The organism is Streptomyces sp. XY431 (assembly GCF_001279805.1).
GTDB classification, from domain to species: Bacteria; Actinomycetota; Actinomycetes; order Streptomycetales; family Streptomycetaceae; genus Kitasatospora; species Kitasatospora purpeofusca.
Window position 1 is genome coordinate 1 of record NZ_LGDO01000001.1, and the last position, 115,343, is coordinate 115,343.

At 72.8% G+C, this 115,343-nt stretch carries 93 protein-coding genes, 3 tRNA genes and 3 pseudogenes (1 of these 99 running past the window's edge); 49 read left to right on the top strand and 50 right to left on the bottom strand.

From position 1 onward, the window contains the following. Nucleotides 1–312: peptidoglycan-binding protein (locus ADK60_RS45540; protein WP_199839556.1), on the top strand; the 312-nt coding region annotated here is incomplete at its 5' end. 34 nt (nt 313–346) lie between these two features. Here the strand turns inward: ADK60_RS45540 and ADK60_RS00010 are convergent. The 7 genes from ADK60_RS00010 to ADK60_RS00040 form a co-directional block, all read right to left on the bottom strand. Further along, a complete protein-coding gene (locus ADK60_RS00010; RefSeq protein WP_045938646.1) occupies nt 347–1,111 on the bottom strand; it encodes a TrmH family RNA methyltransferase in 765 nt (254 codons plus the stop codon). Next, a complete protein-coding gene (locus ADK60_RS00015) occupies nt 1,108–1,398 on the bottom strand; it encodes an SbtR family transcriptional regulator (RefSeq protein ID WP_159400241.1) in 291 nt (96 codons plus the stop codon). Before ADK60_RS00015 ends, ADK60_RS00010 begins: the two co-directional genes overlap by 4 nt. Nucleotides 1,399–1,463: 65 nt before the next feature. Further along, nucleotides 1,464–3,611 (bottom strand): FUSC family protein, encoded by a 2,148-nt coding sequence (locus ADK60_RS00020; protein WP_053642181.1) that lies wholly within the window; start codon nt 3,609–3,611, stop codon nt 1,464–1,466. Between the two features lie 5 nt (nt 3,612–3,616). Next, entirely contained in the window at nt 3,617–4,957 is a 1,341-nt protein-coding gene (locus ADK60_RS00025) for an HTTM domain-containing protein (RefSeq protein WP_053642183.1), read from the bottom strand. A 29-nt stretch (nt 4,958–4,986) separates the two neighbouring features. Continuing rightward, a complete protein-coding gene (locus ADK60_RS00030; protein WP_053642186.1) occupies nt 4,987–5,646 on the bottom strand; it encodes a DUF5819 family protein in 660 nt (219 codons plus the stop codon). A 94-nt stretch (nt 5,647–5,740) separates the two neighbouring features. Next, entirely contained in the window at nt 5,741–6,040 is a 300-nt protein-coding gene (locus ADK60_RS00035) for a hypothetical protein (RefSeq protein ID WP_053642188.1), read from the bottom strand. A gap of 36 nt (nt 6,041–6,076) precedes the next feature. After that, nucleotides 6,077–7,237 carry a rhodanese-like domain-containing protein gene (locus ADK60_RS00040; protein WP_063772416.1) on the bottom strand — a complete coding sequence of 387 codons (1,161 nt, stop codon included), beginning with the start codon at nt 7,235–7,237 and terminating at the stop codon, nt 6,077–6,079. A 266-nt stretch (nt 7,238–7,503) separates the two neighbouring features. Between ADK60_RS00040 and ADK60_RS00045 the strand changes: the two genes are divergently transcribed. After that, nucleotides 7,504–10,302 carry an ATP-binding SpoIIE family protein phosphatase gene (locus tag ADK60_RS00045; RefSeq protein WP_079007924.1) on the top strand — a complete coding sequence of 933 codons (2,799 nt, stop codon included), beginning with the start codon at nt 7,504–7,506 and terminating at the stop codon, nt 10,300–10,302. Nucleotides 10,303–10,387: 85 nt separating this feature from the next. Here ADK60_RS00045 and ADK60_RS44340 read toward each other — a convergent pair whose 3' ends face one another. After that, nucleotides 10,388–11,155 (bottom strand): hypothetical protein, encoded by a 768-nt coding sequence (locus ADK60_RS44340; RefSeq protein WP_159400242.1) that lies wholly within the window; start codon nt 11,153–11,155, stop codon nt 10,388–10,390. A 218-nt stretch (nt 11,156–11,373) separates the two neighbouring features. Next, the gene (locus ADK60_RS00055) at nt 11,374–13,143 is read right to left on the bottom strand and encodes a phosphatidylglycerol lysyltransferase domain-containing protein (protein WP_045938935.1); all 1,770 of its coding nucleotides are present in this window, start codon (nt 13,141–13,143) and stop codon (nt 11,374–11,376) included. Nucleotides 13,144–13,435: 292 nt separating this feature from the next. On the opposite strand from ADK60_RS00055, the gene ADK60_RS00060 reads away from it, so the two are divergent. After that, a complete protein-coding gene (locus ADK60_RS00060; RefSeq protein ID WP_053642192.1) occupies nt 13,436–14,149 on the top strand; it encodes a response regulator in 714 nt (237 codons plus the stop codon). Continuing rightward, nucleotides 14,146–15,285: a sensor histidine kinase gene (locus ADK60_RS00065; protein WP_053642194.1), complete on the top strand. Its 1,140-nt coding sequence runs from the start codon at nt 14,146–14,148 to the stop codon at nt 15,283–15,285. The genes ADK60_RS00060 and ADK60_RS00065 overlap by 4 nt, the downstream gene beginning before the upstream one ends. Before the next feature lie 125 nt (nt 15,286–15,410). Here the strand turns inward: ADK60_RS00065 and ADK60_RS00070 are convergent. Beyond that, nucleotides 15,411–15,494, bottom strand: a tRNA-Leu gene (locus tag ADK60_RS00070). A 418-nt stretch (nt 15,495–15,912) separates the two neighbouring features. Between ADK60_RS00070 and ADK60_RS00075 the strand changes: the two genes are divergently transcribed. The 6 genes from ADK60_RS00075 to pknB all read left to right on the top strand — a co-directional run bounded on the left by ADK60_RS00075 (nt 15,913) and on the right by pknB (nt 24,554). Beyond that, the gene (locus tag ADK60_RS00075; RefSeq protein ID WP_053642196.1) at nt 15,913–16,785 is read left to right on the top strand and encodes an FHA domain-containing protein; all 873 of its coding nucleotides are present in this window, start codon (nt 15,913–15,915) and stop codon (nt 16,783–16,785) included. A 13-nt stretch (nt 16,786–16,798) separates the two neighbouring features. Beyond that, nucleotides 16,799–17,335 carry an FHA domain-containing protein FhaB/FipA gene (locus ADK60_RS00080; protein WP_030392397.1) on the top strand — a complete coding sequence of 179 codons (537 nt, stop codon included), beginning with the start codon at nt 16,799–16,801 and terminating at the stop codon, nt 17,333–17,335. Between the two features lie 53 nt (nt 17,336–17,388). Then, nucleotides 17,389–19,059, top strand: a complete 1,671-nt coding sequence (locus ADK60_RS00085) for a PP2C family protein-serine/threonine phosphatase (protein WP_063782986.1) — start codon at nt 17,389–17,391, stop codon at nt 19,057–19,059. Between the two features lie 142 nt (nt 19,060–19,201). After that, a complete protein-coding gene (locus ADK60_RS00090; protein WP_078896310.1) occupies nt 19,202–20,671 on the top strand; it encodes an FtsW/RodA/SpoVE family cell cycle protein in 1,470 nt (489 codons plus the stop codon). Beyond that, nucleotides 20,668–22,125, top strand: a complete 1,458-nt coding sequence (locus tag ADK60_RS00095) for a peptidoglycan D,D-transpeptidase FtsI family protein (protein WP_045938929.1) — start codon at nt 20,668–20,670, stop codon at nt 22,123–22,125. The genes ADK60_RS00090 and ADK60_RS00095 overlap by 4 nt, the downstream gene beginning before the upstream one ends. Before the next feature lie 263 nt (nt 22,126–22,388). Next, nucleotides 22,389–24,554 carry a Stk1 family PASTA domain-containing Ser/Thr kinase gene (pknB, locus tag ADK60_RS00100; RefSeq protein ID WP_063772431.1) on the top strand — a complete coding sequence of 722 codons (2,166 nt, stop codon included), beginning with the start codon at nt 22,389–22,391 and terminating at the stop codon, nt 24,552–24,554. Between the two features lie 269 nt (nt 24,555–24,823). Here the strand turns inward: pknB and ADK60_RS00105 are convergent, their stop codons facing one another. From ADK60_RS00105 to ADK60_RS00125, 5 genes are all read right to left on the bottom strand, one after another. Continuing rightward, nucleotides 24,824–25,666 (bottom strand): class E sortase, encoded by an 843-nt coding sequence (locus ADK60_RS00105; protein ID WP_502687387.1) that lies wholly within the window; start codon nt 25,664–25,666, stop codon nt 24,824–24,826. A gap of 30 nt (nt 25,667–25,696) precedes the next feature. Next, nucleotides 25,697–27,067, bottom strand: coding sequence for a class E sortase (locus tag ADK60_RS46025; protein WP_053642198.1), 1,371 nt, complete (start codon nt 27,065–27,067; stop codon nt 25,697–25,699). Nucleotides 27,068–27,072: 5 nt separating this feature from the next. Then, nucleotides 27,073–27,735: an aminodeoxychorismate/anthranilate synthase component II gene (locus ADK60_RS00115; protein ID WP_053642200.1), complete on the bottom strand. Its 663-nt coding sequence runs from the start codon at nt 27,733–27,735 to the stop codon at nt 27,073–27,075. Nucleotides 27,736–27,792: 57 nt separating this feature from the next. Next, nucleotides 27,793–27,972 (bottom strand): hypothetical protein, encoded by a 180-nt coding sequence (locus tag ADK60_RS00120; RefSeq protein ID WP_030392405.1) that lies wholly within the window; start codon nt 27,970–27,972, stop codon nt 27,793–27,795. Nucleotides 27,973–28,045: 73 nt separating this feature from the next. Next, nucleotides 28,046–28,801, bottom strand: coding sequence for a DUF881 domain-containing protein (locus ADK60_RS00125; RefSeq protein WP_053642315.1), 756 nt, complete (start codon nt 28,799–28,801; stop codon nt 28,046–28,048). A gap of 120 nt (nt 28,802–28,921) precedes the next feature. Between ADK60_RS00125 and crgA the strand changes: the two genes are divergently transcribed. Next, entirely contained in the window at nt 28,922–29,170 is a 249-nt protein-coding gene (gene crgA / locus ADK60_RS00130; RefSeq protein ID WP_030305412.1) for a cell division protein CrgA, read from the top strand. Between the two features lie 362 nt (nt 29,171–29,532). Here crgA and ADK60_RS00135 read toward each other — a convergent pair whose 3' ends face one another. Then, entirely contained in the window at nt 29,533–30,441 is a 909-nt protein-coding gene (locus ADK60_RS00135) for a rhomboid family intramembrane serine protease (RefSeq protein WP_079007925.1), read from the bottom strand. Nucleotides 30,442–30,725: 284 nt separating this feature from the next. Here ADK60_RS00135 and ADK60_RS00140 point away from each other — a divergent pair, with 284 nt between their 5' ends. Beyond that, complete coding sequence (locus ADK60_RS00140; RefSeq protein ID WP_159400243.1) at nt 30,726–31,463, top strand: DUF5324 family protein; 738 nt, start codon at nt 30,726–30,728, stop codon at nt 31,461–31,463. Nucleotides 31,464–31,537: 74 nt separating this feature from the next. Here ADK60_RS00140 and ADK60_RS00145 read toward each other — a convergent pair. The 13 genes and pseudogenes from ADK60_RS00145 to dnaA all read right to left on the bottom strand — a co-directional run bounded on the left by ADK60_RS00145 (nt 31,538) and on the right by dnaA (nt 47,312). After that, nucleotides 31,538–31,610 (bottom strand) — tRNA-Ala (locus tag ADK60_RS00145). A gap of 191 nt (nt 31,611–31,801) precedes the next feature. Further along, nucleotides 31,802–31,930, bottom strand: coding sequence for a DLW-39 family protein (locus tag ADK60_RS41330; RefSeq protein WP_014137031.1), 129 nt, complete (start codon nt 31,928–31,930; stop codon nt 31,802–31,804). Between the two features lie 256 nt (nt 31,931–32,186). Continuing rightward, the gene (locus ADK60_RS00150; protein ID WP_353651713.1) at nt 32,187–32,564 is read right to left on the bottom strand and encodes a DUF6191 domain-containing protein; all 378 of its coding nucleotides are present in this window, start codon (nt 32,562–32,564) and stop codon (nt 32,187–32,189) included. Nucleotides 32,565–32,722: 158 nt separating this feature from the next. Continuing rightward, nucleotides 32,723–32,799 (bottom strand) — tRNA-Ile (locus ADK60_RS00155). A 16-nt stretch (nt 32,800–32,815) separates the two neighbouring features. After that, nucleotides 32,816–34,210: an SAM-dependent methyltransferase gene (locus ADK60_RS00160; RefSeq protein ID WP_053642206.1), complete on the bottom strand. Its 1,395-nt coding sequence runs from the start codon at nt 34,208–34,210 to the stop codon at nt 32,816–32,818. A 283-nt stretch (nt 34,211–34,493) separates the two neighbouring features. Then, nucleotides 34,494–35,231, bottom strand: coding sequence for a DUF3566 domain-containing protein (locus tag ADK60_RS00165; RefSeq protein ID WP_045938908.1), 738 nt, complete (start codon nt 35,229–35,231; stop codon nt 34,494–34,496). Nucleotides 35,232–35,389: 158 nt separating this feature from the next. Further along, complete coding sequence (gene gyrA / locus ADK60_RS00170) at nt 35,390–37,936, bottom strand: DNA gyrase subunit A (protein ID WP_053642318.1); 2,547 nt, start codon at nt 37,934–37,936, stop codon at nt 35,390–35,392. Between the two features lie 124 nt (nt 37,937–38,060). Next, nucleotides 38,061–40,082: a DNA topoisomerase (ATP-hydrolyzing) subunit B gene (gene gyrB, locus ADK60_RS00175; RefSeq protein WP_045938922.1), complete on the bottom strand. Its 2,022-nt coding sequence runs from the start codon at nt 40,080–40,082 to the stop codon at nt 38,061–38,063. 259 nt (nt 40,083–40,341) lie between these two features. Then, nucleotides 40,342–40,863: a DciA family protein gene (locus ADK60_RS00180; RefSeq protein ID WP_234325874.1), complete on the bottom strand. Its 522-nt coding sequence runs from the start codon at nt 40,861–40,863 to the stop codon at nt 40,342–40,344. Between the two features lie 172 nt (nt 40,864–41,035). Further along, on the bottom strand, nt 41,036–42,169 hold the full coding sequence (recF, locus tag ADK60_RS00185) for a DNA replication/repair protein RecF (protein ID WP_030392416.1): 1,134 nt from the start codon (nt 42,167–42,169) through the stop codon (nt 41,036–41,038). Between the two features lie 41 nt (nt 42,170–42,210). Continuing rightward, nucleotides 42,211–43,107: pseudogene (gnd, locus tag ADK60_RS00190) on the bottom strand (phosphogluconate dehydrogenase (NAD(+)-dependent, decarboxylating)); the annotation flags it as partial. Between the two features lie 195 nt (nt 43,108–43,302). Then, on the bottom strand, nt 43,303–44,433 hold the full coding sequence (dnaN, locus tag ADK60_RS00195; protein WP_045938905.1) for a DNA polymerase III subunit beta: 1,131 nt from the start codon (nt 44,431–44,433) through the stop codon (nt 43,303–43,305). A 953-nt stretch (nt 44,434–45,386) separates the two neighbouring features. Further along, the gene (dnaA, locus tag ADK60_RS00200) at nt 45,387–47,312 is read right to left on the bottom strand and encodes a chromosomal replication initiator protein DnaA (RefSeq protein ID WP_053642208.1); all 1,926 of its coding nucleotides are present in this window, start codon (nt 47,310–47,312) and stop codon (nt 45,387–45,389) included. 353 nt (nt 47,313–47,665) lie between these two features. Here dnaA and rpmH point away from each other — a divergent pair, with 353 nt between their 5' ends. The 9 genes from rpmH to ADK60_RS00245 all read left to right on the top strand — a co-directional run bounded on the left by rpmH (nt 47,666) and on the right by ADK60_RS00245 (nt 54,470). Beyond that, on the top strand, nt 47,666–47,803 hold the full coding sequence (gene rpmH, locus ADK60_RS00205) for a 50S ribosomal protein L34 (protein ID WP_030392420.1): 138 nt from the start codon (nt 47,666–47,668) through the stop codon (nt 47,801–47,803). A gap of 18 nt (nt 47,804–47,821) precedes the next feature. Then, the gene (rnpA, locus tag ADK60_RS41335; RefSeq protein WP_078896308.1) at nt 47,822–48,250 is read left to right on the top strand and encodes a ribonuclease P protein component; all 429 of its coding nucleotides are present in this window, start codon (nt 47,822–47,824) and stop codon (nt 48,248–48,250) included. Continuing rightward, complete coding sequence (gene yidD, locus ADK60_RS00215) at nt 48,247–48,618, top strand: membrane protein insertion efficiency factor YidD (RefSeq protein ID WP_045938903.1); 372 nt, start codon at nt 48,247–48,249, stop codon at nt 48,616–48,618. Before rnpA ends, yidD begins: the two co-directional genes overlap by 4 nt. Further along, entirely contained in the window at nt 48,615–49,784 is a 1,170-nt protein-coding gene (gene yidC, locus ADK60_RS00220) for a membrane protein insertase YidC (protein ID WP_053642210.1), read from the top strand. The genes yidD and yidC overlap by 4 nt, the downstream gene beginning before the upstream one ends. Nucleotides 49,785–49,868: 84 nt before the next feature. Next, on the top strand, nt 49,869–50,399 hold the full coding sequence (locus ADK60_RS00225; protein WP_030392424.1) for a Jag family protein: 531 nt from the start codon (nt 49,869–49,871) through the stop codon (nt 50,397–50,399). A 175-nt stretch (nt 50,400–50,574) separates the two neighbouring features. Continuing rightward, a complete protein-coding gene (gene rsmG, locus ADK60_RS00230) occupies nt 50,575–51,420 on the top strand; it encodes a 16S rRNA (guanine(527)-N(7))-methyltransferase RsmG (RefSeq protein WP_053642212.1) in 846 nt (281 codons plus the stop codon). Nucleotides 51,421–51,687: 267 nt separating this feature from the next. Then, complete coding sequence (locus ADK60_RS00235) at nt 51,688–52,665, top strand: ParA family protein (protein WP_107094445.1); 978 nt, start codon at nt 51,688–51,690, stop codon at nt 52,663–52,665. Continuing rightward, complete coding sequence (locus ADK60_RS00240; RefSeq protein ID WP_053642215.1) at nt 52,662–53,729, top strand: ParB/RepB/Spo0J family partition protein; 1,068 nt, start codon at nt 52,662–52,664, stop codon at nt 53,727–53,729. The genes ADK60_RS00235 and ADK60_RS00240 overlap by 4 nt, the downstream gene beginning before the upstream one ends. A 123-nt stretch (nt 53,730–53,852) precedes the next feature. Continuing rightward, nucleotides 53,853–54,470, top strand: a complete 618-nt coding sequence (locus ADK60_RS00245; RefSeq protein ID WP_053642217.1) for a GNAT family N-acetyltransferase — start codon at nt 53,853–53,855, stop codon at nt 54,468–54,470. 103 nt (nt 54,471–54,573) lie between these two features. Here the strand turns inward: ADK60_RS00245 and trxA are convergent, their stop codons facing one another. From trxA to ADK60_RS00280, 7 genes are all read right to left on the bottom strand, one after another. After that, nucleotides 54,574–54,900 (bottom strand): thioredoxin, encoded by a 327-nt coding sequence (trxA, locus tag ADK60_RS00250; RefSeq protein ID WP_045938899.1) that lies wholly within the window; start codon nt 54,898–54,900, stop codon nt 54,574–54,576. A gap of 133 nt (nt 54,901–55,033) precedes the next feature. Next, the gene (trxB, locus tag ADK60_RS00255) at nt 55,034–55,999 is read right to left on the bottom strand and encodes a thioredoxin-disulfide reductase (protein WP_045938898.1); all 966 of its coding nucleotides are present in this window, start codon (nt 55,997–55,999) and stop codon (nt 55,034–55,036) included. Nucleotides 56,000–56,172: 173 nt separating this feature from the next. Then, the gene (locus ADK60_RS44345; RefSeq protein WP_053642219.1) at nt 56,173–57,141 is read right to left on the bottom strand and encodes an anti-sigma factor family protein; all 969 of its coding nucleotides are present in this window, start codon (nt 57,139–57,141) and stop codon (nt 56,173–56,175) included. Then, entirely contained in the window at nt 57,138–57,875 is a 738-nt protein-coding gene (sigM, locus tag ADK60_RS00265; RefSeq protein WP_107084126.1) for an RNA polymerase sigma factor SigM, read from the bottom strand. The genes ADK60_RS44345 and sigM overlap by 4 nt, the downstream gene beginning before the upstream one ends. A 43-nt stretch (nt 57,876–57,918) precedes the next feature. Continuing rightward, nucleotides 57,919–59,991: a protein kinase family protein gene (locus ADK60_RS00270; RefSeq protein ID WP_053642221.1), complete on the bottom strand. Its 2,073-nt coding sequence runs from the start codon at nt 59,989–59,991 to the stop codon at nt 57,919–57,921. Between the two features lie 231 nt (nt 59,992–60,222). Then, entirely contained in the window at nt 60,223–62,751 is a 2,529-nt protein-coding gene (murJ, locus tag ADK60_RS00275) for a murein biosynthesis integral membrane protein MurJ (protein ID WP_053642223.1), read from the bottom strand. Between the two features lie 56 nt (nt 62,752–62,807). Further along, the gene (locus tag ADK60_RS00280) at nt 62,808–65,297 is read right to left on the bottom strand and encodes a DUF6049 family protein (RefSeq protein ID WP_053642226.1); all 2,490 of its coding nucleotides are present in this window, start codon (nt 65,295–65,297) and stop codon (nt 62,808–62,810) included. A gap of 380 nt (nt 65,298–65,677) precedes the next feature. Between ADK60_RS00280 and ADK60_RS00285 the strand changes: the two genes are divergently transcribed. After that, nucleotides 65,678–67,099 carry a CCA tRNA nucleotidyltransferase gene (locus tag ADK60_RS00285; protein ID WP_045938915.1) on the top strand — a complete coding sequence of 474 codons (1,422 nt, stop codon included), beginning with the start codon at nt 65,678–65,680 and terminating at the stop codon, nt 67,097–67,099. 103 nt (nt 67,100–67,202) lie between these two features. Here ADK60_RS00285 and ADK60_RS00290 read toward each other — a convergent pair whose 3' ends face one another. The 5 genes from ADK60_RS00290 to ADK60_RS00310 form a co-directional block, all read right to left on the bottom strand. Continuing rightward, complete coding sequence (locus ADK60_RS00290) at nt 67,203–68,288, bottom strand: LppU/SCO3897 family protein (protein WP_159400244.1); 1,086 nt, start codon at nt 68,286–68,288, stop codon at nt 67,203–67,205. 33 nt (nt 68,289–68,321) lie between these two features. After that, nucleotides 68,322–68,906, bottom strand: a complete 585-nt coding sequence (locus tag ADK60_RS00295; protein WP_053642230.1) for an LppU/SCO3897 family protein — start codon at nt 68,904–68,906, stop codon at nt 68,322–68,324. Nucleotides 68,907–69,087: 181 nt separating this feature from the next. Further along, the gene (locus ADK60_RS00300) at nt 69,088–70,425 is read right to left on the bottom strand and encodes an MFS transporter (protein WP_234370873.1); all 1,338 of its coding nucleotides are present in this window, start codon (nt 70,423–70,425) and stop codon (nt 69,088–69,090) included. A gap of 129 nt (nt 70,426–70,554) precedes the next feature. Next, on the bottom strand, nt 70,555–71,637 hold the full coding sequence (locus ADK60_RS00305) for an inositol-3-phosphate synthase (RefSeq protein ID WP_045938887.1): 1,083 nt from the start codon (nt 71,635–71,637) through the stop codon (nt 70,555–70,557). Between the two features lie 128 nt (nt 71,638–71,765). Then, nucleotides 71,766–72,464, bottom strand: coding sequence for a PadR family transcriptional regulator (locus ADK60_RS00310; RefSeq protein WP_045938886.1), 699 nt, complete (start codon nt 72,462–72,464; stop codon nt 71,766–71,768). A gap of 352 nt (nt 72,465–72,816) precedes the next feature. On the opposite strand from ADK60_RS00310, the gene ADK60_RS47370 reads away from it, so the two are divergent. Beyond that, a complete protein-coding gene (locus ADK60_RS47370; RefSeq protein ID WP_063782988.1) occupies nt 72,817–75,597 on the top strand; it encodes a transglycosylase domain-containing protein in 2,781 nt (926 codons plus the stop codon). 190 nt (nt 75,598–75,787) lie between these two features. After that, nucleotides 75,788–77,326: a glycosyltransferase family 87 protein gene (locus ADK60_RS00320; protein ID WP_053642232.1), complete on the top strand. Its 1,539-nt coding sequence runs from the start codon at nt 75,788–75,790 to the stop codon at nt 77,324–77,326. A gap of 28 nt (nt 77,327–77,354) precedes the next feature. On the opposite strand, the gene ADK60_RS00325 is transcribed toward ADK60_RS00320, so the two are convergent. From ADK60_RS00325 to ADK60_RS00335, 3 genes are all read right to left on the bottom strand, one after another. Continuing rightward, the gene (locus ADK60_RS00325) at nt 77,355–78,389 is read right to left on the bottom strand and encodes an alanine racemase (protein ID WP_045938885.1); all 1,035 of its coding nucleotides are present in this window, start codon (nt 78,387–78,389) and stop codon (nt 77,355–77,357) included. 58 nt (nt 78,390–78,447) lie between these two features. After that, nucleotides 78,448–79,566, bottom strand: a complete 1,119-nt coding sequence (locus tag ADK60_RS00330) for a lipid II:glycine glycyltransferase FemX (protein WP_053642235.1) — start codon at nt 79,564–79,566, stop codon at nt 78,448–78,450. A 241-nt stretch (nt 79,567–79,807) separates the two neighbouring features. Then, nucleotides 79,808–80,107, bottom strand: coding sequence for a hypothetical protein (locus ADK60_RS00335; RefSeq protein WP_045938883.1), 300 nt, complete (start codon nt 80,105–80,107; stop codon nt 79,808–79,810). Between the two features lie 299 nt (nt 80,108–80,406). On the opposite strand from ADK60_RS00335, the gene rpsF reads away from it, so the two are divergent. From rpsF to rplI, 4 genes are all read left to right on the top strand, one after another. Beyond that, a complete protein-coding gene (rpsF, locus tag ADK60_RS00340) occupies nt 80,407–80,697 on the top strand; it encodes a 30S ribosomal protein S6 (protein WP_030304539.1) in 291 nt (96 codons plus the stop codon). A gap of 95 nt (nt 80,698–80,792) precedes the next feature. Beyond that, nucleotides 80,793–81,407: a single-stranded DNA-binding protein gene (locus ADK60_RS00345; protein ID WP_045938882.1), complete on the top strand. Its 615-nt coding sequence runs from the start codon at nt 80,793–80,795 to the stop codon at nt 81,405–81,407. Between the two features lie 77 nt (nt 81,408–81,484). Beyond that, nucleotides 81,485–81,721 carry a 30S ribosomal protein S18 gene (gene rpsR, locus ADK60_RS00350; protein ID WP_030304537.1) on the top strand — a complete coding sequence of 79 codons (237 nt, stop codon included), beginning with the start codon at nt 81,485–81,487 and terminating at the stop codon, nt 81,719–81,721. A gap of 17 nt (nt 81,722–81,738) precedes the next feature. After that, entirely contained in the window at nt 81,739–82,185 is a 447-nt protein-coding gene (rplI, locus tag ADK60_RS00355) for a 50S ribosomal protein L9 (protein WP_030392448.1), read from the top strand. Nucleotides 82,186–82,312: 127 nt separating this feature from the next. Here the strand turns inward: rplI and ADK60_RS00360 are convergent, their stop codons facing one another. Further along, a complete protein-coding gene (locus ADK60_RS00360) occupies nt 82,313–83,638 on the bottom strand; it encodes an MATE family efflux transporter (protein ID WP_107094447.1) in 1,326 nt (441 codons plus the stop codon). 596 nt (nt 83,639–84,234) lie between these two features. Here ADK60_RS00360 and dnaB point away from each other — a divergent pair. The 4 genes from dnaB (at nt 84,235) to ADK60_RS00380 (ending at nt 90,513) form a co-directional block, all read left to right on the top strand. Further along, nucleotides 84,235–85,722 carry a replicative DNA helicase gene (dnaB, locus tag ADK60_RS00365; protein ID WP_045938893.1) on the top strand — a complete coding sequence of 496 codons (1,488 nt, stop codon included), beginning with the start codon at nt 84,235–84,237 and terminating at the stop codon, nt 85,720–85,722. Nucleotides 85,723–85,928: 206 nt separating this feature from the next. Further along, nucleotides 85,929–87,602: a hypothetical protein gene (locus ADK60_RS00370; protein ID WP_159400245.1), complete on the top strand. Its 1,674-nt coding sequence runs from the start codon at nt 85,929–85,931 to the stop codon at nt 87,600–87,602. A gap of 180 nt (nt 87,603–87,782) precedes the next feature. After that, nucleotides 87,783–88,994 (top strand): acyltransferase family protein, encoded by a 1,212-nt coding sequence (locus ADK60_RS00375; protein WP_063782989.1) that lies wholly within the window; start codon nt 87,783–87,785, stop codon nt 88,992–88,994. Nucleotides 88,995–89,091: 97 nt separating this feature from the next. Further along, nucleotides 89,092–90,513, top strand: a complete 1,422-nt coding sequence (locus ADK60_RS00380) for an acyltransferase family protein (RefSeq protein WP_053642242.1) — start codon at nt 89,092–89,094, stop codon at nt 90,511–90,513. Here ADK60_RS00380 and manA read toward each other — a convergent pair. Next, nucleotides 90,503–91,702 (bottom strand): mannose-6-phosphate isomerase, class I, encoded by a 1,200-nt coding sequence (manA, locus tag ADK60_RS00385; RefSeq protein WP_053642244.1) that lies wholly within the window; start codon nt 91,700–91,702, stop codon nt 90,503–90,505. The two genes, ADK60_RS00380 and manA, sit on opposite strands and share 11 nt — an antisense overlap. A gap of 321 nt (nt 91,703–92,023) precedes the next feature. Here manA and ADK60_RS00390 point away from each other — a divergent pair, with 321 nt between their 5' ends. The 12 genes and pseudogenes from ADK60_RS00390 to ADK60_RS00440 all read left to right on the top strand — a co-directional run bounded on the left by ADK60_RS00390 (nt 92,024) and on the right by ADK60_RS00440 (nt 104,477). Beyond that, nucleotides 92,024–92,785, top strand: a complete 762-nt coding sequence (locus tag ADK60_RS00390; RefSeq protein WP_030392455.1) for a polyprenol monophosphomannose synthase — start codon at nt 92,024–92,026, stop codon at nt 92,783–92,785. Nucleotides 92,786–92,987: 202 nt separating this feature from the next. Then, the gene (locus ADK60_RS00395) at nt 92,988–93,974 is read left to right on the top strand and encodes an MBL fold metallo-hydrolase (protein WP_053642246.1); all 987 of its coding nucleotides are present in this window, start codon (nt 92,988–92,990) and stop codon (nt 93,972–93,974) included. Between the two features lie 22 nt (nt 93,975–93,996). Next, nucleotides 93,997–94,566: pseudogene (gene mobA / locus ADK60_RS41080) on the top strand (molybdenum cofactor guanylyltransferase); the annotation flags it as partial. A 159-nt stretch (nt 94,567–94,725) separates the two neighbouring features. Next, nucleotides 94,726–94,980, top strand: a pseudogene (locus ADK60_RS46040) (DUF6457 domain-containing protein); the annotation flags it as partial. Between the two features lie 5 nt (nt 94,981–94,985). After that, entirely contained in the window at nt 94,986–96,188 is a 1,203-nt protein-coding gene (locus tag ADK60_RS00405) for a molybdopterin molybdotransferase MoeA (RefSeq protein WP_502687388.1), read from the top strand. 77 nt (nt 96,189–96,265) lie between these two features. Further along, complete coding sequence (locus ADK60_RS00410; protein WP_079007938.1) at nt 96,266–97,261, top strand: potassium channel family protein; 996 nt, start codon at nt 96,266–96,268, stop codon at nt 97,259–97,261. Nucleotides 97,262–97,272: 11 nt separating this feature from the next. Next, on the top strand, nt 97,273–97,836 hold the full coding sequence (locus tag ADK60_RS00415) for a YbaK/EbsC family protein (protein WP_053642248.1): 564 nt from the start codon (nt 97,273–97,275) through the stop codon (nt 97,834–97,836). Between the two features lie 50 nt (nt 97,837–97,886). Next, on the top strand, nt 97,887–98,864 hold the full coding sequence (locus ADK60_RS00420; protein ID WP_045938878.1) for an NAD(P)H-quinone oxidoreductase: 978 nt from the start codon (nt 97,887–97,889) through the stop codon (nt 98,862–98,864). 164 nt (nt 98,865–99,028) lie between these two features. After that, nucleotides 99,029–99,928, top strand: a complete 900-nt coding sequence (locus tag ADK60_RS00425) for a hypothetical protein (protein ID WP_053642250.1) — start codon at nt 99,029–99,031, stop codon at nt 99,926–99,928. A 310-nt stretch (nt 99,929–100,238) separates the two neighbouring features. Further along, entirely contained in the window at nt 100,239–100,796 is a 558-nt protein-coding gene (locus tag ADK60_RS00430; RefSeq protein ID WP_045938875.1) for a bacterial proteasome activator family protein, read from the top strand. 331 nt (nt 100,797–101,127) lie between these two features. After that, nucleotides 101,128–102,546: a protein kinase domain-containing protein gene (locus ADK60_RS00435; protein ID WP_063782991.1), complete on the top strand. Its 1,419-nt coding sequence runs from the start codon at nt 101,128–101,130 to the stop codon at nt 102,544–102,546. 110 nt (nt 102,547–102,656) lie between these two features. Beyond that, nucleotides 102,657–104,477, top strand: coding sequence for a protein kinase domain-containing protein (locus ADK60_RS00440; RefSeq protein ID WP_079007930.1), 1,821 nt, complete (start codon nt 102,657–102,659; stop codon nt 104,475–104,477). Nucleotides 104,478–104,558: 81 nt separating this feature from the next. Here the strand turns inward: ADK60_RS00440 and ADK60_RS00445 are convergent, their stop codons facing one another. Together ADK60_RS00445 and ADK60_RS00450 are read right to left on the bottom strand one after the other, a co-directional pair. Then, entirely contained in the window at nt 104,559–105,647 is a 1,089-nt protein-coding gene (locus ADK60_RS00445) for a phosphotransferase enzyme family protein (protein ID WP_079007931.1), read from the bottom strand. A gap of 65 nt (nt 105,648–105,712) precedes the next feature. After that, entirely contained in the window at nt 105,713–106,372 is a 660-nt protein-coding gene (locus tag ADK60_RS00450) for a response regulator (RefSeq protein ID WP_045938868.1), read from the bottom strand. A 380-nt stretch (nt 106,373–106,752) separates the two neighbouring features. Here ADK60_RS00450 and pdhA point away from each other — a divergent pair, with 380 nt between their 5' ends. The 3 genes from pdhA to ADK60_RS00465 are packed head-to-tail and all read left to right on the top strand — an operon-like array spanning nt 106,753 to nt 110,342. Further along, entirely contained in the window at nt 106,753–107,895 is a 1,143-nt protein-coding gene (pdhA, locus tag ADK60_RS00455) for a pyruvate dehydrogenase (acetyl-transferring) E1 component subunit alpha (RefSeq protein ID WP_030392469.1), read from the top strand. Beyond that, nucleotides 107,895–108,869, top strand: a complete 975-nt coding sequence (locus tag ADK60_RS00460; protein WP_053642252.1) for an alpha-ketoacid dehydrogenase subunit beta — start codon at nt 107,895–107,897, stop codon at nt 108,867–108,869. Before pdhA ends, ADK60_RS00460 begins: the two co-directional genes overlap by 1 nt. Nucleotides 108,870–108,884: 15 nt before the next feature. Further along, nucleotides 108,885–110,342 carry a dihydrolipoamide acetyltransferase family protein gene (locus tag ADK60_RS00465; RefSeq protein WP_053642254.1) on the top strand — a complete coding sequence of 486 codons (1,458 nt, stop codon included), beginning with the start codon at nt 108,885–108,887 and terminating at the stop codon, nt 110,340–110,342. Between the two features lie 341 nt (nt 110,343–110,683). Here the strand turns inward: ADK60_RS00465 and ADK60_RS00470 are convergent, their stop codons facing one another. Then, a complete protein-coding gene (locus ADK60_RS00470; RefSeq protein ID WP_053642256.1) occupies nt 110,684–111,751 on the bottom strand; it encodes a hypothetical protein in 1,068 nt (355 codons plus the stop codon). A 383-nt stretch (nt 111,752–112,134) separates the two neighbouring features. Here ADK60_RS00470 and ADK60_RS00475 point away from each other — a divergent pair, with 383 nt between their 5' ends. Both ADK60_RS00475 and ADK60_RS00480 read left to right on the top strand, forming a co-directional pair. After that, on the top strand, nt 112,135–113,370 hold the full coding sequence (locus ADK60_RS00475; RefSeq protein ID WP_053642258.1) for a M64 family metallopeptidase: 1,236 nt from the start codon (nt 112,135–112,137) through the stop codon (nt 113,368–113,370). A 75-nt stretch (nt 113,371–113,445) separates the two neighbouring features. Further along, nucleotides 113,446–114,819 (top strand): MFS transporter, encoded by a 1,374-nt coding sequence (locus tag ADK60_RS00480; RefSeq protein WP_053642260.1) that lies wholly within the window; start codon nt 113,446–113,448, stop codon nt 114,817–114,819. A gap of 54 nt (nt 114,820–114,873) precedes the next feature. On the opposite strand, the gene ADK60_RS00485 is transcribed toward ADK60_RS00480, so the two are convergent. Continuing rightward, nucleotides 114,874–115,343, bottom strand: the 3' portion of a protein-coding gene (locus tag ADK60_RS00485; RefSeq protein WP_053642262.1) for a BRO-N domain-containing protein. The gene runs 367 nt beyond the window's last position; 470 of the gene's 837 nt are visible here — the last part of the coding sequence; its start codon lies off the right edge, out of view; it ends in the stop codon at nt 114,874–114,876.

Genomic DNA, 115,343 nt, shown 5'->3' on the forward strand with positions numbered 1-115,343 from the left:
CCCCCGCCCTCCTCACCACCGCCCCCGTCGCCGTCACCGTCCCCGTCCCCGTCCTCACCGCCCGGCAGTAGCTCGCCGGCCTTCCCCGGCCCCGGTGCCTTCGGCCCCGGCGTGGTGGGCGACCAGGTCGAGCGGCTCGGCGGTCAGCTGGTCCGCAAGGGCTTCGGCGCCGCCTACACCGAGGGCCCGGGCCCGCGCTGGACGGATGCCGACCGGAGCAATGTGCGGGCGTTCCAGGAGGCGATGGGCTGGAGCGGCGCCGAGGCCGACGGCTACCCCGGGCCGGACACCTGGCGGGCGCTGTTCTCCTGACCCGCCCGGCCCGGCCTCCTGACCCGAGACCGGGTCAGACCGCGCCGCCGGGCGGGCGCCCCGACATCCAGTGGAACAGCCCCATCGCCACGCTGGTCGCCAGGTTGAAGCTGGAGACCCCGGGCCGCATCGGCACCGCGACCAGCCGGTCGGCCCGCGCCCGCAACTCCGCCGAGACGCCGTGCCGCTCGGTGCCGAAGGCGAGCACCGCGTCGTCCGGGAAGGCCGTCTCCCGGATGTCGGTGCCCTCGGGGTCGAGCACATGGAGCGGACCGGCCGGCAGCTCCGGCAGGGTCAGCCGCTCGACGGCGGTGGCGAAGTGCAGGCCCGCGCTGCCGCGCAGCACGGCGGGGTGCCAGGGGTCCAGTTCGCCGGTGGTGACCACGCCGGCCGCACCGAAGCCGGCCGCCAGCCGGATCACGGCGCCCACGTTGCCCAGGTTGCGCGGGTTCTCCAGCAGGACGACGGGCGCCGACCGGGGCCGGACGGCCAGCGCGGCGCGGTTGGCCTCGGCGGTGGGGCGCATTGCCAGGGCGACCACGCCGGTCGGGCTCAACCGGGGTGCGAGCGTGCGCAGCGCGGCCTCCGGCAGCTCGACGGCCAGGGCGTCCAGCGCCGGGGCGACGTCCGGGGCCAGTTCGGCGGCCAGTGCCAGCAGCGCGGCCCGGTCGGCGGTCAGCACCTGCCGGACGGCGCCGCCGAACCGCAGCGCGTGCTTCAGCGGGTGGAAGCCGTCCAGCAGGACGGCACCGGGCTCCTCGGCGCCGGTCCGCCAGGCGCGCAGCAGTTCCTCGTTCATCCCGCCCACTCTGCCACCACGGGCTCGCCCGGCCGACCGGCGGCGGCGATCACCTGGTCGAAGGTGAGCGGTTCGCCGGGCTCCCCGTCGGACGCTCCGGGCCGCAGCCCGGCCAGTGCGAGGTCCAGGTGCCGGTGGACGAGCGCGCCGCCGGCGTCCAGGGCGGCCAGACCGCCCGGGAGCGGGCGGGAGACCCGGACGCAGAGCAGCACCAGGTCGCCCATTCCGACGTCCGTGCGCAACTGCCCGGCGTCCTGGGCGGCTCGCAGCAGCCTCCTGACCGCCACGCGGCGCGAACCGGACCCCACCGCGGCCCGCCGAGCCGGACCCCACCGACCCGCCGAACCGGGCCCTAACGCCCGGTCGGCTCCGGCTCGCGCCGCTCGGCGGAGCCGACCGTGCCGCCGCCCCGCAGCGCCCGCTCCAGGTCCTTCAACGCCTGCAGCAGCAGCCTGGTCCCGGCCCGCACCACGTCCCGCTGCACCCCGGGCGGCGCGTCGGAGAGCCGCCGCTCCAGCCGCTCCTGGGCCTCCCGGACGGCGCCGAAGTCCACCGGCTGCCCGGTCAGCAGCGCGCCCGCCGCCAGCGCGGTGGCCAGCCGCAGTTCCTCGGCGAACTCGGCCGCCCCCGGCACCGGCTCGGCGTCGGGGGCGGGCAGATGGGCCTCCAGCAGGACGGCGACCCGCCCGAGGTGGCCGACCGCCGCCCGGGCCCGGTCCAGCTGGCGGCGGCTGACCCCGGGCAGGCCGGAGGCGTGCCGGCCGGGTTCGGCGTCGGCCCGCTGCATCGCCTGGAGCAGTTCCGAGCGCGCCTCCCGGGAGTCCAGCAGTGCCCCGCGCACCTCCCGCCCGCGCGGGGCGGCCGGCCGCTCGTAGACGGCGAGCGCCTCGGCCGTGTACCGCCCGGCGGCGGCCAGCCACTCGGCCAGCCGCTCGCCGAGCCTGGCGGTCTGCCAGGTCGGGAAGAGCGCGTAGACGAGCAGGGCCAGCGAGCCGCCGAGCATGGTGAGGCCGACCCGTTCCACGGCGGTGACCAGCGGGTTCCCCTCCTGGAGCCCGAGCAGGAAGACCGCGTAGGAGGAGATGCAGGCGGTGATCACGGCGTAGCCGGTGCGGAAGGTCAGATAGGCGCCGCCGATCGAGAGCACGGCGAGTGCGGCCAGCACCCACTCCCCGGGCCGCGCCAGCTGCACCACCAGGGTGGAGACCGCCACCCCGGCCGACGTCCCGGCCAGCCGGGCCACGCCCCGGCTGTAGGTCTGGGCGAAGTCGGGGCGCATCACCATGGCGGCGGTCATCGGCGCCCAGTAGCCGTGCTCGAAGCCGGCCAGCCGGGCCAGCAGATAGGCGGCGGTGACCACTGCGGCCAGCCGGACGGCGTGCTGGAAGACCGCCGAGTGCGGCCGGAACTGCCGCCGCACCGCGCGCAGTGCCGTCGGCAGCATCTTGATCAGCGGCGGCTTGCGCAGCGTCCCGCCGGGCTGGACGACGGGGGTGTCGATGGTGTCCTCGGCGCCCCGGTCGAGCGCGTCGGCGGCGCCGCGGAGCAGCCCGGCCAGTCGGCGCGCGGCGCGGCGGGCGGCGCCGCGCAGTTCCGGGCCCTCGGTCCGGGCGACCAGGGTGAGGGCCGGGGCGGAGGACGGCAGCCGGAGCGGGTCGCCGGTGCGGATCGCCCGGGCCAGGGCGTCCATCGCCTCGGCGGCGGCCGCCAGTACCTCGCGGGCCCGGTCACGTTCGGGTCCCTCCTCGGGGGCGCCGACCTTGGGGTCGGCGATCGCCGCCAGGGTGGGCCTGATCCGTTCGGCGAGGCCGCGCAGGCCGCGCAGCTCGGGCGGGCGGTTGCGGTCCTGCCAGGGGGTGAGCGCGGCGGCGTGCCGGGCCGTCATGAACGGGGCCGGGTCGATGTGCGCGGTCGGGTCCTGGCGCAGCCGCCGGGCGTAGTCGGCGAGTTCGGCGTAGGTGTCGGCGAGCGCCTCGCGCTGGGCGGTCCAGCTGCCGATCGGCCAGACGGTGATGACCAGTGCCTGGACGACGCCGCCGAGCGCGCAGACCAGTCCGTGGCCGAGCGCGGTGAGCGGGCTGACGGGCAGCTGGACCACGATCAGCATCACCGAGAGGGTGTTGGCGGCGACGATTCCGGCGGTCGGCCCGATCGCCCAGGTGAGTCCGGCGCCGAAGGCCCAGACCGCGAGCAGCACCGGGAAGGCTCCGGGCACTCCGACCGCCAGGTAGCCGAGGAAGGTGCTGATGCCGAGTCCGGTCCCGGCGGCGACGGCGAGGGTGGCGCGGGGCCGGAAGCTGCGCTGGAAGGTCGCGGTGCCGGCGATGAACGCGCCCATCGCGGCGGAGGTGGCGAGCCGGGCGTCGCCGAGGGCCAGGGTCGGGAAGAGCACCAGGGCGACGGCGACCGCCCCGCGCACCGCCCGTTTGGGGTCGGTGAGCGCCCGGTCGACGGTCAGTCCGGTCCGCGCGGTGTCTCGAAGTGCGGCGAACCAGGACATAGCGGTCAGCTTAGTGGTGCCCTCCGCGGCCGGATCCGCGCGACCCGCGCCCCGACCCAGCACAGCGCCGCCGTCGGCAGGAAGACCGCGTCCGCCGCGATCATCGCCAGCGAGAACACCGGCAGCCCGAGCAGTACGGCGATCCCGATGTGCTCGGCCATCATCACCACCAGCAGCGCGTTCTTGACCCTCCGGTCGACCAGGGTGAACGGGAAGCCGACCTGGAGCAGCACCGTCCCGTAGGAGATCAGGAACACCGGCAGCAGCGCCCCGCCGACCAGCCCGGACAGCCCCGGCCAGGGCGTGAAGTAGTCCAGGTGCAGCGGGTAGTACAGCGCGGTGCCGTCCTGCCAGCGCGAGCCCTGCACCTTGTACCAGCCGGCCGTGGCGTAGATCAGCACCACCTCGACGGCGATCACCAGCATCGCGCAGTTGTGCACCATGGTCGCCAGCGCGTCCAGCACCGCCCGGGTCTCGCCCTCCGGCGCCAGCCGTTCGGCCAGCCACCACAGCCCGGCCACCGCCCACAGCCCCCAGAACAGCGGCGCCCAGCCGACGTACGGGAACCCCGGGGTGGTCCAGTCCAGGCTCGTCCCGGCGAAACCGCCCAGCTGACAGACCAGCAGCAGCGCTCCGAGCAGCGTCCAGAGCGGCACCCCGCTCCGCCCGGACTCCCCCCGGCGGGCGTCCAGCGACCACACCTCGGCGCACCGGGTGAAGACCAGGTAGATCGCCATCAGGTGGACGATGTTGTCGCCGCCGTCGCCGAGGAAGACGTTGCGGTTCTGCAGCGACAGCACGGTGACCAGGAACAGCACCGTGCTCGCCCTGGTCCGCCAGCCGAGCAGGACGGCGAGCGCGGCCAGCACCGCCAGGTGGTAGACCAGCTCGAACCAGGGCCGCCCGCCGAACCAGGGCAGCACGGTCAGCGCCCGGTTGTCGGCCAGCAGTTGCTGGGCCAGGTCGGTCGACCAGGGCGAGGTGTCGCCGTACAGCAGCCGCCGGTTGGGCCACTCCCGGAGCAGGTAGGCCAGCCAGACCAGCCCGAAGCCGATCCGCACCGTCGCCGCCTGGTACTGCCCGAGCACCCGCCCGGTGAACACCGCGACCGCCCGCCCGGCGAGCCCGGCCGGTCCGGTCCGCCGAGTACCGGCGGGTGCGGCGGCCGCCTCCGGGCCGGGCTGCCGGGGGATCCCAGCCACCACCGCGGCCGCGACCGCCGCCACAGCCGCGCCCCCGACCGTCTCCCCGGCCGGACCGGCAGGACCGGCCACATCGGCCGCGGCGGCCACATCGGCCACGGCGGCCGCGGCGGCCGTGCCGGTCAGGTCGGTCACGTCGGTCACCTCGCCCGCTCCGCCGGGCACCGCCCCGCTCACCGCAGCCCCCGCAGGTCCCCGGCCTTCACCGGCCACCAGGGCAGCTCCCGCACCTTCGGCGCGGCGGGCGCCGCCTCCTCGCTCCACTCCGGCGGCGCGACCGTCGTAGTGGTCACCCGCAGCTCGACCGCCACCACCGGCCGCCCCTCCACGCTCGGGCCGATCCGCTGCACCGCGATCCGCTTCAGGTACTCCTCGGCGAGCCGGCCGCGCGGATTGGTCGTCGACTCGTCCTGGGCGCTGTGCGAGCCGTCGTAGAAGTCCCACGCGCGCCGCAGCAGGTTCTGGTCCGCGTGGCTGGGCGCCGGATTGCCCCGGATCGCGGCGATGTCCTGCGCGGTCAGCCCGACCCACTCGTGGATCCGCGCCTCCCCGTCCGGCGACCCGGTGCGCACCCGGGCGTCCACGGCGATGTTCTGCTGCAGCGGATTGGGCGCGAACAGCTTCCAGTTCTGCTCGAACTCCGGATAGATCAGGCCGTCCACCTGCTCCCGGTACTCCCGGGACAGCGAATTGGCGGGCGCCACATGCAGGAAGACCGCGCCGAGGAAGAGCCCGGTGGTGCCGGTCAGCAGGGCTCCGGCCACGCCCAGGACGACCCGCGCGGGCGTCGACCAGGGCCGGCCGACGGGCGGCGGGTCCGTACTCTCGGCCATGAACTCCCCCGGGGACGGGTGGGGCCGGCACCGCGCCGGCCCGGTCGCGCGCCCATCCTGCCCTACTCCCCGGGCCGGACGGATCCCCCCGGCGTCAGCCGGTCCGCTCCGGCACCGCCGCCGGCTCCGGCACCGCCGCCCGGGCCGCGAGCACCGCCCGCCGCCGCCGGCGCAGCACCGGCACGGCGATCAGCAGCAGCAGCCCGCCGGCCGCGGCGGCCACGATGGCCGCCGTCGAGCGGCCCGCCGCCAGCAGCAGCTGGCCGACCAGCTCGACCACCAGCGTCGCCCCCGACAGCAGCAGCACCGAGCGCCGCAGCGCCGCGAGCGCGGCGGCGACCTCGGCCGGCACCTCCTCGGCCCCGGCCGGCCGCGTCCCGCTCCCCCCGCTCATGCTTCCCCCCGTCGTCCGTTCCCCCTCGGAGACGCCCTACAGGACGAAGGCGTCCTGCCCGCCGCTGCTCACCATCGGGCGGCCGGCGCCGTCCCAGGCGTACATCCCGCCGTCCACGTTGACCGCCTCCCGGCCGTTCTGCACCAGGTACTGGACGACCTGCGCGGAGCGCCCGCCGACCCGGCAGAGCACGTACAGCTTCTCGTCCGGCAGCTCGCCGAGCCGGGCGACGACCTCGCCGATCGGGATGTGCAGCGCGCCCGCCACGTGTCCGGCGTCCCATTCGTCCTGCTCCCGGACGTCCAGCAGGGCGGCGTCGGCGGGCACGGCGGCGGCGTCGATGGTGGGGATCTGCGCGAACATCGTCTGGTTCTCCTGGGCTTCGGGATCGGCGCCGTCATTGTCCCCCACCGGACGGCCGCCGAGCAGCCCTTCCAGCTCGGCCTGCTGGGCGGCGGCCCTGGCCAGCAGCTGCTCGGCCAGCTCGGCCAGCAGCCCGTCCGGGTCCTGCGGGGCCAGCGCGAGCAGTTCGCCCATCGCGCTGCGCTCCAGCCGGACCTGCTCGGCGGCCAGCTCGCCGATCCGCCCGGTCAGCCACTCCAGTCGGCGGCGCAGCCAGCCGAGCCGGTCGGGGGAGTCGGTCGCGGGCGCGGCCTCGGGCGCGGTGGACCACTCGGCGGACAGCGTCTCCAGGGCGCCGGTGTCGCCGTACGCGTAGGCCTCGTTGACCCGGGCCAGGAACGCCGCCCGGCGCTCCTGCTCGGCCGGGTCGGTGGACAGGTCGGGGTGGGCCCGGCGCACCAGCTCGCGGTAGATCCGCTGGGCGTCCCGGCCGGGACGCACCCGGACCGGCGCGGGCGGCGGCGGGGCGTCCTCCTGCGCCTGGACGCTGTCGAACAGCGCGTCCAGGTCCGGCATGTCCTCCACCCGCTGCCGCGCCTCGTGGGCCCGCCGGAGGTCCTCCGGGAGCCCGGTACGGGTGGCCACGGCCTCGGCCAGCAGCGCGTCCAGCTCGTCCAGCCGGGCGTAGAGCGGACCGAGCAGCTGGTGGTGGATCAGCGCGAAGTTGTCGATCTCGACGCGCAGCGTCCGCACGTCGACGTCCATGGTCAGCCAGGCGAGTTCGGCGGCCTCGACCCGCTCCTCCAGCTCCCCCTGCTGCGGATCCGTCCAGCGGACGGGGATCTGCGCGGTCACCTCTGGCCTCCGTCTCCTGCTGTCCGGTGCGGGGCCGGCCTGGCCCGTGCTGCGACCCTACCGCCCGTACCCGGCCCGGCCTGCGGGCCGGACGGGGAGTGCGGAGGGGCGCACGGCGTGTGACACGCAACTGATACCGAGGAATCTCCCCGTTTCGCTATCGAGTCCCGGCCGGTCCGTGCTTCGCTGGTATCCGCACAGCATGCCTTCCTCCGGAGAACCGGCCGTCTCCAGGCGTGGCGGCCAGGCGGGAGCAGACCGAATCCATGGTGGACGATCCAAACTCCACACCGCGTCCGACGGGCACCGCTCCGGAGCCCGGCACCGCACCGGGCGACCAGCCGTCGGGGGTGGTCGCCCTGGTCCGGCTCGCCGTCGTGCTGGTCGACCGCGAGGGGCGGATCGCCCAGTGGAGCCGGGCCGCCGAGGAGCTGTTCGGACACCGCGCCGAGGCCGTCCACGACCGGCCGGCCGCCGGCCTGCTGCCCGCCGCCGAGCCGCGCAGCGTGCCGGGCCAGGCCGGGCCGGGCGCCGTCGGCCGTCGCCGCCGCGACACCTTCACCACCCTCGCCGAACTGACCTCCGACGGCGCCGCCTGGGCGGGGCAGCTGCCCGTGGTCGACCGCGAGGAGCACCTGCGGGACGTGCTCTGGTGGGCCTACCCGCTGGACGGCCCGGCCGGCCGGCTGCTGGCCCTGGCCGCCGACGCCCGCCCGCTGCGCTCCGCCGGCCCCCGGCTGGCGCTCGGCGAGCGGCAGTTGCCGTTCGCCGCCGGCCCGGGCGCCCTGGGCGGCTTCCACCGGCTCTCCGCCGCGCTGGGCGCCGCCGGCCGGCCGGTCCCCGGACCGCTCGCCGCCGTGCTGCCCGGCGCCGCCGAGCGCCGCGGGCCGCTGCTCGCCGCACTCGGCCGGGCCGGACTGCCGGCCCTGCGGCTCGACCCGAGCACCGTGCTGCCGCTCCACCCGGCCGACCCGGCGGCCGGCGCCGCCCACGCGGCGGCCGGGATCGGCCGCCGCTACCCGACCGCGCAGCAGCGCACGGCCAGGCTCGGTCCGCCGACCCCGCCCGAGCAGTCCGCGCCCGGGCGCCGTCCCACCGCCCCGCCGCCCGCTCCGCTGCCCGCCCAGCGCGAGGCCGCGGCCGCCCCGGCCGCCGCGGACCGGGCCGCCCGCTCCGAACGCCCCGGGGGCGAGCTCACGGCCGGCGGCGTCCCGGCCCCGCCGAGAGGAGGCGTCACCATCGAGCAGACCACCGTCGGACCGTCCGCCAACGGACACCGGCTCCACCCGGGCGACCCGGCCCCGCCGACCGCACCGGCCGCACCGGCCGCAGCGATCACCGTCCCCGTCCCCGCCGCCGCGGTCCCGCCCGGACCGCAGACCGGCCGGTTCGGCCCGTTCCTGACCAACGGCCACGCCGGCGAGCAGCTGGCCCTGCTCAACGAGGTCGGTGGCAAGGTCGGCACCACCCTCGACCTCGGCTTCACCGCCCACGAGCTGTGCCGGGTGCTCGTCCCCCGGGTCGCCGACTTCGCCTGCGTCGACCTCGTGGACGGCCTGATCTCCGACTCCGAGCTGCCCGCGGCCCGCCCCGACGACGACACGATGCTCCGCCGGGTCGCCCTGGCCCGCAACGAGTCCGCCGGCCAGTGGGACCACGTGCTCGCCGAGGGCTCGCTGGTCGCCATGCCCCGCCGCACCCCGCCCGGCATGGCCCTCCAGCTGAACCAGCCGGTGCTGGTCCCGGTGGTCACCCGGGACGTCGCGGTCGACTACGCCGCCGCGCTCGGCGGCCCCGAGCTGGTCCCGGTGGTGTCCGGCCGCTCGATGCTGGTGGTGCCGCTCTCCGCCCGCGGCACCGTGCTCGGCATCCTCAAACTGCTCCGGCTCCCCGACCGGGACCCGTTCGACGAGAGCGACGCCGCCACCCTCAAGGAGCTGGCCGCCAGAGCCGCGCTCTCGCTCGACAACGCCCGGCTGCACCGGGCCGAGTCCCGGGTCGCCACCACCCTCCAGCGCTCGATGATCCCGACCCGCCCGCCGCAGATCCCCGGCGTCCAGATCGCCCACCGCTACCTGCCCGGCGACTCCCGGGCCGAGGTCGGCGGCGACTGGTTCGACGCGATCCAGCTGCCCGGCAGCCGGGTCGCACTGGTGGTCGGCGACGTCATGGGCCACGGCATCCACTCGGCCGCCGCGATGGGCCGCTTCCGCACCGCGATGCAGACCCTGGCCGCCCTCGACCTGCCGCCCGGCCAGCTGCTGCGCCATCTGGACAACCTGGCCCACAAGCTCGGCGACGACCATCTCGCCACCTGCCTGTACGCGGTCTACGACCCGATCAACCGGACCTGCGAGCTGGCCAGCGCCGGCCATGTGCCACCGGTCCTGGTCCACCCGGACGGCACCGGCGAGCTGCTGGAGATCCCGGCCGGCGCCCCGATCGGCGTCGGCGGGGTGCCGTTCGTCGCCAAGACCATCGACGTCGTGGACGGCTCGATGCTGGTGCTCTGCACCGACGGCCTGGTCGAGGTGCGGGGCGGTGACATAGGAGCAGGGCTGGCCGCGCTCTGCGGCAATCTGATCGACCCGCAGCAGAGCCCGGAGGAGGCCTGCGACGTGGTCCTGGACCGGCTGCACTCCGACGACCGCAAGGACGACGTCGCGCTGCTGGTGGCCCGCTTCGACGGGGTCGCGCCGAGCGAGGTCGCCACCTGGGACCTCACCGTCGACCACCGCGAGGTCGGCCGGGCCCGCGCCCTGGTCCGCGAGCAGCTGGCCGCCTGGCACCTGGAGTCGATCGGCGACACCGTCGTGCTGCTGGTCAGCGAGCTGGTCACGAACGCCGTCCGGGTGGCCCGGGACCGGGTCCAGCTCCAGCTGATCCGGGTGGACAAGCTGCTGGTCGAGGTCAGCGACGACAACCACAACCTGCCGTCGCTGGAGCCCGCCGAACAACTCGGCGAGACCGGCCGCGGCCTCACCCTGGTCACCAAGCTCGCCGAGCGCTGGGGCACCGCCCGCAAGGCGGTCGGCAAGGTCGTCTGGTTCGAACTGCCACTCTGACCGCGGTGAACACCGCGAAGCCGTGAACGACAGGAGCCCGCGGACCGGACGGTCCGCGGGCTCCTCGTACGTACTGTTCGGCCCGTTACGGCACGGCCGCGCCGGCCGGAGTGCGGCGGCGGACGTCCGCGGCCGCCGCCTCCAGCGAGGCGGTGGCCGTCGACACCACGGCCGCCGCGCCGACCCCGGCCAGCACCCGCGGCCAGAAGTCCCCGAACACCTCCACCGAGACCGCGATCAGCAGCGCCGCTATCACCGCGACCACATGCTCCATCCCGGCCAGGTTCGGCAGCACGACCGCCTCGCCGACCATCGTCGCCACGACCAGACCGGCCGTGAACCAGGCCCGGCAGCGGAACGCGATGCAGATCGCCAGCGCCACCACCGCGGCCGAGGGGCCGGTGTCCCGCACGTGCGCGACCCACTTCGGGAAGCCGAAGACGTGGTCCGGGCCGATCGCCACCCCGACCCGGGCGAACAGCGTCCCGGCGAGGGTGCAGGTGTAGGCGACCACCAGGGTCAGCCGCCGGCCGAGCACGATCTCGGCGATGCCGAAGACCACGAAGACCTGCGCCAGCGCCCCCCACACCGGCAGGTCCAGGGCCGGCACGTACAGCGACAGCGGCGTGCGCAGCAGCGAGACGTCCAGCGGCAGCGCCGCCTTGACCACGCCGATCCGGGTGACGAAGTGCTCGCCGCCCGGAAGGTGCTGGACGATGCTGAACAGCAGGATCAGACAGGTCGCCGCGGTGGCCAGTGGGACGGCCGCGAACTTCTTCCGCGCGACCTGCTCCCGGACCGTCCCGAACAGCGTTCCCCACTCGGCGACAGCGGCCTCTTTGGCAATAGCCACCGGCCCCTTTCGCACGCCCCCCGCGTGGGTCCTCCGCATCACAACCGGTTCTCCAAATCCCCGTTGGCGCAAGCGCCTTCTCGACTACCTCCACATTAGAAGCCGGTTAACGAATCCACATCGGCAATTGTGCGGATCCGAGTCATCCTCAAGGGGGAGAAACAACCATGAGATCCCCCCGGACGGCTGCCCGGCCCCCTCCGCCCCCCGGCGGAGGGCTACCCCTTCCCGTCCTGTGCCGCCACCGGCACCCGGGGCTCCGTGCCGGACGGTCCCTGGTGCCGGCGACGGAACAGCGCGGGCAGGCTCGGTGCGGTGATGAAGCCCTCGGCCCGGGCACTGGCGATGCCGATCCGCGGAATCTCGCTGCTCTTCTCGAACAGCAGATACCGCGGCTCCCAGATCGGCCGGTACTTGGCGTTGGCCCGGTAGAGCGATTCGATCTGCCACCAGCGCGAGAAGAAGCCGAGAACGGAACGCCAGAGCCGCAGCACCGGCCCCGCCCCGAGCTTCGAGCCCCGCTCGAAAACGGAACGGAACATGGCGAAGTTCAGCGAGACCCTGGCCAGATTCACCTCACCGGCGCGCTGCAGGAGTTCGATCACCATGAACTCCATCAGGCCGTTCTCGGTGTCCCTGGCCCGGCGCATGAGGTCCAGCGAGAGCCCGTCCGCACCCCACGGCACAAAGCTGAGCAGGGCCTTCAGCTCGCCCTCGCCGTCGTGGCACTCCAGCATCACGCAGCGCCCGTCGCCCGGGTCGCCGAGCCGGCCCAGCGCCATCGAGAAGCCGCGCTCGGTCGCGCCGTCGCGCCACTGGTCGGCCTTGGCCACCAGCTCGGCCATCTCGTACTCGGGGATCTCCTCGTGCCGGCGGATCCGCACCGTGTAGCCGGCCCGCTTGACCCGGTTGTAGGCCTGGCGCACCACCCGCATCGCCCGGCCGTCCAGCGAGAACTCGTCGAGTTCGACGATCGCCTCGTCACCCAGCTCCAGCGCGTCCAGCCCGTGCCGGGCGTAGATCACCCCGGCCTCCTCGGAGGCGCCCATCACGGCCGGCGCCCAGGCGTGCTCGCGGGCCTCGGTCAGCCAGGCGTCGATCGCGCCGGGCCAGGCCTCGGGGTCGCCGATCGGGTCGCCGGAGGCCAGTGAGACGCCGCCGACCACCCGGTAGGTGACCGCCGCCTTGCCGCTCGGCGAGAACATCACCGCCTTGTCCCGGCGCAGCGCGAAGTAGCCCAGCGAGTCCCGCTCGCCCTGCTTCTCCAGCAGCCCCCGGATCCGCTCCTCGTCCTCGGCGGTGAGCAGCTCCGTGTTCCGCGGGCTGCGGAACGCCACGTAGAGGACCAGCAGGAAGAGCACCGCGCCCATGGCGTTGATGACCGCGTTCACCCAGGTCGGCGCGTCGATGACGGAGCGCAGGTGCTCGGAGGGGGTGATGGTGATCATCCGGCCGACCGAGTAGCGGAACGTGTCCCAGAAGTCGGCGGCGCCGTGCAGGTTGTTGGTGAGGGCGACCAGGGCCGCGCCGACCACGCCGCCGAAGCCCAGGCCGGCCACGAAGGTGGCGGCGGCGGTCTTCGGGTTGGAGCTGTCGCCCTTGGAGGTGAACTCCTTCCGCCCGACCAGCAGCGCCAGGACGAACCCGCAGGTCAGCACGGTGGAAACATAGTTCAGCGGGTGCTTGGTGAAGCCCCCGCCGGGCAGCGTCATGGCGAGCAGGTAGAGCAGCGCGAACAGACCGGCCAGCGCCGTGTTGAAGATCCACGCGGCCCGCTTGCGGCGCCGCATCGCGATCGCCAGGAAGACCGAGAGCACCGCGCTGCTCAGCCCGGCGGTCATCAGGTAGGGGGTGAAGTACTCACCCTCGTTGTGCGTCTCGACCTGGTCCCGGAACGGCGCCAGGAGCACGGTGACGAGGTTCAGCAGGGCGATCAGCCGCAGGTACCAGACGGTCGCCGTCGCGGCCCGGGGGCGCCAGCGCGCCATGAGGGCGCCGGACCCGGATCCGGTGGGGGAGGTGGACGGCTCCGGCTTCACAGTGGACGACACAGCTCAATTCCAAACGATCAGATGGTGGGCCGCATCCGCACGCGACCCGGCCGGCCACCCACCCCCGGCCGCGGACCGACCGAACGGCAGCCGATTCCCATGGTTCCCCACCATCGGTGAGAATCGCGTGAACCAGGTAGCGGATTCACACCCCCGCCGTTCGGCGGGGTTGCTCCGGGAGGCCGGGCCCGGCGAAGCCGCCGGTCAGGCCCTACTCTCGGTTCCAGTCATGCGGACCGGCCCGACCCGTCCGCCGAACCGAGGAGGGACCATCACCACCACCCGCGTGCTGATCGTGGACGACGAGATCCTGGTCCGGTCCGGGCTGGGCCTCATCGTCGGCTCCGCTCCCGACCTGGAGGTGGTCGGCGACTGCTCGGGCGCGCAGACCGAGGAGTGCGTCCGGCGGCTGCGTCCGCACGTGGTGCTGCTCGACATCCGGATGCCCGACCTGGACGGCATCTCGGTGCTCCGCCGGCTGCGGGCCCTGCCCGACCCGCCGGCCGTGGCGATGCTGACCACCTTCGACACCGAGGAGCACATCGGTACCGCGCTGCGGGCCGGCGCCTCCGGCTTCCTCCTCAAGGACACCGCCCCGGACCAGCTGGTGCACGCCGTCCGGGTGCTCGCGGCCGGCGGCAACATCCTCTCCCCGACCGTGACCCGCACCGTGATCGGCGGCTATGTGGACGGCGGCGGCCCGGACGCCGAGGCCGCCACCCTGGCCCGCACCCTGACCGGCCGGGAGCTGGACGTGCTGGCGCTGCTGGGCGAGGGCCTGTCCAACGCCGAGATCGCCGACCGGCTGTTCCTCGGCACCGGCACGGTGAAGGACCACATCAGCGCGATCCTCGGCAAGCTCGGCGCCGCCAACCGGGTCCAGGCGGCCGTCGTCGCCCACCGGGCCGGGCTGGTCCGGCCGAAGCCGAGCGACGGGGCATGAGCGACCCCTCTCCCGCACGACGTCTTCCGGCCGGGTTCACCGCGCCCTGGCTGATGATCCTGCTGCCCGCGGTCTACTCCCTGGTGGACGCCGCCCTGGTGGCCCGCGGCGCCCCGCTCTGGCAGACCCTGCTGTCGGTCCTGGCCGCCGTGGCGCTGCTGTGGCGGCGCCGCTTCCCGGTCACCGTGCTGCTGCTGACGATGCCCGGCAGCTACCTCGACGACATCTGGCTCGCCCCGATAACCGCCGTCTACACGGTGGCGGCCGAACGCCCCCACTCCCGGGTGGTGATCCCCTGCGCCTCGCTCTTCGCGCTGGTGGAGTTCTTCCACTGGCCGCTGTCCGAGCAGTCCTTCGAGCCGACCCGGGACACCGCGCTGTACGCCATCCAGTCCGTGATGCTCGCGGCGGGCCCGGCCGCCACCGGTCTGCTGTCCCGGACCAGGCGCGAGCTGGCGGCCCGGCTGGACGAGCTCACCCGGGGCCAGGCCCGGGAGAGCCGGCTGCTGGCCGACCGGGTGCTCAGCGAGGAGCGCAGCCGGCTCGCCCGGGAGATGCACGACGTGGTCTCGCACCAGGTCAGTCTGATCAGCATCCAGGCGGGCGCGCTCCAGGTGTCCACCGCCGACCCGGCGGCCTCGGGTGCCGCGGCGACCATCCGCGAACTGTCCGTGCGCACCCTGGAGGAGCTGCGGCAGATGGTCGGCGTGCTGCGGGCCGGCGGTCCGAGGACCGGCGCCCCGCTGGCCCCGCAGCCCAGGCTGGCCGACCTGCCCCGGCTGATCGAGGAGAGCGGACTGACCGCCGACACCGAGCTCGCCCCGGGCGACCGCCCCTGGCCGGAGGCGGTCGAGCGGGCCGCCTACCGCACCGTCCAGGAGGCGCTCACCAACATCACCAAGTACGCGCCGCAGGCCGCGGTGCACGTCCGGATCCGGGCCCGGGGCCGACGGCTGCGGGTCGAGGTGCGCAACGACGCCCCGCCGGTCCGCCCCGACCGGATCCTGCCCGGCGGCGGCCACGGCCTGGTCGGCCTGCGCGAACGCGCCCAGCTGCTCGGCGGCTCGCTCGACGCCGACCCGACCCCGGACGGCGGCTTCGAGGTCCGCGCCGACCTCCCGGCGCCGTCCTCCTGAACCGGGGCCCCGGGCCGCCCCCGGACCGGCCCCGGAGTCCGGGACGCCGCCGCCGGTGCGGGACCGGGTCCGGCACCGGGGAACAAAAAAGCCCCGCAGATCCGAAGATCTGCGGGGCTTCGCTGTGCGCGAGGGGGGAGTTGAACCCCCACGCCCTTTCGGGCACTGGAACCTGAATCCAGCGCGTCTGCCTATTCCGCCACCCGCGCATGGGTGTTTTCACCGCTTGCCGGTCGATCAGCCGATCCGCTCGGTACCATGTGGCCTTCGCGTTTCTTCGATCGGGCCGCCCGGTGGGCGCCCCTTCCGACATGCAAAACAGTAGCACGACCTGCGGGTCACCTCCGAATCCGTTCCCGGGGGAGGCGGAGCGCATCCGAACGGATGCCCGGCGAACAGGCGAGCGAGGGATGGCGGGCCCGCCGGGCGGGTAGCCCTGGCATGCTGCCGCCCGCATGCGTCACCCTGTGTGTCCGAGCCCACCCCCGGGCACCACGTGGTCCGGGAACCGTACGGATGGCCCCGGCGTGGATACGATCAGTACGGAAGTACCGCAAGTAGGCGCGACCGGCTCCCCCCGGAAACCGGTCGGCAGGCAGGCGAACGAACCCTGGAAGGGGGTGCCCCATGGGAGTGCTGAAGAAGTTCGAGCAGCGACTTGAGGGTCTCGTCAACGGCACCTTCGCCAAGGTGTTCAAGTCCGAGGTCCAGCCCGTGGAGATCGCCGGAGCGCTGCAGCGCGAGTGCGACAACAACGCGAGCATCTGGAACCGCGAGCGGACCGTCGTGCCCAACGACTTCATCGTCGAACTCAGCCCGCACGACCACGAGCGGCTGAGCCCCTACTCCGGGCAGCTGGGCAACGAGCTCGCCGGCATGGTCCGCGAGTACGCGGAGGCCCAGCGCTACACCTTCATGGGCCCGCTGCAGGTGAACCTGGAGAAGGCCGACGACCTCGACACCGGCCTGTACCGGGTGCGCAGCCGCACCCTCGCCGCGGAGGAGCCGCAGCAGCAGGCCCCCGCGCAGCCGACCCAGCCCGGCTACGGCCGCCCGCCGGCCGCTCCGGCCCCCGGCGCGCCGTGGCAGCAGGGCGGCGGCGCCCAGTACGCCGCGCCCCCGCCGCCGCCGGCCGCGCCCCCCGCGACCCCGCCCGCCGCGCCGACCCCCCCCGCCGGCGGCACTGTGCGCCCCTTCCCGGGCGCCGGCCACGGCACCTCGGTGCGCCGCTGGATCGAGGTGAACGGCGCCCGCCACCAGATCTCCGGGAACGCCTGCGTGCTCGGCCGCTCCACCGAGGCGGACGTCCGCATCGACGACCCCGGAGTGTCCCGCAAGCACGCCGAGATCCGCCCCGGAACCCCCTCGATGGTGCTGGACCTGGGGTCGACGAACGGCATCGTGGTGGACGGACAGCACACCCAGCGCGCTACGCTCCGCGACGGCTCTCGAATCGTCGTGGGCTCCACCACCATCGTCTACCGACAGGTCGAAGGGTAGAGCGGGCGCGGTTATGTCAGAACTGACCCTCACGGTCATGCGGCTGGGCTTCCTGGCCGTGCTGTGGCTGTTCGTGATCGTCGCGGTCCAGGTGATCCGCAGCGACCTCTTCGGGACCAGGGTGAACCCCCGGTCCTCCCGCCGGGGCGGCGGCGCCACCGCGGCGGCGCCCGCGGCCGGTGCGGCCGGGCGGGCCCCGCAGGGCCAGCCCCCGGCCGGCGGTCCGCCGACCCAGGGCGGCGGGCGCCGTCGCGGCGCCCCGACCCAGCTGGTCGTGGTGCAGGGCTCCCTGGCCGGGACCACCGTCGCGCTGCAGGGCCAGACCATCACCCTGGGCCGGGCGCACGACTCCACCATCGTGCTGGACGACGACTACGCGTCCTCCCGGCATGCCAGGATCTATCCCGACCAGACTGGGCAGTGGACGGTGGAGGATCTAGGCTCCACCAACGGCACCTATCTGGACCGTCAGCGCCTGACCGCGCCGACCCCGCTCCAGCCGGGCATGCCGATCCGTATCGGCAGGACCGTCATCGAACTGCGGAAGTAGTAGCGCATGAGGGACAGCATCCCGTCCATGACCCAGAGGGGGGCACAGGTCGCATGACCCTGGTGCTGCGCTTCGCCGCCGGCTCCCACAAGGGACTGATCCGGGAGGGGAACGAGGACTCCGGCTATGCCGGCCCGCGGCTGCTGGCCGTGGCCGACGGCATGGGCGGGGCGGCGGCCGGTGAGGTCGCTTCCTCCGAGGTGCTCGGCTCGATCGTCCGCCTGGACGAGGACGTGCCGGGCGCCGACCTGCTGACCCTCCTCGGCGACGCGGTCCAGGGCGCCAACGACCGGCTCCGGCAGATGGTCGAGGAGGACCCGCAGCTCGAAGGCATGGGCTGCACCCTCACCGCGATGCTCTGGACCGGCCAGCGGATGGGCCTGGTCCACGTCGGGGACTCCCGCGCCTACCTGCTGCGGGACGGCTCGCTGGTGCAGATCACCCAGGACCACACCTGGGTGCAGCGGCTGGTCGACGAGGGCCGGATCACTCCGGAGGAGGCCGAGACCCACCCGCAGCGCTCGCTGCTGATGCGCGCGCTGGACGGCCGGGGCCAGGTCGAACCGGACCTCTCGATCCGCGAGGTCCGGGCCGGCGACCGCTATCTGATCTGCTCCGACGGCCTCTCCGGCCCGGTCAGCCACCAGACCCTCCAGGACACCCTGGGCAGCTACTACTCGCCCGAGCAGACCGTGCAGGAGCTGATCCAGCTCGCGCTGCGCGGCGGCGGCCCGGACAACATCACCTGCATCGTCGCGGACGTCCTCGACGTCGGCGCCACGGACACCCTCAGCGGCCGGTTCAACGACGTGCCGGTGGTGGTCGGCGCGGTCGCCGAGACCCCGCCGTCCTCGACCGCCGCGGACCAGTCGATCCGCGACACCCCGGCCGGCCGCGCCGCCGGGCTCGGCCGCGGCCCGCAGGGCGCCTTCGGCCCCGCCGAGGGCTACGGCGCCGGCCACCCCGACGCCGGGTTCGGCCCGGCCGGCGGCTACCCGGAGGGCGGCTCCGCCGAGCCCTCGGTCCACGGGACCGAGGACTACGACGACGCGCCCCGGCGGCCCAAGCGCAAGAACCGGGCGCTGGCGTTCTCGCTGGTCGGCCTGGTCACCGTGGGCCTGCTGGGCGCGGGCGGCTTCTTCGGCTACCAGTGGACCCAGAGCCAGTACTACGTCGGCGCCGAGGGCGACCACGTCGCGGTCTTCCAGGGCGTGAACCAGAGCCTGGCCGGACTGAGCCTGTCCTCGGTGCACACCCCGTACAAGGACATCGAGCTCAAGTACCTCCCGCAGGACCAGCGCACCCACGTCACCAACACCATCTCGGCGAGCAGCCTCGGCGACGCCGACGACAAGGTGAAGAAGCTGGGCGAACAGGCCGCGTTCTGCCGCAAGGTCTCCGACGTCCGGGCCACCGCCGGCAGCCTGTCCACCCCGGGCGGCACCCCGGCGACCGGTCAGCCGACCCAGCAGGCCGCCGCCGGAACCGTGGCGACGCACGCCGGGTTCGTAACGGCGACCACCGCGCCCAGCCCGTCCGCGTCCGGACGCGCCCCGGCGGCCGGCGTCCCCACGACCACCCCGAGTCCGAGCACGCCGAGCACCACCGCCCCGGCCCCCGTCGCACCCAGCCAGGGTGCCGCGGCCCCGGCGGCCCCGCAGAGCGACCTGCCCGGCCTGAGCGACGAGGAGCGGCAGCGCGCCGACTCCTGCCCGAAGTCGTGACGGAGGCGACCCGACACGGGCCCGCCCCGCGCGGGCCCGTCCGGCCGTCCCGGGGCGGCCGGCACCTGAGTGAGCGAAGCAGCAGAGCTATCGAGAAGCGCGTGTGGGCGGATGCCCCGGCCGAGCGGAGCGAGGCGGGAGCATGAGTACCTTCGATGTGAGCAGCGATCCGAACAGCCGGTCCGCCGGCGTGCCGGCCGACCGCGCGTCCTCGCGGCGCCGCCGCAACACCACCATCTCGCCGCAGGCGACGCCGAACCGGCGCAACACCGAGCTGGCGATGCTGGCGTTCGCGGTGCTGCTGCCGGTCCTGGCGTACGCCAACGTGGGCCTGGCGATGGACGACAAGCTGCCCGCCGGGATGCTCGGCTACGGCCTGGGCATGGGCGCGCTCGCCCTGATCGCGCACCTGCTGATGCGGAAGTTCGCGCCGTACGCGGACCCGCTGATGCTGCCGATCGCCACCCTGCTGAACGGGCTCGGCGTGGTGATGATCTGGCGGCTGGACAAGGCCGGGCCGCTGCTGCACAACAACTTCCCGGCCGCCTCCAACCAGCTGATGTGGTCGGGTCTGGGCATCGCGTTCTTCATCGTGGTGATGGTCTTCCTGAAGGACCACCGGGTCCTGCAGCGCTACACCTACATCTCGATGGCGGTGGCCCTGGTGCTGCTCGCCGCCCCGGCGTTCTTCCCGGAGCGCAAGGAGGACCTCGGCGCCAAGATCTGGATCCGGATGGGCGCCTTCTCGATCCAGCCCGGTGAGTTCGCCAAGATCATCCTGACGGTGTTCTTCGCCGGCTACCTGATGGTCAAGCGCGACGCCCTGGCGCTGGCCAGCCGCCGTTTCATGGGCCTGTACCTGCCGCGCGGCCGCGACCTCGGCCCGATCATCGTGATCTGGCTGCTCAGCCTGCTGATCCTGATCTTCGAGAACGACCTCGGCTCCTCCTTCCTGTACTTCGGCCTGTTCGTGGTGATGCTCTACGTCGCCACCGAGCGGACCAGCTGGATCGTCGTCGGCCTGCTGATGTCGGTCGGCGGCGCGGTCGCGGTGGCCTCCACCGCCAGCCACGTCAAGACCCGCATCGACGCCTGGCTCGACCCGATGGCCGCCTTCGCCCCGAAGCCGCCGCAGGGGGCCACCGAGCAGATCGGGCAGTCACTGATGGCGCTCGGCTCCGGCGGGGTGACCGGCTCCGGCCTCGGCCAGGGCCGCTCCTGGCTGATCGACTTCGCCGCCAAGAGCGACTTCATCCTCGGCTCCTTCGGCGAGGAGCTCGGGCTCACCGGCATGATGGCGATCTTCATGCTCTACGCCCTGCTGATCCAGCGCGGTCTGCGCACCGCGGTCGCCGCCCGCGACCCCTTCGGCAAGCTCTTCGCGGTCGGGCTCTCCTCCGCGATGGCGCTGCAGGTGTTCGTGGTCGCCGGCGGTGTCACCGGCCTGATCCCGCTGACCGGTATGACCATGCCGTTCCTCGCCCAGGGCGGGTCCTCGGTGGTCGCCAACTGGGCACTGGTCGCGATCCTGCTGAAGATCAGCGACAACGCCCGCCGTCCCGGGGTGGAGCCCACCCCGACGCCCGAGATCCAGGGGGGCACCGCCTCGTGAACAAGCCGATCCGCCGGGTCTCGATCTTCTGCCTCGTGCTGATCCTGGCCCTCATGGTGCGCACCAACTGGATCCAGGGGGTGCAGGCCGACGCCTGGGCGAGCAACAAGTACAACAAGCGGCAGGTCTACGACCGCTACGCCTACCCGCGCGGCAACATCATCGTCGACGGCCAGCCGATCACCCAGTCCACCTTCGTGGACGGCCTGCGCTACAAGTACAAGCGGTCCTGGACGGACCCGCAGATGTACGCCCCGGTCACCGGCTACTCCTCGCAGGCCTTCGGTGCCAGCCAGCTGGAGCAGCTGGAGGACGGCGTCCTCTCCGGCAGCGACGACCGGCTGTTCTTCCGCAACACCCTGGACATGCTGACCGGGGAGCAGAAGCGCGGCGGCGACGTGGTCACCACGATCAACTCCAAGGCCCAGAAGGCGGCCTTCGAGGGGCTCGGCAACAAGAAGGGCGCGGTCGTCGCGCTCGATCCGAAGACCGGCGCGATCCTGGCCCTGGTCTCCACGCCGTCCTACGACCCGGCGAGCTTCGCCGGCAACGAGTCCACCGACTCCAAGGCCTGGACCGACCTCAACGCCGACCCGAACAAGCCGATGCTCAACCGGGCGCTGCGCGAGACCTACCCGCCCGGCTCGACCTTCAAGCTGGTCACGGCCTCGGCGGCGTTCGAGAACGGCCTCTACCAGAACATCGACGACCAGACCGCGACCCCGGACCCGTACACCCTGCCGGGCACCAACTTCGTGCTGAAGAACGAGTCCGACCGGGAGCAGTGCGGCAACGCCACGATCAAGTCCGGCATGGACCAGTCCTGCAACACCGTCTTCGCCAAGATCGGCGCCGACCTCGGCAAGGACAAGATGCGGGTGCAGGCCGAGAAGTTCGGCTTCAACAGCACCGTGGACACCCCGATCCGGTCCGAGAAGAGCGTCTTCCCGTCCAACTCCACCCCGGACGGCACCGCGCAGGACTCGATCGGCCAGCACGACACCCAGGCCACCCCGCTGCAGATGGCGATGGTCTCCGCGGCGATCGCCAACAACGGCTCGCTGATGCAGCCGTACCTGGTCGCCGAGGAGCGCTCCGCCTCGCTGACCACCATCTCGAAGCACAGCGAGAAGCAGTTCTCGCAGCCGATCAGCCCGGCCACCGCGCAGAAGATGCAGGACCTGATGGTCTCGGTGGTCGAGAACGGCACCGGCAAGAACGCGAAGATCCCGGGCGTCACCGTCGGCGGCAAGACCGGTACCGCCCAGCACGGCGAGGGCAACGCGGGCCTGCCGTTCGCCTGGTTCACCTCCTACGCCAAGGCCTCCGACGGCCGCACGGTCGCGGTCGCGGTGGTCGTCGAGGACGGCTCCAACAACCGCGACGGGATCAGCGGCGGCCGACTGGCCGCACCGATCGCGAAGTCCGTGATGCAGGCCGTCCTCGGCAAGTGACGGGAGCCGGCGGCGGGTGAGGGAAATGTCACGATCGGCACCCCGGGTCCGGATACCGGTCTGATATCGGCCTGCGGCCGACTCGGGTCCGGTACGGTCCGACCGGTAGCGTGTCCGCAGCAGCGGGTGTACCCGTTGCCGTCCGTGCGGTGCCGAACCGGTCCTGACCGCAGAACCATCCGGGGCCCGGACGGCGTCACAGGGAGCGTGCGGGGACACCTACGTCACAACCTCACCGGCGGGTGAGGGAGAGGGTCGCAACTATGGAAGAGCCTCGTCGCCTCGGCGGCAGGTACGAGCTCGGCGGCGTCCTCGGGCGCGGCGGCATGGCCGAGGTGTACCTCGGCCATGACACCAGGCTCGGCCGCTCCGTCGCCGTGAAGACGCTCCGGGCCGACATGGCCCGCGATCCGTCCTTCCAAGCCCGATTCCGCCGCGAGGCACAGTCCGCGGCGTCGCTGAACCACCCCGCGATCGTCGCCGTGTACGACACCGGCGAGGACTACATCGACGGCATCTCCATCCCGTACATCGTGATGGAGTACGTCGAGGGGTCCACGCTGCGGGAGCTGCTGCACTCCGGCCGCCGGCTGCTGCCGGAGCGCGCGCTGGAGATGACCATCGGCATCCTCCAGGCCCTGGAGTACTCCCACCGGGCCGGCATCGTGCACCGCGACATCAAGCCCGCCAACGTCATGCTCACCCGCCAGGGCAACGTCAAGGTGATGGACTTCGGCATCGCCCGGGCGATGGGCGACGCCGGCATGACGATGACGCAGACCTCCGCCGTCATCGGCACCGCCCAGTACCTCTCCCCGGAGCAGGCCAAGGGCGAGCAGGTGGACGCCCGCTCCGACCTCTACTCCACCGGCTGCCTGCTCTACGAGCTGCTCACGGTGCGCCCGCCGTTCGTCGGCGACTCCCCCGTCGCGGTCGCCTACCAGCACGTCCGGGAAGAGGCGCAGCCGCCGTCCGTCTTCGACCCCGAGGTGCGCCCCGAGGTCGACGCGATCGTGCTCAAGGCGCTCGCCAAGGACCGCGACTACCGCTACCAGAGCGCCGACGAGATGCGCGACGACATCGAGCGCTTCCTCGACGGCCTGCCGGTGGCCGCCGCCCAGCAGGCCGCCGCGTACGGCATGGGCGCGGCCGGGTACGGCTACGACCAGAACGGCTACCCGCAGCACGACCCGTACGGCCAGACCAATCTGCTGCCGCAGCAGGGCCCCGGCGGTCCGACCACCGTCCTGCCGCAGGCCGCTCCGGCCGGCTACGCCGCCCAGCCCCAGCCCGGCTACGACGACGGCTACGGCCAGACCTACGCCGGCGCCCCCGGGGCCGGTGGCAACGACGGCTACGACGACGGTTACGGCCGTGGCGGCCGACGCGGCGAGGAGCCGCCGAAGAAGAGCAACACCTCCTGGATCGTGCTGGCGGTCGCCGCCGTGCTGGTCCTGGTCGGCACCTTCTTCGTCGCCCAGGCGATGTTCGGCAACAAGAAGGGCGGCGAGGACAAGAAGGAGGCCGTGAAGATCACGGCGCCCGGCCTCGTCGGCAAGACCCTGGCCGAGGCCAAGGCGCTCGTCGCCCAGGCCGGTCCCAAGCTGGTGGTCACCGAGGGCGACAAGATCGCCTGCCCGGACGCCAACGTGAAGAAGGACCAGGTCTGCACGCAGACCCCGACGGCCGGCAACCAGGTCGCCGAGGCCGCCACGATCACCGTGCAGCTGTCCTCGGGTCCGGCCAAGAGCGCCGTGCCCAACGTGGTCGGCAAGTCCAAGGAGCAGGCGGTCAAGGCGCTCACCGACGCCGGCTTCACCAATGTGACGACCGACTACAAGGACGACGACAACGCCCCGCTGGACCAGGTGCTCACGCAGGACCCGGCCAGTGGCGCCGCCGACCCGACCGCCCCGGTCAAGCTGACGGTCTCGCAGGGCAAGGCCAAGATCAATGTGCCGAGCGTGGTCGGCCAGCAGAAGGAGGCCGCCGAGGCCGCGCTGACCAGCGCCGGCTTCCAGGTGGACTCCTCGAAGACGCAGACGACCAACGAGCCCGCCAAGGTCAACACGGTCGCCTCGCAGAACCCGGCCGGCGGCAAGCAGCCGGCCAACACCAAGATCACGCTGACCATCTTCAAGGCGCCGGAGAAGGTCTCGGTCCCCCCGCTGCAGAACGTCCAGCTCAAGGAGGCCATCAAGACCCTCCAGGGGATGGGCCTCCAGTACACCGTCGTCCAGGGCCCGCAGGACCCCAACGCCACGGTGATCGCCTCCAACCCGCAGGCCGGGACCCAGGTGGACCCGAACACCTCGGTCGGGCTGATGACCAAGGCGGTGGATCCGCCCAAAGGGAGCGACCCACCGACCGTCCCCGGGATCCCCGGCCTCCCCACCCCCAGCAACACCAAAGGGGGACCCAACAACTAAGCCCTGGTTCCCCTGGTTCTGAGCCCCTCGGGGCCGGACCGACCGGCTGAGTTGCTCCCGGCAGTGAGCCCGAGGGCCCGTCGACACCGCGTCGACGGGCCCTCGGGCGTTCACCGGGGCCGTGCGGCGGCCTCCCTGCTCTCCGGCCCCGAAGGGCCCCGAAGGACCTCCCAGCCCCGTGCAGGGCCGCCGGAGGCCCACGGAGGGCGAGAGGGCCCGTAAGACGCTGAAGGCCCCCGGGACGTCCCCCGGGGGCCTTCACGCGGGCCTCAGCGCTGCCGCAGCTCCGCGGGCGGAGTACGCGCGGCGTCCATGTCGTCCACCCGCACCAGGCTCCCCCAGACCGCCATCCGGTAGCGCGAGGTGTAGACCGGGGTGCAGGTGGTCAGCGTGATGTACCGGCCGGGGCCGGTGTACCCGGAGCCCTTCGGCACCGGGGCGACGATGCCGGTGTCGTACTTGGACGTCTCCGGCAGGGTGCTGTCGACCCGGTAGACGTACCACTTGTCACGGGTCTCGACCACGATCGCGTCGCCCTTGCCGACGGCGTCGAGCTCGTGGAACTTCGCCCCGTGCCCGTCCCGGTGCGCGGCCAGCGCGAAGTTGCCGGACTCGTCCCAGGGCATCGCCGAGCGGTACGGCTGCTCGTACACCCCGGCCACGCCCTCGGCCAGGGTCGCCGTGTCGGTGCCCATCCGGATCATCACCTGGTTGTCCCGGCCCATCGCCGGGACGTGCAGGAAGCCGATCCCGTCACCCGCCGCGTAGGACGGCGCGGCGGCACCGGTGGCACCGGTGGCACCGGTGGCGGCGGACGGCCCGGCCGACGGGGTGCCGGACGGGGGAGCGGCCGGGGCCCCGGCCGCCCAGGACTCGCGCAGCTGGTCCGAGGCCGCCGAGGCGGAACGGTCCGCCAGCACGTCGGTCCACCACAGCGAGTAGGTGACGAACAGGCCGAGCACCAGCCCCAGGGTGATCAGCAGCTCGCCGACGACACCCAGGACGGCCAGCGCCCAGCCGCCCCGCCCGCGGCGTCGCCGGGCTCCGCCGCCGGGCTCCGGCTCGGACGACGGAGCGGCCTCCTCGGCCACCGGCTCGGTCCCCTGGGTCACGTCTCTCCCTCTGTCGTCGCCCGCTCGCGGTCAGCCCCCCGTGAGGGCGGCCGGCTTGCCCTGGCTGCGCGGCCTTTCCTCGGTCATCTTGCCAAACACGATCAGGCGCGCCTTGGAGCTGAACTCCGGGGTGCACGTGGTCAGCGTGATGTACCGGCCGGGACCGGTGTAGCCGGCGCCGTTCGGCACCGGCTTGATCACACTCACATTGGACGGCGGCGTCTCCGGGATGCCCCCGGTGACCTCGTAGGTGTAGTACGCGGTCGCGGTCTCCACCACGATCTTGTCGCCCTTGCCGAGCTGGTTGATCCGGCGGAACGGCTCGCCGTGCGTGTTGCGGTGCGCGGCCAGCGCGAAGTTGCCCGCCTTGTCGGCCGGCATGCCGGTGCCGGAGTAGTGCCCCACCAGCCCCTTGTCGAGCACGGGGGCCTTGGCGGTGCCCTCGGCGATCGGGAACTTCTGGCCGAGCTTCGGCAGGTGGATGATGGCGAAGCCCTTGCCGGGCTCGAAGGTCTCCGGTTTGGCCGGGTCCGGTGCCGGCTGTCCCGGCGCCGGGGCGCCCTGGGCCGGGCCCGCGTCGAACTGCTCCTCGAGCCGGTTGCGGGCACCGTCGGCGGCCGCGTCGGCCTGCACATTGGTCCACCAGAGCTGGTACGAGACGAAGAGCAGCATCACCAGGCCGAGGGTGATGCACAGCTCCCCGAGGAACCGGGCGAAGACCACCGCCGCCGGCTCCTTGGCCCGGGGACCGGCCGCGGCCCGGCCGCCCGCCCGGCGCCGGCCGCGCCCCTGCGCGGCACGGCGGCGCTCCGCCCGGCCGCCCGGGGCGGGCGGCTGCCGCTCACCGGCCACGGCGGCCATGGTGACCGTCTCGGCGGCGGCGAGCACCGTCCCGGTCTCGTCCGGCGCGGACGGCGCCGACAGCACCGCCTCGGCCGGCACCGGCGCGACGGGCGGCGCGGCCGGCTCGTAGACGCCCCAGCCGTCCTCGGCCCCGGGCTGCGCCGGCCAGGCCCGGTCCGCGCCGGAACTCCCGTCCCGGCCCCGGCCGGGGTGGACCGGCTCGGCCTGGTACGGGTCGTAGGACTGGTACTGGCCCTGCTGGTCCGGCCGGGGCTGCTGGGGCTGCTGGGGCTGCTGACCGTACTGGCCCGGGTGGGACTGCTGCCCGTACTGGCCGTACTGGTCCTGCTGCGGGTACGGCCCCGCGCCGCCCTGCGGGTACGGCCCCGCGCCGCCCTGCGGGTACTGCTGCGGGGCCTGCTGGTACGGGCCGCCCTGGAGGTGCTGCTGCCCGTACGGGTCGTGCTGCTGCCCGAACGGCCCCCCGGCGCGGTACGCGTCACCGCCCTCCGGGTCCGCCCCCGGCTGGTATCGCCCCTCCGGACGCACCGCGGTCACGCCGCTCAGCCCCGGCCGATCACCGGGGCGAGCCCGGCCGACCGGTCGACGGCCAGCGGGTAACCGCACTGGGCCAGCCAGTTGGCGAGCATCCGGTGACCGCCCTCGGTGAGCACCGACTCCGGGTGGAACTGCACGCCCTCCACCGCGAGGTCCCGGTGGCGCAGCCCCATGATGACGCCGCTGCCGGTGCGCGCGGTGACCACCAGCTCGTCCGGCACGGTGGCCGGCTCGACCGCCAGCGAGTGGTACCGGGTCGCGGTGAGCGGTGAGGGCAGGCCCGCGAACACGCCGCCGTCCTCGTGCTCGACCGGCGAGGTCTTGCCGTGCAGCAGCTCCGGCGCCCGGCCGACCACCGCGCCGTAGGCCACCGCGATCGACTGCAGCCCCAGGCAGACGCCGAACACCGGCAGGCCGGCCCGCGCGCAGTGGTGCACCATCTCGATGCAGACGCCGGCCTCCTCCGGGGCGCCCGGGCCGGGGGAGAGCAGCACCCCGTCGAAGCCCCGGTCGCCGTAGCGGCGCACCGCGTGCTCGACGGTCACCTCGTCGTTGCGGACCACCTCGCAGGTGGCGCCGAGCTGGTAGAGGTACTGGACCAGGTTGAAGACGAAGCTGTCGTAGTTGTCGACGACCAGGATGCGGGGCTGGGTCGGCCGGGAGGTCATGGGCGCGCGTTCTCCGAGGGGTGCGGGGACCGGGACGGGACGGGGCGGGTCGTCGGGTCAGCCGACGGCGCCGTCGCCGTTCCCGTCCACTGTGACGTCACCGAAGGGGAGCAGCGGTTCCGCCCACGGGAAGACGTAGGTGAAGAGGAGGTAGACCAGTCCCAGCACGAGGAGCACCGAGATCGCGGCCTTGACCAGGATGTTCCCCGGCAGATGACGCCAGATCCAGCCGTACATGGTGCTCCCTCGACGTATTGGACTGGGGTCAAGAGTAGACCCGGCCCCGGGAGCGGTCCGGCGCACCGGCCCGCTACTGGCCGGTGGCCGAGCGGAGGTCCGCCGTGCCCGAGTAGCCGGGCAGGGCGAGGTCGCCGCTCTCCTGCAGCTTCCAGCCCAGGCCGTAGGCCTGCACGTACTTCTGGTAGGTGCGGATCGAGGGGTCCGTGTCGACGGCGGCGCGCAGCGCGTCGGTCCGCCCGACCGCCTTGACCACGTAGGGCGGGGAGTAGACCCGGCCCTGGAGCAGCAGGGTGTTGCCGACGCAGCGGACCGCGCTGGTGGAGATCAGCCGCTGGTCCATCACCTGGACGCCCTCGGCTCCGCCGCGCCAGAGCGCGTTGACCACGGCCTGGATGTCCTGCTGGTGGATGACCAGGTCGTTGACGTCCGGCTCGCGCACCCCGGGGACGCGCGAGGTCGCGTTCGGCGGGGCGTCGTTGAGGGTGACGGTGAGGCCGGGGCCCTGGAGCGGCTCCAGGGCGGCGGCCTGTTCCAGGGCGGTCAGCCGGGCGGCGTCGGCCGGACTGTTGCCCTGCTGCTCGGTGAGCCGCTGGGACCGGTCCTGGAGGTCGGCGAGCTGGGCCTGGGACTGCTGGTTCTGGGCGCTGCGCTGCCGTATCACGTCGGAGAGGCTGAGCAGCGAGTTGTCGGTGCGCAGATCGGTACCGCGGGCGGTCTGCGCGCTGATGTAGAAGAGCAGTCCGGCGAGCGCGAAGACGGCGCAGGTCAGGGCACGTCCGACAATTCGGGTGCCGGAGGCGCGGGTACGGACGGGCCGAGGGGGAATCGACAAATTAGGCACCGTACCCTTATCTCCTTCGGACCCGCCGAGCCACTACGCTAACGGACGCCGCCACACCACCGTGAACCCCTGCGCGGTCACAGCGCATCGACAGGAGAGCTCCTCGTGCCGAAGTCCCGACTCCGCAAGAAGTCCGACTACACGCCGCCGACCACGGCGACGGTGAAGATCAGTTCGGGCCGCGGCTGGGTTGCCCCCTTGATGTTGGCGATGTTCCTGATCGGTCTGGTCTGGATCGTCACCTATTACGTGACGAGTGGCAGCTGGCCCGTCGAGAGCTGGCGGAACTGGAACATCCTGGTGGGCTTCGGCTTCATCGCGGCGGGCTTCGGCGTCTCCACCCAGTGGAAATGACGTTCGGGCCCCGGCCCTGAGTTCCTCCACCGCCGCCCCGGTACGGTTCGTCCCCGGGGCGGCTTCGTGGTGCGCCCGCATGGCTGTGCGGAGCTCCGGGGTTCGCGGTTATCCGCTTATCTCGTTTATCCACATGGTTATCCACAGTGGGGAAAAGTCCTGCGGGCCTGTGGATAACTTGCGCCAGGGGCGCTTTCCGCACCGCCGCGCGCCCTCCTCCGAATACTGGATACGCACAGCGGGACACGCGTAGAACGGTCGTCCGTACCCACCGGCCGGCACCGCCTGTGCACAACCCCGTACCCGCTGTGGACAACCGTGCGGTCGTCGTACCCGCACGCGTACCGTCCGGCGGCGTCGGATCACCCGCCGTAGGCGGCCGTCCCGACCAGGAGCATCAGCAGCACCAGGCCCGCCACCCCCGCCAGCGTCAGCCCCTGCACCGCCGCCCGGTGGGCCCGCGGGGCGTACATCAGGCCGGCCGCGGTCAGCATCCCGGCGACCAGCCCGCCGAGGTGGGCCCGCCAGTCGATGCCCTGCACCGAGAAGGTGACGATCAGGTTGAACACCAGCAGTGCGACGATCGGCCCGAGCGGCGCCCGGACCCGGCGGTACAGCACCACGGTCGCGCCCAGCAGGCCGAAGACCGCGCCGGAGGCGCCCAGCGACCGCATCGAGTCGCCGGCCACCAGGAACGCGAAGGCGCTGCCGGCCAGCCCGGAGAGCAGGTAGAGCGCGAGGAAGCGGATCCGCCCCAGCGCGGCCTCCAGCTGCGGGCCGAGCACCCAGAGCACCAGCATGTTGGTGGCGATGTGCCAGGGCGCGGTGTGCAGGAAGACGGCGGTCAGCAGCCGGTACCACTGGCCCGGGCCCTCGGCGACGCCGTTGGTGAAGGGGTACGACGGGTCGGGGGCGAAGCTGCGCAGTTCGAGGTCGTAGCCCAGCCACGGCGTGAGCACGTAGGCGGCCAGGACGAACACCACCAGGTTGATGCCGATCAGCGCCTTGGTGACCAGGGGGTCGCCGCCGGCCGTGCGCCCGCCGAACCGGGTGGTCGCCCGCCGGACCTGTCGGCCGCCCTCCTGGACGCACTCGGGGCAGTGGAAGCCCACCGAGGCGTTCACCATGCACTGCGGGCAGATCGGCCGGCCGCAGCGCGAACAGCCGATGCCGGTCTCCTGCTCGGGGTGCCGGTAGCAACGGGCCGGCCCGGGCCCGCCCTCGGGCCCCGGAGTCCGGTCGATCGGCGGCCTGGGCTCGTCCGGGAGCATCGGCAATCCCCTTCTGCCACGACTTGCTGCGACTTGCTGCGACGACGCGTGCGCGCTCCCGACGGGGACCCGCCGGAACCGCCAGCCTACTGCGGCCATACCCGCGCCCGACCGGCCCACGCGCCCCCGACCGCGCCGTCGCGCCGCACGGCGGCCCACCCCGGCGCCCCGCAGCGTTGCCCCGCGTACGGCCCACTCCGGCATGCCGTCGGACAAATACGGATGCATGATCAGCATTCAGGTGGATATGTGCATATAGGACGCCACCAGGAGGAGAGACTCTCGTGACCCGTTTGGACTCGGCCCGTGAGACGGCCGGCAACTTCGCGGACAACGCCCGGCAGCAGGCCTCCCAGGCCGCCCACACCGCGCGCGTCCAGTACGACCGGCACATCGCCCCCCAGGTCGGTCACGCCTTCGCCAGCCTGCCACCGGAGGCACAGCAGAGCGCCCTCAAGGCGCTGCACCGCGCCCAGGAGAAGGCGCTGGCCGCCCGCCTGTCCGCCGCCCGGGCCGCCGACCAGGCCCGCTCCACCGTCGCCCCCAAGGTCGTGCAAGCCGTCGAGGAGGCCCGCGCCGCCGTCGTCCCGGTGGCGCAGGAGGCCCAGATGCGCGGCGCCGCCGCCCTGACCGCGATGCGCGGCAATGTCACCTCGGCCGAGATCGGCGATCTCGCGGCCCGCAACGCCCGCCGGTCCTGCCGGGGCGGCTGGGCCACCGGCCTGGCCGTGGCCGGCCTGGTCGCGATCGCCAGCGGACTGGTCGCCTGGCAGTGGTGGCGGCACCGCAGCAACCCGGAGTGGCTGGTCGAGCCGCCGTCCGCCGCCTCCGCCGGTCCGGTCGGCGCGCACGCCTCGGGCACCGGCGGCAGCACTGTGAACGGCTCGGCCGACACCCCGGACGGGGCCGCCGCGGTGGAGGACCGGCCCGGGTCGAACCCGGCGCAGGACCATGCCGGTCCCGCCGCGGCCCACGACGAGGACGACCGTCCCAAGCCGCACGATCCGCGCAAACCGCACTGAAAAAGACCGGCGGCCGCCGACCTGGGTTCAGGTCGGCGGCCGCCGGGCCGTCCACACGCGGTGGACACACACTGTGGAGCTTAGGAGACTCGAACTCCTGACATCTGCCTTGCAAAGGCAGCGCTCTACCAACTGAGCTAAAGCCCCGGGGCGGCACCATGCGCACCACCGGGCACTAGCGTACCCGGTTCCGGCGCGAATCCGGTGCCCTGTCCCGGCTCTCCTGCCGTGCGGGGCCGGGAACGTCCGGCCGACCCGGTCACCCGACCGGGCCGACCGGCCCTGGAGGCACCGTCCGGCGCCTCCGAAGACTGTCGATCGTCAGATCGTCCGGGGCCTCAGCGACCGGCCGGGACCGGGTCGGTGGCCTCGGTCCACAGGTCCTGCTCGGCGCGGTCCGCCTGGACCTGACGGTAGACAAAGAAGCCGCCGAGGGCGACCAGGGCGACCAGGAGAAGCTTCTTCACCGCGGGACCTCGTCCTTCTTGCGTTGACGGACTCAGCAGCCGTGCGCCGATCGTTCCGATCGGGCCGACGAGTCCATGGTTTGTTACGAGCACGAACGGGCTGTCGGCTGGCCGGACTGCCCTTGCGGCCGATGATACACACCGGTGTCCCAATCGTGACCAGCCACCGCTGCCTCCAACCGACCCGTCCGGTCGGAGGATTGACGCCACACCTCCTGTCGTACGTTCCGCCCGGCGCAGACCCTCCGCAGGGCCGTCACCGTTCCTGCCCGACCGACCGCGGCACCGGGCCGGAAGCCCGGTCGGGAGCCGGGGCGGACGCCGGAGCGGGAGCCGGGGCGGACGCCGTCGGAGGCACCACCACCGCCACTCCGCCCGCGAGGTCCACCCTGGTGCGGGGCGGCGCGCCCTCGCCCTCCTCGTCGCGCAGCATCAGACTGCTCTGCCGCTCGTCGAGCTGGTGCTGCTTGCCGGCCGCGAACTGCGCGTGCAGCTGCTCGAAGCCGGTCGCGGATATCTGTCCCTCCCGGCCGGTCCCCCGCCAGGGCACCAGCCGCGACCGGCGTGCCCGCAGGGCCAGCTGGTCGACGAAGGCCAGCGCCACCAGCACGCAGACCAGCCCCGGAATGGTCATCGCGAAGACCATCGCCATGTGCGCCACCGCCTCGTCCGTCGGAAGCCGCCGGGGAGTCCCGGCCCCGCCTGGTACAACCCCCGGGCAGGGCCCGTGGTTCCGGCTCCCGGCCGGGAAAACGCCGAAGGGCCCGGAGCGGTGCTCCGGGCCCTTCGCGGTGGTGGGGCTAACAGGACTTGAACCTGTGGCCTCTTCCTTATCAGGGAAGCGCTCTAACCGTCTGAGCTATAGCCCCTTGCCGCACTGAAAGATTAGCGGACCGATCGCCGATCCCCCAAATCCGATACGCCCGGCCCTCCGCCGGGACCCTCCGGGAGGGGCAGGTCGGAGGCGGTGCCCGGGGCGGCCAGCCATTCGGCGCGGGTGGCGGGCAGCCGGGCCGCGCCGTCCGCGCTGGTGCGGACCGCGAGGATCTGGTTGACCCCGATCCGGTTCTCCTCGAAGGCCAGCGCGGAGGCCGCCATGTAGAGCCGCCAGACCCGGGCCCGGCCGCGGCCGACCAGCCGGACCGCCTCCGTCCAGTGCGCCTCCAGATTGGCCACCCACTCACGCAGGGTCAGCCCGTAGTGCTCGCGGAGCGACTCGACGTCGCGCACCTCGAAGCCCGCCGCCTCCAGCCGGGACACGGTGGAACCGACCGGCGACAGCTCGCCGTCCGGGAAGACGTAGCGGTCGATGAACGGGCTGGGGCGGTACGGCTCGCCGGGGCGGTCCGGCCGACGGGCGATCTGGTGGTTGAGCAGCCGGCCGCCGGGCGCCAGCAGCCGGTACAGGTGCTCCGCGTACACCTGGTACTGGGCCTCTCCGACGTGCTCGGCCATGCCGACGCTGGAGATCGCGTCGAACGGGCCGTCCGGGATCTCCCGGTAGTCCTGGAGCCGGATCTCCACCCGGTCCGCGAGGCCCGCCTCCTCGACCCGCCGGCGGGCCAGCGCCACCTGCTCCGCGGAGATCGAGACCCCGACCGCCGTCACCCCGTAGTGCCGGGCCGCGTGCAGCACCAGCGAGCCCCAGCCGGAGCCGACGTCCAGCAGCCGCATCCCGGGCCGCAGGCCGAGCTTGCGGCAGATGAGGTCCAGCTTGGCCTCCTGGGCCGCCTCCAGACTCCTGGCGGCCGGCTCCCAGTACGCGCAGGAGTAGACCATCGAAGGACCCAGCACCAGGGCGTAGAAGTCGTTGCCGACGTCGTAGTGGTGGTGGATCGCGGCGCGGTCCCGGCTGCGGCTGTGCGCCCGGCCGCGGCTGTCCGGCGCCTCCTCGGCCGGCGGGGCCGGCTGGGGGCCGATCGCACCCGCTCGCAGCAGGGCGCCCACGGCGCGGCGGCCCCTGGCCCCCAGTACGTCACCGGGGCCGAGCCGCAGCCGGCGCACCTCCGGGAGTTCGGCGACGTGCGCGACCGCGCGCAGCACCTCGTACAGGTCGCTGCCCGGGGCGACGTCGAGGTCGCCCGCGACATAGGCCCGGGCCAGGCCCAGCTCGTTCGGCCGCCAGAGCAGCCGGCGCAGCGCCCGGCGGTTGCGCAGCACCAGGGTGGGCGCCCCGGGCGGGCCGGCGGCGCTGCCGTCCCAGGTCTGCAGTCGCAGCGGCACCGGGACTCCCAGCAGCCCGTCCAGGGCCTCGACCAGTCGCCTTGCGAGCTCCGCCACCGCGCGCCTCCGTCCTACCGTGCCTGTGCGGCCGTACCGGTCCCGACCGGTGGGTCCGGGTGGGACCGGGAGGCCTGCGGCGGCCGGGAGAAGCGGAACGGGCTGACCAAGCTAAGCCCACCACCCACCCGGCCCGTCCGGGAGGCGCGCCGCGCGCCGCGGCTGTCACCCGAATGCCGACGGGCCCCACCGGCTGCAACAGCCGGTGGGGCCCGCTGATTCCGCCCCTGGGCGGAAACGCCCCGTGCGGGGCGGGAACTGAGCCCGGGTCATGCCCGGACGGTCAGTCCTCCTCGGCCAGGGTGAGCTCGATGCCGCCGGTGAAGCCGGCCGCCGCGTTGTAGATGAACGCCGAGAGCGTGGACAGCGCGGTCAGCAGCACCACGTCGACCACGGCGATCAGCGAGGTGAAGGTCATCACCTTGCCGAAGCCCACGTAGTCCATGAGGTTCAGGCCGCCGCCGTTGGTGTCCGAACCGGTGACGTCCTTCAGCGTCTTGGCCAGCGAGTCGAAGACGCCGAGCGAGTCCAGCGTCATCCACAGCACCGCGGCCGCCACGATGATGATGATCCCGACCGCCAGCGACAGCAGGAAGCTGACCTTCATGACCGACCACGGGTCGGCCTTGGTCACCCGCAGCCGGGCCTTCCTGGTCCGTCCCAGGCCGCCCGCGGCCACCGGCGGGGCGGCCGGGCGGCGGGTGCCGCCGGCGGGCGTCCCGCCGGGCGGGGTCGGGCCGCCGCCGACCCGGGTGCCCCGGGGCGGGGTCGGCTGCCCCTTGGCGTAGGTGGTCGGCTGCGAGAACCCGCTCCCGCCACCCGCCGGTGCACCCGGCGGCGGGGCCGGCTGGCCGCCGTACCCCGCGCTGCCCTGGCCCGCACCGCCGACCGGGGGCATCAGCGAGGTGGACGCGGCCGGGTGCTCGGCCGGCGGCTGCGGCACGCCGTACGCCCCGCCGCCCTGTGCTGCGCCCGGACGGCCGCCGGTGGCTCCTCCCGCAGCACCCGTGGCTCCACTCACTGGTCCTCCCGCACTTCCCACCAGGACGGCCGCACCGCCCTGCTTCGTCACTCGTCATCCAGCGCCCGGCGGGATTGCCCGGTACTGGTCGTCGGCCGGTACCGGCACGTCGCGCACGAATGTACGGATGTGACGGTACCGGCCGACGCGGTACGAGGTCAGGCCTGGGCGCTCTGCTCGCCCGGCGCCGTTCCCGTACCTTCGGCCTCCTCGGTGGACCCGGTGGACTCGATGGCCACCTCGTCCTCGACCGACTCCTCGTCCTCGGCCTCCGCGTTGCGGGCCATGCCCACGACCGCATCGCGCTTACCCAGGTTGATCAGTTGGACGCCCATGGTGTCACGTCCGGTTTCACGAACCTCGGAAACCCTCGTGCGGATCACCCCGCCGGACAGGGTGATCGCCATGATCTCGTCGCTCTCGTCCACGACGAGGGCGCCGACCAGCGAGCCCCGGCCCTCGACGATCTTCGCCGCCTTGGTGCCGTAGCCGCCGCGTCCCTGGACACGGTACTCGTCCACCCCGGTGCGCTTGGCGTAGCCGCCGTCGGTCGCGGTGAAGACGTAGGTGTCCGGGCGGACCACGTTCATCGAGAGCAGTTCGTCGTCCTCGCGGAAGGACATGCCCTTGACGCCCGAGGTGGCGCGCCCGGTCGGGCGCAGCGCGTCGTCGGTTGCGGTGAAGCGGATCGACTGCGCCTTCTTGGACACCAGCAGCAGGTCGTCCGCGGCGGAGACCAGCTCGGCGCCGATCAGCTCGTCGTCCCGGCCCTCGTCGTCCTGGCGCAGGTTGATCGCGATCAGACCGCCGGAGCGCGGGGAGTCGTAGTCCTTGAGCGGGGACTTCTTCACCAGGCCGGCCCGGGTGGCGAGGACGAGGTAGGGCTTGTCCTCGTAGGTGCGGACGGCCATCACCTGGGCGATGTGCTCGTCCGGCTGGAAGGCCAGCAGGTTGGCCACGTGCTGGCCGCGGGCGTCGCGCCCGGCGTCCGGCAGCTCGTAGCCCTTGGCGCGGTAGACCCGGCCCTTGTTGGTGAAGAACAGGATCCAGTTGTGGGTCGTCGTCACGAAGAAGTGGTCGACGATGTCGTCCTGCTTGAGCTGGGCGCCGCGCACGCCCTTGCCGCCGCGCTTCTGCGAGCGGTAGAGGTCGGAGCGGGTGCGCTTGACGTAGCCGCCGCGGGTGATCGTGACGACGATGTCCTCCTCGGCGATGAGGTCCTCGATCGAGAGGTCGCCGTCGGAGGGGATCAGGGTCGAGCGCCGCTCGTCGCCGTACTTCTCGACGATCGCGGTGAGTTCCTCGGAGATGATCTCGCGCTGGCGGACCGGCGAGGCGAGGATCGCGTTGTACTCGTCGATCTTGCGCTGCAGCTCGTCGTGCTCGTCCATGATCCGCTGCCGCTCCAGGGCGGCCAGCCGGCGCAGCTGCATCTCCAGGATCGCGTTGGCCTGGAGCTCGTCGATCGAGAGCAGCTGCATCAGGCCGCTGCGGGCGGCGTCGGCGCTGGCCGAGGCCCGGATCAGCGCGATGACCTCGTCGATCAGGTCGAGGGCCTTGAGCAGGGCGCGCAGGATGTGGGCGCGCTCCTCGGCCTTGCGCAGCCGGAAGGTGGTGCGCCGGACGATGACCTCGACCTGGTGGTTGACCCAGTGCCGGATGAAGGCGTCGAGCGACAGGGTGCGCGGCACGCCGTCGACCAGGGCCAGCATGTTGGCGCCGAAGTTGGTCTGCAGCTCGGTGTGCTTGTAGAGGTTGTTCAGCACGACCTTGGCGACGGCGTCGCGCTTGAGCACGACCACCAGGCGGGTACCGGTGCGGGACGAGGACTCGTCGCGGACGTCCGCGATGCCGGCGACCCGGCCGTCCTTGACCAGGTCGGCGATCTTCAGCGCGAGGTTGTCCGGGTTGACCTGGTAGGGCAGCTCGGTGATCACCAGGCACTGGCGGCCCTGGATCTCCTCGACCTCGACCACGGCCCGCATGGTGACCGAGCCGCGGCCGGTGCGGAAGTAGTCGTTGATGCCGCGGTGGCCGACGATCAGCGCGCCGGTGGGGAAGTCGGGGCCCTTGATCCGCTCGATCAGGGCCTCCAGCAGCTCCTCGTTGGAGGCGTCCGGGTGCTCCAGCGCCCAGAGCGCGCCGGAGGCGACCTCGCGGAGGTTGTGCGGCGGGATGTTGGTGGCCATGCCGACCGCGATGCCGGTGGCGCCGTTGACCAGCAGGTTGGGGATGCGCGCGGGCAGGACGGTCGGCTCCTGCGAGCGGCCGTCGTAGTTGGCGGCGAAATCGACGGTCTCCTCGTCGATGTCGCGCATCATCTCCATGGCCAGCGGCGCCATCTTGCACTCGGTGTAGCGCATGGCGGCGGCCGGGTCGTTGCCCGGCGAGCCGAAGTTGCCGTTGCCGTCGACCAGCGGCATCCGCAGCGACCACGGCTGGGCCAGCCGGACCACGGTGTCGTAGATCGAGGTGTCACCGTGCGGGTGGTAGTTGCCCATCACGTCGCCGACGACGCGGGCGCACTTGTAGTAGCCCTTCTCGGGGCGGTAGCCCCCGTCGTACATCGCGTACAGCACCCGGCGGTGGACCGGCTTCAGGCCGTCGCGCACCTCGGGCAGCGCCCGGCTGACGATGACGCTCATGGCGTAGTCGAGGTACGAGCGCTGCATCTCGGTCTCGAGCTCGACCGGCTCGATGCGCATGGTCGCCGTGGCGGCGGCCTCGGGGGTCTCGGGCTGCTCGCCGTCGGGACGGTTGTCGTCGACCACTGGTGGTCAGTTTCCTTTCACGCGGACTGGTACGTGCGGGGCCTGCTGCGGGCAGGCGTCACACGTCCAGGAAGCGGACGTCCTTGGCGTTGCGCTGGATGAAGGAGCGGCGGGCCTCGACGTCCTCGCCCATCAGGACCGAGAACAGCTCGTCGGCACGGGCGGCGTCCTCCAGGGTGACCTGGAGCAGCAGCCGGTGCTCGGCGTCCATGGTGGTGACCCGGAGCTCCTCGGCGTTCATCTCGCCGAGACCCTTGAACCGCTGGATCGCGTCGTCCTTGGGCAGCCGGCGGCCGGCCTCGACGCCGGCCGCGATCACGGCGTCGCGCTCGCGGTCGGAGTAGGCGTACTCGAAGTCGTCCTTGCCCCACTTGATCTTGTACAGCGGCGGCATCGCGAGGTACACGTAGCCCGACTCGACCAGCGGCCGCATGAAGCGGAACAGCAGGGTCAGCAGCAGGGTGCGGATGTGCTGCCCGTCGACGTCGGCGTCGGCCATCAGCACGATCTTGTGGTACCGCAGCTTGGACTCGTCGTAGTCCTCCTGGATGCCGCAGCCGAAGGCCGAGATCAGCGCCTGGACCTCGGTGTTCTGCAGCACCTTGTCGATCCGGGCCTTCTCGACGTTCAGGATCTTGCCGCGGATCGGGAGGATGGCCTGGGTGCGCGGGTCGCGGCCCTGCTTGGCCGAGCCGCCGGCGGAGTCACCCTCGACGATGAAGATCTCGCACTCGGACGGGTCCTTGGACTGGCAGTCGCTGAGCTTGCCCGGCAGCGAGGCGGACTCCAGCAGGCCCTTGCGGCGGGTGAGGTCGCGGGCCTTGCGGGCGGCGACGCGCGCGGTGGCGGCCTGGATGGACTTGCGGATGATGTCCGCGGCCTCGTTGGGGTTGCGGTCCAGCCAGTCGTTCAGCTGCTCGTGCACGACCCGCTGGACGAAGGTCTTCGCCTCGGTGTTGCCGAGCTTGTCCTTGGTCTGGCCCTCGAACTGCGGCTCGCCGAGCTTGACCGAGATGATCGCGGTCAGGCCCTCGCGGATGTCCTCGCCGGAGAGGTTGTCGTCCTTCTCCCGGAGCAGCTTCTTGTCGCGGGCGTAGCGGTTGACCAGACCGGTCAGCGCGGCGCGGAAGCCCTCCTCGTGGGTACCGCCGCCGTGGGTGTGGATCGTGTTGGCGAAGGAGTAGACCCCCTCGGTGTACGAGGAGTTCCACTGCATGGCGATCTCGACCGAGATCGCCTTGTCCTTGTCCTCCGCCTCGAAGTCGATCACCGAGGGGTGGATCACGTCGCCCTTGCGGGAGTTGAGGTGGGCGACGAAGTCGGCGATGCCGCCGTCGTACTTGTAGGTGACGGAGAGCGGCTTGCCCTCCTCGTCGACGTGCTCGGGGCGCTCGTCGGTCAGGGCGATGGTCAGGCCCTTGTTGAGGAACGCCATCTCCTGGAAGCGCCGGGAGAGCGTCTCGAAGGAGTAGACCGTGGTCTCGAAGATGTCCGGGTCGGCCCAGAAGGTGACGCTGGTGCCGGTGAGCTCGGTGGCCTCGTGCTGCGACAGCGGGGCGGTCGGCGCGCCGACCTTGTACTCCTGCGTCCAGCGGTGGCCGTCGGTGTGGATCTCCACGGCGAGGCGGGTGGACAGCGCGTTCACCACCGAGACGCCGACGCCGTGCAGACCGCCGGAGACCGCGTAGCCGCCGTTGCCGAACTTGCCGCCCGCGTGCAGGACCGTCAGCACGACCTCGACGGCGGGCTTGCCCTGGCCCGGCATGATGCCGACCGGGATGCCTCGGCCGTTGTCGACCACGCGGACGCCGCCGTCGGCCAGGAGCGATACGTTGATGGTGTCCGCGTGCCCGGCCATCGCCTCGTCGACGGAGTTGTCCACGATCTCCTGCACCAGGTGGTGCAGGCCGCGCTCACCGGTGGAACCGATGTACATGCCGGGGCGCTTGCGGACGGCGTCGAGGCCCTCCAGCACCTGGATGGCGCTGGCGTCGTACGACCTCTCGGCCTGGTCGGTCTGGTCTGGGATCTGGCTGGGGTTGCCGGAATCGGCCACGAAGCGCCCTCTCTGGCACAGCACGGGCCGCATCCCCGCTCCCCTACGGGCGGGCGTGCGACCACGGCGTTTCGACTCGGTTGCCACTAGCAACAGTGTTTGCCCTTCAGTCTACCGGTACGACTGACATCGATGGGCGTTTGGCAGCCTCTGAGGGCAGAAATGCCGCCCTGAATCCCCTCGGGACATGTCCCGATACTCGACCGGGGGGCTCAGAGCGCCTGGAAGGGCCGTCAGGGGTTCCGGAGGATTACGGTCCGCTCCCTCCCGGCACCCTCCGGGGTCACCCCCAGGTGTCACCCGGCCCCTTGCTGCCGGGAGCGCGCAGCCGGCCGTAGCCGCGCACCGGGGCGGCCGGGCCGAGCACCTTGATCGTGCGCACCGTGCCGTGGCCCAGCTCGTGGTTCAGGCGTGCCACCAACTGTCGTGCCAGCCAGCGCAGTTGGGTTGCCCAGGCGGTGGAGTCGCACTGCACGGTGAGCACCGCCGCCTCGTCGTCGTAGGCGGTCGGGGTGCAGTGCGCGGCGATGTCGGGCCCGACGATCTGCGGCCAACGGCCCATCACCCCGCCGACCGCCGCCGAGGACTCCCAGCCGCGTTCGGTCAGCAGCCGGTTGAGCGCCGCCCCCAGCGGCACCGGGTCACGGCCGTCCGAGCGGGCCCCGCTGCGCAGACCGGTGCGCTTCGCCTCACGCTTCTCGCGCACCTGCTCACCGCGCTGGCGGGCCTGCGCCCGGGCCGCCCGCAGCGCCGAACGCGCCAGATCGGCACCGGTCGGCTCGGGGTGCTCCGCCGACTCGCTCACGGCGATCTCCTTATCCCCACCCTGTGGACAACGGTGAGCCGTCCAGCGTACGGGAGCCGGACCGGCCCGGGCGGCGCGGGTGGGTGTCGTACGGAGGTGTCCGGGACCGCCCGGGCAGCCCCCGGCGGGGCGGGGGAGACCCGCCGCGGGCCGGGTACGGCGGACGGCGGGATCAGGCGGTGACGCGCTGGACCGCGCCGTCGGCGACCGTGTACCGGGCCCCGGCCAGCGCCTTCGGCACGTCCTCGGCGACCGCCGCGGTGACCAGCACCTGCTCGCCGCCGGCCACCAGCTCGGCCAGCCGGTCGCGGCGGGCGGCGTCCAGCTCCGCGAAGACGTCGTCCAGGATCAGCACCGGCTCTCCCCCGTCCGAGCGCAGCAGCTCGTAGGAGGCCAGCCGCAGCGCCAGCGCGAACGACCAGGACTCGCCGTGGCTGGCGTAGCCCTTGGCGGGCAGCGGACCGAGCTTGAGCACCAGTTCGTCCCGGTGCGGACCGACCAGGGTGATCCCCCGGTCGACCTCCTGCTTGTGGACCGTCCGCAGCGCCTGGAGCAGCTGCTCCTCGGCCTCCTCGCGGCTGGTCGGCAGCTCGCCCTCGAAGGAGCTGCGGTACTCCAGCGCGGTGTCGCCGCCCCCCGGCGCGAGCTGCCCGTAGGCGGCCGAGACCAGCGGCTGGAGGGACGCCACCAGCTGCAGGCGGAAGGCCGTGAGCTCGGCGCCGGCCCGGGCCAGATGGCCGTCCCACACCTCCAGGGTGGAGAGGTCGGCGCCCTTGCCGCCACCGGCCCTGCGGGCCATCGCGGCGGTCTTCAGCAGGGCGTTGCGCTGTTTGAGCACCCGCTCGTAGTCCTGCCGGACCCCGGCCAGCCGGGGCGCGCGGGCGGTCAGCAGCTCGTCCAGGAAGCGCCGGCGCTCCCCCGGGTCGCCCTTGACCAGGGCGAGGTCCTCGGGGGCGAACAGCACGGTGCGCAGCAGGCCCAGCACATCGCGCGGGCGGACGTTGTCGGAGCGGTTGATCCGGGCCCGGTTGGCCTTGCCCGGAGTGATCTCCAGCTCGACCAGGGTGGAGCGTCCCCGGTCGACCACCGAGGTGCGGATCACGGCGCTCTCGGCGCCCAGCCGGATCAGCGGGGCGTCGGTGGCGACCCGGTGGCTGCCCAGGGTGGCGACGTAGCCGACCGCCTCGACCAGATTGGTCTTGCCCTGGCCGTTGGGGCCGACGAACGCCGTCACGCCCGGGTCGAGGGGAACCTCGGCCCGGGCGTAGGAGCGGAAGTCGGCGAGCGACAGGTGCGCGACGTGCATGGCGGTGGACTGCGCTCGCCTTCTGTGGAGAAGCTTCGGGACTACTTCGACTCGACCGCGTGGCCGCCGAACTGGTTGCGCAGCGCGGCGATCATCTTCATCTGCGGCGAGTCGTCCTGGCGGGAGGCGAAGCGCGCGAACAGCGAGGCGGTGATCGCCGGCAGCGGGACGGCGTGGTCGATCGCGGCCTCGACGGTCCAGCGGCCCTCGCCGGAGTCGGCGGCCCAGCCCTTGAGCTTGGCCAGGTGCTCGTCGTCGTCCAGGGCACGGACGGCCAGGTCGAGCAGCCAGGAGCGGATCACGGTGCCCTCCTGCCAGCTGCGGAAGACCTCGCGGACGTCGGTGACCTCGGGGGCGGCCTCCAGCAGCTCCCAGCCCTCGGCGAAGGCCTGCATCATCGCGTACTCGATGCCGTTGTGGACCATCTTGGCGAAGTGGCCGGCGCCGACCGCGCCCGCGTGCACCGAGCCGAAGTCGCCCTCGGGCTTGAGCGCGTCGAAGACCGGCTTGACCAGGGCGACGTGCGCGGCGTCGCCGCCGTACATCAGCGCGTAGCCGTTCTCCAGGCCCCAGACGCCGCCGGACACGCCGCAGTCGACGAAGCCGATGCCCTTGGCGGCCAGCGCCTCGGCGTGCTTGATGTCGTCGGTCCAGCGGGAGTTGCCGCCGTCGACGACCACGTCACCGGGGGACAGCAGCTCGGCCAGCTCGTCCACGGTGGCCTGGGTGGCGGCGCCCGCCGGGACCATGACCCAGACGACGCGCGGGCCCTGCAGCTTGGAGACCAGCTCCTGGAGGCTCTCGACGTCGGAGATGTCGGGGTTGCGGTCGTAGCCGATGACGGTGTGGCCGGCGCGGCGGATCCGCTCGCGCATGTTGCCGCCCATCTTGCCGAGACCGATGAGGCCGAGCTCCATAGCCAAATCCTTACCTGTGGTGACGTCTCTGCGGGCGGCGCCGTTGCCGCGCTTCCTTGAGCCTACGTGCTGGAGCGCGAGCGCCTCCCCGCGATCGGGGCCGACCGGGGGAGGCTTCCACAGGTTTGTTCACAGGGCTGTGGGCGAACGGCCCGGCGGACCGGAAGCCGGCCGGTGCGCGGACCCGGCCGGAGCGTCCGGCCGGGTGTCCCGGGCTCAGCCGGAGAGGCGGACCGGCATGATCAGGTACTGGTACGCCTCGTCGGCCTCGGCGTCCACCGAGGCCTTGCCGCTGAGCAGCGCGGGCTTGGTCGGGGTGGTGAAGCTCAGCTGGGCGAAGGGGGAGTCGATGGCCTTGAGGCCCTCCTCCAGGTAGCCCGGGTTGAACGCGATCGAGATGGCGTCGCCCTCCAGGGAGGCGTCGATCCGCTCGGTGGCCTGGGCGTCGTCGCCGGAGCCGGCCTCCAGGGTGAGCACGCCCTCCTCGAAGTTCAGCCGGACCGGGGTGTTGCGCTCGGCCACCAGGGAGACGCGCTTGAGCGCCTCCAGGAAGGGCTGGGTCTGGATCGCCGCGATCGCGTTGAACTCGGTCGGGAAGAGGCTGCGGTACTTGGGGAACTCGCCCTCCAGCAGCCGGGTGGTGGTCCGCCGACCGGCGCCCTCGAAGCCGATCAGGCCCTCGCCCGCGCCGCCCGAGGAGAGCGCGATGGAGACGCTGTCGCCGCTGCCCAGGGACTTGGCGATGTCCTGGAGCGTCTTGGCCGGGACCAGCGCGACCGCCGAGATGTCGGACTGCTCGGGCTTCCACATCAGCTCGCGGACGGCGAAGCGGTAGCGGTCGGTGGCGGCCAGGGTGATCCGGTCGCCCTCGATCTCGACCCGGACGCCGGTGAGCACCGGCAGGGTGTCGTCGCGGCCGGCGGCCACGGCGGCCTGGCTGACCGCGGAGGCGAAGACGTCGCCCGGGACGGTGCCGGTCGCGGTCGGCATCGCCGGCAGGGCCGGGTACTCGTCGACCGGGAGGGTCGGCAGGGTGAACCGGGAGCTGCCGCAGACCACGCTGACCCGCTGGCCGTCGGTGGAGATCTCCACCGGCCGGTTGGGCAGGTTGCGCGAGATGTCGTTGAGCAGCCGGCCGGAGACCAGCACGGTGCCGGGCTCCTCGATGTCGGCCTCCAGCCCGACCCGGGCCGAGACCTCGTAGTCGAAGCCGGACAGGGCCAGGCTGCCGTCCTGCGCCGTCAGCAGCAGGCCGGCCAGCACCGGCACCGGCGGCCGTGCCGGGAGGCTGCGAGCAGCCCAGGCCACCGCCTCCGCGAGGACGTCACGCTCCACCCGGAACTTCACCGGTAACCGCCTCCTGGATCGAGCGCTCCCGCTCGCACGTCTGGTTCTTCTGATCTTGGTCTTCGGTGCGGCTGTCCACCGAGCTCCGCCGCTCCGCTTCCAGTCGCCGAGGACAGTCTGACGTACTCCACCGACAGACGGGGCAGACGGGCGGAAGCAACTCGAACGGATGTCGGGGCCCGGTTGTCCACAGATTTCGGGCCCACCTGCTTTTGAGCAGTTCGATGGGTCTATAGGTGTAGTGGTAGTAGTAGGGCCTGTGGAAACCGTGGATAACCCTGTTTTAGCAGGTCAGGCCCGGTTTTTTGTCCACAGGACATGTGGATGGCGGCTGTGGACGAACACGGCCCGCTGTGGACGGCGGAGCGTTACCCACAGGGCACGCTGGGTATCCACAGGTTATCCCCAGCTCCGTCCCCAGATCCGGGCCCGGTTATCCACGGGCCCCGGTCAACTTTTCGTGACGCCTTTCACACCTGGGTATGAACGCCCGCAGAAGGTTGTCGAACTGTGGACACAGCTGTGGACAACCTGGGGACAACTGCCCTCTCCCTGGGGACAACCGGTGGACAACCCGGACGGCCCAGTGACGGGCCGCCAATTGTCCACAGCCTGTGGATAACTGTTGTGCACAAGTCCACAGGCACCTGACCTGCGCGGAAGAGCGTAGCGGCGGCCGCCCTGTGGAGGAATTCTGGATAACTTCCGGCCACCCGCCCTGTGGACAGTGGAGAACCGGTCCGGCCTGTGGATTTCGGCCTCGCGCACCCTGGGCGTTCGAATCCCTGGTCAGATGTTCGGCGCGGGCTGTGGACTGGCGGAGCGTCCGTCACCGGCATCCCTGCCCCGCCGGCCGTCGACGCACACCTGTGGATATGCCGAAAGGGCGTCAGGATCGCTCCTGACGCCCTTTTCCGGCCACCTGCCGCCCGTCCCGCGGACGGGCCGGGAAGTCAGCTCTTGATGCGGTTGGTGAGCTCGGTGACCTGGTTGTAGATCGAGCGCCGCTCCGCCATCAGCGAGCGGATCTTGCGGTCCGCGTGCATCACCGTGGTGTGGTCGCGGCCGCCGAACTGCGCGCCGATCTTCGGCAGCGAGAGGTCGGTCAGCTCGCGGCAGAGGTACATGGCGATCTGGCGGGCCGTCACCAGCACCCGGCTGCGCGAGGATCCGCAGAGGTCGTCCACGCCGAGGCCGAAGTAGGCCGCGGTCTGCTGCATGATCACCTGGGCGGTGATCTCCGGCCCGGCGTCCTCGTCACCGCCGGGGATGAGGTCCTTGAGGACGATCCCGGCCAGCTCCAGGTCGACCGGCGCCCGGTTGAGGTTGGCGAAGGCGGTGACCCGGATCAGGGCCCCCTCCAGCTCCCGGATGTTCCGGGTGATCCGGGACGCGATGAACTCCAGCACGTCGGCCGGGGCGTTGAGTTGCTCCTGGATCGCCTTCTTGCGCAGGATCGCGATCCGGGTCTCCAGCTCCGGCGGGGTGACGTCGGTGATCAGCCCCCACTCGAAGCGGTTGCGCAGCCGGTCCTCCAGCGTGGTCAGCAGCTTCGGCGGCCGGTCGGAGGAGAGCACGATCTGCTTGTTGGCGTTGTGCAGGGTGTTGAAGGTGTGGAAGAACTCCTCCTGCGTGGACTCCTTGCTCGCCAGGAACTGCACGTCGTCCACGAGCAGGATGTCCATGTCCCGGTAGCGCTTGCGGAAGGTGTCCGCCTTGCCGTCCCGGATCGAGTTGATGAACTCGTTGGTGAACTCCTCCGAGGACACGTACCGGACCCGGGTGCCCGGGAAGAGGCTGCGCGAGTAGTGCCCGATGGCGTGCAGCAGATGGGTCTTGCCCAGCCCGGACTCGCCGTAGATGAAGAGCGGGTTGTACGCCTTGGCCGGGGCCTCGGCGACCGCCACCGCCGCCGCGTGCGCGAAGCGGTTGCTGGCGCCGATGACGAAGGTGTCGAAGAGGTACTTGGGGTTCAGCCGGGCGGCCGGCTCGTCCTTGCGGGACCCGCCGGCGGGCGGTGCGCCGGGCGGCGGGGGAACCCCCGGTACCGCCGGGCGGTCGGTGGCGCGCTCGGCCGGGGCCTTGTCCGCGGGGCGCTGGGCGGGGCGGCCGCCGGGGCCTCGACGGCCGGAGGCGGTCCGCGGGTGCTCGCCGGGGCCGGGGCCGTAGGCGCCGCCGAAGAGGTCGCCCTGGGTGGTCGAGGACGGGGGCAGGGCCCTCGGCGCGCGCCGGTCCATCGGCTCGTCGGGCTCGCGGTAGTCGGGCTGCTGCTCCTGGTAGCCGGGCCAGACCGGGCCGGCCGCCGGACCGCCGTAGGGCGCGGGGCGCTGCTCGTAGCCGCCGTTGTCGTAGCGGGGCCGGTCGTAGTCGGACTCGTAGGGGCGCGGGTAGCCCGGGCCGCCGTAGTGGCCCTCGTCCTGCCCGTGGCGCTCGTCCTGCCGCTGCTGCCGGTCGTCGTGCCGCTGGCGGTCGTCGTGCCGCTGGCGGTCGTCCTGCCGGTGCCGGTCGTCGTGCTCGCGGCGGTCGTCGTGCTCGTCGTGCTCGTCGTGTCCCGACGGGTTCGGGTACGGCTCCACGGGCGCCTGGGCGGCGGGAGCGGGCATGGTGGGCATCGCGTTGGCGTCGACCATCACGGCGATCCGCACCGGGCGGCCCAGCTCGCGGGAGAGCGCCTCGGCCAGCTGCGGCAGCAGCCGCCCCTCCAGCACCTGCTTGGCCCGCTCGTTGGGGGCCGCCAGCAGGGCGGTGTCGTGCATCATCCACATCGGCTGGGTGCGCTGCACCCACTGTTTGTCCATCTCCCCGATGTCCGGGTCGGCGACCAGGCGCTCGACGACCCTGGCCCAGACCGGGACGAGGTCGCTGTTGACATCAGCCACTGGTGCACGCTTTCCAATGAACAAACCAGACAAGTCCTGCAACGGTAGTCAGCGAACAGAGCGGGATCAAGTCGTTGTCCACAGGCTGTGGGCAAACCGCCTCCAGGCGGCTGGTTTGACCCTCGTGCCCCGTCCCGCGTACCGTAACCAGGTCGAGTTGTCGATGGCCGCTGCCGCATGTCCGCGGGTCCACCCGCTCCATAAGGCGCGCAGCACGGGCGCCGTGGATTGCCTCAAACCCCAGCCGAACTGGGGTGATGGGCCGGATTTCCGTAATCGGGGAGATCACGCGGACGCACGGTGACGGCCAAGCGATCACCCGTCATCCTACGATTCACCTCAGGAGCCCCCGAGTGAGCAAGCGCACCTTCCAGCCGAACAACCGTCGTCGCGCGAAGACCCACGGCTTCCGGCTGCGTATGCGTACCCGCGCCGGCCGCGCCATCCTGGCTGCCCGCCGTGGCAAGGGCCGCACCAGCCTGTCCGCCTGATCCGCACAAGAGTCTGTTGTGCTGCCCTCCGAGAATCGGCTGCGGCGGCGCCAGGACTTCGCGACCGCGGTCAAACGCGGTCGTCGGGCCGGTAAGCCCCTACTGGTCGTCCATCTCGCCAGAGAGGACGGCTCCGGGGATCACACCGACCGGGCCAGCGACATCCGCCCGCACGTCGCCGAGGGGACTCCTTCGGCGCGTGCGGGTTTCGTCGTGAGCAAGGCCGTCGGCCCGGCGGTCACTCGCAACCTGGTCAAGCGCCGGTTGCGGCACCTTGTGCGTGATCGTCTGTCCCGGCTGCCCGCCGGTAGCCTGATAGTGGTGCGTGCGCTGCCTCCGGCCGCGTCCGCCTCGTACCAGGAACTCGAACGTGACCTGGACGCGGCGCTCAAACGGCTGCTCAAGGCCGAGCATGCTGTTTCGGCGCCGACGGGAGCAGGTCGATGAAGTACCTGCTGATGGGTCTGATCAGGGTCTACCAGTGGACCATCAGCCCACTGCTCGGTCCGGTGTGCCGCTACTACCCCTCCTGCTCGCACTACGGCTTCGAGGCCGTGCGGACACATGGAGCGGTGAAGGGCGGCGCACTGACCGTGTGGCGCATCCTGCGCTGCAATCCATGGACGCCCGGTGGGGTCGACCATGTCCCGCCGCGCAAGCATCCGGTGTGGCACCGCCGGCTGCGGGACCGGCTGAAGGGCCGGTCCGCCGCCGACCAGCCGGTGATCATGCCCCCCGCCGGTCCGGACCCAGAGGGCCCGGCGACCATTGGCCCCGTGGGGCCGATCCCAATGTCCAAGGAGCCTGACCGGTGACCTTCTCCTTCCTCAACCCCCTGTACACAGCGGTGTCCTGGATCATCGTCCAGTTCCACTCGCTGTACAGCCACGTCTTCGATCCGAACGGTGGCTGGGCCTGGGGTCTGGCCATCGCCTCGATGGTGGTCGTCATCCGGATCTGCCTGATCCCGCTCTTCGTGAAGCAGATCAAGGCGACCCGGGCCATGCAGGCGATCCAGCCGAAGATGAAGGCCATCCAGGAGCGGTACAAGAACGACCGCCAGCGCCAGTCCGAAGAGATGATGAAGCTGTACAAGGAGGCGGGTACCAACCCGTTCTCCAGCTGCCTTCCCATCATCGTGCAGGCGCCGTTCTTCACCGCGCTCTACGGCGTGCTCGCCAAGGTCGCAGACGGCAAGCCGATCGGCGTGATCGACGGCACCCTGCTGGACAGCGCCCAGCAGGCCCACATCTTCGGTGCCCCGCTCTCGGCGACCTTCGTCGGCAGCAGCGAGGTCAGCGTCAAGATCGTCGTCGCCGTGATGATCATCCTGATGTCGCTCTCGCAGTTCATCACCCAGCGCCAGCTGATGACGAAGAACGTCGACCTCACCGTGAAGACGCCGTTCATGCAGCAGCAGAAGATGCTGATGTACGTCTTCCCGATCATGTTCGCCGTGATGGGCATCAACTTCCCCGTCGGTGTCCTGGTCTACTGGCTGACCACCAACATCTGGTCGATGGGCCAGCAGCTGATCGTCATCCGCAACAACCCGACGCCGGGCAGCAAGGCCTGGGACGAGCGTCAGGAGCGGCTGAAGAAGCAGGGCCGGCTGAACCCGGACGGCTCCGTCATCCAGGGCCCGCTCTGGGGCCTGCTGCCGGCGAAGAAGTCGGCCGCCACCGCCGAGGCCGTGGTGGAGGAGTCGGTGCAGGTGCGCCGCCAGCAGCCGCGGAAGCAGACCAAGTCGCAGCGCCAGCACGGTGCCGGCCAGCCGGCGAGCCTGACCAAGGACGCCCCGGCCGAGCAGCCCGCGGACGCGGTGCCGGCGGACTCGGCCGACACCGCGAGCACCGGTGCGGCCGGTGCCACTGGTGCCACCGGTGCCGCCAAGCAGACCGCGGCCAAGCCGGCCGCCACCCGTCAGCAGGGCGGCCGACAGCAGCCCAAGCGCGGCGGGCAGCGGCCGAAGAAGAAGTGACCGGCCCGGTCCGAACCGCCTCCGCGGCCCCCTGAACCTCGTTACCGGCCCACCAACCGGGCCCATCTCCGAAGGAGTCCATCAGTGACGGAAGGCACCACCTCCGCCGTCGAGGCCGAGGCCGCCCCCGGCGCCGACGAGAACATCGTCGCCCGCCTGGAGCAGGAGGGCGACATCGCGGCGGACTACCTGGAGGGTCTGCTCGACATCGCGGACCTGGACGGTGACATCGACATGGACGTCGAGGGCGACCGCGCCCTGGTCTCCATCGTCAGCGACGGCAACGACCGGGCCCTGCATCGGCTGGTCGGCCAGGACGGCGAGGTGCTGGAGGCGCTGCAGGAGCTGACCCGGTTGGCCGTCCACCGGGAGACCGGCGAGCGCAGCCGCCTCATGCTGGACATCGCCGGCTTCCGGGCCCGCAAGCGCACGGAGCTGGCCACCCTCGGGTCCCAGGCCGCGGAGCAGGTGAAGAGCTCCGGGGAGCAGGTCAAGCTGCGTCCGATGACCCCGTTCGAGCGCAAGGTCGTCCACGACGCGGTGGCCGCGGCCGGTCTGCGCAGTGAGTCGGAGGGCGAGGAGCCCCAGCGTTGCGTGGTCGTGCTGCCGGCCTGACGGCCGGGCGACCGCCGGCCGCCAGGGCGGCCGGCATGCGACACGAGGACCCGACCCCGTCCGCCACGCGCGGGCGGGGTCGTCGTCCCTTCGCGGGGCGCTGGCCCGGCGAGAGATGTTTCACGTGAAACGGTGCAGGAGCGGGTCGGTGGATCCGGGGAGCGGAGAGGTCGAGATGGACACGGAGAGCGTGCCTGCCGGAGAGCCGGAGTCGGGAGCCGGTGGTCCGGATGCCGGGAGCGCGTCCGCGGGCGGGCGGCCGGCGGTCGAGCCGCCGCCCGCTCCGCCGGCCGTCGCCCGGGAGGTCTTCGGCGAGCGGTTCGACGCCGCCGTCCGCTACACCGAGCTGCTGGCGACCGAGGGCGTGACCCGGGGGCTGATCGGCCCGCGCGAGGTGCCCCGGCTCTGGGACCGCCATGTGCTGAACTGCGCGGTGCTCGCCGAGCTGCTGCCGGCCGGGACGACGCTCTGCGACGTCGGCTCCGGCGCCGGGCTGCCCGGCATCCCGGTGGCGCTGGCCCGCCCGGACGTCTCGGTGACCCTGCTGGAGCCGCTGCTGCGCCGGACCACCTTCCTGGAGGAGGTGGTCCGCGAGCTCGGTCTGGAGAACGTCACCGTGCTCCGCGGCCGGGCCGAGGAGATGGTCGGCAAGGTCGCGGTGGAGGTGGTGACCGCCCGTGCGGTGGCGCCGCTGGAGCGGCTGGCCGGCTGGGGCCTCCCGCTGCTGAAGCCGTACGGCCAGATGCTGGCGCTCAAGGGTGACAGCGCGGAGCAGGAGCTCGCCGACTCGCGGGCCGGGCTGGCGAAGCTCGGCGGGGTGGAGTGGTCGGTGATCTCGGTCGGCGACGGCACCCTGGAGACCTCGACCCGGGTGATCCAGGTCAAGGTGGGCGAGAGCCCGGGCGGCGTGCGGGCGGCGACCCGTCGGGCCAAGGCCGCGGCCAGGGCCGGCCGGGCCGGTACCGGTGGCGCGGCCCGCGGCGGCGACCGCGCCCGCAACCCCCGGCGGCGTCCCCGCTGACACCGGGGTGGGACTCGACACGGGCGGGTGGTCCTCGGACCACCCGCCCGTGGTCGTTCGCGGCCGCTGCGGAGCCCTCCGACGTCCCGGTGACGGGAGGGCGGCCGGCAGGACGACTCGGGGTTCACCGGAGTGTCGCATCGTCAGAATTCCGACATTGCGGGCATGGTGTTTCACGTGAAACGTCGCTCTCTGCTCTCGGGAATCCTCGCTCGCAGCCGGGCGGTGACTGTTGCCGCTCCGGTTTCACGTGAAACACTGAGCCCCATGCAGGACTCGGAGACCATCGACCAGATCGATGACACGCCCATCGCGCGTGCCGCCCAGGCTGCGGTCCAGGCCATCGGCCGAGCGGGCGAAGGACTGCCCCGGCCCGCCACCACCCGGGTGATGGTGGTGGCCAACCAGAAGGGCGGGGTGGGCAAGACCACCACCACCGTCAACCTCGCCGCCTCGTTGGCCATGCACGGGCTGCGGGTCCTGGTGGTCGACCTCGACCCGCAGGGCAACGCCTCGACCGCGCTCGGCATCGACCACCACGCCGAGGTGCCCTCGATCTACGACGTACTGGTGGAGGGCAAGCCGCTGGCCGACGTGGTCCAGCCGGTGGTCGAGGTCGAGGGGCTCTTCTGCGTCCCCGCCACCATCGACCTGGCCGGCGCGGAGATCGAGCTGGTGTCGCTGGTGGCCCGGGAGAGCCGGCTGCAGCGGGCCATCGCCGCGTACGAGCAGCCGCTGGACTACATCCTGATCGACTGCCCGCCCTCGCTGGGCCTGCTGACGGTCAACGCCCTGGTCGCCGGCCAGGAGGTGCTGATCCCGATCCAGTGCGAGTACTACGCGCTGGAGGGCCTCGGCCAGCTGCTGCGCAACGTCGAGCTGGTCCGGGCGCACCTCAACCCGGCGCTCCACGTCTCCACCATCCTGCTCACCATGTACGACGCCCGGACCAGGCTGGCCGCCCAGGTGGCGGAGGAGGTCCGGACGCACTTCCCGCAGGAGGTCCTGCACACCGCGATCCCGCGCTCGGTCCGGATCTCGGAGGCGCCCAGCTACGGTCAGACGGTGCTCACCTACGATCCCGGCTCCACCGGTGCGCTCTCCTACCTGGAGGCCGCCCGGGAGCTGGCGCTGCGGGCGGTGTCCGCCACGGGCGGCGGTTCGTTGGTGGGGCAGCAGCGGGACGGTTCGGGGCAGCAGGGAGCCCCGGTGGCACAGCACGGTACGACGGAGGGCAATCGGTGAGTGGTCGCAGGGGTCTGGGACGAGGACTGGGGGCGCTGATCTCCCCGGTGGCCCCGGCAGTCGGAGGGGCCGGGAGCACGGCGCAGCCCGCGGTGGCCCCGTCCGGCGCGGCGTCGCCGACGGCGGTGCCGACGCTGCCCTCGGGCCGGGGCACGCTGGCGGCCAAGGCGGCCGCGGAGAGCCTGCGTGAGCAGGCCGCCGCCGAGGCGGAGCTGACCCGGGTGGAGGGCGCCTACTTCGCCGAACTGCCGCTGGACGCGATCACCCCCAACCCGCGCCAGCCGCGCGAGGTGTTCGACGAGGACAAGCTGGCCCAGCTGGTCGCCTCGATCAAGGAGGTGGGCCTGCTCCAGCCGGTGGTGGTGCGCCAGTCCGCGCCGGGGCGCTTCGAGCTCATCATGGGCGAGCGGCGCTGGCGGGCCTCCCGGGAGGCCGGGCTGGAGCAGATCCCGGCGATCGTCCGGGCCACCGAGGACGACAAGCTGCTGCTGGACGCCCTGCTGGAGAACCTGCACCGGGCGGAGCTCAACCCGCTGGAGGAGGCGGCCGCCTACGACCAGCTGCTGCGGGACTTCTCCTGCACCCATGACGAGCTGGCGGACCGGATCGGGCGCTCGCGTTCGCACGTGTCCAACACCCTGCGGCTGCTGAAGCTGCCGCCGGCGGTCCAGCGCAGGGTGGCCTCGGGGGTGCTCACCGCCGGCCACGCCCGGGCGCTGCTCGGGGCGCCGGACCCGGAGCGGCAGGAGGAGCTGGCCAAGCGGATCGTCGCGGAGGGGCTCTCGGTGCGGACCACCGAGGAGATCGTCGCGCTGATGGACCGGGAGGAGCGGCCCAAGCGTCAGGCGCCCAAGGCCGGGAAGATCCTCTCGCCGGCCTTCAACGACCTGGCGAGCCGGCTCTCCGACCGTTTCGAGACCCGGGTGAAGGTCGAGGTCTCGCAGCGCGCCGGCAAGCTCGGCAAGGGCAAGGTGGTGCTGGAGTTCGGCTCCGTCGAGGACCTCAACCGGATCCTGGACAGCCTCGCGCCCGGTGAGGACGGACTGCGGCTGTCGCAGGGCTGAGCCGGGCCGATCGCGGTACGCGATGGGTGCATGTTCCACGTGGGCGCTGTTTCACGTGAAACATGCACCCATCGGCATTCGGGGGGAATGCTCGACTGTGGAGTGGACGAGGAGGTGCGGGGCATGGGACGCCGGATCGTTGCGTTGACGCTGGACAACCTCACGGACCTGCCGTCGACCTGCCGCTCCTGCGTGTTCTGGGAGCTGGACCCGGTCAGCGGCCGGGCGGCGGTGGAGTCCGGCAAGCCCGAGCTGGAGAAGGAGGGGTGGATCTCCGCCGTGCTGCTGGAGTGGGGGTCCTGCGGCCGGGTCGTCTACGTGGACGAGCAGCCGGCCGGCTTCGTGCTCTACGCCCCGCCCGCGTACGTGCCGCGTTCGCAGTCCTTCCCGACCAGCCCGGTGGCCTCGGACGCCGTCCAGCTGATGGTCAGCCGGGTGCTGCCGGGCTTCCAGCGGCAGGGGATCGGCCGGGTGCTGGTGCAGACGGTGGCCAAGGACCTGCTGGGCCGGGGGTTCCGGGCGATCGAGGCCTTCGGGGCGGTGGGGCGGCAGCCGGTCAGCTGTGTGCTGCCGGCCGAGCACCTGCTGGCGGTGGGCTTCAAGACGGTCCGCCCGCACCACCGCTACCCGCGGCTGCGGCTCGAGGCGCGGACCACGCTCTCCTGGCGGGGGGACGTCGAGGGGGCGCTGGAGCGGCTGCTGGGCGGCGGCCGGAAGGAGCCGGCACTGCGGCCGTTCTGAGCGCTCCCCGTGGCTTCCGGGAGGCACCGGGAGCCACGGGCAACGGACGAGGGCGGGACTCCCGGTGGGGAGTCCCGCCCTCGTGGCGTTCCGGGGGACGGACCTAGATCAGGCCGTCCAGCTCGCGCAGCAGCGCGGCCTTCGGACGGGCACCGGTGATCTGCTTCACCGGCTCGCCGTTCTTGTAGAGGATCAGGGTCGGGATGGAAATCACGTTGTACGTCGCGGCGGTCTGCTGGTTCGCGTCGACGTCGAGCTTGGCGATGGTGAGCTTGTCGCCGTGCTCGGCCGCGATCTCCTCCAGGACCGGGGCGACCTGACGGCACGGGCCGCACCATTCGGCCCAGAAGTCGACGAGAACGGGCTTGTCGCTCTTGAGGACGTCCGCATCGAACGTCGCGTCGGTCACGGTGGTGGTGGCGCCGGCCACGGTCACTCCTAGGGGTCAAGCGGGCGAGGGGCTGCCAGGTCTACAACACCGCACGGGGCGGATCTGTTTCGTCCCGGCGGGGCGGGTGTGTTCCACGTGGAACACACCCATCCGGACGGTGGATCGCTTCGGGTCAGACCGCCACGGTGACGGCCTGGGCCTCCAGGTCGGCCAGCGAGGCCAGGTAGCGCTCGGCGTCCAGGGCGGCGGAGCAGCCGGTGCCGGAGGCGGTGATGGCCTGGCGGTAGGTGTGGTCGACGACGTCGCCGGCGGCGAAGACACCCGGGATGTTGGTGCGGGTGGAGGGGGCCTCGACCTTGAGGTAGCCCTCGGCGTCGAGCTCCAGCTGGCCCTTGAAGAGCTCGGTGCGCGGGTCGTGGCCGATCGCGATGAACAGGCCGGTGACCGGGAGCTCGCGCAGCTCGCCGGTGGTGGTGTCGCGCAGGGTGACACCGGTCAGCTTCGGGTCGCCGTGGATGGCCTCGACCGCGCTGTCCCACTCGAAGCTGATCTTCTCGTCGGCGAAGGCGCGCTCCTGCATGGCCTTGGAGGCGCGCAGGGTGTCCCGGCGGTGGATGACCTTGACGCTGCGGGCGAAGCGGGAGAGGAAGGTCGCCTCCTCCAGGGCGGTGTCGCCGCCGCCGACCACCGCGATGTCCTGGTCGCGGAAGAAGAAGCCGTCGCAGGTCGCGCACCAGGAGACGCCCCGGCCGGACAGCTTGTCCTCGTTCGGCAGGTCCAGCTTGCGGTGCTGGGAGCCGGTGGTGACGATCACCGCGCGGGCCTTGTGGACATTGCCCTCGGAGTCGGTGACGGTCTTGATGTCGCCGGTGAGGTCGACCGAGACGATGTCGTCGGGGATCAGCTCGGCGCCGAAGCGCTCGGCCTGGGCCCGCATGTTGTCCATCAGCTCGGGACCCATGATGCCGTCCCGGAAGCCCGGGAAGTTCTCGACCTCGGTGGTGTTCATCAGCGCGCCACCGGCGGTGACGGCACCCTCGAAGACCAGGGGCTTGAGGGAGGCGCGGGCCGTGTAGAGGGCGGCGGTGTACCCGGCGGGGCCGGAACCGATGATGATCACGTTACGGACGTCGCTCACTGCATCTCCTGGTTCGCATCGCGACCCGCGTTTGCTGCGGGGAGGGCGGTCCTGCTCCGCCGCCCGGGACAACGACTGACCAGTGTCTCGCATTCCCAGGGGGATCAGTACCAGGCGCCCGCACTGTGGGAGTGTCGCGCGGCCCGGGGCATGGATCGCACGGGAACCACCGGTCAGGGCGCGGGGACGGTCAGATGGCGCAGGACCGGTCCGCAGTCGGGGGCGCGGAGGTAGACGTCCAGCAGCTCGGGACGGCCCGGCATGGCGTACACCAGGAGGTCCGCGGCGGCGCCCGCGTAGCTGCCCCGGTCGGTGGCGAGCAGGGCGGCGGAACTGGCGGGCGGGCAGGCCGGGGTGGAGCGGTTGCCGCCGACGAGGCCCTGGCCGCCCTCCGCGGGCGGTACGGCGGTTGCTCCGGGGGCCTCCGCGGGGTCGGTGGCGGCGGGGCCCGAACCGGGGACCGCGGAGGGCTTGACCGGGTGGGAGGTGCCCGCGGCGGCGAGCAGCTGCCCGACCTGGGCGGCGAGCCGGTCGTCCTGGTAGACCGTGCCGCCGGTGGAGCGGTCGGTCTTGGCCCCGGCGGTGGAACTCTCCGGGGCGGGGGTGCCGGCGGCGGGGGTGGCGGCCGCGTCGGCGGTGGTGCTGAGGTCCTGGCGCCCGGGGGAGGACAGGGACAGGAAGGCGCCCCCGAGGCCGAGGACGAGCAGCGCGGCGGCGGAGCCGAGCAGCAGGGCCCTCCGCCGTCCGCGCCGGGACCGTCCCGGGCCGGTCCCGGCGGCGGGGCGGGACGGCGGGGCCTTCGGTGGCGCGGTGGGCGCGGGCCGGGCGGCCGGCACAGCCGGTGCCGCGGCGGGCACGGTGGCAGGCACGGCGGCCGTGGGCGGTCCGGCGGCGGCCGCGAGGGCGGCGTCGATCCGGGCGGCGACATCGGCCGGCACGGCGAGGGGCTCGGCCGCGCCGAGCAGCGCCCGCACCTCGGTGAGCGCGTCGACGGTCTCCCGGCAGTCGGCGCAGCCGGCCAGGTGTTCCCGGAGCGCCTCGGCCTCGGCGGGGGCGAGCAGGTCCTCGGAGAGGTCGGCCAGCTCGTCGACCGAGGGGTGCGGTCCGGCGGTGGGGTCGGAGGAGGAGGGCGGTGCCGTCATCGCGTGCTCGCATCTCCTTCCAGAATCGGCCGGGCTGGATCCGGGGCTGTCCCTGTGACGGTGCGGCCGCCGGGTGGGTTCCCGGGCGGTCGGGAGGTGTTTCCCGAGGGCGGTGTTTCACGTGAAACACCGCTCCCCCGCGACCCCGGGTCCGGCTCCTCGCGCAGGTGCCGGACGAGCGGCAGCAGCCGGGCCCGGCCCCGGGCGCAGCGGCTCTTCACCGTGCCCACCGGGACCCCCAGCAGCTCGGCCGCCTCGGCGACCGGATAGCCCTGCATGTCGACCAGGACCAGCGCGGCCCGCTGCTCGACCGGAAGCTCGGCGAGCGCGGCGGACAGCTCGCGGTGCACCTCGGCGCGCACCACCGGGGAGTCGGCCGGCTCGGCCGAGCCGACCAGGGCGTCCAGCCGCTGCGGATCGTCGTCCAGCGGCTTGGTGCGGCGGGTGGCCGCCCGGCGGGCGCGGTCCAGGCAGGCGTTGACCACGATCCGGTGCAGCCAGGTCGTGACGGCCGAACGGCCCTGGAAGGTGTGGGCGGACCGGAAGGCGGAGACCAGGGCGTCCTGGAGGGCGTCGGCGGCCTCCTCGCGGTCGCCGAGGGTGCGCAGGGCGACGGCCCAGAGCCGGTCCCGGTGGCGGTTCACCAGCAGGCCGAAGGCCTCCCGGTCGCCGCCGACGTGCCGGGCGAGGAGCGCCGCGTCGTCGTCGGCCCGCTCCGGTCCGTCCTGCGCCACGTCCACCCCTCGCCGTTCGTGCTCCGCCACCGCAGTCGGCGGGTCAGCCGAAGACCTTCACGTCGCCGAGGAAAGCCTGGTACTTGCCCGGGTTCGGACCGCTGTCCGGATTCTTGGACAGGTTGGTCAGCCAGATCAAGAGATAGCGGGTGGTGACCGGGCTGTCCAGGCTGTACTCGACCGCTGTGCCGGCCTTCTTCCCCAGGACGGTGAAATCACCCGGCTTGGCGGTCTGCGCGTTGCCGACGGTCTTGCCGGGCATCCGGAGCTCGGCCGTGGTGGCGGTGCTCCACTTGAGGGTCACCTTGGAGACCGTCTGCACCGAGCCGAGGTCGAGCAGCAGCCCGGTGCCCTCCTTGGTGCCCGGCTTGGACCCGAACGCGTCGCTGTACCAGTTGGTCTGCCACTCGCTGGCCGGGTCGTCGTCGATGGCCTTGGGCAGGCTGGCCGCGCCGTCGGCCTTCTCGCCCAGCGGGTTGTAGGACAGTGCGTCCTTGACCGGGATCGGAGCCGGGTCGTGGGTGGCCGCGTGGGCGGTGGGGGTGGCGGAGGTGGAGCTGGCCTGGGGGGAGGCGACGGCCGTGCTCCCCGGGCGCAAGCTGTCCACCAGCTGCCAGGAGGCGAAGCCGATGGCGCCGAGGGCGACCGCCGACGCGGTCACCTTGACCGCCGTGCGCAGCCGCCGCCCGCTGCGCCGCACCGGGGCGGCCACCGGGGTCGGCGCGGTGCCGGGGGCGGCGACCACCCGGGTCGGGTTGGGCGCGGTCGGCAGCGCGTGGGTGTTGTGGCGCGGTGGGCTGGTGAAGGCCGGGAGCTCGGGCTGGGGCTGGCGGATGCGCGGCATCAGGGCGATCGCCCGGGCCAGCCCGTCGGGGGTGGTGATCGGCTCGGCGTGGTGCGGCGGGTGGTCGAGCAGGGCTCGGGCGGCCAGCTCGGAAAGGCCCTTGTGGACGCCGGCGCGGACCTGGTCCGGCGCCACGTCGCGGAGGTTCCTGGGCAGGCCCTGGAGGTCGTAGCGGTCCTCGGGGTAGGGCCAGCGGTGGGTGAGGGCGGCGAACAGCAGGGCGCCGATGGCCCGGGTGTCGACACGCTCGGCGTCCTCCCCGCTGCCCTCGCCGGTGAGGCCGCGCAGCGCGGCGTCCACCGCGATGCCGTTGATCCGGTACTGGCCGCTGTCGGTGCGCAGCACGCAGCGCGGGGTGAGCCGCAGATGGGCCTGGCCGCGCCGGTGGGCGGCCGCCACCGCGTCGGTGACCTGGCGGACCATCTGGTAGGCCTCGTGCGGCTCCAGCGGCCCGTCGGAGAGCAGCTTGGCGAGGTCGGAGGCGTGCGGCAGCCACTCCCGCACCACGTAGACCAGCTCGCCCTCCTGGACGGCGTCCAGGACCTGTACGAAGCGCGGGTCGCCGAGCAGGGCGGCGGACTTGGCGGCGGCCAGCACCTTGCGGGCGCGCTGGTGGCCGGAGGCCATCAGGTGGACCCCGACCGCCCGGCGGAGCTTCTCGTCGACCGCCCGCCAGCTGCTGAAGGTCTCGGTGGAGGAGATGCACTCCTCCAGCCGGTAGCGGTGGCCGATCATGTCGCCGCTGCGCCGCTGCGGGGCGGGCAGGGTCTGCGGCAGGGTGGCGGTGTCCCGGGGGTCGTGGGTCGGCTGAGGGTCCCGCGGGGGGCGCTTGGCAGGTGCTGCGGCGGCGGCCGGGCCGGGGTCGGTCCGGCCGGCGGCGGCGTCGCCCGAGGCCAGTTCGGCGGCGATCTCGGAGACCGACAGCGGCGCGGTCGTCTCGGAGGTCCCCTCGCCCGGGGCCGGTGCGGTCGTGGCGGGTGCGGTCGGGGCCGGAGCGGTCGCGGCGGGCGTGGCGGGCGCTGCCGGCGCTGCCGGGCGCGCGGCCCGGGCCTCCCCGTCGGTGGTCCTCGCGCCGGTGGTCCCGGCCTTGGCCCCGGCGGCCGCGCCGCCGTCGGTGCGGTCGCTGCGGCCGTCCTTCTCCGCGGGGGAGCCGGCCGCGGTGGCCCGGGCCGTGCCGTCGGCGAGTTCGTCGATCGCCGCAGCGAGCGCGGCCTCGTCCGCCGCCCCGTCAGCTGCCGATGTGTCGACGACCGCCTTGGTGCCATCAGCCACCGTGGTCCTGCCTCCCCTTGTGTCGCCCCGGGCCTGAGAGAGAGTCGTTGGAGCGCATCGGCGGGTGACTCCGGTGCTCCAGGACAATTGTGCCCACTGTTCTCCACCGGGTACGACCGCCGAAAGGTCCGCGCGGTTGCCTGATGGTGGAGAGATGTGGTGCAGATCCGACGCCGGGCCGCCCTGCCGGGCCCGGGACGACCCGGGGTCCGGTGGCGGCCCGACCCCGGGTCAGCGGCCGAGTCGGCCGCGCACCATACCCAGCATGGCGTTGAGTTCCTCGATCCGCAGCCGCTTCGCGATGAGCACGAAGACGGCCAGCTGGAGTCCGCCGGCCAGGACGACCGTCAGCACCGCGCCGGCCCAGCCGCCGACGACCTTGGTGACCGCCAGGCTGACGGCCAGACCGACCACCGCGGCGGGTACGGAGGCTGTCGTGAGGCGGGAGTAGGTCTTGCCGATCCGCTTGGTGTCCAGTCCGCCGATCTTCTTCTTCAGCTTCGGCACCGCGACCGTCACTCCGATGGCGTACGCGAGACCGTAGCCGAACGCCATCCCGGTGACCGTCCACTCCGGGGGCAGGAGCACCCAGCAGAGCAGCGAGAAGCCGGCCTGGCAGGCTGCCACCCACACGGTGTTGGAGAACGGGGTGCGGGTGTCCTCGTAGGCGTAGAAGCCGCGGAGCATCACGTACTGCGCCGAGTACGGGATCAGGCCGAGGGCGAAGGCGGAGAGCATCAGGCCCACGTTGCGCGCGTTGTCCATGGCGGTGTCGCCGCCGCCCACCGCGTAGATGGACTGGCCGATGGCCGGCCCGAGCGCCAGGAAGAGGAACGAGGCCGGGACGACCGCGACGGCGGTGGTGCGCAGTCCGTAGGAGATGTCGTCGCGGACGGCGCCGGCGTCCTCGTCGGCGGCCGCGCGGGACAGCCGGGGCAGCACCGCGCTCATGATCGAGACGGTGATGACGGCCTGCGGGAGCTGCCAGATCAGCAGCGCGTTGGAGAAGGCCGCGAGGCCGACGCCGCCGTGGCCGCCCGTCTCGGCGTCGGCGCCGGCGGCGGTGGCGAGCTGGGTGATGACCAGGTAGCCGGCCTGGTTGGCGAGGACGAAGAAGAACGTCCACTTGGCCAGCCGGGCGGCCTTGCCCAGGCCGTGCCCGCGCCAGTCGAAGCGCGGCCGGAAGGAGAAGCCGGCCGCCCGCAGGTACGGGATCATCGCCAGGGCCTGCACGGCGAGGCCCACCAGGGTGCCGATGCCGAGCAGCCGGACGCCCTCGGGGGTGATCGTCTCCGGCTTGACGTGGGTGCCGTCGAAGCCGCCGTAGACCCAGATGTAGGCGCCGAAGGTGAAGATCACCACGAGGTTGTTGAGGACCGGGGTCCACATCATCGCGCCGAACCGGCCGCGGGCGTTGAGGATCTGGCCCATCACCACATGGATGCCCATGAAGAAGATGGTCGGCAGGCAGTACCGGGCCATGGCCACGGTGGTGTCCGCGCGGGCCGGGTTCTCCATCATCGGGTGGGCGATCAGCTGGACCAGCAGGGGCGCCCCGAGCACGGCCAGGAAGACCACGCCGGCCAGGCCGACCATCACCAGGGTGAGCAGCCGGTTGGCGTAGGCGGTGCCGCCGTCCGCGTCGTTCTTCATGCTGCGGACCAGCTGCGGCACGAAGACGGCGTTCAGCGCGCCGCCGCCGATCAGGATGTAGAGCAGCGTCGGCAGGGTGTTGGCGGCGTTGTAGGAGTCACCCATCACGGCGATGCCGATCGCGCCGGCGATCACCATGGTGCGCAGGAAGCCGGTGCCCCGGGAGACCAGGGTGCCGGCCGCCATGATCGCGCTGGAGTTCAGCAGCGAGGCGACCTTGCCGCCGGCGGCGGGCTGCGCGGCGGGCGCGGCCGGAGCGGCGTCCGCGGGGTGGGCCTGCTCCTCCGCCACGAGGTCGGCGAGCGGCTCCACGGCGGGCGGCAGCTGCACCGCGGCCACCTGGAGGGTGGCCTCCTCCTCGGAGAGCGGCGGGTCGAACTCGATCGGCGGGACGAACGGCCTGGGGCCGTCCTGGCCGCCGCGGCCGCCGTGGCCGTACGCGGGCTGCGGCCCGTGCTGTCCCGGGTACGCGCCGGCCGGGGGGAACGGCGCGGGCGGGACGGACGCGGCCGGCGGCTGCGCGCCGGGCTGCTGGACCGGGTACGGCTGTCCGGGGTGCTGCTGGCCGGGGGACGCCTGGGCCGGCGGGCGCGGGGCCTCGGCCGTGGTCCGGCCGCCGCCGAACAGCGAGTCCACCCCGACGTACTCGGTGGACTCGGAGTCCCAGGCGGAGTGCGCCGGGCCGGGCTGCCACTGCTGCTGCTGCCCGCCCCAGCCCTCGGCCGGGGGGGCCGGGGCCGCGGGGGCGGCCGGAACGCCCGGCTGCTGCGGCCGGTCGTCGCGCCAGTCCGCCCGCGCCGGGGTGTCCCAGCCGGGCTGGACCGGCGGCACCGGCGGGCCGAACGGCGTCGGCGGCACCGGGTAGTCGCCGCCCTGCGGCGGCAGCTGCGGCGGCACGTCGTACGCGGCCACCGGCTGCTGCGGCGCGGCGGGCGGGGCGGTCCGCAGACCGTACGGGTCCGGCTCGCCCGGACCGTCGCGGTACGCGTCGGCCGCGTACGGGTCCTGGGCGTAGGTGTCGGCCACGTACCAGTCGCCGGACGGCGACTCGGCCCCCGGACGGCCCTCTCCGCGGCCCGGAGGCCGCTCCTCGCTGCGCCCGGTCATGTCACCTCTTCGCTGTCGTGGGGAGGCCGCTCCGGAGTCGGGCGGTATCGGCGCTGTCAAGGACCAACCTTCTCATCACTGGTGGCCCGATCCCGGCCATCCGCGCTGCTGCCGCGCGGTGTCCGCGCCGCTCCGTCCTGTTCCGGCCGCTCCGGGCCGGCCGGGCGGTCTGCGTCGGCGGCGTCGGCGGCGGTCCCGGGGCCGTCCCCGCCTTCGCCCCGGCCCGGGCCGTCGGTGTCGTCCGGGCCGGTCCCGCCGTCCTGCGGGGCGAGCGGCGCGTCGCCCTCGTCGCCGTGCGCCACCCGCCGCTTGCGCTGGCGGACGAACCGCAGCGCGGCGAGCAGGAGCAGCAGCGCGGCGCCGCCGAAGACGTAGAGCACCCCGTTGGTCACCGAGGTGACCTGGACGGTGAAGGTCACCGGTTCGCCGTACTTCTGCGGGTTCGGCCCGGTGGTGTAGAGCTGGGCGGTCATGCTCACCGGCCCGTTGTTCTTCGCCTCGGCGGGGAAGCGCAGGGTGACGCTCTGCGAGGCGGGCAGCACCAGTTCCTCGGTCGGCAGCTCGACCCGGAGCCGGTTGGGCTGGGCCGGGGTGAGGACCAGCTTGAGGTTGGTGACCGTCTGGGTCAGGTCGTTGCGGACGCTGACCTGGAGCACTCCGGTGTCGCCCGCGAAGGTGATCTCCCGCTTCGGCGGCACCTTCACCGCGCCGGTCAGCTCCTTGAGGTAGCGCTTCACGCCCTCCCGGTAGTCGGCCCCGGCCGAGCCCTCGGTGCGCCACTCGGTTGACAGCGAGCGGACCATGGCCGCGCTGAACGGGCCGCGCACGCGCTGCGGCAGGGTCAGCACCCGCATCAGCGTGTCCAGGTCGGTCTGGATCCGGGTGGTGGTGGTCAGATCGAAGGCGGACAGCTCCGAGTCGCGGGCCCGGGCCGGGTAGTCGGCGGGGCCGGGGACGGCCGCGCTCGCCCTGGGGTCCGGCGGCAGCTGGGCGAGGGCGTCCAGCTTGACCGGCTCCACCCACTTGCCGTCCTGGGCCGCCTGGAGGGCGCTCGCGAGCACCTTGGCGGCATCGGCACCGAGATCGCGCGGCGGCATCACCAGCAGGCCGCGCGGGTTCTGCGGCTCCTGGCGGGAGATCACGAAGGTCTCGGCGAGGAACCGCTGGACGGCCCGGCTCTGCTCCTCCTGGGTCGTGAGCCCGTCCTCGAACAGCGAGGAGATCAGCTGGTCGGCGACCACCGCGGTCTGCCCGTTGCCGATCGGCCGGGCGGCCGAGGGGGTGTACTTCAGCGCGTCGGACTCGGGCATGCCCGCGCCGTTCACCAGCACCAGGCTGTTGCCGGTGCGCTGGGCGACGGCGGCGATCCGCTGGTCCAGGTAGCCCCGGTAGGGCCAGGCGACATCGGCCCGGGTGTCCACCGACAGCCGGCCCTCGACGGTCAGCCGACCGGCCGTGGCCGCCTTGCTGAGCGCGGTGTCGATGCCCTCCAGCTCGGGGGCGTTGTGCGCGATCGAGGCGAGGTCGGGATCGGCGTACGGCAGCGCCACCACCTGGCTGCCCGGCTTGGCCACGGCGGCCCGCAGCTTCTCCAGCCAGGCGGTGGCGGCGGCGGTGCCGGTGCCGGGGACGGTGTTGTCGTCCTTGGCCGCGTTGCCCTCGGTGCCCGGCTTCTGCACCACGTAGCGCTTGGTCATCGCGAACGCGGTGTCCAGCAGGTCCGGGTCCACCACCCAGGTCAGCCCGGTCAGCGCGGCGCCCGTGTCGACCAGCGCGTACAGCCGGCCGCCGGGGGCGAACTCGGCGGCCAGGCTGTCGTCCCGGAGCACCGGGACGGTCTGGTCGTTCTCGGAGAGGGTCTGCGCGGCCAGCACCGGCGCGTGCACCAGCGGCCAGAGGGTGGTCACCTTGGACGGCTGGGCGTCGGCCGGGGACGGGTTGTAGGGCAGGAAGCTGCGGGCGATGCCCAGCGGCCGGTCGCGCTGGTTGTCGGCGGTCGTGCCCCAGACGTCCACCGCCAGCTCGTACACGCCCTCGCCGGAGAACTGCAGGTCGGCGACGGCGACGCTGAGGGTGTACGGCTGGCTCTGGCCGGGGCCGAGCTCGTTGAGGGCGTACTGCGGGCTGTCCATCGAGATGCCGTCCGCGTTGAGCGGGACGCTCCGCGAGGACACCGAGGCGAGTTCGCTGCGGGTGGTGAGCGGCTTGCTCGGCCAGGGCCGGCGGACGGCCGCGTGCGCGGACTTCAGCACCGACCTGCCGGCGTTGGTGACGTGCCCGGTGATGGTCACGGTGCCGCCCGGGACGGCGACCGGCTTGTTCACCGACTCGATGGTCATGGTCACCGGGAGCTCGGCGCTGACCGCCGTGTCGGCGACCGGCCTGGTCCCCCCGGCCGGGGCCGCGTCGGCGGAGCCGCCGGGCAGCGCCGAGGCGAGCACCAGCGCGGCGCCGAGCGCGCCCGCCAGCCGCCGGACGGTTCGTCCCAGGACCCGCCCGGGGCGCCCGTCCGGCGCCGGACCGGGGTGCCGTGCCGGCTCACTCACGCGGTTCGCCCTCGCTCACGGGTTCGCCCTCGCCGTTCTCGATCGCTGCTGCTGCTGCCGTGCTGCTGCGGATGTTCCGTCGGCCGTGGGATGCCGTGAGGATCAGCCGTGAAGAAAATGCGGCGGTCCGGTGCCTCGGTGGCCGTGGCGGCGCACGGCACCGCGGCCCGTGCTCGGTGCATCCGGACTCGTTCCACCGGCATGGTAACGATGTGGTGAGGGGTGCGGTGTTGCGGGCCGGGGAGTGAGCCGGTGGAAACACGCGGGCGACCGGGCCGCCGGGCCACGTACCCTTGTGAGCCGTGTCCACTGCCAATGAGCCCACCGCCCACCCGACCGGCGCCCATCATTCCAGTTCCGCCGTCCAGGTCGTCCCCGGCCTGAGCGAGGCGCAGACCCTGGGTCTGCAGGAACTGCTGCGGGTCTCCCCGGTCGCCGACGAGATCGCCCGGCGCTTCCAGGCGGCCGGTCACCGGCTCGCACTGGTCGGCGGCTCGGTCCGGGACGCCCTGCTGGGCCGGCTCGGCAACGACCTGGACTTCACCACCGACGCGCGTCCGCAACAGGTGCTGAAGCTGGTCAAGGGCTGGGCCGACGCGGTCTGGGACGTCGGCATCGCCTTCGGCACCGTCGGCGCGCGCAAGGACACCCCGGAGGGTTCCTTCCTGATCGAGATCACCACCTACCGCTCCGAGGCGTACGACCGCACCTCCCGCAAGCCCGAGGTGAGCTACGGCGACACCATCGAGCAGGACCTGGTCCGCCGCGACTTCACGGTCAACGCGATGGCCGTCGACCTGCCCGGCCGGGGCTTCGTCGACCCGCACCGCGGTCTGGACGACCTGGAGGCCCGGGTGCTGCGCACCCCCGCCACGCCCGAGGAGTCCTTCTCCGACGACCCGCTGCGGATGATGCGGGCCGCCCGGTTCGCCGCCCAGCTGGACTTCGAGCCGGCCCCCGAGGTGGTCGCGGCGATGACCGCGATGGCCGAGCGGATCACCATCGTCTCCGCCGAGCGGGTGCAGGCCGAGCTGAACAAGCTGCTGCTGGCCGCGCACCCGGTCAAGGGCCTGCGACTGCTGGTCGACACCGGCCTGGCCGACCACGTCCTCCCGGAGCTGCCGGCGCTGCGCCTGGAGCGGGACGAGCACCACCGCCACAAGGACGTCTACGAGCACTCGCTGACCGTCCTGGAGCAGGCCGTCGACCTGGAGCAGGACGGGCCCGACCTCACCCTGCGACTGGCCGCGCTGCTGCACGACATCGGCAAGCCCCGCACCCGCCGCTTCGAGCAGGACGGCCGGGTCTCCTTCCACCACCACGAGGTGGTGGGCGCCAAGATGACCCGCAAGCGGATGCGCGACCTGAAGTACTCCAAGGAGCTCACCGAGGACGTCTCGCGGCTGGTCGAGCTGCACCTGCGCTTCCACGGCTACGGCGGCGGCGAGTGGACCGACTCGGCGGTGCGCCGCTACGTCACCGACGCCGGCCCGCTGCTGGAGCGGCTGCACAAGCTGACCCGCTCGGACTGCACCACCCGGAACCGGAAGAAGGCGGCCGCGCTCTCCCGCACCTACGACGGCCTGGAGAGCCGGATCGAGGAGCTCAGGGAGCAGGAGGAGCTGGACGCCGTCCGCCCCGCGCTGGACGGCAACCAGATCATGGAGCTGCTCGGCCTCAAGCCCGGCCCCGCGGTCGGCAAGGCGTACAAGCACATGCTGGAGCTGCGGCTGGAGCACGGCCCGATGGAGCACGACGCGGCGGTCGCCGCGCTGCGCGACTGGTGGGCCGCCCAGCAGTAGGGCACACAGTGCCGCGAGGGGTGGTCCCGGGTTCTCCCGGGGCCACCCCTCGTCCGTGCGCGGGCCGGTCGGCGCGGGCCCGGGTACGGGCCCGCGCCCGGGCTCAGAGCTTCTTCAGGCAGAGCACGAAGCTGAGCGCCTCCGTGCTGGACTCACGGGTGTAGGTGCTCTCGGCGCCGGTGACGTTCTCGCAGGCCTTGTCGTTGTCGCTGGTCCCGTAGACCTTCTTGAGCACCTTGTACTGGGCCTTCGGGTCGCCGCAGGGCAGCATGGTGATCCGCGGGCTGGCGTCGTGGGTGGCGCTGGTGCCGTTCTCGTTGCGCAGGCAGTCGCCGGCCTTGGCGGTGTCGATGTCGCTGGCCACCTTGGTGGCGGACGGCGTCGGCAGGGTGATCGTCGGCACCGGCACCGCCGGCGCCGTCGCCGCGGGCACCGTCGCCGCCGGGATGGACGGGAAGGTCGGCGAGGGGAAGGTCGGCACGGTCACCGAGGGCATCACCAGCGGGCGGTGGGAGGTGTCGTGCTTGGTGGAGGCGAAGAGCGCGCCGGTGGCGATCAGGACGATCCACGAGCCGATCCCGAGCACCGGCAGCAGCAGCATGAAGATGTGCGGCCGCTTGGTGAGCGGCACGCCCGGGTCCAGCTGCGGCCCGTGGGTGCCGGGCGCCGGCGGCGGCAGGTCCTTGATCTTGTTGTGGGCGGCGAGGTTCCGCAGCAGGGTGACCACGGTGAAGATGCCGGAGAGGTAGCTCCACCAGCCCTGCACCAGGGTGCGGGCGGACATGTCGCGGACCACGGCGGTGCCGCAGGTGCGGCAGAACGGTCCCGGCTGCTTCAGGAACCGCATGATGATGATGATGCCCTGGTGGCCCCGGACGGTGGTCTCGACGGCCGGGAAACCGCCGCAGAACCGGCACACCGGACCGCCGTGCGGGGCGGCGTAGCCGGCCGGCGCGGGATAGCCCCCGGCCTGCGGCGGGTAGGCGTAGCCCCCCGGCGGGGCCTGGGCGGGCGCGCCGTAGCCGGGTGCGGCCGGCGGCGGTGCGGCCGGGTAGCCGTAGCCGGCCGGGGGCGGTGCGCCCGCCGGCTGCGGGGCCGGCGCGCCGGCGTACGGGTTGCCGGTGGCGTACGGGTTGGCGCCGTCGGCGGGCGGCGGCGAGCCGTACGGCATCTGGGGCGGAACGGACAAGGGGATCCCCCGGGGAATTCAGGTGGCGGACGGTCAGGACTTCTTGACCGGCGGGACGCCGGCGAGCGGGCCGAGGCAGAGCACGTAGCGCTTCTTGTTCCAGCGGCGGCCGCTCTTGCCCGAGACGGTGCTGGTGGTGCCCGCGCTCTCGCGGCACCTGCTGGTGTCGGTGGTGGACTCGAACTTGGCGAGCACCTTGTAGTTCGCCTTGCTGTCGGTGCACTTGACCACCGAGACGTCGCGCGAGCCGGAGGCCTTGACGCAGTCGCCGGCCTTGGCGCTGCTGACGCTGGGGCCGGTGACGAAGTAGCCGACGATGAGGGCGATCACACCCAGGACCAGTCCGACCGCCTTCAGCCGGGCCTTGCCGCGGCCCTTGGCGGCCGGTCCGGGCTGCGGCGCCGCCGGCGGGTAGCCGTGCGGCGAGGGCGGTCCGTAGGGACCGGGCGCCTGCGGGGCCTGCGGGTACGGCGCGGGCGGGTAGGGGCCCTGCGGCTGGACGGGCTGCGGGTAGGGCTGGGCCGCCTGCGGCGCCGCGGGGTAGCCGTAGCCGGGCGGGGGCGGCGGTGCGCTGTAGCCCGCGGGCACCGGCTGGGGCTGGCCGTACGGCTGGGGCACCGGGGGACCGTAGGGCTGCGGCGCGGCGCCGTAGCCAGGAGGCGGTCCGTACGGACTGGGTGGTGTGCTCATCAGATTGTCCCCCGAGACAGAGTGCTGCTGCTGCGACAGATCTGACGTACCTTAGCGACTCGCGACGACGCCGCCGGGGCGCAGGGGCCGCCCGGGCGGACGCCCGTGGTCAGCGGGCCGGGTCGCCGGGGAGCGGGCCGGTGCGGCGGGCCGCGCGCAGGTAGAGCGCGGCCGAGGCCGCGTACACCAGGGAGACGCCGGCCACGACCGTGACCGAGCGGCCGGAGAGCGGCAGCACCAGTGCGGTCACCAGGGCGGCGGCCACGAAGGCGACGTTGAAGAGCACGTCGTAGATGGCGAAGATCCGGCCCCGGAACTCGTCCTCGACCGATTCCTGCACCACGGTGTCGGCGCAGATCTTGGTGCCCTGGGTGACCACGCCGAGCAGCAGCGCCGCGATCAGACAGGGCACCAGGTCGAAGCCGAGGCCGAGCGCGGGCACGAAGACCACCGGGGCGGCCAGGCAGAGCGTCATCCAGCCGGCCAGCCCGAGCCGGCGGCTGCACCAGGGGCTGATCACCGCCGCGATGAAGAACCCGGCGGCGGAGAGGCCGACGGCCTGCCCCAGGGTGGCCAGACCGGCCGCGCTGTCCGCCGGGTCGTTGAAGGTGTACCGGGCGAGCATCACCACGACGACGATCAGCACGCCGTAGCAGAACCGGGCGGCGGTCACGGCGGCCAGCGCGTGCGCCGCCGGGCGGCGGTCCCGCACCAGGTGGGTGACGGCGGCCCGCAGCTCGCGGGCGGCCTGGGCCAGGGCCTGGCCGATCGCGGGTCGGCCGGGGTGGTTCCCCGGGCCGAGCAGGTCCTTGTCCATCCGCAGCGCGGCCAGCGCGGCGGACAGGTAGAGCAGCGCGGCCAGGCTCACCAGGGCGGCGTCGGCCCGGGGGCCCGGCGGCATCACCTGGTGCAGCAGGAAGCCCAGGCCGCCGCCGCAGGCCGCCGCGACGGTGCCCAGAGTGGGGGAGAGCGCGTTGGCGGTCACCAGCTGCTCGGCCCGCACCACCCGGGGCAGCGCGGCGGACAGTCCGGCCAGGATGAACCGGTTGAGCGCGGTGACCAGCAGCGCGGAGGCGAAGAAGAGCCAGGTCGGCGCCTGGGCCAGGAGCAGCCCGCCGGTGAGCAGGCCGAGTCCGAAGCGGGCCAGATTGCCCAGGTAGAGCACCTGCCGACGGCGCCAGCGGTCCAGCAGGACGCCGGCGAAGGGGCCGATCACGGAGAACGGCAGCAGCATCACGGCCAGCATCGAGGCGATGTCGGCGGGCGAGGACTGCTTCTCGGGGGAGAAGACCACATAGGCGGCGAGCGACACCTGGAACACGCCGTCGGAGAGCTGGGACAGCACCCGGGCGGTCAGCAGCCGGCGGAAGTCGCGGCCGCGGAGCAGGCCGAAGAGCGTGGCGCGGTGCGCGGCACGGTGGGTACTGCCGTTCTCGGTGATCGCCACCCGCTCAGGGTGCCATGGATCAGGGCGGTGTTTCACGTGAAACATTCGCCGGGAAAAGGTGAACGGGTCCGCGGTCGTGGACCGCGGACCCGTTCGGTGCTCAAAGACTCAGCACGGGGTGGGGCGAGCTCAGCGCTCGACCTCGCCGCTGATGAACTTCTCGACGTTCTCGCGGGCCTCGTCGTCGAAGTACTGGACCGGCGGGGACTTCATGAAGTATGAGGAGGCCGAGAGGATCGGGCCACCGATGCCGCGGTCGAGGGCGATCTTCGCGGCGCGCACGGCGTCGATGATGACACCGGCGGAGTTCGGGGAGTCCCAGACCTCGAGCTTGTACTCCAGGTTCAGCGGGACGTCGCCGAAGGCGCGGCCCTCGAGGCGGACGTACGCCCACTTGCGGTCGTCCAGCCAGGCCACGTAGTCCGAGGGACCGATGTGGACGTTGTTGGCGCCCAGCTCGCGGTCGCGGATCTGCGAGGTGACGGCCTGGGTCTTGGAGATCTTCTTGGACTCCAGGCGCTCGCGCTCGAGCATGTTCTTGAAGTCCATGTTGCCGCCGACGTTCAGCTGCATGGTGCGCTCGAGGACGACACCGCGGTCCTCGAACAGCTTCGCCATCACGCGGTGCGTGATGGTGGCGCCGACCTGGGACTTGATGTCATCACCGACGATCGGCACACCGGCCTCGGTGAACTTGTCCGCCCACTCCTTGGTGCCGGCGATGAACACCGGGAGGGCGTTCACGAAGGCGACCTTGGCGTCGATGGCGCACTGGGCGTAGAACTTGGCGGCGGCCTCGGAGCCCACCGGCAGGTAGCAGACCAGGACGTCGACCTGGGCGTCCTTCAGGGCCTGGACGACGTCGACCGGGGTCTCGTCCGACTCCTCGATGGTCTCCCGGTAGTACTTGCCCAGGCCGTCCAAGGTGTGGCCGCGCTGGACCGTGATGCCGGTCGGGGGCACGTCGCAGATCTTGATGGTGTTGTTCTCGGACGCCGTGATGGCGTGCGCGAGGTCCTGGCCGACCTTCTTGGCGTCGACGTCGAAGGCGGCGACGAACTCCACGTCACTGACGTGGTAGTCACCGAACTGGACGTGCATCAGCCCGGGGACCTTGCCGGCCGGGTCGGCGTCCTTGTAGTACTCGACACCCTGCACCAGCGACGTGGCGCAGTTGCCCACGCCCACGATGGCTACGCGAACCGAACCCATTCCCGGTTGCTCCCTGTGATCTCATGAGCGCCGCCGAAGGTCGGCGGTGCTCGTCCTGCTTATTCGATGACTGCTGACGGGCGCATGACGCGCCCACTCCTGCCGCGCGGCACAGGGCTGACGCGGTCTCAGCGCTCCTGGGCGGAACGCCCCGGGCGGTCGTGCGGTGGCCCGGGCGGGTCCACGGACCCGTCCTCCTGGCCTCGGCCGTCCGAAGTCTGGGGTACTGCGGAGCCGGTCCCGCCGGCGGGCGCCCCGGTCCGGCCGGAGCGGTTGGCCCGCTCGGTCTCGATCAGCTCGTTCAGCCAGCGGACCTCGCGCTCCACCGACTCCAGTCCGTGCCGCTGCAGTTCGACCGTGTAGTCGTCGAACCGCTCGCGGGCCCGGGCCAGCGAGTTGCGCATCCGCTCCAGGCGCTCCTCCAGCCGGCTGCGGCGGCCCTCCAGGACGCGCATCCGCACGGCCCGGTCGGTCTGACCGAAGAAGGCGAAGTGCACACCGAAGTGCTCGTCCTCCCAGGCGTCCGGGCCGGCGTCGGCGAGCAGCTCCTCGAAACGCTGCTTGCCCTCGGCGGACAGCCGGTAGACGATCTTGGACCGCTTGCCGTTGAGCGCGGTGGCCGGCACGTACTCGACGTCCGGGTTGTCCTCGACCAGGAAACCCTGGGCCACCAGGCTCTTCAGACAGGGATAGAGCGTCCCGTACGAGAAGGCGCGGAACGAGCCGAGCAGGACGTTGAGCCTCTTGCGCAGCTCGTAACCGTGCATCGGGGCGTCGTGGAGCAGTCCGAGAACGGCGAACTCCAGCACTCCTGAGCGTCTGCCCACTGCCTTCGTCCTCCCCTCTCCGGTCGGTCCGCGACCCGCCTCGAGCGGCGGTATGCCGTTCCGATGTATCGGCTCGATATATCGAGAACAGTAAGCCTGGGTCCGCGAACGGGCAAGGGGGACGCGCGTGAATGTGATCACAAGACGACGCGCGGGTGTGCTTGGCAACGGGCGTGTAATGATCTGTTGCCGTTTTGAGGCTATTGGAGATTGATGCCCGATTAGTTCGGATTCGGAGCTGCGTACGCTGTCGCGTGTGCACGAGGACCACCTCCGGGGTTAGGGCGGTTACGGGCATCGGACGTGGACCCTGCCTTCAGGCTCGACCGGCCTGGCGAGGAGTAGCTGGAAGATGAGCGAACGACGGCGCAGGTCGCCCGGCGGCGACGGTGGCCCGCCGGGCGGCGGCAACGGACGGTCGGAAGGAGCCGGGCGCGACGAGCTGGGCTCCGAGGGTCTGGGCCGACGGCGCCCGCCGGGCACGCGGGACACCGCCCAGCAGCCCCGGATGACCCGTGCCGAAATGCGGAAGGCCGCCCAGAAGGGCGGCCGTCGCGGTGCCGAGACGGCCTCCGCCGCCGGCGCGGCCGCCGGCCGGGGCGGCGCCCCCGGCAAGAAGCGGTTCATCGACTACCCGCGCTTCGGCAAGCAGGGCGTCCGCCGCTGGCTGCCCTCCTGGCGGCAGTGGCTGAGCGCCGTGCTGCTCGTCGCCGCGGTCTGCGTGGGGGCGGTCTTCTACGTCTACCAGAGCACCAAGATCCCGCCGCTGAACGCCCTGGTGAACGACCAGAACAACATCTACTACTGGGCCGACGGCACCGAGATGGTCCGCAAGGGCGAGACCAACCGGCAGATCGTCGAGCTGGCCGACATCTCGCCCAACCTCCAGAACGCGGTCATCGCGGCGGAGAACGAGACCTTCCGCACGGACAGCGGCATCGACCCCAAGGGCATGCTGCGCGCGGTCGTCAACATGGCCAAGGGCGGCCAGACCCAGGGCGCCTCGACCATCACCCAGCAGTACGTCAAGAACGCGTACCTGACCCAGGAGCAGACTCTCAGCCGCAAGGTGAAGGAGTTCTTCATCACCCTGAAGGTCAATCAGGAGTACGAGAAGCCCGACATCCTCAAGGGCTACCTCAACACCAGCTGGTTCGGCCGCGGCGCCACCGGCGCCCAGGCCGCCGCCCAGGCGTACTACGGCGTCAACGCCAAGGACCTCGACCTGTGCCAGAGCGCCATGCTGGCCGGCCTGCTCAAGGGCGCGTCGTACTACGACCCGACCATCAAGGCCAACCAGGCCCGCGCCGAGGAGCGCTGGAAGTGGATCCTCGACCGGATGGTGGAGACCAAGAACACCACCGCCGAGGAGCGGGCGAAGTGCACCGCCTTCCCCACCCCGATCAAGCAGGTCCCCTCGGCCAATATGAACGGTCAGATCAGCTACATGGTCGAGACCGCCAACAAGTACGTCATGGTCAAGGACCCGACGATCGACCAGCGGGCGATCGACAAGGGCGGCTTCAAGATCTACACGACCTTCCAGAAGGAGAAGGTCGACGCCCTGAAGAAGGCCGTGGACGACGTCAAGGCGGAGACCCTCAACGTCCAGAAGCGCCCGAACAACGACAACTTCGTCCAGTTCGGCGCCTCCAGCATCGTCCCCGGTGACGGCGCGATCGTCGCCATCTACGGCGGCGAGGGAGTCGAGAACGGGAACTTCGGCAACAACGCCGACGCCCAGGGTGTCCAGGTCGGCTCGACCTTCAAGCCCTTCGTGCTGGCCACCGCCATGCAGACCGGCGTGCTGACCGCGACCGACGACAAGGGCAAGCCCAAGCGGATCAACGCCGACAGCCGCTACCTGTCCGACGACCTCTCGGAGATCCGCAAGCCGGACGGCTCGCTGCTGCTCGGTGACGACGGCAAGCCGTACCGGCAGAAGAACGAGGAGAAGGGCAAGCGCGGCTACGTCTCGCTGCGGATGGCCATGCAGTACTCCTACAACGTGCCCTTCGTGCAGCTGAACCAGGACGTCGGCGGCCAGAACGTGATGCAGATCGCCGAGGCGCTGGGCATCCGCAGGGAGAGCATCGAGAAGGAGTCGAAGACGGCGACCTTCCCGCTCGGCGTCTCCACCGTCAGCCCGATCCGGATGGCGGACGCCTACGCGACCTTCGCCGCCAGCGGCAAGCAGGCCGAGCCCTACTCGGTCACCAAGGTCCTGGTGGACGGCAAGGAGCGGGCCGGTTTCGGCAAGCACGAGACCAAGCAGGCGGTGGAGGCGGTGGTCGCCGACAACATCACCGACGTGCTGGTGAACGTGGCGCAGAACGGTACCGGTAAGAAGACCAACACCCTGGGCCGCCCGGTGGCCGGCAAGACCGGTACCACCGACGAGAACAAGTCGGCCTGGTGGGTCGGCTACACCCCGCAGCTGGCCACCAGCGTGGCGATGTGGCGCGAGGACCCGAACGCGCACGAGCGGCTCTCGCTGAACGGCACCGGCGGCAAGGACTCGGTGCACGGTGGTGACGTCCCCGCGGACGTCTTCACCCGGTACATGAAGGCCGCGCTGGCCAACGAGAAGAAGCTGAACTTCCCGACCCCGCAGCCGGTCGGCTCGCAGGTCGACTCCTCGGGCGCGCCGAGCACGGCGAGCGCCGTGCCGACCCCGACCGCGACCGAGACCGTGACGACTCCCCCGGTCGACCCGAACGCCGGGCAGCCGACCCAGCCGCCGGTCACCCAGGGGCCGGCCTGCGTTCCGGGCGTCGACTGCCCGGGCACGGTGCCCACCCAGCCCGGTCCGACCAAGACCAACCCGAACCCGGGCGGCGGGACGACCGGCGGTGGTGGCACCACCGGCGGCACGACCACCGGCGGTGGCACCACCGGCGGCACGACCGGCGGTGGTACGGCCGGTGGCGGCGGCGCCAACGGTGGCGGTGGCACCAGCCCCTCGCCGAGCTGCCTGCTCGGCCCGATCGGCTGCAGCACGCCGACCCAGCCGACCACGCCGACCCCGGACCCGGGCGGCGGGGCGGGCGGCGCGACCGGCGGCCCGACCAGCAAGCCGCCGAAGCCGTCCACCTCGCCCTCGCCGGGCAGCGGCAACGCCGTGGCGCCGTAGCACGCGGTGACCGAAACGGCGGTGGGGGGCTCTTCGGAGCCCCCCACCGCCGTTTCGCCGTATTCGGAGCGATTCGTGCCGGTGCCCGGGCCCCGGGCCGCCGTCCCGGGCCGCCCCGGCCGTCGCGGCCCCGGGAAAAGGGGCAGGGTCCTCCTCGTACGGGCGGGCGGGGTGCGGCAGGATGTCCGCCATGACGTCCAGCACTCGTGAGGAAGAGGACCGGGTCGCGCCGGCGGCCGGTCCACAGGCCAACACCGTGGTGGTGCCGGCGGACGAGGACCCGGTCGCGGCCGCAGGCAGCGAGGTGATCGGCGGCCCGCCCGGGCGGCGCGCCCTGCTCGGCGTCTCCTGGTGGATCCCGGCCCGCTTCCTGGCGCTGGTGGTGATCGTGGTCTCGGTGCTGGGCATGGCGCAGAAGCTGCCCTGCTACAACGCCGCCTGGTTCCAGCCCGGCTCGCCGCAGTACGTGCACGCCTGTTACAGCGACATCCCGCACCTGTTCTCCGGGCGCGGCTTCGCGGCCGGACTGCACCCCTACGTGGACCGGATCCCGGGCACCTCCGGGGATCTGCAGTTCCTCGAGTACCCGGTGCTGACCGGCCTGTTCATGCAGGTCTCGGCCTGGCTGACGCCCGGCGGCGGCGCCCTCCAGGACCAGGAGCGCTGGTTCTGGACCATCAACGCGGGCCTGCTGATGGCCTGCGCGGTGGTCGCCGTGGTCGCGCTCTCCCGCACCCACCGGCGCCGCCCCTGGGACGCGCTGATGTTCGCCCTGGCGCCGGTGCTGCTGCTCAACGCCACCGTCAACTGGGACCTGCTGGCGGTCGCGCTGGCCGCCGTGGCACTCGCCTGGTGGTCCGGCTCGCGGCCGCTCTGGGCCGGTGTGTTCATCGGGCTCGCCACCGCGGCCAAGCTCTACCCGCTGCTGCTGCTCGGCCCACTGGTGGTGCTCTGCTGGCGGGCCGGGCGCGGGCGCGACCTGCGGGCCCTGCTCGGCGGCGCGGTCGGCGCCTGGCTGCTGGTCAACCTGCCGATCATGATGGCGAACTGGCAGGGCTGGTCGACCTTCTACGTCTTCAGCAAGCACCGCACCGAGGACTACGGCTCGCTGTGGCTGATCCTGATGCAGAACCGCGGCGTCGGACTGGCGAACCTCGACACCTTCATCGCCGTCCTGATGCTGCTGAGCTGTGCGGGGATAGCGTGGCTCGGGCTCGCGGCGCCCCGCCGGCCGAGGGTGGTCCAGCTGGCCTTCCTGGTGGTGGCCGCGTTCGTGCTCCTCAACAAGGTGTACTCGCCGCAGTACGTGCTCTGGCTGCTGCCGCTGGCGGTACTGGCCCGGCCGCGCTGGCGGGACATCCTGATCTGGCAGGCCTGCGAGGTGCTCTACACCCTGGGCATCTGGTCCCACCTGGGCTTCGTCACCGGCGCCAAGCAGCACGGGATCGGCGAGTCCTGGTACCACTTCGCGATCGTGCTGCACCTGCTCGGCACGCTCTACCTGGTGGGCCTGGTGGTCCGGGACATCCTGCTGCCGGACCGCGACCCGGTCCGCTGGGACGGCAGTGACGACCCGTCCGGCGGGGTGCTCGACGGGGCCCCGGACGTGTTCGTGCTCGGCAGCGCCCGCCGGCTGCGCGAGGAGGAGAGCTACGCCGGGTACGCGCCGGCCGGCCCCGAGGCGTGGCTGGAGGAGCCGCCCGCCGCGGAGCCGGCCGAGAAGGTCTGACCGGACCGGCCCCCGCGGGGGCCGGTCCTCAGCGGTCGACCACGCGGTCGAAGTGCGTGGTGGTGTGCCGGACCTGGAGGCCCAGCTCGTCGCCGATCACCGGCGGCTCGCTCTCGCCGTCCAGGAGGAGCAGCGACACCTGCATGTGCGGCGGCTCGGCGAACCAGAGCTGCTTGCCCGCCCAGTGGTACGGCGACTTGGTCTTGTTGACGGTGGCCAGGCCGGCCCGGGCGATGCCCTTGGCCCGCGAGGACATGCCCTGGACGTACTTGGGTGCCTCCAGGCCGATGCCGTGCGCGGTGCCGCCGGCGACCACCAGCAGGTGGCCGTCGGCCGGCGCCGGGTGCTGGCGGTAGCCGTAGCGGTCGCCCTTCTTGACCGGGGTCACGTCCAGCACCGTGGCCCTGACCTCCAGCGCGCCGTGGTCGCCCAGCCAGAGCCGGGTGCCGATCCGGGCCCGGAAGACGGTGCCGGGGAAGCGCTGGGTGAGCTGCTCCATGCCCGCCGCGCCGAGGTGGCTGACGAAGACGGTGTGCACCGGGAGGCCGGCGGCCCGGGCGGTCTCCACCCAGTACGCGACCTCGTCGACGGGGCTGGAGCCGTCCGGCCGGTCCATCGGCAGGTGCAGCGCCAGGCCCTCGAAGGCGACGCCGTCCAGCTCGGCGGCGACCGCCGTGAGGTCGGCCGCCGAGACGCCGTGCCGGCGCATGGTGGTCATGCACTCCACCACGACCCGGGCGCCGTGCAGCGCCCGCAGGCCGTCCACGCTCGCCACCGTCCGGATCACCCGGGCGTGCGGCAGCGGGAGCGCCTCCTCGCCCACCCGGTAGGGGGTGAGCACCAGCAGCTCGCCGCCGTACCAGTCGGCCGCGTCGGCGGCCTCGTAGGCGGTGCCGACGGCCAGCACGCCGGTGCCGAGGAGGGTCGCCTCCTCGGCCAGGCGGTGGTTGCCCAGTCCGTAGCCGTTGCCCTTCGCCACCGGCACCAGGCCGGGGAACTCGGCCAGGACGGAGCGCTGGTGGGTACGCCAGCGTTCGGTGTCGAGATAGAGCGACAGCGTCATCGGGTCATCTCCCAGGGGGTGTTGGGCACGGCGGCTCGGGGGCTCGGCGGGGTGCTGCTCAGCGGCGCGACATGTAGAGGTCGAGGGCCTTGTGCAGCAGCTTGTTGAGCGGGAAGTCCCACTCGCCGAGGTACTCGGCGGCCTGGCCGCCGGTGCCGACCTTGAACTGGATCAGGCCGAACAGGTGGTCGTTCTCGTCCAGGGTGTCGGAGATGCCGCGGAGGTCGTACACGCCGCCGCCCAGTGCGTAGGAGTCGCGCATCATCCGCCACTGGATCGCGTTGGACGGCTTGACCTCGCGCTTGTGGTTGGCCGAGGCGCCGTAGGAGTACCAGACGTGCTCGCCGACGACCAGCATCGTGGTCGCCGCCAGCGGCTCGCCCTCGTGGTAGGCGATGTACAGGCGCATCCGGTTCGGGTCCTCGGCGGTGAGGGCGTTCCACATGCGCTGGAAGTACGACAGCGGGCGCGGGGTGAACTTGTCGCGCTCGGCGGTCACCAGGTAGAGCTGGTGGAAGATCGGCAGCTCGTCGTAGCCGCCCTGGACCACCTCGACGCCGCTCTTCTCGGCCTTCTTGATGTTGCGGCGCCAGAGCTGGTTGAAGCCCTTCTGGATGTCGTCCAGCGAGCGGTTGGCCAGCGGCACCTGGAAGACGTAGCGCGGCTGGACGTCGCCGAAGCCGGCGCCGCCGTCCTCGCCCTGGAGCCAGCCGGCCTTGCGCAGCCGGTCGGCGACCTCGAAGGCGCGCGGCTCGTACCAGTCGGCCTCGATGTCGCGCAGGCGCTTCGCCTCCTTGCCGGCGATGGCCTCCTTGATGGTCGGGGCGTTCCAGCGGCGGATGACCACCGGCGGGCCCATCTTCACCGAGAAGGCGCCCTGGGACTTCAGGTGGGCGAGCATCGGCTGGAGCCAGCGGTCGAGGTCCCGGTCGAACCAGTCGATCACCGGGCCCTCGGGCAGGTAGGCGAGGTAGCGCTTGACCTTGGGCAGCTGGCGGTAGAGCACCAGGCCGGCGCCGACGAGCTGGTTGCTCTGGTCGAACCAGCCGATCGACTCGGTGCGCCACTCGGCCTTCACATCGCCCCAGGACGGCACCTGCATGTGGCTGGCCGAGGCGCGGCTCCTGATGAAGGCGAGGTGCTCCTCGCGGGTGATCGTCCTCAGGCGCAGGCTCATGCTCGGTGCTCCTCGTCGGTCGGGCTGCGGTGGGCCCCGTGTTCTCGGGCTGACCCTATCGTCCGGGGTTCTGTCGGCCGTGGGTCCCGTCGGCTGCGGGTCCCGTCCGCGGTGGATCCCGTCGGCTGTGGGTCGTCTGCTGCGGTTGTCTGCTGCGGGCACGGCGGCGCCCCCGCGGCGTACCGGTCCGTTGAAGACAGATACGCCGCGGGGGCGCCGGGGGTTCCTTGCGGGGTGGGCGCTAGCCCCACAGCCCGCCGCGGGCGATGCCGAGGTAGAAGCCGATCGCCGAGGCGCCGAGCGTGACCATCAGGACGAAACGCTCGGCCGTGGTCACGGAGATGTACATCCCCAGCAGGCCGGTGATGATCCCGAACAGGCCGGTCCACGAGGTCAGCAGATGCAGATTGTGGAAGAACGAGGTGATGAAGGCGATCGCGCCCAGGACGGCGGTGAGGCCGACCAGGGTGTTCTCGCGCGGGTGCGGGTGGCCGTCGGTGTTCAGGGTGAGGGCGGGCATGCGGTGGACGGTCTGGGCCATGTGTCCCACCTCCTGGCGTGGAGACGAACGAGCAGGAAACCCGTTCCGTCCAGATTGCGGCGGTTGGGTCGGTCTCACAACCCCTATGCGTTTTGTTCGTCCGTCCGGGTGCGGGTAGGGTGGGTCGTCTGCACTGGTGTAGCTGTGCCCTCCGCTGCCCTCTTTCGGGTGAACGGGGACGGGCTGTCCGACCCGGCCGCTACGGTGGCCGAAGTCGGCACTGCACCGGTGTCGACGCTGCACAACCCTCCTGCCACGGAGAGACCGTGGCCGTTGAGTCCAAAGGAGGTGGGTTACTCATGCGTCACTACGAGGTGATGGTCATCCTCGACCCCTCGGTCGAGGAGCGCGCCGTTTCCCCCCTGATCGAGAGCTTCCTGGCTGTCGTCCGCAACGCGGGCGGCAAGGTCGAGAAGGTCGACACCTGGGGTCGCCGCCGTCTGGCCTACGAGATCAACAAGCAGTCCGAGGGCATCTACTCGGTCATCGACCTCCAGGCCACGCCTGAGGTCGTCAAGGAGCTCGACCGCCAGATGGGCCTGAGCGAGTCGGTTCTGCGGACCAAGGTCCTGCGCCCGGACACCCACTGAGCCACCTCTGAGGCCTTCGGGTCTCGGGTAGCTCGCGTCCGCTGTTTCACGTGAAACAGCGGTGAACGGACATCTTCCCGAGAGGTCATCACCACATGGCAGGCGAGACCGTCATCACCCTCGTCGGCAATCTCGTCGACGACCCCGAGCTGCGCTTCACCCCGTCGGGTGCGGCGGTCGCGAAGTTCCGCATCGCGTCCACCCCCCGCACCTTCGACCGTCAGACGAACGAGTGGAAGGACGGCGAGAGCCTCTTCCTCACGTGCAACGTCTGGCGGCAGCCGGCGGAGAACGTGGCCGAGTCGCTGCAGCGCGGCATGCGCGTCATCGTGCAGGGCCGACTGCGCCAGCGGTCTTACGAGACCAAGGAAGGCGAGAAGCGGACGGTCTTCGAGGTCGAGGTCGACGAGGTCGGTCCGAGCCTGCGCTCGGCGACCGCGAAGGTCACCCGGGCCAACCGGTCCGGTGGCCCCGGCGGCGCCCCCGGTGGCGGCGGCTTCGGCGGCAGCCCTCAGGGCGGCGGCCAGGGCGGCGGCAACTGGGGCGGCGGTGGCGGCCAGCAGGGTGGCGGCTGGGGTGGAAACTCCGGTGGCCAGTCCGGCCCCTCCGACGACCCGTGGGCGTCCAGCGCTCCCTCTGGTGGAAACCAGGGTGGCGGCAGCTGGGGTGCCCCGTCCGGTGGCGGCTTCTCGGAAGAGCCCCCGTTCTAAGAGCTGACAGATTTCGTGCGGCCAGGGGCCCGGCGTCGTGAGACGCCGGCCCGGTCGTGAACCCAATGGAGCACACAATGGCGAAGCCGCCTGCTCGCAAGCCGAAGAAGAAGGTTTGCGTCTTCTGCAAGGACAAGGTCAACTACGTTGACTACAAGGACACGAACCTGCTGCGGAAGTTCATCTCCGACCGTGGCAAGATCCGTGCCCGCCGGGTCACCGGCAACTGCACCCAGCACCAGCGTGACGTCGCCACGGCCGTGAAGAACAGCCGTGAGATGGCGCTGCTGCCCTACACCAGCACCGCGCGCTAAGAGAGGGTGACCGAATAATGAAGATCATCCTCACTCACGAGGTGCCGGGTCTCGGCTCCGCCGGCGAGGTCGTCGAGGTCAAGGACGGCTACGCCCGCAACTACCTGGTCCCGCGTGGCTACGCCATCCGCTGGACCAAGGGTGGTCAGAAGGACGTCGACGCCATCCGTCGCGCCCGCAAGATCCACCAGATCCAGACCCTCGAGGCCGCCAACGAGGTCAAGGGCAAGCTCGAGGGCGTCCAGGTCAAGCTGGCCGTTCGCTCGGGCGACGCCGGCCGTCTGTTCGGCTCGGTGACCCAGGCCGACGTCGTCGAGGCCATCAAGGCCGCCGGCGGCCCGGCGGTCGACAAGCGCGCCGTCGCGATCGCCTCGCCGATCAAGACCGTGGGTACCCACAAGGTCTCGGTCAAGCTGCACTCGGACGTCCAGGCCAACCTGGACATCGCCGTCGTCGCCGCCTGATCAGCGACAACGCCGTAGCAGTGGCCGCAGGGCCGGTCTCCCCCTCGGGGGAGACCGGCCCTCGGTCGTTCCGGGGGCCCGGTCCGGTGCGGGGCCGGGGCTACCGGCCCCGCAGGGCGCCGGGGGCTCAGCTCCGGACGGCGCCGGTGACCAGCCACTTGCCGCCCCGGGCCCGCCCGGCCAGGAAGCCGGCGCGGACCAGCATGAAGAGGTTGAGCGCCCACCAGAGTCCGGCCAGCCCGGTGCCGCTGGCCGGCACCGCGAGCGCGGCCGGGGCGAACACGAGCAGCGTGGCGAGCATCGCCCAGGCCAGGAACGTGCCGTCCCCCGCGCCCATCAGCACCCCGTCCAGGACGTAGACCAGCCCGGAGACCGGCTGGCAGAGCGCGAGCAGCAGCAGCACGGTGTTCAGCTCCTGCTGCACCGCCGGGTCGGGAGTGAACAGCGGGACGTACAGCGGCCGGGCGACCACGACCAGCACGCCCAGCACCGCTCCGGCGCCGATGCCCCACTCGATCATCCGCCGGGTGGCCGCCCGGGTGCCCGGGACGTCCGAGGCCCCCAGGTAGCGGCCGATGATGGCCTGCCCGGCGATCGCGATGGAGTCCAGTGCGAAGGCGATGAACAGCAGCACCGTCATCGCGATCTGGTGTGCGGCGATCTGCCTGTCACCGAGCCCGGCGGCCACCGCGGTGGCGATCATCAGGATCGCGCGCAGGCTCAGGGTGCGGACCATCAGCGGCCCGCCGGCCCTGGCGCTCGCGCGTATCCCGGCGGCGTCCGGCCGCAGCGAGGCCCGCTCCCGGCGGGCCCCGCGCACCACCACGAACACATAGACGGCGGCCATGCCGGTCTGGGCGATCACCGTGCCCCAGGCCGAGCCGGCCACCCCGAGCCCGGCGCCGTAGACCAGGCCGGCGTTCAGCCCGAGGTTGGCGGCGAACCCGGCGATGGCGACGTACAGCGGGGTCCTGGTGTCCTGGAGGCCGCGCAGCACGCCGGTGGCGGCCATCACCATGAGGACGGCCGGGATGCCGAGCGCGCTGATCCGCAGATAGGTCACCGCGTACGGGGCGGCGGTCGCCGAGGCGCCGAGGGCGTCGGCCACCCGGGGGGCGAGCAGCAGGGTCAGCGCGACCACGGCGGCGGAGAGCACCAGGGCCAGCCAGATGCCGTCGATGCCCTGCTGGATCGCGGCCCGGCGGTCCCCGGCGCCGATCCGGCGGGCCACCGCGGCGGTGGTGGCGTAGGCGAGGAAGACGAACACCCCGGTCGCGGTGGTGAGGGCGGCCGAGGCGACGCCGACACCGGCCAGCTGGGCCGTGCCGAGGTGGCCCACGATGGCGGAGTCGGCCATCAGGAAGAGCGGCTCGGCGACCAGGGCGCCGAAGGCGGGGACGGCGAGGGCGAGGATCTCCCGGTCATGGCGGCGGCGGTCGGCGGTGAGGGTCATGGGGTCCAGGCTACTCATCCACAGGTAAGTGGTGCCAGGGGATTTCGGAGCTTACTCGTACGCCTGGGCGACTGCGCCGTCCGGGTCTGTGTCCACCGCCACCCGACTGTGTGTGAAGAATTTCTCATGCACAGGCACTGGAGGAGGGAATCGCAGGTCAGTGAGTTGACGGTGGATCGATGGTCTGGTTATCCACAGGGCTTTCCACAGGGGCGTCCACAGGTTTGCGGTACTTCTCCACAGCCATCGGGCTTTCGTCCACACCCCCTGTGGATAACCGCCTTGGCCGAAAGGCTCCCGGCACCTTAGCGTGGGGCCTCCGGCCGACACTCCCACCCGCCCCGGCGTCCGATTTGTCGGTGCGGTGGCGTAGAAATGCGGTGGCGGGGAGTCGGGTTCCGCTCCCTCCCGGCCGCCACCGGCAAGGCCCGCTCCAACTCGCACCACTCGCTGATCGGGGAACACGCGTGACCGGCCCCCAGTACGACGACCACGACGCCCCGCCCCCGCCGGAGGACGACTGGCAGGGTGCCGACGACCCCTTCCCGGTCGGTGCCTTCGCCGAGGCCCCCTTCCCGGACGGTCCCGGCGACCGGCTGCCGGTCTCGCGCGCCCGCGGCAACGGCCAGGGCCAGGGTCAGGGCGGCGGCTTCCAGAAGGGCGGCAAGGGCGGCTCCGGCGGTTCGGGCGGCTTCCAGCGGGACGGCAAGCGGCGCCAGGGCGGCGAGGACGAGCGCTCCGGCGAGGGCGGTCTGGAGGGCTTCGAGCGGGTCCCCCCGCAGGACCTCGCGGCCGAGCAGTCCGTCCTCGGCGGCATGCTGCTGTCCAAGGACGCCATCGCCGACGTGGTCGAGGTGCTCAAGCCCGCCGACTACTACCGCCCCGCGCACGAGCTGGTGCACGGCGCGATCCTCGACCTGTACGCGCGCGGCGAGCCGGCCGACCCGATCACCGTCGCCGGTGAGCTGACCAAGCGCGGCGAACTCCAGCGGGTCGGCGGCCCCGGCTACCTGCACACCCTGGTCAACTCCGTCCCGACCGCCGCCAACGCCGAGTACTACGCGCAGATCGTGCACGAGCGCGCGGTGCTGCGCCGGCTGGTCGAGGCGGGCACCCGGATCGCGGGCATGGGCTACGCCGCCGAGGGCGACGTCGACGAGATCGTCAACGCGGCCCAGGCGGAGATCTACGCCGTCACCGAGCAGCGCACCAACGAGGACTACGCTCCGCTCGCCGACATCATGGAGGGCGCCCTCGACGAGATCGAGTCGATCGGCTCCCGCAACGGCCAGATGTCCGGTGTCCCGACCGGCTTCGCCGACTTCGACGCGCTCACCAACGGGCTCCACCCCGGCCAGATGATCGTCATCGCGGCCCGTCCCGCGATGGGCAAGTCCACCCTGGCGCTGGACTTCGCCCGGGCCTGCTCGATCCACCACAAGCTGCCGAGCGTGATCTTCTCGCTCGAAATGGGCCGCAACGAGATCGCCATGCGTCTGCTCTCCGCCGAGGCGCGGGTGGCGCTGCACCACATGCGCTCCGGCTCGATGACGGACGACGACTGGACCAGGGTCGCCCGCCGGATGCCGGACGTCAGCGAGGCACCGCTGTTCATCGACGACTCGCCGAACCTGTCGATGATGGAGATCCGCGCCAAGTGCCGCCGGCTCAAGCAGCGCAACGACATCAAACTGGTCGTCATCGACTACCTCCAGCTGATGCAGTCCGGTGGCTCCCGCCGGGCCGAGAACCGTCAGCAGGAGGTCTCCGACATGTCGCGAAACCTTAAGCTGCTGGCCAAGGAGCTGGAGGTGCCGGTGATCGCGCTGTCCCAGCTGAACCGTGGTCCCGAACAGCGCACCGACAAGCGGCCGATGGTCTCCGACCTGCGTGAGTCCGGCTCGATCGAGCAGGACGCGGACATGGTCATCCTGCTGCACCGCGAGGACGCCTACGAGAAGGAGTCCCCCCGCGCGGGCGAGGCCGACCTCATCGTCGCCAAGCACCGTAACGGCCCGACCGCCACCATCACCGTGGCCTTCCAGGGCCACTACTCGCGCTTCGTCGACATGACCCGGGACTGACCTCCCGACGCACGCTCACTGATGACTGCGAGTGACCGCGGGACCGCTCCACGAGCGGTCCCGCGGCCGGTCCGGACCGTTCTGTCCGGTACGCCCCCGCGCAGGGATCGGGACTGGCGGAAAACCATTGCTCCGTACGCGGTCCTTCAGTAGCCTGCGCGAGCACCTGTTCGGTGCTTCGTTCGACAACACCCATGGGGGGTACGGTGCCCAGTCACCGTCACATCATCGTCGCCGCCGCCGTGGCGACGAGCCTGGTCGTCGGTCCCGGCCTGGCCGTCGCGGCCGGAACCGGTACCTCGGGGGCTCCGGCCCACCCGGCCGCGGGGGCCGTGGCGCTCACGCCGGCCGAGCCGCTCGACGACATCGTCGCCTCCGCCTTCGGTACGGTCCGTAGCCCCGTCGAGGCTTCGGTGCGGCAGCAGGGCAAGGCCGCGGCGAAGGCCCAGGGCGCCGCCGCCGCGAAGGCCAACGAGAGCCTGGCCGTCGGCCTGGGCGTCTTCGGCATCAGCGCCTACAGCGTCCGGGCGCTGACCTGGATCAACAGCGACACCGTGCCGGTCGACCTGGTGATCGACTGGGGCGACGGCACCTCCGACCGGTTCAACGGGGTCGACAAGGGCGAGGCCGCGCACGAGCACACCTACAGCAGCCTCGGCCAGTACACCGTCACGGCCACTGTCCGCGACGGCGCCGGCGAGGCCTCGACCAACAGCGTCACGACGGCGACCGCCGGCAACAAGTTCACCCCCGTCGGCCCGACCCGGCTGCTCGACACCCGCGACGGCACCGGCGCCCCGGCGGGCCGGGTCCAGCCCTGGGGCGAGATCCGGGTGAGGATCGACGGAAACGGCGGGATCCCGGAGGGGGCGAGCGCGGTGGCTCTCAACCTCACCGTGGTCGACCCGTCCGGCGGCGCGGGCCACATCATCGCCTACCCCTCCGGCGAAAACCGTCCGGAGACCTCGAACGTCAACTACACCGCGGGCCAGACCGTTCCCAACCTGGCCATCGTCCCGGTCGGCGACGACGGTTACGTGACCCTGTTCAACCGCGGCGACGCCGCCGTCGACCTGCTCGCCGACGTCGCGGGCTACTTCAACGAGTCCGAGTCCGCCGGCTACACCGCGGTCGGTCCGACCCGGCTGGTCGACACCCGGGAGGGCCTGGGTGCGAACCTGGGCCAGGTGCCCGGATGGACCTCTTTCCCGGTCCAGGCGGCGGGTCTGGCGGGCGTCCCCGCCGGGGCCCGCGCGGTGGCGCTCAACGTCACCGTGACCGACCCGCAGAGCGACGGTCACCTGACCGTCTACCCCGGCGACCGCCAGGCGCCGAGCGTTTCCAACCTCAACTTCCGCCGCGGGCAGACCATCGCCAACGCGGTGATCGTGCCGGTGGACGCGTCCGGCCGGATCCAGGTGCTCAACGGGGCCCAGGGCGCCTCGGACGTGATCGTGGACGTCGTCGGCTACTACGGGGACGGCGGGAGTTCCTTCGTCCCGGTCCCCCCGCAGCGTCTGCAGGACACCCGGAACGTGCCGGACGGCTCCATCCTCAGCCAGAACTACGCCTACCTGCGGCTGAGCCCGAGCTACCGGAAGTTCACCGGCTTCGTGTTCAACACCACGGTGACCAACACCCAGGCCGACGGCCACCTGACGGTCTTCCCGGATCCGAACAGCAACGAGCAGTACGACAACGGCACCGCCGCCTGGCCCGTCAAGCCGAACGCCTCCACGCTGAACTGGAAGGCCGGCGAGACGGTGCCGAACCTGGTCCAGGCGGACCCCGGCCCCAACAAGATCATCGACTTCATGAACAGCAGCGGCGGCAACGTCGACCTGGTCGTCGACATGTTCGGCCTCTACCTGGACTTCTGAGCCCCGGCAGGTGACCGAACGGCCGGGAGCGGCCTCGCGAGCCGCTCCCGGCGCTTCCGCGCGTTCCTCCCCGGTGGGCCGGGCGGGCCCGGGGAAGCCGGGTTCCGCGGATGGGCTACTGTCCTCGCCGTGGCCCCGCCCCCACCGTCGCCGCCCACTGCTCCGTAGGAATGCCCCCACATGTCTCGAATATCCCGGTTCCGGTCAGTCGTGCTCAGTGCCCGGCCCCTGTCCGAAGCGCTGGGCCGGGAGAACGGGTTCGGTCTGCTGCGGCTCCTGCTCGCCCTGTCGGTGATCTTCGCCCACGCCATGCCGCTGGGCGTGCGCAGGGGAAGCATCGGGGCGCACTGGTCGGGCGGGCAGGTGGAGCTGGGTGGTCTGGCGGTGGCCGGCTTCTTCGTGCTCTCCGGTTTCCTGATCACAGGCAGCGGCACCCGGCTCAGCACCGCCCGCTTCCTGTGGAACAGGGCCATCCGGATCCTGCCGGGCCTGTGGGTCTGCCTGCTGGTCACGGCCTTCGTCGTCGCGCCGCTCGTGGCCCGTCGGGAACACCTGCTGGACGGCTTCTGGTCGCACCCCCAGGGCCCCTGGCAGTACATCGTGGCGAACTGGTCGATAGGTACCGGTCAGCCGGGCATCTCCGGACTGCTGACGCACAACGCCGACGCCGGATTCAACGGCTCGCTCTGGTCGCTCGCCTACGAGGTGCTCTGCTACCTGGCGGTCGCGGCTCTCGCCGCCCTGGGGATCCTCCGGCGGGCACGCTGGGTCGTGCTCGGAACGGTCGTCGCCCTCTACGCCTACATGGTCTACCTCGCGATCGACTATCCCGGTCTGCGGTCGCCCATCTACATCCCGACGGGGTTCCCGAACTGGCGGTTCCCCTTCCTCGGTGAGATCGGCACGGACAAGCTCCTGCCGCTGGGCCTGCTGTTCGGTCTCGGAGCGGTCGCCGAGCTCTACAAGAAGCACCTGCGGATGAACGCGATCGCGGCGCTGCTGGCGTTCGCCCTTCTGGCGGGGAGCGCCCGGTACGGCGGGTTCTACCTGATCGGACTGCCGGCCCTCGCCTACCTGCTGATCTGGCTCGCCTGCTGCATGCCCCGGCCGCTGACGAAGGTCGGTGCCAAGGCCGATTTCTCCTACGGCGTCTACATCTACGCGTTCCCGATCCAGCAGGGCCTGGCCCTCTGGCATGTGCAGCGGCACGGGTACGCCGTCTACACCGGCGCCTCCGTCGTGCTGGCCCTCGTCGCCGCGGCGCTGTCCTGGTACCTGGTGGAGAAGCCCGCGCTGAAGCTCAAGAACCTCGGTCTGCCCCGGAAGGACGGTGGGGGTGCGGTCGGTCCGCCAAGGCCTTCCCGGGCTGCTGTCCCCGCCCCCTCGGCATGACCGCGACCGCCCGTCGGCCGTCGGCCCTCCTGAGGGGAACCCGGTTTCCGCCCCGGCGGGAAAGGTGGCTACCCTGCCTGCGGTGAGGATACGAAGAGTGCGACCGGCGCAGGGCGCCACGGGCGGGGCGGTCGGAGCGGCGGGCGGGAGCCGGCTGGGCTGGCTGGACGCGCTCCGCGGCTTCGCCGCATTGATGGTGGCCTTCCACCACTTCGAACTGGTCGACCTCCTGCCGTCCCCCATCGGCGGGGCGATCTGGTGGCACTTCGACTTCGGCCTCTACGGCGTCATGCTGTTCTTCGTCGTGAGCGGGTACATCATCCCGGCCTCGCTCGAACGGCGGGGCGACGTCAGGGCGTTCTGGATCGGCCGGATCTTCCGGATCTATCCGGCGCTGATCGTCGGGATCGCGGTCTCGATCATGATCCTGCCCGAGGGCGACGGCGCGGTGGCGGTCTTCCGGACCGGCCACGACCTGATCTCCGTGGTGGCCAACGGGACGATGCTCCAGGACTTCCTGGGCGTGGTCAACGGCCTGGCCGTGACCTGGACCCTCTGCTACGAGATGGTCTTCTACTTCGTGGTCACCGCGCTGTTCACCATGAACTGGCACCGGCGAAGCGGGCCGATCGCGGTCGGCCTCGCCGCGGTGGCGCTGCTCTTCGGCACCTCGATCGCCACGATGCAGCTCACCGGGAACATCGGTCAGGTGCGCAACCTCGTCGCCGCGGCCGTCCTGGTCATGGTGATGGGCCTGGCCTGTGTGCTCAGCGGCAACGCGGTGCTGACCCGCACCGGTGCGCTCCTGCTGGCCGGCCTCGGTCTCGTCCTGGTGATCAACAACAGCCGGGCACCCGCCTTCGAGACCTGGATGATCTTCGCCACGATGTTCGCGGGCACCGTGGTCCACCGGGCGGAGCACGGCCAGACGGAGCGGATCCAGGCGTGGTTCTGCCTCGGCTTCGTGATCGTCGCGGGCGCGGCCGTCGGATGGATCTACAACCGGAACGGCATGGAGTCGAACACCTGGACGGCGGGCTGGATCGCCTGGACCGCCTCGTACCTGGGTGCCTGGCTCACCTTCGGGGTCGGGATGGCGCTGCGCAAGCGCAGGTTCCCCAAGGTGCTGACCTGGCTCGGAGCGATCAGCTTCTCGGTCTACCTGCTGCACAACCCGATCCTGCACACCCTCCGCCCCCTGGTGGGTGTGCCACCGCTGCCGACCACGGGCCCCGGCAAGCTGCTGTGGACCGCCGAGTTCCTCCTCGTGACCGTACTGGCGAGCTACCTGCTGTACCGGCTGGTCGAGATCCCCTTCCAGAACCTCGGTCGTCGAGTGACCAAGGCGGTGGAGGCCCGCTGGCCCGCGCAGCCGCTCGACCCGGACGCCGGGTCGAAGCCGACCGGTCGGGGCGGTACCGCCGACCCGGTCGAGCCGGCGGCGCGGGTGCCCGCGCCGGCTGCGCGAGAGCCCGAGGCCGAGCCGTCCGCACCCGGAGGCGCCGGCGTCAGAGCGTGACGGTGGCCCGGAAGACGGTGGCACCGGTGCCGGTCATCCGGATCGCGGCGCCGGTGGCCGGGAGGAAGGCGGACTCGCCGCGGGCCAGCTCCAGCGCGTCGCCGTCGGCCGAGGTCAGCCGGGCCGTGCCCGCCGTGCAGAGCAGGATCTGCGGCGCGTCGCCGAGCAGCGTCCGCTCCTGGCCGTCGAGGGCGAACCGGGAGAGCCGGAACTCGTCGATCGGCACGGGGTACAGCTCCTCGCCCGGCGTCGCGTCCACCGTGACCGGCAGCAGCGGCTCCGGCGCGGTGGCGGCGAACTCGACCACCTTGAGCAGCTCGGGCACGTCGATGTGCTTGGGGGTGAGGCCGGCCCGCAGCACATTGTCCGAGTTGGCCTGGAGCTCGACGCAGACGCCGTGCAGATACGCGTGCGGGACGCCGGCGCCCAGGTAGAGTGCCTCGCCGGCGCGCAGCAGGACGTGGTTGAGCAGCAGTCCGGCGATCAGACCCCGGTCGCCGGGGAAGTCCCGGGCGATCCGGACGTACGGCGCGTACGGTCCGGCCGGGTCCTCGGCGGCCGCCTTTCCGACCGCCTCGGCGGTGTCCCGGACCACGGCCTCGGCGGCCGGGCCGTCCAGGCCGAGGGCGGCGGCCAGGGCGCCGCTGAGCGCCTCGGACTCGTTCCCGGCCCGGAGCGGGGTGATCACCGGCTCCAGCGCGGGGACGTCGAGACCGGCCAGCAGCGCGGCCGCTTCGGCGGGCCGGCGGAAGCCGCACAACCCGTCGAAGTCGCCCAGGGCGCAGATGAGTTCAGGCTTGTGGTTGGCGTCCCGGTAGTTCCGGTGCGGGGCGTCCAGCGGGATCCCCAGCGCGTTCTCGGCGGCGAACCCGGCCCGGGCCTGGTCGAGCGAGGGGTGGGCCTGGATGGAGATCGGGATGCCCGGGGTGAGGACCTTGAGCAGGAACGGCAGGGTGGGCCCGAACCGGGCCACCGAGGCGGCCCCCAACTCGCCCTCGGGATCCGCCGCGATCAGCTCGTCCAACCGGCGCGGCCCCTCGCCCCGGTCGGCCCGGGACGGGTCGCCGGGGTGGGCGCCCATCCAGAGCTCGGCCTGCGGTTCGCCGGTCGGCTCCTGCCCGAGCAGCTCGGGGAGCGCGGTGACGGATCCCCAGGCGTACGGGCGGACGGTGTTGACGAGCTTGTCCATGGGCGCGGTCCTGCTCCTTTGCTGCGGTGGGCTGGCGGGCCTCGCCGCCGGGCGGCGCCCCGCGGGCGGTGCTGACGGTGGGCATCCGGGCAAAGGCCGGGCATCGACCCTAGCCGACCGGTGCCTCCGCAGGGGAAACGCCGGAGGCCGGTGGGGAGTGCCTCGGGCGGCGGGTCGGTTCGAGAACGCGGTAGTAGGATGCCAGGACCCAGTGTTTTCCACAGTGTCCCCCAGTCGGCGGGTGCCGGCCGGGACTGTGTGTCCTGATGAGTGCGGGCAACGGTGACTGGCACTTCCCGCCACCGGCCGAGAGGTTAGTACGTGACCGTCAACCAGCAGAGTTTTGCTGATCTCGGCCGGGTGCTGGTGATCATCCCCACCTACAACGAGGTGGAGAACGTCGAGCGCATCGTCGGCCGGGTCCGCGCCGCCGTCCCCGAGGTGCACATCCTCGTCGCCGACGACAACAGCCCGGACGGCACCGGTGAGCTCGCCGACAAGCTGGCGGCCGAGGACTCCCACGTGCGCGTCCTGCACCGCAAGGGCAAGGAGGGCCTGGGCGCCGCCTACCTGGCCGGCTTCCGCTGGGGCATCGACGAGGGCTACGACGTGCTCGTCGAGATGGACGCCGACGGGTCCCACCGGCCCGAGGAGCTGGAGCGGCTGCTGACCGCGCTGCGCGGCGCCGACCTGGTGCTCGGCTCGCGCTGGGTGCCCGGCGGCCGGGTGGTGAACTGGCCGAAGTCCCGGCTGCTGCTCTCGCGGGCCGGCTCGACCTACTCGCGGCTGATGCTCGGCGTGCCGATCCGGGACGTCACCGGCGGCTACCGGGCGTTCCGCAAGGAGACCCTGCTTGGCCTGGGCATGGACGAGGTCGCCTCGGCCGGCTACTGCTTCCAGGTCGACCTCGCCTGGCGCACCGTGAAGGCCGGCTTCAAGGTGGCGGAGGTGCCGATCACCTTCGTCGAGCGGGAGCTGGGCGCGTCCAAGATGAGCCGGAACATCGTGGTCGAGGCGCTCTGGCGGGTGACCTCCTGGGGCGTCGCCGACCGCTTCGCCCGGCTGACCGGCGGGAAGCGCTGACGCCGCCGGGCCACCCGGACATGTGAGCGGGAAGGCGTGCCCCGTCGGGCGCGCCTTCCGCGTTTTCGGCGTGCCCTGCTCCCATGCTGTAGGGCGCGAGGCCCGGCCGTGTCGGGGCCGCCGTACTCGCCACCACCACACACCACCACACCACCGCCGAGCCGGACCGAGACCGGGGCAGCCGAACCAGAGGGAGCAACCAGTGACGCCGTCCCCGTCCGACCAGAACACCGCCGAGGCGCCGGTCCGGCCGCTGGAGGTCGCCGTCTTCACCGGCCCGGAGTCGGCCTTCTTCGCCACCTCCACCCTGATCCTCGGCGAGCACACGGCGATCCTGGTCGACGCCCAGCTCACCCGCAGTGCCGGCCGCGAGCTGGCCGAGTGGGTCGCGGGCAAGGGCCGCCGGCTGCTCGCCATCGTGGTCACCCACCACCACCCCGACCACTACTTCGGCGCCGAGGAGGTGCTGCGGCTCTTCCCGGACGCCCGGCTGCTGGCCGCGCCGCCGGTCGTGGACGGCATCCTGCGCACCGCCGCCGCGAAGGTCGCCCAGTGGAAGCCGGTGTTCGGGGACGACATCCCGGACCACCCGCTGGTCCCGGCCCCGCTGCTCCCCCAGCCGCTGATGATCGACCGGCAGGTGATCCCGGTGCTGCTGCTCGGACAGGGCGACTGCGACGGCTCCACCGTGGTGCACGTGCCCAGCATCCGCACCGTGATCGCCGGCGACTTCGTCTACAACGGCACCCACGTCTGGACCGCGGACACCACACCGGAACGCCGCACCGAGTGGATCCGCAACCTCGGCCGGATCGCCGAGCTCGGCGTGGAGCGGGTGATCGCCGGACACCGCGCGCCCGAGCAGGGGGACGACGCGGCCCGGGTGCTCGCCTTCACCGGGGAGTACCTCCAGGACTTCGACCGGCTGCTGGCCGGGCACCCGGACGACGCGGAGGCGCTGGTCGCGGCCGTGAACGAGCGGTACGGGGAGCTGACCCTGCCGGCCGTGCTGGAGCTGAGCGCCGCCGCCAACACCGCTGCCGACGCCTCGGCCGACACCTCGGACGCCGCTCCGGGCGCCGACGTGGACGCCGAGGTGGACGCCGGAGAGGCGGGCGACGAGGACAGCTCGGAGGACCCGGGCGACGGGGCAGCCGACGGGGAAGCGCCCGGCCGGACCGCCGGCTGAGACAGCGGCGGATACTGGCGGCATGACGCCGTACGACGTGATCGTCCCGGCCGGGGGAGCCGCCCGCCGGCTCGGCGGCGCGGACAAGCCGGCCCTGACCGTCGGCGAGACCACCCTGCTGGACCGGGTGCTCGCCGCCTGCGCGGGCGCCGGGACCACCGTGGTGGTCGGCCCGGCCCGCCCCACCACCCGCCCCGGGGTCCGCCTGACCCGCGAGCACCCGCCCGGTGGCGGACCGGTGGCGGCCGTCGCGGCCGGCCTCGCCGAGGTCACCGCCGAACTGGTGCTGCTGCTCGCCGCCGACCTGCCGTTCCTCGACGAGCGGACCGTCCACCGGCTGGTCACCGCCCTCGACGAGGCCGGGCCCGACACCGAGGCGGCCGTCCTGGTCGACGCCGCCGGCCGCGACCAGCCGCTCGCCGCCGCCTACCGCACCGCCGCCCTGCGCACCGCGCTGGCCGCCGCCGGCGACCCCGCCGGCCTCCCGCTGCGCCGCCTGACCGGATCCCTGCGCACCCTGCGGCTGGCCGACACCGATGACGTCACCTACGACTGCGACACCTGGGAGGACCTCGCCCGGGCCCGGGAGCGCGACGGCCGGTAGAAGCCCTCACGGAGCCCTCACCCCGGTCCGCGGCCCGCCCCTCACCCCGCTCCGCACCCCGGTGTGCGGGAAACGACGCGCGGCGCTCACCGGGCAAACATCCCGGGGAAACCGCCGATCAGGCAGCATGTCCGCATGGAGCGCACGCTGGATGACTGGATCGCCGAGGCCCGTACCGAGCTGGGCATCGACCTGGACGTCGATGTCCGGGGTCTGCTCGACCTGGCCCGGGTGGTCGCCCACGGGGTGGACCGGCCCGCCGCCCCGCTGACCACCTTTCTGATCGGGTACGCCGCCGCGTCGCGCGGCGGCGGTCCCGAGGCGGTCGCCGAGGCGTCCCGGCGGGCCGCCGCGCTCGCCGAGCGCTGGGCCGCCGAGGCCGCGGACCAGGGGAAGCCGTGAGCGCGGTGGAGGACCTCGCCGTGCTCGACCAGCCGCCGGCCCCGACCGGCCCGACGGGCTGGGCGGCGGCCCGGGAGACCGCCCGCCGGGCCGGCCGGCCCGCGTCCGCGCCGCCGTGCGTCCCGCTGGCCGAGGCGCTCGGCCGCACCCTCGCCGAGCCGCTGACCGCGCTCACCGACCTGCCCGCCTTCGACACCTCGGCGATGGACGGCTGGGCGGTGGCCGGCCCCGGCCCCTGGCGGGTGTCCGGCCGACTGCTGGCCGGGCGCCCCGCGGACGGCCCGCTGGCCGACGGCGCCGCCGTCGAGATCGCCACCGGTGCCCAGCTGCCCCCGGGCGCCACCGCCGTGCTCCGCCGCGAACACGGGGCACCGGACGGCTCGCTGCTGCGCGAGCGCGTCCCCGGCGCGCTGACCACCGGCCAGGACGTCCGGCCGCGCGGCCAGGAGTGCCGGCGCGGCGAGGAACTGCTCCCGGCCGGGACCAGGATCGGTCCGGCCGTGCTCGGCCTGGCCGCGGCCGGCGGCCACGACTGGCTGGCCGTGCACCGCCGCCCGGTGGTGGACCTGCTGGTGCTCGGCGACGAACTGCTCGGCTCCGGCCTGCCCCGGCCCGGTCTGGTCCGGGACGCACTCGGTCCGCTGCTGCCGCCGTGGCTGCGGGCGGCCGGCGCGGAGACCGGCGAACCGCGCGCCGTCCGCGACGACTTCGGACTGCTCAGGGACGCGCTGCGGCACTCCACCGCCGATGTGGTGGTCACCACCGGAGGGACGGCGGCCGGTCCGGTGGACTTCCTGCACCGGGCGCTCGCCGAGGTCGGCGCCCGGCTGCTGGTGGACGGGGTCGCCGTCCGCCCCGGTCATCCGATGCTGCTGGCCGAACTCCCCGGCGGGCGACACCTGGTGGGCCTGCCGGGCAATCCGCTGGCGGCGGTCGCGGGGGCGGTCACGCTCGCGCTGCCGCTGCTGCACGCGCTGGCCGGGCGCGGCCCCGGCGAGCCGGTCCGGGCCGTGGCGGTCGCCGCCCTGCCCGGTCATCCGGTGGACACCCGGCTGCTGCCGGTCCGGCGGACCGCCCACGGGGTGGTCCAACTCCCCTACGACGGACCGGCGATGCTGCGCGGGATCGCGCTGGCGGAGGCGCTCGCCGTGGTGCCGCCGGGCGGTGCGGCGGCCGGCGCCGTGGTCGAACTGCTGGAGGCACCGTGAGCGCCGGCGGAGGGCGGGGGTTCGGCCGCTTCTCGGTCCGGGGCTCGGCCGAGGCGGAGCCCTGGGCGGACGCCGGGATCGTGCTGCCCGCCCGGCGCAGCGCCCCGGCGCTCCGGCAGGTCGGCTTCCGGCTGTTGCTGGCCCTGGGCGTACTGGTGGCCACCACGCTGATCGTCTGGCTGGACCACGAGGGCTACAACGACAACGCCGGGGGCGGGGTGAGCCTGCTGGACTCGGCCTACTACGCCACGGTGACGCTCTCCACCACGGGCTACGGTGACATCACCCCGTACAGCGACACCGCCCGGCTCACCAATATCTTCGTGATCACTCCGCTGCGGGTGCTGTTCCTGATCATCCTGGTCGGCACCACCCTGGAGGTGCTCACCGAACGCACCCGCCAGCAGTGGCGGTTGAACCGCTGGAGGTCCACCGTGCGCGAGCACACCGTTGTGATCGGCTACGGCACCAAGGGGCGCAGCGCGGTCGACACCCTGCTCCTGCAGGGGGTGCGCAAGGAGGAGATCGTGGTGGTCGACCCGCAGCGCAAGGCGGTCGACCAGGCGGCCCAGCACGGTCTGGTGGGCGTGCTCGGCGACGCCACCAGGACCGACACCCTGCTGCGGGCCGGACTCCCCACCGCCGCCCGGGTGGTGGTGGCACCGGAGCGGGACGATACCGCCGCCCTGATCACCCTGACCGCCCGCCAGCTCACCCGCACGGCGACCGTCGTGGCTGCGGTGCGCGAGGACGAGAACGCCCCGCTGCTGCGGCAGAGCGGCGCCGACGTGGTGGTGACCAGCTCCAGTGCGGCGGGCCGACTGCTCGGCATGTCGATGCTCAGCCCGCACACCGGCGCGGTGATGGAGGACCTGCTCACCTACGGCGACGGCCTGGACGTGGTCGAGCGTCCGGTCACCCGGGCCGAGGCCGGGCACAGCCCGCGCGAGTGCGAGGACCTGGTGGTCGCGGTGGTCCGCGGCCGACGGGTGATCAACTACACCGAGCCGGAGGCGCAGACCCTCCAGCTCACGGACCGGGTGATCGTCATCAAGTCGGCTGCCCCGGCGTAGGGTTGTCCGTCATGAGTGATCAACCACGGCTCCCCTTCGGCGCCTTCGAGTTCCATGCCACCGCGCTGGAGGTGGCCGACCGGCTGGCGGCCCCGGTGGCCGAGGCGCTGGCGGCCTGGCCGGACCAGGAGGCCGCCGGCTCGGTGCTCTACGTCGAGACCGACCCGGAGAAGGCCGACACCGCCGTCTTCTGCGAGACCTACGACGTGCCGCTGGAGGCCTCGGCGAACTGCGTGGTGGTCGCCGCCCGGCGCGGCGGGGAGACCACCATGGCCGCCTGCCTGGCGCTGGCGACCACCCGGGTCGACGTCAACCGGGCCGTCCGCAAGCAGCTGGACGCCCGCAAGGCCTCGTTCGCCCCGATGGACGCCGCGGTCGGGGCGACCGGCATGGAGTACGGCGGGATCACCCCGGTCGGGCTGCCGGCGGGCTGGCCGCTGCTGGTCGACGCGGCGGTCGCGGCGGCCCCGTTCGTCCTGGTGGGCAGCGGGCGGCGGCGGGGCAAGCTGATCCTGCCGGGCCGGGCGGCGGCCGCGCTGCCCGGAGCGGTGGTGCTCCCGGACCTGGCCGGCTGACAGGCGGGTTGGACGGCCCCCGGCCGCCGGGTCGCAGTAGCGTCGGGCCCATGCATGCGATGACGATTCCTGAACCCGGCGGGCCCGAGGCGCTGCGCTGGGCGGAGGTGCCGGACCCGGTGCCCGGGGAGGGCGAGGTCCTGGTCGAGGTGGCGGCCACCGCCGTCAACCGCGCCGACCTGCTCCAGCGGCAGGGCTTCTACGACCCGCCGCCGGGCAGTTCGCGCTATCCGGGCCTGGAGTGCGCGGGCCGGATCGCCGCGCTGGGGCCCGGGGTGGCCGGTTGGGCGGTCGGCGACGAGGTGTGCGCGCTGCTGGTCGGCGGCGGCTACGCGGAGCGGGTCGCGGTTCCGGTCGGCCAACTGCTGCCCGTGCCCAAGGGGCTGACCCCGGAGCAGGCCGCCGCGCTGCCGGAGGTCGTCTGCACGGTGTGGTCCAACGTCTTCCTCACCGCGCGGCTGCGGCCCGGCGAGACGGTGCTGGTGCACGGCGGTGCGAGCGGCATCGGGACGATGGCGATCCAGCTGGCCAAGGCCGTCGGAGCCCGGGTCGCCGTGACGGCGGGCGGCCCCGAGAAGCTGGCCCGCTGCGCCGAACTGGGCGCCGATGTGCTGATCGACTACCGCGAGCAGGACTTCGTCGAGGTGCTCGGGGAGGCCACCGGCGGCGCCGGGGCGGACGTGATCCTGGACATCATGGGCGCCAAGTACCTCTCGCGGAACGTGGACGCGCTGGCGGTCAACGGGCGGCTGGTGATCATCGGGCTGCAGGGCGGGGTGAAGGGCGAGCTGAACCTCAACACCCTGCTGCGCAAGCGCGCCGCGGTGATCGCGACCAATCTGCGCGGACGGCCGCTGGCCGAGAAGGCGGCGATCGTGGCGGCGGTGCGCGAGCACGTCTGGCCGCTGGTCGAGTCGGGCGTGGTGCGGCCGGTGGTCGACCGGGTGCTGCCGCTGGCGGAGGCGGCCGAGGCGCACCGGGTGCTGGAGGCCGGGACGCAGGTCGGCAAGGTGGTGCTGCGGGCCTGAGCCCGCGGGGCCGGCGGGCCCGGTGTCCCGGTGGCCGCAGGCGCGCCGGCAGCCGGGCCCGCCGTACGACATGCCCGGAATGTCGGACTGTGTGAGTCTGGACGGGAGCTGTCCCGCCGCCGACCCCGCCCCGCGCGGTCGGCCGTCGCGGAAGGAACTCGACCGTGCCCGCACCTTCGTCCGCGTTCCTCGGGCCGCTGCCCGCGGCACTGCCGCCGCACCCTTCCCACCCTTCCCACCCTTCCCGCCGCCGCACCGGTCGGCGGCTGCTGGCGGTGGCGGTGCTCGGGCTCGCCGTGCCGCTGGTGCTCGGGCCGGCCGCGATCGCTCTGCCGAGCGCGCCGGCCGGTGCCGTCGGTGCCGTCCCCGTGCCGATTGCCGCCCCCGAACCGTCCGAGCGGCCCGAGGCCCCGGCTGCGTCCGGGTCGGCGGCGCCTTCGGACGGGCTCTCCCCGGTCGCATCTCCGGAACCGGAGCAGGAGCAGGAACCGGAGCAGGAGCAGCCGGCGGCGGTCGCGGAGACCCCCGCCGGGCCGACCGCGTCCGAGCCGTCCCTCGCCGAGCCGTCCCCCGCCGAGCAGTCCTCCCCCACGCCGTCCGCTCCGGTGTCGCCGTCCTCGGCCGCCACGGCGGTGGCGTGGCAGGCGGTCGGCCGGGTCCGCCCCGGCCCCTCCTGGGCCGACCGGGACCAGCGCCACAGCCGCCACCGCCCCGCCTCGGCGCCCGAGCGCACCGGGTCGGCCCCCGAGGGGGCGCCGGACCTGGGCCGGGCGCAGGCGGCCGAGCAGGCGCCGGAGCAGCCGGGCGCCGCCGGGGCGGACGCCGCCCCGGGCCCGGCGGCCGGGGGTGCCGACGGTGCGGTGGAGCCGGCCGTGCCGGACGGCGGCCCCGGCGGCGAGACCCTGGCCCTCGGCCGGCCCGGGCCGCAGGCGGTGCTGGTCGGCCCGGCCCTGCTGCCCACCCGCTGGGACGACGCGGCCACCCGCCAGCTGCCGCTGGGCGCCGGTCTGGGCCTGATCGGCTGCGGTCTGGGCCTGATCGGGCTGCGGCTGCGCCGGCACTGACCGCGTCCACGCACTGACCGCGTCCACGCATTGACCGCGTCCCGCCACTGACCGCGTCCCGGCGGTCGACCGCGGGCCGCCCCGGTGCTCCGGATCCGGGGGCGGACTGAGTATCCGTACGGATACCGCTGCCCCGCCCCCGGGCGTAGCGTCGTCCCCGGGTGCAGGCGCGCGGCCGGTCGCGGCACCGGCAGCGGGCGGGGCTGGGCGGGTCGGTCGGGGGCCTCCTCCCCGGCAACCCCAGTGAGGGAGAATGTGGTTCATGACGAATCCGATGAACGAGTACTCGTCGCAGGAGTTCCACCAGGCCATGGGCGGGCAGCCGCAGGACGGCCAGAAGGTGCTGATCGTCGGACCGGACGGGCTGCCGGTGGGTTCGGCGGCGGCCGGCCCGATGGGGGACGACGGCGACGGTCCGCGTGAACTGCCGGTGACCGAGATGGTCGAACAACCCGCCAAGGTCATGCGGATCGGCAGCATGATCAAGCAGTTGCTGGAGGAGGTCCGGGCGGCTCCCCTCGACGAGGCCAGCCGGGCGCGGCTGAAGGACATCCACGCCAGCTCGATCAAGGAGCTGGAGCTGGGCCTGGCCCCCGAGCTGGTGGCCGAGCTGGAGCGGCTGTCGCTCCCGTTCACCGAGGACTCGATCCCGACCGAGGCCGAGCTGCGGATCGCCCAGGCGCAGCTGGTGGGCTGGCTGGAGGGCCTGTTCCACGGCATCCAGACCGCGCTGTTCGCGCAGCAGATGGCGGCCCGGGCGCAGCTGGAGCAGATGCGGCGGGCACTGCCGCCCGGTCTGCACGGCGGGGAGCCGGAGGGGGACGAGCCGGGCGAGGGCCGCGGCATCCGCTCCGGTCCCTACCTGTAGCCGTCCCCCACATGTGGGCGTCCGCCCACCTGTGGACGTCGGCCGTACCCGTACCGCCACGGCCCCGCCGGGGCGGCACGGCACGGGGCGCGGCCGGTCGCCCCGGCGGCGCGAGCACTACCGACCGGTACCGGGTCGCGACCTGGACACAGTGTCGGCCCTGGGCCGGTCGGTGTCCTCGCGAGCCGATACCCTGACCCCCTGTCGCAGTCCGGGCGAGCGTCGCGACAGGGGTCGGGCAGGCCAGCGGGCCGGGCCCGGAAACACGCACGGACGAGACCGAATGTCACGGTCGCGGCGGTACGGCCGCGCCGAGGGGGAGCAGAGGACCATGAGCGAGCACGGCAACGCGGCGGCCGAGGGCTACTCCCTGGGCAACGGGCGGTACGTGCTGCAGCGGGTGCTGGGCGAGGGCGGTATGGCCTCGGTCCACCTCGCGTACGACAGCGTGCTGGACCGACAGGTCGCGCTGAAGAGCATGCACGCCGAGCTGGGGCGGGACGACTCGTTCAAGGAGCGGTTCCGCCGCGAGGCCCAGGCGGTGGCCCGGCTGGAGCACCCGAACATCGTCACCGTCTACGACAGCGGCGAGGACATCGCCCAGGACGGCTCCAGCACGCCGTACATCGTGATGCAGCTGATCGACGGCAAGGGCCTGCGGGACGCCATCAACGAGGCGGTCGGCCAGCACGGCGCGATGCCGGTCGAGGAGGCGCTGCGGGTCACCATCGGTGTGCTGAACGCGCTGGAGGCCTCGCACGACATGGGTTTGGTGCACCGTGACATCAAGCCCGGCAACGTCATGTTCGACCGCAAGGGCAACGTCAAGGTCATGGACTTCGGCATCGCCCGCGCGCTGGAGAGCGGGGTCACCTCGATGACCCAGACCGGCATGGTGGTCGGCACGCCGCAGTACCTCTCGCCCGAGCAGGCGCTGGGCAAGCCGGTGGACGCCCGCTCCGACCTCTACTCGGTCGGCGTGATGCTCTTCGAGATGATCACCGGTCAGCTGGTCTTCGACGGCGACTCGGCCTTCTCGATCGCGTACAAGCACGTCCAGGAGGAGCCGCCGGCGCCGTCCACGCTCAACCCGCGGCTCGCCCCGGCGGTCGACGGGTTCGTCGCGACGGCGCTGCGCAAGGACCCGGCGCACCGCTTCCCGAGCGCGGCGGCGATGCGGGACGAGGCCGAGCGGCTGATCGCGGCCGGCAAGGGCGGCGGCAGCCCGCTGGCGGCCAGCAACCCGCTGGTGATCACCGACGGTCCGCGGTCGGTGCACGCCGCGCCGCAGGCGCAGCACACCCCGCAGCCGCAGCCGTTCCCCCAGCCGCAGCCGTTCCAGCCGCACGCGCAGCCGCAGCCGTTCCAGACGCCGCCGCCGGCGTTCCAGGCGCCGCACACGCCGCAGCCCTTCCCGCAGCCGCAGCCGTTCCAGACGCCGCCGGTCTTCCAGGCGCCGCACACGCCGCAGCCCTTCCCGCAGCAGGCGCACACCCCGCCGCCGCACCCGATGCCGGCGCCGCCGTTCCAGCCGCAGCCGGTGCCCGCGTCGAACAGCGGTGGCTGCTCGACCGCCCTGGTGATCATCGGCATCATCGTCGGTGTGATCGTGCTGGCGGTCATCATCATCGCGATCGTGGTCAACCGGGCCGAGGACCAGTCGAAGAGCGGGTCGACCAGGGGCGTCTCGGGTGCGGCGGCCACGGTGCTGCGCCTGGACGGCCAGGCCGACCGGAATGGCCTGCTCTGACAGGTTCCGCCCGGATCACGCGTGCTCCGGGGGTCGGCCGGAGGCGGTAGCGTTCGGGGACACGAGCGACAGGGCACCGCGATCCGAGCGAAGGCCCGGGGCGAGGAGCGATGGCACAGACGCAGCATCCGGACGACGACGGGGCCTGGGCGACCGGTCCGGGCGGCGGGGCCCCCAGGATGCCCGAGCCCGGTGGCGACGCCGCCACGACCGCGCTCCCGCCGTACGGCGCCCCGCAGACACCCGGCCGGGGCACCGCCGCCCCGCTGGGCACGGTCGGTGACGGCCGCTACCGGCTGACCCACCGGCTCGGCCGGGGCGGCATGGCCGAGGTGCTCGCCGCCCAGGACGTCCGGCTCGGACGGACCGTCGCGGTGAAGCTGCTCCGCGGTGAACTGGCCCAGGACGAGATCGCCCGGCTCCGCTTCACCAGGGAGGCGCACGCCGTCGCGGCGCTCAACCACCACGCGATCGTCGCGGTCTACGACACCGGCGAGGAGTACGTCGGCGAGGAGTCGACGCCGTACATCGTGATGGAGCTGGTCGAGGGCCGGACCGTCCGCGAGCTGCTGGTCGACGAGGAGGAGCCGCCGGTCGACCAGGCGCTGATCATCATCGCCGGGGTGCTGGAGGCGCTCGCCTACAGCCACCGGCACGGCATCGTGCACCGTGACATCAAGCCGGCCAACGTGATCATCACGACCACCGGCGCGGTCAAGGTGATGGACTTCGGCATCGCCCGGGCGCTCACCGGCACGGCCTCGACCATGACCCAGACCGGCATGGTCATGGGCACCCCGCAGTACCTCTCGCCGGAGCAGGCGCTGGGCAAGCCGGTCGACCACCGCTCCGACCTGTACGCGGCCGGCTGCATGCTCTACGAACTGCTGGCGCTGCGGCCGCCGTTCACCGGTGACACCCCGCTGTCGGTGGTCTACCAGCACGTGCAGGACATGCCGGTGCCGCCCTCGCAGGCCAATCCGCGGGTCCCGGCCGGCCTGGACCACCTGGTGCTGCGCTCGCTCGCGAAGAACCCGGACGACCGCTTCCAGGACGCGGACGAGTTCCGCGCGCACATCGAGCACGCGCTGCGCGAGCTCACCGGCGGCACCGGCGGCTGGCCGCTCGGCGCGACGGCCGGGCTGGCCGCGGCCGGCCAGGGCCACGGCGGGATGCCCCCGCGGGGAGCGGACGAGACGGCGGTGCTGGGGGCGGGTGTCCCGGGCGACCCGACGGCGATGCTGCCGTACCAGGTGCCGGGCGGCCCGCACACGCCGTCCTCCGCCTACCCGCCCTACGGCGGCGGCGACGGTTCGGACGACGGGCACGGCGGCGGACACGGGCGCGGTGGCGGCGGCCGGCGCGGTCCGTGGCGCTGGGTGGCCGGCATCGTGGCGGTGGCCGTCGCGGCCAGCGTGGGCATCGCCATGGCGCTGAGCGGCAACGGCAACGGCGGTGGCGGCGGCGTGAAGCCGAGCGACCTCGGCCCGAGCACCGGGGTGGTGTCGACGGCGCCGGAGGCGACCACGCCCAGCTCCGGTTCGACCACGACCACGCCCCCGACCGGGCAGACCTCGCGTCGTCCGCAGCAGCAGCCGACCGACACCACCAACAACGGCGGCAACCAGACCCAGCCGCCGAGCCAGCCGACCGGCAAGCACACGACCAGCCCGGCGGCGACGCCGAGCACGACCGGCAGCAAGGCACCGACCCCGAGCACGTCGCCGACCGGGTCGGCCACCGTCCCGCCGACCAACACCCCGACCACGGGCACGGGCGGCGGCGCGACGACTCCCCCGGCCACGGCCCCGCCGGCGACCAACCCGCCGCCGACCGGCGGTGGCGGCAGCCAGACTCCGCCGGCCGGGGGCGGTGCCGGCGGCACCACTCCGAAGCCGACCGGCGGGGCGGCCACCCCGGCCGTTCCCTGACAGGTCCGGCCCGCCCCGGGCCGTAGTCGGCCGACGGGGTCCGGCCGGCCGTTCCCTTGCGGGTCCGGCCGGCCGCCCGGGTCAGTTGGCGAAGGCGTCCAGGACCTGCTCGTACTCCTGGCACCACCACGCCAGCTGGCCCGCCGAGGCGGGGTAGAGCGGGTCGGCCCGGTGGTCGCCCCGCTGGTAGCGCCACTGGAGCATCCAGAAGTCGTTCAGCCGCTCCCACCAGACCCGGTGGGCCGCGGCGGCCAGGTGCTCCGCGGTGGCGGCCCCGGTGGCCCGGTAGGCCTGGGACCAGTGCCGGACCCGGACGAGGTCCAGCACCCCGGTGACGCGGTCGTTGAGGACCAGGGTGGCCGCGCGGACGGCCTCCTCGGCACGCGGCTGCCGTCCCAGCTTGTCCCAGTCCAGGACGGCCGCGATCCGTCCGTCCCGGTGCAGCAGGTTGAGCCCGTGGAAGTCGCCGTGGGTCCAGCCGGTGGGCGGGGCGGCCCCCGGGGCGGGACGCCGGTGGGCGTGCTCGGCGAGCAGCTCCAGCCGTTCGCCCAGCCGGCGCTCGACCAGCGCGTCCAGTTCGTCGTTGGGGTGGTGCTCGCGGGCCCGTGCGCGCAGGTCGTGGGCGAGCGCGGAGCTGTCGAGCGGATCGGCGCTGCGGTAGCCGGAGGGTTGTGCGACGGGCGCGCAGACCTCGTCGAGGGCGCCGTGCAGCCGGCCGAGCAGCGCGCCCAGTTCGGCGCACTGCGGCAGGGACAGCTCGGTTCCGTGGCGGTGCCCGCCCTCGACCCAGGGGAAGAGGGCGAACAGCCGGCCGCCGAACGGGGCGATGGTGCCGGTCCGTTCGGCGAGGGCGAGCGGGGGCTCGACGGGCAGGCCCAGGGCGGCGAGGGCGGCCATCGCCCGGTGGTGGCCGGCGACCGCCTCGCGGCCGGCGGTCGCGGCGTCGACGTAGCACTTCAGGAAGTAGCCGCCCGCCTCGGTGGTGACCCGGTAGCCGCGGTTCAGCAGGCCTTCGGCGACGGGTTCGGCGGTGAGCAGGCGTCCCACCCGGTACCGGCGCAGGACCTCGGCGAGCGCCGCGTGGGGGACGGGAGGGCTGAGCGTTCCTATCGGGGGAGCGGTGAGGTCGGGACGGGCTGGTGCACAGGCAAGGGTCTGGCTGAAAGTCACAGCCAGAGGTTAGGACCTCTCGGCGGGGGTCCTTGACAGGTCGTCAGTTGTGTGCTTCGGCCGTATCAGTGCTGCTGGTCCGCCTGGTGCCGGGCCACGAACGCCGCCGCCTGGGTCCGTCGCTCCATCCCCATCTTGGCGAGCAGACTGGAGACGTAGTTCTTCACCGTCTTTTCGGCGAGGTGCAGTTCATTGCCGATCTGACGGTTGGTCATCCCTTCGCCGATCAGGTCCAGAATGCGGCGCTCCTGCTTGGTGAGCTGGGCGAGTCGTTCGTCCTCCTTCTCACCGCCGTCCCGCAGCCGGGCCAGCACCCGGCTGGTGGCGACCGGGTCGAGCAGCGACTTGCCGGCCGCGACGTCCCGGACCGCGGTGATCAGGTCGGTGCCGCGGATCGCCTTCAGCACATAGCCGGAGGCGCCCGCCATGATCGAGTCGAACAGGGCCTCGTCGTCCGAGAACGAGGTCAGCATCAGGCACTTGATCTCCGGCATCCGGGAACGGATCTCCCGGCAGACCTCGACGCCGTTGCCGTCCGGCAGCCGGACGTCGAGCACCGCGACATCGGGGTGGACGGCCGGGATCCTGGTCAGCGCCTCGGCCGCGGTGCCGGCCTCGCCGACCACCTCGATGTCCTCCTCGACGGAGAGGAGTTCATGGACACCCCGGCGGACCACCTCGTGGTCGTCGAGGAGGAATACCGTGATTTGTCCGTTATCAGTCACGCGCAAAGCCTCCCATATCACCCTACGAAAGACCTCTCGCCCCTACCGCGCCGGGGTCACGATCCGGCCAGAGCGGTCGAAACCGATGCCGGTAACCCCCTTACGCCGGAGCCTCCGCCCGGATAACGTGCGCTGGTGTCCTGAACGCGACCGAATTGAGAGCTGCGCCACACGCGCGGTTTGTAGACCCCGAACAAGTAGGACGTCCTAGCGCAGACGCGTCGAGGACGGACGCTGGGTAACGTTCTCGTGAGGGACGCCGTCGGAAAAGGATCACCACCTGCCCCGCTGCGGGTGCGCACACCCACGCGCGCCCCGCGAGGCGGTGACCGGACCGGTCACCGGCGACCCCGGGCGGCCGGACAGACCGAGGAGTGAACGTGACCGTCAAAAGCACGGCGAGGGCCCGCAAGAAGGCTGCCCCCGGCGTCCGCGCCACGGCCAAGGACGCCCAGCCGGAGCTCGTACAGCTGCTCACCCCGGAAGGCGAGCGGGTCGAGCACCCGGACTTCCCGCTCACCGTGGAGGCGGACGAGCTCCGTGCCCTCTACCGTGACCTGGTGCTGGTGCGTCGCTTCGACGCCGAGGCGACCTCGCTGCAGCGCCAGGGCGAGCTGGGCCTCTGGGCCTCGCTGCTGGGCCAGGAAGCGGCCCAGGTCGGTTCCGGCCGCGCGATGCGACCGGGCGACTACGCCTTCCCCACCTACCGCGAGCACGGCGTGGCCTGGTGCCGCGACGTCGACCCGCTGAACCTGCTCGGCATGTTCCGCGGTGTGAACCACGGCGGCTGGGACCCGAACGAGAAGAACTTCCACCTGTACACCATCGTGATCGGCGCGCAGACCCTGCACGCCACCGGATACGCGATGGGCATCACCAAGGACGGCGCCGACGACGCGGTGATCGCGTACTTCGGCGACGGTGCCTCGAGCCAGGGCGACGTCAACGAGGCCTTCACCTTCGCCTCGGTCTACAACTCGCCGGTGGTCTTCTTCTGCCAGAACAACCAGTGGGCGATCTCCGAGCCCACCACCACCCAGACCAAGATCCCGCTGTACCGCCGGGCCTCCGGCTTCGGCTTCCCGGGCATCCGGGTCGACGGCAACGACGTGCTGGCCTGCCTCGCGGTGACCCGCTGGGCCCTGGAGCACGCCCGCACCGGCAACGGTCCGGTGCTGATCGAGGCCTTCACCTACCGGATGGGCGCGCACACCACCTCCGACGACCCGACCCGCTACCGGGCGGCCGACGAGACCGAGGCCTGGAAGGCCAAGGACCCGATCACCCGGCTCCGCACCCTCCTGGAGAAGGAGGGCCTGGCCGACGAGGAGTTCTTCGCCTCGATCGAGGCCGAGAGCGAGCAGCTCGGGCTGCGGGTGCGCGAGGGCGTGCGCAGCATGCCGGACCCCGACCCCACCCTGATCTTCGACCACGTCTACGCGGAGCCGCACGCGCTGGTCGATGAGGAACGGGCCGAGTACATCGAGTACGCGGCCTCCTTCGAGGCGGGGGAGAACCACTGATGGCCGGCCAGCTCAGTATCGCCAAGGCGCTCAACGGGGCGCTGCGCAAGTCGCTGGAGAGCGACCCGAAGACCGTCCTGATGGGCGAGGACATCGGCAAGCTCGGCGGCGTCTTCCGGATCACCGACGGCCTGCAGAAGGACTTCGGCGAGGACCGGGTGATCGACACCCCGCTCGCCGAGTCCGGCATCGTCGGCACCGCGATCGGCCTCGCGCTGCGCGGCTACCGCCCGGTCGTGGAGATCCAGTTCGACGGCTTCGTCTACCCGGCCTTCGACCAGATCGTCTCCCAGCTGGCCAAGATGCACGCCCGCGCGCTCGGGCACGTCAAGATGCCGGTCACCATCCGTATCCCCTACGCGGGTGGTATCGGCGCGGTCGAGCACCACAGCGAGTCGCACGAGGCGTACTTCGCCCACACCGCCGGTCTGCGGGTGGTCACCCCGTCCAACGCGCACGACGCGCACTGGATGCTGCGCCAGGCCATCGAGTCGGACGACCCGGTGATCTTCCTGGAGCCCAAGCGCCGCTACTGGGACAAGGGCGAGGTCGGCGACTCCGCCGACCTGGGCCTGCACGACGCGCGGATCGTCCGCCCCGGTGCCGACGCCACGCTGATCGCCTACGGGCCGATGGTCAAGGTCTGCCTGGAGGCCGCCGCGGCCGCCGAGGAGGACGGCCGCCGACTGGAGGTCGTCGACCTCCGCTCGCTCACCCCGGTCGACTTCGCCGCCCTGGAGGAGTCCGTCAAGCGGACCGGACGCGGCATCGTGGTGCACGAGGCCCCGGTGTTCCTGGGCATGGGCGCCGAACTGGCCGCCCGGCTCACCGAGCGCTGCTTCTACCACCTGGAGGCGCCGATCCTGCGGGTCGGCGGCTACTACGCGCCGTACCCGCCGTCCCGGGTCGAGGAGTCCTTCCTCCCCGACCTGGACCGCGTGCTCGACGCCGTCGACCGCGCGTTCGCGTACTGATACCGGGGAGCGCTGATGACCACCGAAGTTCGCTCGCTCCGCGAGTTCAAGATGCCCGATGTGGGCGAGGGCCTGACCGAGGCCGAGATCCTCAGCTGGTACGTCAAGCCCGGTGACACCGTCACCGACGGGCAGGTCGTCTGCGAGGTGGAGACCGCCAAGGCCGCCGTGGAGCTGCCGATCCCGTTCACCGGGGTCGTCGAGCAGCTGTTCTTCCCGGAGGGCGCGACGGTCGACGTCGGCACCGCGATCATCTCGGTCGCGGTGGCGGGAGCCGCAGGAGCTGCGGGGGCGCCCGTCGCCGCCGCCGCCGCCGTCGCCCCGTCCCCGGCCCCCGTCGCCGAGGCCCCCGAGGCCGCCGAGGAGCCCGAGCCCGAGCGGCGCGAGGTGCTGGTCGGCTACGGTCCGCGGACCGGCGGCAGCCAGCGCCGGGCGCGGCGCACCACGGTCACGGCCACCGCCACGGCCGCCGTGCCGGCTCCCGCGCCCGCTCCGGCGCCCGTGGTCGCTCCGGCCCCGGTGCCGGTGGCGGCCGTCGAGGTGTCCGGTGACCGGCCGCTGGCCAAGCCGCCGGTGCGCAAGCTCGCCAAGGACCTCGGGATCGACCTCCGGGTCGTCACCCCGACCGGTCCGGACGGCGTGATCACCCGTGAGGACCTGCACGCCCACGCGGCGGCCGCCGCCGCCCCGGCGCCGGCCCCCGTCGAGGCCCCGGCCGCCGAGCCGGCCGTCGCCGCCCCGGTGTCCACCGCCGTGGTCCTGCCCGGCGCGGGCGACGTCCGGGTGCCGATCAAGGGCGTCCGCAAGGCGACCGCGCAGGCGATGGTGGCCTCGGCCTTCACCGCCCCGCACGTCACCGAGTTCGTCCAGGTCGACGTGACCCGGACGATGAAGTTCGTCCGCCGGCTCAAGGAGAGCGGCGAGCTGGGCCGGGACGTCCGGGTCAGCCCGCTGCTGCTGGTCGCCAGGGCGCTGCTCACCGCGGTCAAGCGCCACCCCGGGATCAACGCCCAGTGGGACGAGGCCGCCCAGGAGATCGTCATCAAGGGCCAGGTGAACCTCGGCATCGCCGCGGCCACCCCGCGCGGCCTGATCGTCCCCAACATCAAGGACGCCGGCGCCCGGACCCTGTCCGGCCTGGCGGTCTCGCTCGGCGAGCTGATCGAGACGGCCCGCCAGGGGAAGACGGCGCCCGGCGACATGCAGGGCGGCACGATCACGATCACCAATGTCGGCGTCTTCGGCGTCGACAGCGGCACCCCGATCCTCAACCCCGGTGAGGCGGCCATCCTCGCCTTCGGGGCGGTCCGGGAACTGCCGTGGGTGCACAAGGGCAAGGTCGTCCCGCGTCAGGTCACCACGCTGGCCCTCTCCTTCGACCACCGGCTGGTGGACGGCGAGCTGGGCTCCAAGGTGCTGGCCGACATCGCGGGCATCCTGGAGCACCCGAAGCGCCTGATCACCTGGGGCTGACCCGCCCGGGAGACATGAAGGGGCCCGACTCCGCACCGCCGTGCGGAGTCGGGCCCCTTCGTCCTGCGGTCCCGGTGGTGCTCAGGACCAAGCGGTGTCGTCGGTGCGGGCGACGGTCTGCTCTTGGGTCTGCTCGTGCATGGCGCGGCTCCAGGTTTCGTCCTCCGATGAGTGGGACGTCCGACTCCGGTCGGGGTTGTCGCGATTCGGCCGGAGCTTCCGCACCTCCCACGGCGGGGGCCCTCCCCCGGCGCCGGTGCGGCGCGGGGGAGGGCCCCGGAGTGGTCCGTCGTTCGGGGACGGCGGCGACGGTGTCGTGGGCGCCGGCGTCCGCGTCCGGGTCAGCGCTGGGCGCGCAGTCGGCGGACGGTGAGCACCATGCCCGCGCCGAGCGCGGCGATGCCTGCGGCGATGCCCGCGAGCAGGCCGTTCGGGGTGTCGGCGCCGGTCTGGGCGAGCTCCGGGGTGCCGGCCGGCGCGGTGGTGGCCGGGGCGGCGGAGGGGGTGCTCTTCGGCGCGGCGGGCGCGGCGGCGGGCGCGGTCGGCTTCGCGGTGGCGGCGGGGGTGTCGTCGGAGACCGGCGCGGGCTTGGCGGCCGGCTTCGCGGGCGTGGTCGGCTTGGCGGCGGGCTTCGCGGGCGTGGTCGGCTTCGCGGTCTCGGCGGGCTTGGCCGGGGCGGGCTTCGCGGGGGTGGTGGTCGGAGCGGGCTTGGTGGCCTTGGGGACCTTGACCGTCATCCCCTTCTGCGCCCACTCGCTGCGCGACCCGTCCTCGGCGGTGGCGCCGAGGCCGACGTAGATGAGGTCCAGGCCGTCCGGGGCACCCGCGGCGAGGCTCACACGGAACGTGACGTGGTTGGCGCGGCCGTCCGCGACCGGAACCCCCTTGGCCGGGGTCGCGAACAGCGTCGGGTCGCAGCCGCGCCGCAGCGAGAGCTTCTGCCAGGTGCCGTTGGCGTTGTACTCGACGGCCAGGTACTTGGAGTCCAGGTAGGAGACCCCGCCCTCGCCGTTGCCCGTCATGTGCGCGGCGAGCGAGAGCGTGGGCACGACGTTGCGGTAGGGGGCCCCGGTGAAGTTGGCGATCCCGACCCCGATGTCGACCTTCGGCCCGCCCGCGGTGACGGCCAGCGAGGGGGTCATGTGGAAGCCGATCTCGGGGGCTCCGTTGTGGGCGGCGGCCTCGGTCTTCGGGGCGTCGGCCTTCGCGGTGTCGGTCTTCGGCGCGGCCGCCTTCGCTGCCGCCTTCGGCGCGGCCGCGACCGCCCCGTCCGACGAGCCGCAGGCCCAGGAGGACTCGGCGGTCAGCAGCTGGACGGAGCCGGCGAGCAGGACGGTGGCGGCGACGGCCGCGACGCGGCGGCGGACGACGGTGTTCTTCGCGGAAGCGGGCATGACGGACGTGCGCATGACAGGACCCCCCAAGGTCTGGTGTCGCGGTGGTGGTGTGTGGTGTCGAAGGTGGCCGGATCGCTCCATCGCGTCGGAAGCGCCCCCCGGCCTGGCCGGTCATGCTCTCTCCCGCGTCCTTCGCTGGTACAGACAGCGATCCCGGGGCGGCAGTTGCAGGACGAACCAAAGATTTTCCTGACTATTTTCGGTGCATCCAAGGTCACGGTCGGTGATCGACAATCGCCTGGTTGGACTCATAGGTATGACTGGTCAGATCCTTGTGGTTCGTCCAGTTCGGTGACTTTTTCGCCGTTCCGTGAGGACGACACGCCGGGGCGGGTACGTCTTCGCGTCCACCACCCGGGCCACGCGGGTGACCGGAACGTCGAGGACGCACCCGTATGCCGCCTGGCAACCCTGGCCGGATCGTCCGGAGTCTGGCCGCGCTCGTGCTGGTGTCCACCGCCGTACTCCCGGCCGCGCTCGAACTGGCCGGGCCCTCACCGTTCGGGGTGATCGGGGCCGGCGCCCCGGCCGACCGCGCGGTCCCGCCGCACACCGCGGTGCAGCACGCCGATCTGCGCACCGCCGGGGACGCGCCGACCGTCGACATACGGCGGACCGGCGACCCGGCCAACCGGATCACCCTCGTCCTGCTCGGCGACGGCTACACCGCCGAGGAGCAGGACGTGTTCCGCGAACAGGCCGACCGGGCCTGGCGCGCGCTGATGGAGATCGAGCCGTTCCGCAGCTACCAGGGGTTCTTCAACATAAGGCGGGTCGAGGTGGTCTCCCCGGTCTCCGGCATCGCCGAGACCGAGAGCCGCGGCCGCAGCCCCGCCACCCCGCTCGGCATGCACTTCTGGTGCGAGGGCACCGCCCGGCTGCTCTGCGCCGACGAGGAGGCGACGGCCCGGTACGCCGGCCGCGGCGAGGGCCCGCAGTACCTGATCGCGCTGGCCAACTCCACCGAGTACGGCGGCGCCGGCGGCACCGGGGTGACCACCCTGGCCGGCGGCAGCCCCGACGCCGGCCGGATCATCCAGCACGAGATCGGGCACACCGTCGGCGACCTCGGCGACGAGTACGACAGCGCGCCCGACGACGCCGACTACCCCAACCTCTCCACCGAGAACGCCGACGACATGCGCCGCAAGCAGTCCAAGTGGTGGCGCTGGCTCGGCGCGGAGTCCCCGGACGGCGCCGGGACCATCGGCGCCTACCGCAGCGCCAACGGCATCTACCGGCCCACCCCGGACTCGGTGATGCGCACCCTCGGCGGGGCCTACAACCTGCCCTCGCGGGAGGCGATCATCGAGGAGATCTACCGCCGGATCCGGCCCACCGACGCCGCCCTGCCGGCTCCCGGCGACGTCACCGGCCGGCCCCGGCTGGAGGTCCGGCCGGTCCCGCTGACCGGCGCCCGGCAGCTGCGGGTGGACTGGACGCTGGACGGCACCCCGGTCGAGCCGCAGGCGGCGGACCGCAGCTGGCTGGACACCGCCGCGCTGCCGCTGGAGCCCGGGCACGCCGCGACCGTCACGGCGACCGTCCGGGACACCACGGACTGGGTGCGCGACGAGGCCTTCCGGGAGCGCTACATGACGCGCTCGGTCTCCTGGACGGTGGCCGGCTGAGCCGGGGCGGGCGGGGGATCGGGGTGGCCCCCACCCCTGGGCATCCAATGATGGGATGACTAACCTGGGGCCACTATGACCGTGGAGCCAGCCCGTTCAGCCCGCCCCCTGTCCGCCTCCGCTCCTCGCGCCACAGCCGACCGCACCGGCGGGACCGGCGGCGGCCCCGCCACCGGCCCCCGACAGCCGCCCGGGGGCCGGGCCGCCTGGATCGCCTGGTCCATCGGGGCCAGCGTCTACGTCCTGGCCGTCATCCACCGCACCAGCCTCGGCGTCGCCGGTCTGGACGCCGCCGACCGCTTCGGGATCGGCGCCTCGGCGCTCTCCACCTTCTCGATCCTCCAGGTCCTCGTCTACGCGGCCATGCAGATACCCGTCGGCGTGCTGGTCGACCGGTTCGGCCCGCGCAAGGTCCTGCTGCTCGGCGTCCTGCTGCTCAGCACCGGCCAGCTCGCCTTCGCCTTCTCCGACGCCTTCGGCCCCGCACTCGCCTCCCGGGCCGTGCTCGGCTGCGGCGACGCCATGACGTTCATCAGCGTGCTGCGGATCGCCGCCCGCTGGTTCCCCGCCGCGAAGAACCCGCTCGTCGCCCAGCTGACCGGCCTCGCCGGGATGAGCGGCAACCTGGTGACCACCGTCGTCCTCGCCCAGGCCCTGCACAGCGAGGGCTGGACGCCCACCTTCACCGCCATCGCCCTGCTCGGCATCGCCGTCTTCGCGCTCGTCGCGCTCTTCCTCCGCGAGTCGCCGGAGGGCGCCGCACCGGCCACCGCACCGGCCGGACGGCCCCGCCCCGCTGTCCGCCGACAGATCCGGGACGCCTGGCAGGAGCCGGGCACCCGGCTCGGGCTCTGGATCCACTTCACCACGCAGTTCCCCGGCAACGCCTTCGGCCTGCTGTGGGGCCTGCCCTACCTGGTCCAGGCCCAGGGCATGACCCGCACCGAGGCCGGGGGGCTGCTCACCCTGCTGGTGCTCGCCAACATGAGCTTCGGCTTCCTCTTCGGCCGACTGCTCTCCCGGACCTCCCGGGCCCGGATGCCGATCGTGCTCACCACCATCGGTGTCACCTCGCTGCTGTGGGCGGTGACCCTCGCCTGGCCCGAGGGTCACCCGCCGCTCTGGCTGCTGGTCTCGATCATCCTGGTGATGGGCAGCAACGGCCCCGCCTCACTGGTCGGCCTCGACTACGCCCGCGCCCGCAACCCCGTCGAACGCCTCGGCACCGCCTCCGGCATCGTCAACATGGGCGGCTTCATCGGCACGATGATCACCCTGTTCGGCATCGGCGTCCTGCTCGACGCCCTCACCCCGGCCGGGGCGGGCGGGTACTCGGCGAGCGCCTTCCGCTGGGCCTTCTGCTGGCAGTACGTGCCGATGGCGGTGGGCACCGTGATGATCCTGCGGCTGCGGCGGAGGCTCGCGGCGGCGGCGGTCCAGGGTTTTTGACCTGACGGAAATGGGGGCAACCCTTGGTCCTACCAAGGGTTGCCCCCATTTCCGTCAGCCTCGGTACTCGCGCATGAACTCGGCGATCTGCGGCGGTGTGCCGAAGATCCGTGCACCGTGCATCTCCACCAGTACGTTCTCGTGGCCGCCGGCGGGTGTGGTTCCGGGTTCCGGCCCGGACCGGGCCTCGTCCCGCATCCGGACCAGGTCGACGATCCGCAACTTCGGACAACCTGGGACGACCCGGCTGCCCCGGATCCCGACGTGCTCCCCGCCCGGGCACTCGAAGTACGGGCCGAACGGCGGCCCGCTGTCGTCCGGGCCGGGCAGCCGGAGGGCCATCGCCCCGTGGCGGCAGTGGACCGTGCCGTCGGAGTGGACGGTCAGGCCCGGCCAGTCCTCGTGTTCGATCCGTGCGACGACGTACACCTGCTGCCCGATCGCCTCGCTGAGTGTCTCCGCCATCCGCCGCTGCTGGGTGGGGATGTCGGTGTCCCCCCGACGGATGGAGGGGAGAAGCTCCC

What these genes read in the sequence shown, in the direction of transcription:
- ADK60_RS00345 (WP_045938882.1), top strand. Translation starts at nt 80,793, where the DNA reads ATGGCAGGCGAGACCGTCATCACCCTCGTCGGCAATCTCGTCGACGAC.
- ADK60_RS00335 (WP_045938883.1), bottom strand. Translation starts at nt 80,107, where the DNA reads ATGGCCCAGACCGTCCACCGCATGCCCGCCCTCACCCTGAACACCGAC.
- ADK60_RS00150 (WP_353651713.1), bottom strand. Translation starts at nt 32,564, where the DNA reads ATGACCATTCCGGGGCTGGTCTGCGTGCTGGTGGCGCTGGCCTTCGTC.
- ADK60_RS00325 (WP_045938885.1), bottom strand. Translation starts at nt 78,389, where the DNA reads ATGACGCTGTCGCTCTATCTCGACACCGAACGCTGGCGTACCCACCAG.
- ADK60_RS00460 (WP_053642252.1), top strand. Translation starts at nt 107,895, where the DNA reads ATGGCCGGCCAGCTCAGTATCGCCAAGGCGCTCAACGGGGCGCTGCGC.
- rpsR (WP_030304537.1), top strand. Translation starts at nt 81,485, where the DNA reads ATGGCGAAGCCGCCTGCTCGCAAGCCGAAGAAGAAGGTTTGCGTCTTC.
- recF (WP_030392416.1), bottom strand. Translation starts at nt 42,169, where the DNA reads ATGCACGTCGCGCACCTGTCGCTCGCCGACTTCCGCTCCTACGCCCGG.
- ADK60_RS00075 (WP_053642196.1), top strand. Translation starts at nt 15,913, where the DNA reads ATGGGAGTGCTGAAGAAGTTCGAGCAGCGACTTGAGGGTCTCGTCAAC.
- yidD (WP_045938903.1), top strand. Translation starts at nt 48,247, where the DNA reads ATGAAGTACCTGCTGATGGGTCTGATCAGGGTCTACCAGTGGACCATC.
- ADK60_RS00435 (WP_063782991.1), top strand. Translation starts at nt 101,128, where the DNA reads ATGAGCGAGCACGGCAACGCGGCGGCCGAGGGCTACTCCCTGGGCAAC.
- ADK60_RS00465 (WP_053642254.1), top strand. Translation starts at nt 108,885, where the DNA reads ATGACCACCGAAGTTCGCTCGCTCCGCGAGTTCAAGATGCCCGATGTG.
- ADK60_RS00245 (WP_053642217.1), top strand. Translation starts at nt 53,853, where the DNA reads ATGGGACGCCGGATCGTTGCGTTGACGCTGGACAACCTCACGGACCTG.
- ADK60_RS00430 (WP_045938875.1), top strand. Translation starts at nt 100,239, where the DNA reads ATGGGCGGGCAGCCGCAGGACGGCCAGAAGGTGCTGATCGTCGGACCG.
- ADK60_RS00480 (WP_053642260.1), top strand. Translation starts at nt 113,446, where the DNA reads ATGACCGTGGAGCCAGCCCGTTCAGCCCGCCCCCTGTCCGCCTCCGCT.
- ADK60_RS00090 (WP_078896310.1), top strand. Translation starts at nt 19,202, where the DNA reads ATGAGTACCTTCGATGTGAGCAGCGATCCGAACAGCCGGTCCGCCGGC.
- ADK60_RS00360 (WP_107094447.1), bottom strand. Translation starts at nt 83,638, where the DNA reads ATGACCCTCACCGCCGACCGCCGCCGCCATGACCGGGAGATCCTCGCC.
- ADK60_RS00135 (WP_079007925.1), bottom strand. Translation starts at nt 30,441, where the DNA reads ATGCTCCCGGACGAGCCCAGGCCGCCGATCGACCGGACTCCGGGGCCC.
- ADK60_RS00010 (WP_045938646.1), bottom strand. Translation starts at nt 1,111, where the DNA reads ATGAACGAGGAACTGCTGCGCGCCTGGCGGACCGGCGCCGAGGAGCCC.
- ADK60_RS00470 (WP_053642256.1), bottom strand. Translation starts at nt 111,751, where the DNA reads ATGCGCACGTCCGTCATGCCCGCTTCCGCGAAGAACACCGTCGTCCGC.
- ADK60_RS44345 (WP_053642219.1), bottom strand. Translation starts at nt 57,141, where the DNA reads ATGACGGCACCGCCCTCCTCCTCCGACCCCACCGCCGGACCGCACCCC.
- gyrA (WP_053642318.1), bottom strand. Translation starts at nt 37,936, where the DNA reads ATGCGCATCGAGCCGGTCGAGCTCGAGACCGAGATGCAGCGCTCGTAC.
- ADK60_RS00420 (WP_045938878.1), top strand. Translation starts at nt 97,887, where the DNA reads ATGCATGCGATGACGATTCCTGAACCCGGCGGGCCCGAGGCGCTGCGC.
- ADK60_RS00020 (WP_053642181.1), bottom strand. Translation starts at nt 3,611, where the DNA reads ATGTCCTGGTTCGCCGCACTTCGAGACACCGCGCGGACCGGACTGACC.
- ADK60_RS00235 (WP_107094445.1), top strand. Translation starts at nt 51,688, where the DNA reads ATGCAGGACTCGGAGACCATCGACCAGATCGATGACACGCCCATCGCG.
- ADK60_RS00060 (WP_053642192.1), top strand. Translation starts at nt 13,436, where the DNA reads ATGCGGACCGGCCCGACCCGTCCGCCGAACCGAGGAGGGACCATCACC.
- ADK60_RS00305 (WP_045938887.1), bottom strand. Translation starts at nt 71,637, where the DNA reads ATGGGTTCGGTTCGCGTAGCCATCGTGGGCGTGGGCAACTGCGCCACG.
- ADK60_RS00045 (WP_079007924.1), top strand. Translation starts at nt 7,504, where the DNA reads ATGGTGGACGATCCAAACTCCACACCGCGTCCGACGGGCACCGCTCCG.
- ADK60_RS00440 (WP_079007930.1), top strand. Translation starts at nt 102,657, where the DNA reads ATGGCACAGACGCAGCATCCGGACGACGACGGGGCCTGGGCGACCGGT.
- ADK60_RS00115 (WP_053642200.1), bottom strand. Translation starts at nt 27,735, where the DNA reads ATGACCTCCCGGCCGACCCAGCCCCGCATCCTGGTCGTCGACAACTAC.
- ADK60_RS00375 (WP_063782989.1), top strand. Translation starts at nt 87,783, where the DNA reads ATGTCTCGAATATCCCGGTTCCGGTCAGTCGTGCTCAGTGCCCGGCCC.
- ADK60_RS00080 (WP_030392397.1), top strand. Translation starts at nt 16,799, where the DNA reads ATGTCAGAACTGACCCTCACGGTCATGCGGCTGGGCTTCCTGGCCGTG.
- pknB (WP_063772431.1), top strand. Translation starts at nt 22,389, where the DNA reads ATGGAAGAGCCTCGTCGCCTCGGCGGCAGGTACGAGCTCGGCGGCGTC.
- rpsF (WP_030304539.1), top strand. Translation starts at nt 80,407, where the DNA reads ATGCGTCACTACGAGGTGATGGTCATCCTCGACCCCTCGGTCGAGGAG.
- ADK60_RS00085 (WP_063782986.1), top strand. Translation starts at nt 17,389, where the DNA reads ATGACCCTGGTGCTGCGCTTCGCCGCCGGCTCCCACAAGGGACTGATC.
- ADK60_RS00120 (WP_030392405.1), bottom strand. Translation starts at nt 27,972, where the DNA reads ATGTACGGCTGGATCTGGCGTCATCTGCCGGGGAACATCCTGGTCAAG.
- rsmG (WP_053642212.1), top strand. Translation starts at nt 50,575, where the DNA reads ATGGACACGGAGAGCGTGCCTGCCGGAGAGCCGGAGTCGGGAGCCGGT.
- ADK60_RS00475 (WP_053642258.1), top strand. Translation starts at nt 112,135, where the DNA reads ATGCCGCCTGGCAACCCTGGCCGGATCGTCCGGAGTCTGGCCGCGCTC.
- ADK60_RS00065 (WP_053642194.1), top strand. Translation starts at nt 14,146, where the DNA reads ATGAGCGACCCCTCTCCCGCACGACGTCTTCCGGCCGGGTTCACCGCG.
- ADK60_RS00320 (WP_053642232.1), top strand. Translation starts at nt 75,788, where the DNA reads ATGACGTCCAGCACTCGTGAGGAAGAGGACCGGGTCGCGCCGGCGGCC.
- ADK60_RS00035 (WP_053642188.1), bottom strand. Translation starts at nt 6,040, where the DNA reads ATGAGCGGGGGGAGCGGGACGCGGCCGGCCGGGGCCGAGGAGGTGCCG.
- ADK60_RS00055 (WP_045938935.1), bottom strand. Translation starts at nt 13,143, where the DNA reads ATGGCGCGCTGGCGCCCCCGGGCCGCGACGGCGACCGTCTGGTACCTG.
- ADK60_RS00330 (WP_053642235.1), bottom strand. Translation starts at nt 79,566, where the DNA reads ATGAGCCTGCGCCTGAGGACGATCACCCGCGAGGAGCACCTCGCCTTC.
- murJ (WP_053642223.1), bottom strand. Translation starts at nt 62,751, where the DNA reads ATGACCGGGCGCAGCGAGGAGCGGCCTCCGGGCCGCGGAGAGGGCCGT.
- ADK60_RS00415 (WP_053642248.1), top strand. Translation starts at nt 97,273, where the DNA reads ATGAGTGATCAACCACGGCTCCCCTTCGGCGCCTTCGAGTTCCATGCC.
- ADK60_RS47370 (WP_063782988.1), top strand. Translation starts at nt 72,817, where the DNA reads ATGAGCGAACGACGGCGCAGGTCGCCCGGCGGCGACGGTGGCCCGCCG.
- rplI (WP_030392448.1), top strand. Translation starts at nt 81,739, where the DNA reads ATGAAGATCATCCTCACTCACGAGGTGCCGGGTCTCGGCTCCGCCGGC.
- ADK60_RS00030 (WP_053642186.1), bottom strand. Translation starts at nt 5,646, where the DNA reads ATGGCCGAGAGTACGGACCCGCCGCCCGTCGGCCGGCCCTGGTCGACG.
- manA (WP_053642244.1), bottom strand. Translation starts at nt 91,702, where the DNA reads ATGGACAAGCTCGTCAACACCGTCCGCCCGTACGCCTGGGGATCCGTC.